The sequence below is a fragment of the Streptomyces sp. NPDC021115 genome (genome assembly GCF_044333065.1).
GTDB lineage: Bacteria > Actinomycetota > Actinomycetes > Streptomycetales > Streptomycetaceae > Streptomyces.
On sequence record NZ_JBIRQF010000030.1, the window covers coordinates 1 to 81,165 of the forward strand.

The 81,165-nt window shown below is 71.7% G+C and carries 65 protein-coding genes, 1 rRNA gene, 1 other RNA gene and 1 pseudogene; 27 read left to right on the forward strand and 41 right to left on the reverse strand.

The features are described 5' to 3' along the window. The first annotated feature begins 378 nt into the window (after positions 1-378). Positions 379-585, forward strand: coding sequence for a cold-shock protein (locus ACH4TL_RS43595; RefSeq protein WP_009717477.1), 207 nt, complete (start codon positions 379-381; stop codon positions 583-585). A gap of 242 nt (positions 586-827) precedes the next feature. Here the strand turns inward: ACH4TL_RS43595 and ACH4TL_RS43600 are convergent, their stop codons facing one another. From ACH4TL_RS43600 to ACH4TL_RS43625, 6 genes are all read right to left on the reverse strand, one after another. Next, positions 828-3,206 (reverse strand): HelD family protein, encoded by a 2,379-nt coding sequence (locus ACH4TL_RS43600; RefSeq protein WP_398330759.1) that lies wholly within the window; start codon positions 3,204-3,206, stop codon positions 828-830. A 214-nt stretch (positions 3,207-3,420) separates the two neighbouring features. Further along, positions 3,421-4,194: an anti-sigma factor family protein gene (locus ACH4TL_RS43605; protein WP_398330589.1), complete on the reverse strand. Its 774-nt coding sequence runs from the start codon at positions 4,192-4,194 to the stop codon at positions 3,421-3,423. Beyond that, complete coding sequence (locus tag ACH4TL_RS43610) at positions 4,191-4,679, reverse strand: sigma-70 family RNA polymerase sigma factor (RefSeq protein ID WP_398330762.1); 489 nt, start codon at positions 4,677-4,679, stop codon at positions 4,191-4,193. The genes ACH4TL_RS43605 and ACH4TL_RS43610 overlap by 4 nt, the downstream gene beginning before the upstream one ends. Positions 4,680-4,944: 265 nt before the next feature. After that, on the reverse strand, positions 4,945-5,562 hold the full coding sequence (locus tag ACH4TL_RS43615; protein ID WP_398330592.1) for a CGNR zinc finger domain-containing protein: 618 nt from the start codon (positions 5,560-5,562) through the stop codon (positions 4,945-4,947). A 303-nt stretch (positions 5,563-5,865) separates the two neighbouring features. Further along, positions 5,866-7,020 (reverse strand): uroporphyrinogen-III synthase, encoded by a 1,155-nt coding sequence (locus ACH4TL_RS43620; protein WP_398330595.1) that lies wholly within the window; start codon positions 7,018-7,020, stop codon positions 5,866-5,868. A gap of 181 nt (positions 7,021-7,201) precedes the next feature. Continuing rightward, positions 7,202-8,596: a nitrate/nitrite transporter gene (locus ACH4TL_RS43625; RefSeq protein ID WP_398330598.1), complete on the reverse strand. Its 1,395-nt coding sequence runs from the start codon at positions 8,594-8,596 to the stop codon at positions 7,202-7,204. A 185-nt stretch (positions 8,597-8,781) separates the two neighbouring features. Here ACH4TL_RS43625 and ACH4TL_RS43630 point away from each other — a divergent pair, with 185 nt between their 5' ends. The 6 genes from ACH4TL_RS43630 to yicI all read left to right on the forward strand — a co-directional run bounded on the left by ACH4TL_RS43630 (position 8,782) and on the right by yicI (position 14,945). Then, the gene (locus tag ACH4TL_RS43630; RefSeq protein WP_398330601.1) at positions 8,782-9,138 is read left to right on the forward strand and encodes a hypothetical protein; all 357 of its coding nucleotides are present in this window, start codon (positions 8,782-8,784) and stop codon (positions 9,136-9,138) included. Beyond that, positions 9,135-9,386, forward strand: coding sequence for a hypothetical protein (locus ACH4TL_RS43635; RefSeq protein WP_398330604.1), 252 nt, complete (start codon positions 9,135-9,137; stop codon positions 9,384-9,386). The genes ACH4TL_RS43630 and ACH4TL_RS43635 overlap by 4 nt, the downstream gene beginning before the upstream one ends. Before the next feature lie 196 nt (positions 9,387-9,582). Continuing rightward, positions 9,583-10,899 (forward strand): extracellular solute-binding protein, encoded by a 1,317-nt coding sequence (locus ACH4TL_RS43640; RefSeq protein WP_398330607.1) that lies wholly within the window; start codon positions 9,583-9,585, stop codon positions 10,897-10,899. Continuing rightward, complete coding sequence (locus ACH4TL_RS43645) at positions 10,896-11,792, forward strand: carbohydrate ABC transporter permease (RefSeq protein ID WP_398330610.1); 897 nt, start codon at positions 10,896-10,898, stop codon at positions 11,790-11,792. Before ACH4TL_RS43640 ends, ACH4TL_RS43645 begins: the two co-directional genes overlap by 4 nt. Continuing rightward, a complete protein-coding gene (locus ACH4TL_RS43650) occupies positions 11,789-12,610 on the forward strand; it encodes a carbohydrate ABC transporter permease (protein ID WP_398330613.1) in 822 nt (273 codons plus the stop codon). The genes ACH4TL_RS43645 and ACH4TL_RS43650 overlap by 4 nt, the downstream gene beginning before the upstream one ends. A 16-nt stretch (positions 12,611-12,626) precedes the next feature. After that, a complete protein-coding gene (gene yicI / locus ACH4TL_RS43655) occupies positions 12,627-14,945 on the forward strand; it encodes an alpha-xylosidase (RefSeq protein ID WP_398330616.1) in 2,319 nt (772 codons plus the stop codon). Here yicI and dacB read toward each other — a convergent pair. Beyond that, a complete protein-coding gene (dacB, locus tag ACH4TL_RS43660) occupies positions 14,926-16,494 on the reverse strand; it encodes a D-alanyl-D-alanine carboxypeptidase/D-alanyl-D-alanine-endopeptidase (protein ID WP_398330619.1) in 1,569 nt (522 codons plus the stop codon). The two genes, yicI and dacB, sit on opposite strands and share 20 nt — an antisense overlap. 128 nt (positions 16,495-16,622) lie before the next feature. On the opposite strand from dacB, the gene ACH4TL_RS43665 reads away from it, so the two are divergent. Continuing rightward, positions 16,623-17,075 carry a DUF3592 domain-containing protein gene (locus tag ACH4TL_RS43665; protein WP_398330622.1) on the forward strand — a complete coding sequence of 151 codons (453 nt, stop codon included), beginning with the start codon at positions 16,623-16,625 and terminating at the stop codon, positions 17,073-17,075. Positions 17,076-17,084: 9 nt separating this feature from the next. Here ACH4TL_RS43665 and ACH4TL_RS43670 read toward each other — a convergent pair. The 5 genes and pseudogenes from ACH4TL_RS43670 to ACH4TL_RS43690 all read right to left on the reverse strand — a co-directional run. Then, positions 17,085-17,411, reverse strand: a pseudogene (locus tag ACH4TL_RS43670) (glutaredoxin domain-containing protein); the annotation flags it as partial. 6 nt (positions 17,412-17,417) lie between these two features. Further along, positions 17,418-19,061, reverse strand: a complete 1,644-nt coding sequence (locus ACH4TL_RS43675; RefSeq protein ID WP_398330625.1) for an IS200/IS605 family accessory protein TnpB-related protein — start codon at positions 19,059-19,061, stop codon at positions 17,418-17,420. Then, positions 19,054-19,629, reverse strand: coding sequence for an IS607 family transposase (locus ACH4TL_RS43680; protein WP_398330628.1), 576 nt, complete (start codon positions 19,627-19,629; stop codon positions 19,054-19,056). Before ACH4TL_RS43680 ends, ACH4TL_RS43675 begins: the two co-directional genes overlap by 8 nt. Before the next feature lie 40 nt (positions 19,630-19,669). Next, positions 19,670-19,804 carry a hypothetical protein gene (locus ACH4TL_RS43685; RefSeq protein WP_398330631.1) on the reverse strand — a complete coding sequence of 45 codons (135 nt, stop codon included), beginning with the start codon at positions 19,802-19,804 and terminating at the stop codon, positions 19,670-19,672. A 3-nt stretch (positions 19,805-19,807) separates the two neighbouring features. Continuing rightward, complete coding sequence (locus ACH4TL_RS43690) at positions 19,808-20,449, reverse strand: TetR/AcrR family transcriptional regulator (RefSeq protein ID WP_398330634.1); 642 nt, start codon at positions 20,447-20,449, stop codon at positions 19,808-19,810. A 97-nt stretch (positions 20,450-20,546) separates the two neighbouring features. Between ACH4TL_RS43690 and ACH4TL_RS43695 the strand changes: the two genes are divergently transcribed. Continuing rightward, positions 20,547-21,473 carry a zinc-binding dehydrogenase gene (locus ACH4TL_RS43695; RefSeq protein WP_398330637.1) on the forward strand — a complete coding sequence of 309 codons (927 nt, stop codon included), beginning with the start codon at positions 20,547-20,549 and terminating at the stop codon, positions 21,471-21,473. A gap of 193 nt (positions 21,474-21,666) precedes the next feature. Here ACH4TL_RS43695 and ACH4TL_RS43700 read toward each other — a convergent pair whose 3' ends face one another. Together ACH4TL_RS43700 and ACH4TL_RS43705 are read right to left on the reverse strand one after the other, a co-directional pair. Continuing rightward, positions 21,667-21,960 (reverse strand): hypothetical protein, encoded by a 294-nt coding sequence (locus ACH4TL_RS43700; protein WP_398425479.1) that lies wholly within the window; start codon positions 21,958-21,960, stop codon positions 21,667-21,669. A gap of 20 nt (positions 21,961-21,980) precedes the next feature. Next, a complete protein-coding gene (locus ACH4TL_RS43705) occupies positions 21,981-23,267 on the reverse strand; it encodes a helix-turn-helix domain-containing protein (protein ID WP_398330643.1) in 1,287 nt (428 codons plus the stop codon). A gap of 206 nt (positions 23,268-23,473) precedes the next feature. On the opposite strand from ACH4TL_RS43705, the gene ACH4TL_RS43710 reads away from it, so the two are divergent. Genes ACH4TL_RS43710 through tgmC form a run of 4 tightly spaced genes read left to right on the forward strand, consistent with a single transcriptional unit; the run spans position 23,474 to position 26,321 of the window. Then, on the forward strand, positions 23,474-23,941 hold the full coding sequence (locus tag ACH4TL_RS43710) for an ATP-binding protein (RefSeq protein WP_398330646.1): 468 nt from the start codon (positions 23,474-23,476) through the stop codon (positions 23,939-23,941). A gap of 52 nt (positions 23,942-23,993) precedes the next feature. Continuing rightward, positions 23,994-24,254, forward strand: coding sequence for a putative ATP-grasp-modified RiPP (tgmA, locus tag ACH4TL_RS43715; RefSeq protein ID WP_398330765.1), 261 nt, complete (start codon positions 23,994-23,996; stop codon positions 24,252-24,254). A gap of 8 nt (positions 24,255-24,262) precedes the next feature. Next, positions 24,263-25,168, forward strand: coding sequence for an ATP-grasp ribosomal peptide maturase (locus tag ACH4TL_RS43720; RefSeq protein ID WP_398330649.1), 906 nt, complete (start codon positions 24,263-24,265; stop codon positions 25,166-25,168). Continuing rightward, positions 25,146-26,321 carry an ATP-grasp peptide maturase system methyltransferase gene (gene tgmC, locus ACH4TL_RS43725; protein ID WP_398330652.1) on the forward strand — a complete coding sequence of 392 codons (1,176 nt, stop codon included), beginning with the start codon at positions 25,146-25,148 and terminating at the stop codon, positions 26,319-26,321. The genes ACH4TL_RS43720 and tgmC overlap by 23 nt, the downstream gene beginning before the upstream one ends. 69 nt (positions 26,322-26,390) lie before the next feature. Here tgmC and ssrA read toward each other — a convergent pair. The 5 genes from ssrA to ftsE all read right to left on the reverse strand — a co-directional run bounded on the left by ssrA (position 26,391) and on the right by ftsE (position 30,298). After that, positions 26,391-26,761: a transfer-messenger RNA gene (gene ssrA, locus ACH4TL_RS43730) on the reverse strand. 108 nt (positions 26,762-26,869) lie between these two features. Then, a complete protein-coding gene (gene smpB, locus ACH4TL_RS43735; RefSeq protein WP_398330655.1) occupies positions 26,870-27,355 on the reverse strand; it encodes an SsrA-binding protein SmpB in 486 nt (161 codons plus the stop codon). 18 nt (positions 27,356-27,373) lie between these two features. After that, entirely contained in the window at positions 27,374-28,600 is a 1,227-nt protein-coding gene (locus ACH4TL_RS43740; protein ID WP_398330658.1) for a S41 family peptidase, read from the reverse strand. Between the two features lie 68 nt (positions 28,601-28,668). After that, positions 28,669-29,580, reverse strand: a complete 912-nt coding sequence (gene ftsX / locus ACH4TL_RS43745) for a permease-like cell division protein FtsX (RefSeq protein WP_398330661.1) — start codon at positions 29,578-29,580, stop codon at positions 28,669-28,671. 28 nt (positions 29,581-29,608) lie between these two features. Further along, a complete protein-coding gene (gene ftsE / locus ACH4TL_RS43750) occupies positions 29,609-30,298 on the reverse strand; it encodes a cell division ATP-binding protein FtsE (protein ID WP_254748232.1) in 690 nt (229 codons plus the stop codon). A gap of 329 nt (positions 30,299-30,627) precedes the next feature. On the opposite strand from ftsE, the gene ACH4TL_RS43755 reads away from it, so the two are divergent. After that, positions 30,628-30,828 carry a hypothetical protein gene (locus tag ACH4TL_RS43755; RefSeq protein ID WP_398330665.1) on the forward strand — a complete coding sequence of 67 codons (201 nt, stop codon included), beginning with the start codon at positions 30,628-30,630 and terminating at the stop codon, positions 30,826-30,828. 123 nt (positions 30,829-30,951) lie between these two features. On the opposite strand, the gene ACH4TL_RS43760 is transcribed toward ACH4TL_RS43755, so the two are convergent. The 4 genes from ACH4TL_RS43760 to ACH4TL_RS43775 all read right to left on the reverse strand — a co-directional run bounded on the left by ACH4TL_RS43760 (position 30,952) and on the right by ACH4TL_RS43775 (position 36,457). Then, positions 30,952-31,653, reverse strand: a complete 702-nt coding sequence (locus ACH4TL_RS43760; RefSeq protein WP_398330668.1) for a PT domain-containing protein — start codon at positions 31,651-31,653, stop codon at positions 30,952-30,954. Between the two features lie 305 nt (positions 31,654-31,958). Further along, positions 31,959-33,071 (reverse strand): peptide chain release factor 2, encoded by a 1,113-nt coding sequence (gene prfB, locus ACH4TL_RS43765; RefSeq protein WP_398330671.1) that lies wholly within the window; start codon positions 33,069-33,071, stop codon positions 31,959-31,961. A 94-nt stretch (positions 33,072-33,165) separates the two neighbouring features. After that, positions 33,166-34,542, reverse strand: a complete 1,377-nt coding sequence (locus ACH4TL_RS43770) for a serine/threonine-protein kinase (RefSeq protein WP_398330674.1) — start codon at positions 34,540-34,542, stop codon at positions 33,166-33,168. A gap of 205 nt (positions 34,543-34,747) precedes the next feature. Continuing rightward, the gene (locus tag ACH4TL_RS43775) at positions 34,748-36,457 is read right to left on the reverse strand and encodes a serine/threonine-protein kinase (protein WP_398330677.1); all 1,710 of its coding nucleotides are present in this window, start codon (positions 36,455-36,457) and stop codon (positions 34,748-34,750) included. A gap of 506 nt (positions 36,458-36,963) precedes the next feature. On the opposite strand from ACH4TL_RS43775, the gene ACH4TL_RS43780 reads away from it, so the two are divergent. The 6 genes from ACH4TL_RS43780 to ACH4TL_RS43805 all read left to right on the forward strand — a co-directional run bounded on the left by ACH4TL_RS43780 (position 36,964) and on the right by ACH4TL_RS43805 (position 48,126). Further along, complete coding sequence (locus ACH4TL_RS43780; RefSeq protein WP_398330680.1) at positions 36,964-40,749, forward strand: FHA domain-containing protein; 3,786 nt, start codon at positions 36,964-36,966, stop codon at positions 40,747-40,749. Between the two features lie 235 nt (positions 40,750-40,984). Then, complete coding sequence (locus tag ACH4TL_RS43785) at positions 40,985-42,358, forward strand: ABC transporter substrate-binding protein (protein WP_398330683.1); 1,374 nt, start codon at positions 40,985-40,987, stop codon at positions 42,356-42,358. A 24-nt stretch (positions 42,359-42,382) separates the two neighbouring features. After that, positions 42,383-43,762, forward strand: a complete 1,380-nt coding sequence (locus ACH4TL_RS43790; RefSeq protein WP_398330686.1) for a carbohydrate ABC transporter permease — start codon at positions 42,383-42,385, stop codon at positions 43,760-43,762. After that, positions 43,759-44,640, forward strand: coding sequence for a carbohydrate ABC transporter permease (locus ACH4TL_RS43795; protein WP_398330689.1), 882 nt, complete (start codon positions 43,759-43,761; stop codon positions 44,638-44,640). Before ACH4TL_RS43790 ends, ACH4TL_RS43795 begins: the two co-directional genes overlap by 4 nt. Before the next feature lie 574 nt (positions 44,641-45,214). Next, complete coding sequence (locus ACH4TL_RS43800) at positions 45,215-47,113, forward strand: stealth family protein (RefSeq protein ID WP_398330692.1); 1,899 nt, start codon at positions 45,215-45,217, stop codon at positions 47,111-47,113. Further along, positions 47,086-48,126: an FkbM family methyltransferase gene (locus tag ACH4TL_RS43805; RefSeq protein ID WP_398330695.1), complete on the forward strand. Its 1,041-nt coding sequence runs from the start codon at positions 47,086-47,088 to the stop codon at positions 48,124-48,126. Before ACH4TL_RS43800 ends, ACH4TL_RS43805 begins: the two co-directional genes overlap by 28 nt. Here the strand turns inward: ACH4TL_RS43805 and ACH4TL_RS43810 are convergent. The 4 genes from ACH4TL_RS43810 to ACH4TL_RS43825 all read right to left on the reverse strand — a co-directional run bounded on the left by ACH4TL_RS43810 (position 48,035) and on the right by ACH4TL_RS43825 (position 50,433). Then, on the reverse strand, positions 48,035-49,003 hold the full coding sequence (locus tag ACH4TL_RS43810) for a serine hydrolase domain-containing protein (RefSeq protein WP_398330698.1): 969 nt from the start codon (positions 49,001-49,003) through the stop codon (positions 48,035-48,037). The two genes, ACH4TL_RS43805 and ACH4TL_RS43810, sit on opposite strands and share 92 nt — an antisense overlap. 98 nt (positions 49,004-49,101) lie before the next feature. Then, positions 49,102-50,082 (reverse strand): hypothetical protein, encoded by a 981-nt coding sequence (locus ACH4TL_RS43815; protein WP_398330768.1) that lies wholly within the window; start codon positions 50,080-50,082, stop codon positions 49,102-49,104. After that, the gene (locus tag ACH4TL_RS43820) at positions 49,967-50,266 is read right to left on the reverse strand and encodes a hypothetical protein (RefSeq protein WP_398330771.1); all 300 of its coding nucleotides are present in this window, start codon (positions 50,264-50,266) and stop codon (positions 49,967-49,969) included. The genes ACH4TL_RS43815 and ACH4TL_RS43820 overlap by 116 nt, the downstream gene beginning before the upstream one ends. Continuing rightward, positions 50,263-50,433, reverse strand: coding sequence for a hypothetical protein (locus tag ACH4TL_RS43825; RefSeq protein ID WP_398330773.1), 171 nt, complete (start codon positions 50,431-50,433; stop codon positions 50,263-50,265). Before ACH4TL_RS43825 ends, ACH4TL_RS43820 begins: the two co-directional genes overlap by 4 nt. A gap of 361 nt (positions 50,434-50,794) precedes the next feature. Between ACH4TL_RS43825 and ACH4TL_RS43830 the strand changes: the two genes are divergently transcribed. Next, positions 50,795-50,935 (forward strand): hypothetical protein, encoded by a 141-nt coding sequence (locus ACH4TL_RS43830; RefSeq protein ID WP_398330701.1) that lies wholly within the window; start codon positions 50,795-50,797, stop codon positions 50,933-50,935. 26 nt (positions 50,936-50,961) lie between these two features. Further along, on the forward strand, positions 50,962-52,986 hold the full coding sequence (locus ACH4TL_RS43835) for a glycosyltransferase (RefSeq protein ID WP_398330703.1): 2,025 nt from the start codon (positions 50,962-50,964) through the stop codon (positions 52,984-52,986). A 21-nt stretch (positions 52,987-53,007) separates the two neighbouring features. On the opposite strand, the gene ACH4TL_RS43840 is transcribed toward ACH4TL_RS43835, so the two are convergent. From ACH4TL_RS43840 to ACH4TL_RS43850, 3 genes are all read right to left on the reverse strand, one after another. Next, complete coding sequence (locus tag ACH4TL_RS43840) at positions 53,008-55,011, reverse strand: glycosyltransferase family 2 protein (protein WP_398330706.1); 2,004 nt, start codon at positions 55,009-55,011, stop codon at positions 53,008-53,010. Positions 55,012-55,041: 30 nt separating this feature from the next. Then, complete coding sequence (locus ACH4TL_RS43845; RefSeq protein ID WP_398330709.1) at positions 55,042-57,360, reverse strand: CDP-glycerol glycerophosphotransferase family protein; 2,319 nt, start codon at positions 57,358-57,360, stop codon at positions 55,042-55,044. Between the two features lie 176 nt (positions 57,361-57,536). Next, entirely contained in the window at positions 57,537-62,507 is a 4,971-nt protein-coding gene (locus ACH4TL_RS43850) for an NAD-glutamate dehydrogenase (RefSeq protein ID WP_398330712.1), read from the reverse strand. A gap of 428 nt (positions 62,508-62,935) precedes the next feature. On the opposite strand from ACH4TL_RS43850, the gene ACH4TL_RS43855 reads away from it, so the two are divergent. Further along, positions 62,936-63,517, forward strand: coding sequence for a DJ-1/PfpI family protein (locus ACH4TL_RS43855; protein WP_398330715.1), 582 nt, complete (start codon positions 62,936-62,938; stop codon positions 63,515-63,517). 187 nt (positions 63,518-63,704) lie between these two features. Here ACH4TL_RS43855 and ACH4TL_RS43860 read toward each other — a convergent pair whose 3' ends face one another. Then, positions 63,705-64,373 carry an HAD family hydrolase gene (locus ACH4TL_RS43860; protein ID WP_398330718.1) on the reverse strand — a complete coding sequence of 223 codons (669 nt, stop codon included), beginning with the start codon at positions 64,371-64,373 and terminating at the stop codon, positions 63,705-63,707. 16 nt (positions 64,374-64,389) lie between these two features. Next, the gene (locus ACH4TL_RS43865; RefSeq protein WP_398330721.1) at positions 64,390-64,896 is read right to left on the reverse strand and encodes a DUF6912 family protein; all 507 of its coding nucleotides are present in this window, start codon (positions 64,894-64,896) and stop codon (positions 64,390-64,392) included. 354 nt (positions 64,897-65,250) lie between these two features. Between ACH4TL_RS43865 and ACH4TL_RS43870 the strand changes: the two genes are divergently transcribed. Beyond that, positions 65,251-65,778, forward strand: a complete 528-nt coding sequence (locus tag ACH4TL_RS43870) for an Rv3235 family protein (protein WP_398330724.1) — start codon at positions 65,251-65,253, stop codon at positions 65,776-65,778. Between the two features lie 65 nt (positions 65,779-65,843). On the opposite strand, the gene secA is transcribed toward ACH4TL_RS43870, so the two are convergent. Next, positions 65,844-68,687: a preprotein translocase subunit SecA gene (gene secA, locus ACH4TL_RS43875; RefSeq protein WP_398330727.1), complete on the reverse strand. Its 2,844-nt coding sequence runs from the start codon at positions 68,685-68,687 to the stop codon at positions 65,844-65,846. Positions 68,688-68,929: 242 nt separating this feature from the next. Between secA and ACH4TL_RS43880 the strand changes: the two genes are divergently transcribed. Then, positions 68,930-69,541 carry a GNAT family N-acetyltransferase gene (locus ACH4TL_RS43880; RefSeq protein WP_398330730.1) on the forward strand — a complete coding sequence of 204 codons (612 nt, stop codon included), beginning with the start codon at positions 68,930-68,932 and terminating at the stop codon, positions 69,539-69,541. Between the two features lie 69 nt (positions 69,542-69,610). After that, positions 69,611-70,801: a winged helix-turn-helix domain-containing protein gene (locus ACH4TL_RS43885; protein ID WP_398330733.1), complete on the forward strand. Its 1,191-nt coding sequence runs from the start codon at positions 69,611-69,613 to the stop codon at positions 70,799-70,801. Positions 70,802-70,852: 51 nt separating this feature from the next. On the opposite strand, the gene ACH4TL_RS43890 is transcribed toward ACH4TL_RS43885, so the two are convergent. From ACH4TL_RS43890 to mtnA, 7 genes are all read right to left on the reverse strand, one after another. Beyond that, on the reverse strand, positions 70,853-71,602 hold the full coding sequence (locus tag ACH4TL_RS43890; protein ID WP_398330736.1) for a response regulator: 750 nt from the start codon (positions 71,600-71,602) through the stop codon (positions 70,853-70,855). Between the two features lie 209 nt (positions 71,603-71,811). Further along, positions 71,812-72,504, reverse strand: coding sequence for a ribosome hibernation-promoting factor, HPF/YfiA family (gene hpf / locus ACH4TL_RS43895; RefSeq protein ID WP_039941767.1), 693 nt, complete (start codon positions 72,502-72,504; stop codon positions 71,812-71,814). 317 nt (positions 72,505-72,821) lie between these two features. After that, complete coding sequence (locus tag ACH4TL_RS43900) at positions 72,822-73,475, reverse strand: ComF family protein (protein WP_398425481.1); 654 nt, start codon at positions 73,473-73,475, stop codon at positions 72,822-72,824. A 268-nt stretch (positions 73,476-73,743) separates the two neighbouring features. Then, a complete protein-coding gene (locus tag ACH4TL_RS43905; protein ID WP_398330742.1) occupies positions 73,744-75,612 on the reverse strand; it encodes an LpqB family beta-propeller domain-containing protein in 1,869 nt (622 codons plus the stop codon). After that, positions 75,602-77,635, reverse strand: a complete 2,034-nt coding sequence (gene mtrB, locus ACH4TL_RS43910; RefSeq protein WP_398330745.1) for an MtrAB system histidine kinase MtrB — start codon at positions 77,633-77,635, stop codon at positions 75,602-75,604. The genes ACH4TL_RS43905 and mtrB overlap by 11 nt, the downstream gene beginning before the upstream one ends. A 1-nt stretch (position 77,636) precedes the next feature. Further along, positions 77,637-78,314, reverse strand: a complete 678-nt coding sequence (mtrA, locus tag ACH4TL_RS43915) for a two-component system response regulator MtrA (RefSeq protein WP_398330748.1) — start codon at positions 78,312-78,314, stop codon at positions 77,637-77,639. After that, positions 78,311-79,468: an S-methyl-5-thioribose-1-phosphate isomerase gene (gene mtnA / locus ACH4TL_RS43920; protein ID WP_398330753.1), complete on the reverse strand. Its 1,158-nt coding sequence runs from the start codon at positions 79,466-79,468 to the stop codon at positions 78,311-78,313. Before mtnA ends, mtrA begins: the two co-directional genes overlap by 4 nt. A 149-nt stretch (positions 79,469-79,617) precedes the next feature. Here mtnA and ACH4TL_RS43925 point away from each other — a divergent pair, with 149 nt between their 5' ends. Further along, positions 79,618-80,829: a hypothetical protein gene (locus tag ACH4TL_RS43925; protein ID WP_398330756.1), complete on the forward strand. Its 1,212-nt coding sequence runs from the start codon at positions 79,618-79,620 to the stop codon at positions 80,827-80,829. A gap of 243 nt (positions 80,830-81,072) precedes the next feature. On the opposite strand, the gene rrf is transcribed toward ACH4TL_RS43925, so the two are convergent. Continuing rightward, positions 81,073-81,165, reverse strand: a 5S ribosomal RNA gene (gene rrf, locus ACH4TL_RS43930); the annotation flags it as partial.

The following is an 81,165-nucleotide window of genomic DNA, read 5'->3' on the forward strand; positions in this document are numbered from 1 at the left end:
CCACGGCCGTGGTCAGCTGGCTGACCGCGGTACCACTCGCGGGCACCTCCAACCGGACCGTCATCGAGTACGAGACGCTGGGCGCCGTTGCCATGACCGTCTTCCTCTGCTTTCGCTTGTGCCAGGTAGTTCAAGCCCGGACGACCGGGCCACATCCTCAGATGGTTGCACCTACCTTCTGGTACGGGGTAACCCGGCCCGACTTTCGGACATATTGTTCTGACATACCGGGGTGGGGTCAGCCGAGTGGAAAGCCCCACTCCTTCGCGGGAACGCCGGGCGAGGCGGGCCGTTCCCGCAGCCCACGCACCTAGGCTCTGGCGCGCACAGCGCCGAACGACGTCCAGGCGGCGTCGAGGAACACGAGGAGCAGCGGGCATGGCTCAGGGCACCGTCAAATGGTTCAACGCCGAGAAGGGCTACGGCTTCATCGCCCAGGAGGGCGGCGGACCGGACGTCTTCGTCCACTACAGCTCGATCAACGGCAACGGCTACCGCAGCCTTGCGGACGACCAGCGGGTCGAATTCCAGATCGTGCAGGGCCGCAAGGGCCCGCAAGCCGAAGAGGTCCGCGTCCTCGGCTGAGGACGCGGACCTCCGCGCTATGACGTCGTAGGTGGCACCGACCCGCCATGCTCGCCTCGCGGCAAGTGGTCGCTCGTAGCGACGATGGTTGGGCCCGGGGGCTTGGATCGAGCCGGTGCCACAGCAAGGCTAACAAACCATCCCCGGAAGCGATTCCCCGCCGGACGGCCCGATTTCGGTCCGTCGCCCGGTCGGCCCCCGGACCGCCCCCGGACAGCCCCCGGCCGTCGCGCGGCCGTCGCTCAGTCGGCCCTGAGCAGGTCCGGGACCCCGTCCCGGTCCGGGTCGTCACGCTCGCCGGGGATCACTGTCAGCCGCTGGGTCGCCCGGGTGAGCGCCACGTACAGCACCCGCAGCCCGGCCGGTGACTCGTCGGCGATCTCGGCGGGCGAGACCACCACCGTCGCGTCGTACTCCAGCCCCTTGGCCTCCAGGCTGCCCAGCGCCACCACCCGGTCGCCGAGCCCGGCCAGCCAGCGGCGGGCCTTCTCGCGGCGGCCCATGGCGACGACGACGCCGACCGTGCCGTCCACCTCCTCCAGCAGCCGGGCCGCCTCGGCGCGCACATGGGCGCCCAGGTCGCCGTCCGCGCGCTCGGGGACCGGCGCGAACCGCGGGACGGCGCCGGTCGAGCGGACCGCGCGGGGCGAGGGCGTGCCGGGCATCGCGAGGGCCAGCACCTTGGCGGCCAGCTCGGCGATCTCCGCCGGGTTGCGGTAGTTGACGGTGAGGGTGAAGCGGCGGCGCGGACGGGTGCCCAGCGCCTCGTCACGGGCCTCGGCGGCCTCGTCCGGGGCGGACCAGGAGGACTGGGCCGGATCGCCGACGACCGTCCAGGTGGCGTGGCGGCCGCGCCGCCCCACCATCCGCCACTGCATGGGCGTCAGGTCCTGGGCCTCGTCGACGATGATGTGCGCGTAGTCGGCGCGCTCCTGCTCCGCCCGGTCGGCGCGGCCGCGCCGGGGCGCGCTGCGGTCGGCGAAGGTGGTCAGCTCGTCCAGCCCGGTGAGCTGGTCCAGCGGATCGACCTCGCGGGGCTTGGCGGGGCGGGCCGGGACGCCCAGGACGGTGTGCAGCTCGTCCAGCAGCGCCACGTCGTGCACCGACAGCGGGCCCTTCCCTTCCGGGCCGAGACGGGCCAGGGAGCGGGCCACCTGACGGGCCTCGCGCGGGTTCAGCACCCGCCGTGACCAGCGGGCCAGACGCTTCTCGTCGGCCATCGCGGCGAGCACGGAGCGCGGGGTCAGCTCGGGCCACCAGGCGTCGAGGAAGTCGGTGAACGCGTCCTCGCCCGAGATGTCCTCGTCGAAGCCCTCCCGGGCCTCGGCGGCAAGTTCGGGGTCCGTATAGCGCCGCGGGCCGCCCGAACGGGCCCACAGGGCGTCCAGCAGCAGCCGTCGGGCGCGCGGGCGCAGCAGGTTGACGGGCGCGGTGCCGCCCAGCGCGTTCTGCCGGATGCCGCGCAGCTCGTCGGCGTCCAGCTCGACGCGGGTGCCGAAGGCGACCACCCGCAGCAGCTCGGGCGGCCCGCCGGGTCTCTGCCCTCTGCTCGGCGTCGGCGTGTCGTCGGCCGCGTCGTCCAGGGTCAGCTGGCCGTCGTCGGCAGCGGCGGGCGCCGGGCGCGCCGGCGTCAGCTCCAGGGCGCCGCGGGCCGCCTTGCGCAGCACCTTCGTCATGCGCGACGAGCCCTTGATCCGGGCCACGGCCGGTTCGTCGTACGTGGTGGCCTCGGCGCCCTCGACCAGGGAGCCGACCGCGCGGATCGCCACCTGGCCCTCCTCGCCGAGCGAGGGCAGCACGCCCTCGGTGTACGCGACGAGCAGCGGGGTGGGGCTGACGACCAGGATGCCGCCCGCGTACCGCCTGCGGTCCTGGTACAGCAGATACGCCGCGCGGTGCAGCGCGACCGCGGTCTTGCCGGTGCCGGGGCCGCCCTCGACCTCGGTGACGGAGGCGGCGGGCGCGCGGATCACCATGTCCTGCTCGGCCTGGATGGAGGCGACGATGTCGCGCATGGTGTGGCCGCGGGCCTGGCCGAGCGCGGCCATCAGCGCGCCGTCGCCGACCACCGGAAGCGCCTCGCCGCCGAGGGTCGCGGTCAGCTCGGGGCGCATCAGGTCGTCCTCGACGCCGAGCACCCGGCGGCCCTTGCTGCGGATCACGCGGCGGCGCACGACGCGGCCGGGGGCGACCGGGGTGGAGCGGTAGAAGGGGGCGGCGGCGGGGGCCCGCCAGTCGATCACCAGCGGGGAGTAGTCGGCGTCCAGCACCCCGATGCGGCCGATGTGCAGGGTCTCCGCGATCTCCGCGCGGTCCCCGTCCTCCCCCGGCCGGATGGCGTCGTCGGCGGGTTCGACGGAGGTGTACGCGCCGTCCGGGCCGCGCTCGCCGTCCTTGCCGAGGAGGAGATCGATGCGGCCGAAGAGGAAGTCCTCGAACTCGCTGTTCAGCCGGTTGAGGTGGACCCCGGCGCGGAACACCTGGGCATCGCGCTCGGCGAGCGCGCCCGGGGTGCCGACCTGGCCGCGCTTGGCGGCGTCGTTCATGAGGAACTCCGCCTCGTGGATCTTCTCCTCGAGGCGGCGGTACACACGGTCCAGATGGGTCTGTTCGATCCGGATCTCGCCGTCCCGGACCCCGTCCCCACCGTCACGCGGCGGGGCCGTCCGGCTTTCGTGCGTGACGTTCCGCGTAACGTTCTGCGTGGCGTTCTGCGCGGCCACCCAAGCCCCCTTCTGTGTACATAGGGCAGCCGTCAACCGTACACCCACCCGTGCGTGCCGCTCGGATATCGACCGGTCGGAAATGGACCTCGGACAGCGAGGGTCGGACGGGTCAGACGTTGACCTCGGCCAGCCGCTGGCCGTCGAGGGTGCGGACCTCGAAGCGGGCGATGTCGCCCTCGTTCATGGCCGCGCCGCCCTGGGCGTACAGCGGTTCCTTGTTCCAGCGGGAGCCGTCGCCGTCCTTGATCCCGTAGCCCGCGGTGGGCACGGCCCACGTCGTGACGGTCTCCTCGTGACCGTCCTTGCCGATGGCGATCAGATTGCAGCTCTTGGGGCCCTTGAGGTTGCCCAGCTTGAGCGCGATGCCGGTGCCCCAGCCCTTCTGGACGAGCGAGACCGAGGCGTCCACCTTGGTCTGCGGGTCCACCGAGCTGTACTTCTTGCCCTGGTCGTACGCCACCTGCGCCGGGTTCGGCGCGGCCACCGGGGGGTTCCCGCCGCCCCCGCCGTCGCCGTCGCCCGAGGTGACCGCCGCGCCCGCGAGCGGGCCGCCGACGATCATGAGGCCCGCCGCGGCGACGAGGAACAGCCGCCTGCGGCGCTTCGTACGGCGGCTGACCGTCACCTCGTCGAGCAGCCGCCCCAGCAACTCGGGCCCGGGGCGGGCGGTGAGGGTCGCGGGGTCGGGGACGGCCGTGCCGTCCGCGTTGGTCGCGTAGTCGGCCAGCAGCGGGGGGATGCCCATCAGCCCGTCCAGCTCTGCCGCACATCGCTCGCACCCGATCAGGTGCTCCTCGAAGCGCGCCGCGTCGGCCGCGTCGAGGACGCCGAGCGCATAGGCGCCGACGGCGGTGTGCTGCTGGTCGTCCGCTGCCGGCATCATGCCGTGACCCCCCGTTCCTCAAGTGAGAGCTTGAGGGCACGCATCGCGTAGTAGACCCGGGAACGTACGGTCCCGGGCGGCACGCGCAGCACTTCCGCAGCCTCACTCACCGTCCGTCCCTTGAAGTATGTCTCGACGAGCGCCTCTCTGTGCGCATCGGACAGGTCATTCAGGGCATCGGAAATGGTCATCTGGCGGAGCGCCCGGTCTATGTCATCCGCTGCGGGCATGACATGCAGGGGGGCCGCGTCGACCTCTTGGGGGCGGGCACGGCGGCTTCGGTGGCCGTCGATGACGATACGGCGAGCCACCGTTACCAGCCACGGGCGGACGGACCCGCCGCTGCGCTGGAGCTGGTCGGCATTGCGCCAAGCCCGTAAAAGCGTCTCCTGAACCACGTCCTCGGCGCGGTGCCGGTCGCCTGCGACCAGGCGCAGGACGAAGGCGAGAAGCGGGCCCGCATGCTCCGCGTAGAGCGCGCGCATCAGCGCGTCGTCCGGTGTCGTCCTCTCGGTCACGAGGGCATCTTTGCGTACGCAAGGCGCTGGGTCGAGGGGCGTACGGGCTGGAATGATCCGCCGTTCATTCACAACCCTGTGACATTCCTCCCACTTCTGCACTGAACATTTCCCGGGCCACGACACGTACTTGAGGCCGAGAACCCGGCGCCGGGCGGGCGTCGGCCACCATAAAGGGCTCCCTCCCCAAACACCGCCCCGCAGGCCCCGGTCCCCCCATCCGGGGCCTGCGTCATGTCTGAAACTCGTTCATGTTTTGCTCGTGCTTGGGGTTTGAACGGCGTCTGTGGCGTGCCACGCGCTCCCGGTTGCCGCACAATTCGCTGGAGCACCAGCGGCGGCGGCGCCCCCGCGAGGTGTCCAGGTACACCAGCGAGCAGCTCTCCCCCTCACAGCGCCGCAGCTGCCCGCGCGCGACCGGGTCGGTGAGCAGCGCGACCGCGTCGCGGGCGATCTGCGCGAGCAGCGCCCCGCAGTCCGGGGCGGCCGTGAGCCGGGCGACGAGGGTGCCGTCGGTGGCGCGTACGGCCCGTACGGCGGGCGGGGCGGTGGCGGCGAGCGCGTTCACCCGCTCCAGGTCCGGTCCCGCCGCCCTCCCCTCGACCTCCGTGTGCACGATGCGGTGGAGGAGGTCGCGGGCGGCGCGGAAGCGGGTGAGCCATGCGGTGTCGACCGCGTCGAGGACCGTGCCCCGGGGGATGAGCCCTGTGCCGAGCAGCCAGGCTCTGAGGGGTTCGACGCCGTCGAGGCGTTCGACGGGGGTCTCGGTGAGGCGGCCGTCGACGGTGGCCACCAGGTCCAGGCAGATGCGCCCGGAGTCGAACCGCAGGTCGAAGGCGTCCGCCGCCATGTTCCTGTCACCTCCAGGGGCACGTGGGCTCCCCTCCAGGGTGCCCGTCCCGGCCCCGCCCCGGTACCCCGCCTGGGGCTGCGCCCCAGCCCCTTGGGGGCTCCGCCCCCAAACCCCCGCTCCTCAAACGCCGGAGGGGCTGGGTGGTACGGCCCGGAGCGGCTGGGAACGTGCAACCTGGTTGTGGGCAATCGTCCCGCGGGGCGGGACGGGTGGGCACAACCCGACCACCGGCCCACGCCCGGAAACGAAACGGCAAGGCGCACCGGGGCGTATCCGGGAGCGAAACGGCAAGGCGTGCCGCTACGCGTCGGCGTACTTGGCGTCGGCCGCTGGGTCGAGGGCCAGCCGGTACCCCCGCTTGACCACCGTCTGGATCAGCTTCGGCGAGCCCAGAGCAGTCCGCAGGCGAGCCATCGCCGTCTCCACGGCGTGCTCGTCCCGCCCCGCCCCCGGCAATACCTTCAGCAGGTCGGCACGGGCCACGACCCACCCCGGGTGGCGGGCCAGGGCCCGCAGCAGGGCCATCCCGGCGGGCGGGACGGCCCGCAGCTCGCCGTCCACGACCACCGCGTGGCCGCGGATCTCCAGCCGCCGACCGGCGACCGGCAACGGGCGCACCCGGCCGGGAAGTTCCGCGGTCAGCAACTGCACGAGCGGGCCGAGCCGGAAGCGTTCGGGCTGACTGGTGGGCACGTCCAGGACCTCCAGCGGCTGCGCGGTCACCGGCCCGACGCACGCGGCCAGCACATCGTGCCGCAGCGCGTCGAGCAACGCGTCCCGCAGACCGCGCCGCTCGGCCCGCTCCAGCAGGCTCACGGCGGCGGGCGCACTCGTGAAGGTGACGGCGTCCACGGCACGCGCGACCGTGGCGTCCAGCAGCCGGTCGACCGGCCCGATGTCCTCCGGCGGCATCCACCGGTACACCGGCACGCCGACGACCTCCGCGCCCCCGGCGCGCAGCGCCTCGACGAAGCCGGGCAGCGGCTCGCCGTGCAGCTGGACGGCGACGCGGCGGCCGTCGACGCCCTCCTCCAGCAGCCGGTCGAGCACCTCGGCCATCGATTCGGAGGCCGGGAACCACTTCTCGGTGAGCCCGGCGGCCCGTATGGCGCCGCGCACCTTGGGCCCGCGGGCCAGCAGTTCGACGTCGCGCAGCCGGTTCAGCAGGGCGTCGCCGAGACCCCAGCCGTCGGCGGCCTCGACCCAGCCGCGGAAGCCGATGGCGGTGGTGGCGACCACCACATCAGGGGCGTGGTCGATCAACTGCTTCGTGGCGGTGAGCAGTTCGGAGTCGTCGGAGAGCGGTACGATCCGCAGCGCGGGCGCGTGCAGGACGGCCGCGCCGCGCCGTAGCAGCAGGGCGCCGAGTTCATCGGCGCGGCGCGCGGCGGTGACACCGACGGTGAACCCCGCGAGGGGTCCGACGGTCGTCGCCTGGTGTTGGTCTCGCTGCATGTGGCTCTGACTCTCGGCTCTCGGCTCGTCCCGGTTCACTGTCGTATGCGCGCCTTGGGGTGAGTCGTCATCCTGGCGCCGTCCCGTGACGGACGCGGTTCACGGAGGTTTCCCGGGTGTAACGGGGCGTACGGTCACGAGCACGCCTCCGACCGTACGCCCCGGCTGCCTCACGCGTGGCTCATACATCCGCGTAGGCGGGCTGCCGCGCCGCCCGGGCCTCCGGTGCCCCGGCGTCCGCGGGCCGGGCCGCGGCCGGGGTGCGGCGGAGGTATACCGCCCAGGTCACCGCCGAGCACAGGGCGTAGTAGGCGAGGAAGGAGACGAAGGCCGGGGTGCCGGAGTGGGCGCTGCCGAAGGACTCCCGGAAGGCCAGGTTGATGCCGAGCCCGCCGAGCGCGCCGACCGCCCCGATCAGCCCCATCGCCGCACCGGACAGCCGCCGCCCGTAGGCCGCGGCCTCCTCGCCGGCGAGCCCGCGGGCGACGGCCTTGGCCTGGAAGATCCCGGGGATCATCTTGAACGTGGAGCCGTTGCCGAGCCCGCTGAGGACGAAGAGCGCGATGAAGCCGACGAGGAAGACGGGCAGCGACCGCTGCGCCGAGGCGTAGACGACCACGAGCGTCGCGGCGGCCATCCCGGCGAAGTTCCACAGCGTGATCCGCGCGCCGCCGTAACGGTCGGCCAGCCGCCCGCCCACGGGGCGGATGAGGGAGCCCAGCAGCGGGCCGATGAAGGTGAGCGAGGCGGCCTGCAGCGGGGTGCGGTCGAACTGGTTCTGGAGCACCAGACCGAAGGCGAAGCTGTAGCCGATGAAGGAGCCGAAGGTGCCGATGTAGAGCAGCGACATGATCCAGGTGTGGGCGTCGCGGGCCGCCTCCTTGGCCGCCCCGCCGTCGTTCTTCACCGGCGCCAGGTTGTCCATGAAGAGCGCCGAGAGGGCCGCGGCGACCACGATCAGCGGCAGGTAGACGGCCAGCACGATCCGCGGGTGGGTGGCCCCGGCCGTGCCGATGACGAGCAGCCCGATCAGCTGGACGACCGGCACGCCGATGTTGCCGCCACCCGCGTTGAGCCCGAGCGCCCAGCCCTTCTTGCGCAGCGGGTAGAAGGAGTTGATGTTGGTCATGGAGGACGCGAAGTTCCCGCCGCCGACCCCGGTGAGCGCCGCGACCACCATGAACGTGGTGTACGAGGTGCCGGGCTCCATCACCCAGGCGGCCGCCAGCGACGGCACCAGCAGCATCGCGGCGCTGATCACCGTCCAGTTGCGGCCGCCGAAGCGGGCCACGGCGAAGGTGTACGGGACGCGGAGGACGCCGCCGACCAGGGTGGGCATCGCGACCAGGAAGAACTTCCCGGCCGGGTCGACCCCGTACTCCGGCCCCATGAACAGCACCATCACCGACCACAGGCTCCAGATGGAGAAGCCGATGTGCTCGGAGAGGATGGAGAAGACCAGGTTCCGGGTCGCGATCCGCTCCCCCTTCTCCCGCCAGAACGTCTCGTCCTCCGGATCCCACTCCTCGATCCAGCGGCCCCCCTGACGGGCGGCGGTGGTGGTCGGGGCAGTCATCAGGCCTCCACGGTGCTCGGTGTCGCTGCCCGACGGTAGGCACGGTGGATTACCGGGCTGTGGCGGCAGGTGACCGCCACGAAACCTTGCTCTCACCCGCGGGGGCGGGATGCGGTGAGGGGTCCTGTCGCATACCCGCCCTTGTGTACTGTTCGGATGGACCGCCCGCCCCGCCGGAGGATCGCATGAGCGCACATCCCGTCGAACCGCCCGTCGACGGCGTCATCCCCCGACCGGAGCGGACCCCGGAATCACTGCGCCTCGCACTCGCACGGGTCGCACCCCATCGCCTCGGCGAGATGGAAACCCAGAAGAACGAGGCGTTCGCGCTGGCGGCCGAGCACAACAACCTGGGTCCCATCCGCCAGTGGCTGACCATCTGGGCGGGCGAGGTCGAGATCGAGCGCCGCCCTGACCTCACGGCGCGCCGCCGCAACGCCGAGCACGCCGTCCACACCCTCGACAGGGACGACCCCGCGTGGCGTTCCGCCATGAACGATCTCCTGGCCGTCGTGAACGAGGCCCGGGAGACAACCGCGTGAGCTGGGCCTGGGAGTACGAGCCCGGCGAGGAACACGTCGTGGGCGGCGCCCCACCCGCCTTGATCGCCGAAGTGGAGAAGAAGGCGGACGAGCTGGTCCGGGCGGCGGCTGCCCTCTACCTGGACGGCACTGCCTACCAAGGCCCGTCACCGCGCGGCGAGAATCACCTCGTACCCGGCGGCATGTTTGTCTGCCAGGTGATCCCGCGACTGGAGCGCGTCTTCGTCCTCCAGGTCACGGCCTGGTGATCGTCACCGCCTGACGCGCCGCCCATCCCGGGCGGACCCCGCGCATGCCTCCCCCGCGCTGATCCACGGGCTTCCCCCAGCATTTTGTCAACGCCATTGACATACCTCTCCGCGCCCACCTATACCTGCTGCCCATCGAAGCGCTTCGACGAACGTTGCACGTGCACATTCCTCCCAACCCTCCCGGAGGCAGTGGATGTTGACGGCACGGAAACGGACGAGACGACGGACGGGACGACACGGGGCCGTCATCGCGGCCGCCCTCGCGGGGGCACTGGTCCTGGCGGGGTGCGGGGGCGGCGGGGATGAGGCCGGGGACGGCAAGACGCTCCGGTTATGGCATTACGAGGCACCCAACGGCGCCATGGGCGCGGCCTGGAAGCAGGCGATCGAGGAGTTCAAGAAGAGCCATCCCGGCGTGACGGTGAAGTTCGAGGAGAAGGGCTTCGAACAGATCCAGAAGACCGCCTCGATGGTGCTCGGCTCGGACAGCGCGCCCGACCTCATGGAGTACAACAAGGGCAACGCCACCACCGGGCTGCTCTCCAAGCAGGGGCTGCTCACCGACCTCACCCCGGAGGTCACCAAGCGCGGCTGGGACAAGCCGCTCAACGCCGAGGTGCGCACCACCAGCCGGTACGACGAGCGGGGCGTGATGGGCTCCGGCAAGTGGTTCGGGGTGCCGAACTACGCCGAGTACACGATGGTCTTCTACAACAAGACCCTCTTCGAGAAGCACAAGGTGAAGGTCCCGACCACCTTCGGGGAGTTCACCGCCGCGCTGAAGGCGTTCAAGGACAAGGGCGTCACCCCGCTCGCCAGCGCGGGCGCCGAATACCCCGCCCAGCAGTACGTCTACCAGCTGGCCCTGTCCAAGGCCGACCGCTCCTGGGTGGACGCGTACGAGCAGTACAAGGGCAAGCCCGACTTCCACGACGCCGCCTGGACCTACGGCGCCACCACCTTCGCCGACTGGGTGAAGAAGGGCTGGATCGCGAAGAGTTCGAGCGGCACCAAGGCGGAGGACGCGGGCGCGGCGTTCATCGCGGGGAAGTATCCGATGTTCTTCTCCGGCAGCTGGTGGTTCGGCCGCTTCCGGTCGGAGATCAAGGACGAGTGGGGCACGTTCCCCTTCCCCGGCTCGAAGCTGACCCTCGGCTCCGGCGGCAATCTGTGGGTCGTCCCCAAGGGCGCGAAGAACAAGCAGCTCGCGTACGACTTCATCGACATCACGATGAAGAAGGGCATCCAGAACACCCTGGGCAACAAGGGCGGCGTGCCCGTGGCCGCCGATCCGGCCGCGATCACCGACCCCAAGGCGAAGAGCCTGATCCAGGACTTCACCGGCTACGCCGACCGCGGCGGCCTCGCCTTCTACCCGGACTGGCCGGTGCCGGGCTTCTACGACACCCTCGTCTCCGAGACCCAGAAGCTGATGACGGGCAGCGCCAAGCCGGACGCCTATCTGGACGCGCTGGAGAAGGCGTACGAGGCGGGCGCGCCGAAGGGATGAGAGCGCGCCGCGAGTATCCGTACACGCTCTTCCTGATCCCCGGCGCGCTGGCGTTCCTCGCCGTCATCGTCGTCCCGTTCCTGATGAACACCGGGATCAGCCTCACCCACTGGCAGGGCGTCGGCACCCCGGAGTGGGCCGGTCTCGACAACTACCGGACGCTGCTGGGCGACGACGCCTTCTGGGAGTCCTTCCGGCACAGCGTCGCCATGGTGGTGGCGATGGCGGCGATCCCGACCGCGCTCGGCCTGGTGCTGGCGGCCGCGCTGTTCGACTACGTCGGCAAGCACGTCGGCACCCGCGTCGCGAGCGTGCTGCGCGCCTGCTTCTATCTGCCGCAGGTGCTGCCGATCGCGGTCGCGGGCATCGTCTGGAGCTGGATCCTGGCCCCCGACAACGGCGCGCTCAACGACCTGCTGGAGGCGGTCGGCCTCGGCTCGCTGCGCCACGACTGGCTGGGCGATCCGGATCTCGCGCTGTACAGCGTGATGGGCGTGATGGTGTGGGTCCAGCTGGGCTTTCCGCTGGTGGTGTTCATGGCGGGGCTCCAGCGCGTCGATCCGGCGCTGTACGAGGCGGCCGAGCTGGACGGCGCCTCGTGGTGGCGGCGGTTCTGGCACGTCACGCTGCCGCAGATCCGCCCGGAGATCTCCGTCGTGCTGCTGTGGTGCACGATCGCCGCGCTCAAGGTGTTCGGCGCGGTGTACGTGCTCACCAAGGGCGGGCCGGGCGGGGCGACCAACGTCCCCTCGTACTTCTCCTTCCAGTCGTTCTTCGAGAAGACGCAGATCGGCTACGGCTCCGCGGTCTCGACCGTGCTCACCGTGATCATCCTGGCGCTGGCCCTGGCCGCCCTGCGCCTCCAGACGAGGGCGGAGGACCAGGAGCGATGAGGTCCCTCAGGCGATATCCGGTGCTGGCCGCGCTGATCGTGGCGGCCGTCCTGATGGTGCTGCCGTTCCTGGTGGTCGCCCTCAACGCGGTCAAGTCGCCCGCCGAGTACTCCGCGAACGGGCCGCTGAGCCTGCCCGAGGGGCTCTATCTGGACGGGATCACGGACTTCTGGGAACGGGTCGACTTCGGGCAGAAGCTGATCAATTCCGTGCTGATCTCGGGCTCGGTGGCGATCGGCGCCGCCGTGCTGTCCGTGCTCAACGCGTACGCCATCGGCATCGGCCGGGTGAAGGGCCGCCCCTGGGTGCTGGCCTTCTTCGTGCTGGCGAACATGCTGCCGCAGGAGGCGCTGGTCTACCCCGTCTACTACCTGTCGAAGCGGGTGGGGCTGTACGACACCCGGCTGAGCGTGATCCTCGTCTTCAGCGTGATCCAGGCCGCGTTCGGCACCTATCTGCTCGCCTCCGTCCTCGGCGCCTTCCCCCGGGAGATCGTCGAGGCGGCGCGGATCGACGGGGCGAACAAGTGGCAGGTGCTGTGGCGGGTGGTGGTGCCGGTCAGCCGCCCGACCATCGGGGTGCTGCTGGTGTTCTTCTTCATCTGGACCTGGAACGAGTTCCTGCTGCCGCTGGTGATGCTGATCTCCAACGACAACCAGACCGTGTCGGTCGCCCTCGGTGTCCTCCAGGGCCAGCGGCTGATGGACGCCACCATGACCAACGCGGCCGCGCTGCTCGGCGTGGTCCCCGCGGTCATCTTCTTCCTGATCTTCCAGCGGACCCTGACCCGTGGCATCGCCGCGGGCGCGGTCAAGTGACGAGGAGCGGCGGTTCATGAAGTTCAGCGACGGCTACTGGCTGCTGCGGGACGGCGTACGCGCCGCGTACCCGGCCGGGGTGCTCGATGTGGAGACGGGGCACGGCGACGTGGAAACGGGCCCCGCCGGCCTCACCGTGCACGCCCCCACCCAACCGGTGCGCCACCGCGGCGACCTCCTCAAGGGCCCGGTCCTCACCCTGACCTGCACCGCGCCGATGCCCGGCGTGATCGGGGTCCGGCTCACCCACTTCGCGGGCGGGGCCGACCGGGGCCCGTCGTTCGAGCTGGCCGACGGCTCGTACGGGGAGGTGTCCTGCGACGAGGACGAGGCCCGGCTCACCTCCGGCGCCCTCACCTTGACCATCGCCCGCACCGGTCCGTGGCGCGTGGCCTTCGAGGCCGACGGCCGCACCCTCACCGACAGCGGGCCCAAGGACATGGCCCTCATGGAGACCGCCGAGGGCGGCCACTACCTGCGCGAACGGCTGCGCCTCGGGGTCGGTACCTCCGCTTACGGCCTCGGCGAGCGCTTCGGCCCGCTGGTGAAGAACGGCCAGACCGTCGACATCTGGAACGCCGACGGCGGCACCGCCACCGAACAGGCGTACAAGAACATCCCCTTCTACCTCACCGACGCGGGCTACGGCGTCTTCGTCGACCACCCCGGCAACGTCTCCTTCGAGGTCGGCTCGGAGGCGGTCTCCCGCATCCAGTTCAGCGCCGAGTGCCAGGAGCTGACGTACTACGTCATCCACGGGCCCACGCCCAAGGAGATTCTCCGGAAGTACACCGCCCTCACCGGCCGCCCCGCGCTACCGCCCGCCTGGTCCTTCGGGCTGTGGCTGTCCACCTCCTTCACCACCTCCTACGACGAGGAGACGGTCACCGGCTTCGTGGACGGCATGGCGCGGCGCGAACTGCCGCTGTCCGTCTTCCACTTCGACTGCTTCTGGATGCGCGAGCACCACTGGTGCGACTTCACCTGGGACCCGCGCGTCTTCCCCGACCCGGCGGGGATGCTGCGGCGGCTGCGCGAGCGGGGCCTGCGCGTCTGCGTATGGATCAACCCGTACATCGCGCAGCGCTCCCCGCTCTTCGCCGAGGGCAAGGCGGCCGGACATCTGCTCAAGCGGCCGGACGGCTCGGTGTGGCAGTGGGACCTGTGGCAGCCCGGCATGGCCCTGGTCGACTTCACCAGCCCCGCCGCGCGGGCCTGGTACGCGGAGAAGCTGACCGCGCTGCTCGACATGGGCGTGGACTGCTTCAAGACCGACTTCGGCGAGCGGGTGCCGCTGGACGTGGTGTACGCGGACGGCTCCGACCCGGAGCGGATGCACAACTACTACACCCACTTCTACAACCGCACCGTCTTCGAGGCACTGCGCGAGCGGCGGGGGACGCGGGAGGCCGTCGTCTTCGCCCGCTCCGCGACCGCGGGCGGCCAGCAGTACCCGGTGCACTGGGGCGGCGACTGCGAGTCCACGTACGAGGCGATGGCCGAATCCCTGCGCGGCGGGCTCTCCCTCGGGCTGTCCGGCTTCGGCTTCTGGAGCCATGACATCGGCGGCTTCGAGGGCACCCCCGATCCCGCGCTCTTCAAGCGCTGGATCGCCTTCGGCCTGCTGTCCTCGCACAGCAGGCTGCACGGCTCGTCCTCGTACCGCGTGCCGTGGCACTTCGACGAGGAGTCGGTCGCGGTGCTGCGCTTCTTCACCCGTCTGAAGCTGCGGCTGATGCCGTACCTGTACGAGGCGGCGCGGCAGGCGCACGGCGAGGGCGTGCCGGTGATGCGCGCCATGGTCCTCGAATTCCCCGATGACCCGGGCTGCGCGGGACTGGAGCGGCAGTACATGCTCGGCGGGGATCTGCTGGTCGCGCCGGTCTTCGACGACGAGGGCGAGGTCGCGTACTACGTCCCGGAGGGGGTGTGGACGCATGTGCTCAGCGGCCGGACCGTGCGCGGCCCGCGCTGGGTGCGCGAGCGGCACGGCTTCCTGAGCGTCCCGCTGCTGGCCCGGCCCGGCGCCGTGATCCCGTTCGGCGCGGCGTACGACCGGCCGGACGCCGACTGGGCGGACGGGGTGACGCTGCGGGTGTACGAACCGTCCGCCCTGCCCGGCACCGGGGTCACCGTGCGGGTCCCGGCTCCGGACGGTTCGACGGCCGCCGCGTTCACCGTCGTACGGGACGGGGACACCCTGCGCGCCGAGGCGGAAGGCGCCCCGGCGCCCTGGCGGGTGGAGGTGGTGGGCGGGCCGTCCGCCGACGCGGAGGCGGGGACGGCCGCCCTGACGCTGACGCTCAGCCCGCCGCTCAGCAGCGACGGGGCTTGACCCAGGAACACTCCAGGTCCGCTGTGCCCGCCGCGCCGCGTACGGCCCGGGGCCGCACCGCCTTGACGCGCCCCTCGCCGGACGACCCCGCCAACGTCACCACGATCGCGTCCTCCAGGCTCTTCACGGAGGGGGCGAGGTAGTTGTTGAAGACGATGCTGTAGACCAGCTCCCGGCCGTCCGCGTCGGTGACGTACCCGGAGAGCCCGGAGGCCCCGGTCAGGGAGCCGGTCTTGCCGCGCGCGTTGCCCGCGGCCGGGGTGCCGCACATGCGCGAGCGCAGCGTGCCGCCGGTGAAGCGGTCCGGGGCGCAGGCCACCGGCAGGGACGCGTACCAGCCCGCGTACCAGGGCTGCTGACGGACCGCCAGCAGCAGCTCGGTGAGCTGCCCGGCCGCGATGTTGTCCATCCGGGACAGCCCCGACCCGTCCACCTGCCGCGCCGCCCCGCTGTCCACGCCCAGCTTCTTGAGCCAGTCGGCGATGGCGGCCAGCCCGGCGTCCCAGGTCCCGCGGCCCGCCGTCTCGTAGCCGATCGCCTTGGTCAGCACCTCGGCGTGGATGTTGTTCGAGAGCTTCATGAAGGGGATCAGCAGCTTCTTGAGCGGCATCGAGCGGTGCGACGCGAGCGGACGCGCGTCCTGCGGGGTGGCCTCGCCGAGCCGGGTCCGCCCTTCGACCCGTACGCCGTGCCGCTCGAGCGCGTCGGCGAACACGGCGGCGGCGTACCCGGTGGGCTCCCAGACGCTGACCCACTCCTTGGCCGTCGGCGCACCGGGGGCGATGGCGCCGCTGACGGTGATGGTGTTGGTGCCGTGCTGTCGTTCGACGGTGAGGCCGCCGCTCCCGGTGGTCGCCCGGTTGTCGATCCGTACGTACCGCGTCTTCGGCGTGACCGTCACCTTCGGCCGCTCCCCCGCCGAGGCGCCGGGCGCGACCTCGACGATGACGCTGCCCGCGTCGTAGTCGGTGTCGGGGGCGACGGTGAGCGGCGAGATCTGCGCCGCGTAGTACGACGACTCGTCGTCCGCGGCCCAGGAGCGGCCCACGCGCTGCGCGTCGAACCGCGTGTCGTCGGCGACCAGCCGCCCGGTGACCCGGCCGATCCCCGCGTCGGCGACGTCCTTCGCCAGCCGGTCGTAGTCCGCGGCGAGCATCGTGGGATCGCCGGTCCCCCGCAGGTACAGATCCCCGCGCAGCGTCCGGCCGTGCCGGGTGCCCTCGGCCGACACGTCGGTGCGGAACGTGTGGTCGGGCCCGAGCAGGCCCATGGCGGCGGCCGAGGTGAACAGCTTGGTGTTGGAGGCGGGCATCAGCCGGTCGTCGGCCTGATGCCGGTACAGCACGTCGCCGGACGCGGCATCGGCCACCACCACCCCGGCCGCCCCGCCCCTCAGCAGGGGGTCGTCGAGGATGCTGTCGAGTATTGTGTCGAGCCCGCCGCGCGAGGCGTCGGCCCCGGCCGGTGAACTCCAGGTGAGGGTACAGACCAGCCCGATGACGAGGGGCCAGCTCCAGGCGCGCGCACGACGGTTCACAGGTCTCCTCATGCGACGGCAGGATCCCGCACCGGGTCGCCGCGCGACAGACCGCCCGGGCGCAACCGACGCTCTGGATCAATGCGTCCCTGTGTCAGAGGGGCGGGAAAACGAACACAACGAAAGGGGCGAAACCACCCATGGGCATGCCCGGAGCCGATCTCCTGTGCGTTGCGATCGGCCTGTTTCTCTACGCCTGCGCCCTGCGCGACGCCCGGCTGGTGCGACGGCTGCACCGTGAGGGAGTCCGTACGGAGGGGCTGGTGGTCGCCAACGTGGACCGCCAGGCCCAGAAGCAGAACCAGAAGCAGAACCGGAACCAGACCCGGAAGCAGAAGCAGAACCGGCATACGACCCAGACGCCGGTCATCCAGTTCCACGACCGTCAGGGCCACGAGGTGGAGTTCACGACCGCGATCCAGGGCATCGGCCTGGGGCTGCCGACCGGCCGGAGGGTGGAGGTGATGTACCTCCCGGGCGAGTCGCGGAAGGCCCGGGTATGGATGCGGCGCCAGCTGGTGGGCCCGACGCTGGGCATGATCCTGGCCGGCACGCTCTTCCTCGGCTTCGGCCTGATGGTCGCCTTCAGCTGACGGCCGCCGTCAGACCGCGCCGGGGAGCTGTTCGCGTACCCATTCGGGGTCGGGGTTGGTGTGCGCTCGGCCCGCGACGACGACCGTCGGCACGGTCTCGTCGCCGTCGTTGGCCGCCCGCACCGCCGCCGCTCCCTCCGGGTCGCGCCAGATGTCGACCCAATGCGCCCGGCGGGCGCGGCGGCCCAGCCGGGTGCGCAGCCTGACGCAGTACGCGCAGCCCGGCCGCCAGTAGACGACGGGCCGTCCGTCGGCCGCGCTGCGGCGCTGCGCCTCCAGCACGCCGATCGACCTCGGGAAGACCAGCGGCGAGTTGACGCCCGCGAGCAGCACGAACCGTTCCTAAAGACTGAGCGGGAGTGAGTCCTGTTGCCAGAACTCGTGCTCAGTCGAACGCCCCGAACGGTCTTGGGCGTTCTGGTCCACCGCGTTCGCGCCGCGTCCAGCTCCAGCGGATCGTGTCCGTGGTCCGGGTACGCGGGGGCGGTTTCCCTCGTTCCTTCGGTCACGGGGTCGGGCCTGGACGGTCCGATGCCCGCCAGCATCGCTCTGGTGCTGGCGGGGCGGTGCTGTCCGTCGCCTGATCCGGTAGCCGAGGGAGCGTCGTCCGATGGCGACGCCTGCCGCCTGATGGCGAGTGACAGGGCGTCGGGGTGTACTGAGAGGCTTTTGCCAGTGCTCGGCGCCCCACATGGAGGTGTAGGCGGGATCGACAGCGATCACACCGATACCGGTCTCCGTGCACATCGACAGCAGGCGTGCGCGGAGTTTGCCGGTGGGGATGCCCGAGATGAGCTGTCTGAACCGCTTGCGCCGTCCGTGCTTCTCGCGGGTCTTGGAGTCGGTGAAGTCGAGGTCTTCGATGGCGATGGCCTGCACATCCGTGGACTTGGCCCAGCGCAGGAGGCGGGTGAGGGCGTGCCGGAGCTGCGCGTCACGCCGGGTGGCGGGGCCGGTCATGTCGTAGTCGAAGCGGCGGGGCTTGCCGACCGGGTTGCCGTACTGGTCCAGCCGCCACGCGGCGAGGTGGTCAGCGTTGGTATCCACACCGATCACACCGTCTGCCCGCAGTGCGTCCAGCGGGACGACGGGCAGGTCTTTGCGGGTCCAGGACGCATCCAGGTACCAGCGTCCGCGCTGCACATCGAGGTGGACGCGGTAGGCCACGGCACGGTTCGCTTCGATGCGGTCGCGCCATTCATCTCCCCGGTGCGGGAAGGTGACGCGGGCGGCCAGGACGTATCGGCCATGCCGGGCGTTCGCCAGTTGGGCGAGCGGCGCCGGGAGTTTGATGCTGATCTGACCGTCGGGCCTCACGCGGATCGTCTCGTTCCCGAACCTTTTGCCGGACTCGCCGTCAGCCGTGAGGAACCAGCGGGCGGCTTCCCAGCGTTCCCGCCACTGCGCCTCGGTCAGGTTCGCGGCCTTCAGGTTGTGACGGGTTCCCAGCAGCCGACGGCCACCGCGCACCACGGACACCCGGCCTGCTTCGTGTTCGGCCCTGACCCGCTCGTGTGCGGCCTGAAGGATCGCCAGCCGTCGGGTCTTGTGGAACCACTCGTGCTTGCTGCGGTAGCCGCCGGGCATGCCCCGGCCGCCCTTCTCCCCGATGGGCAGGGACAGGCGGTGCCGCACGGTCTTGATCCCGGCGTCCAGGGATTGCAGGTGGGCGTGCTGGGCCCGGCGCGACAGACCCCACTGGTCATGCGTGTTGGAGGTGACCGACCCCGCCCAGCGGGAGGACGACTCGGCGGTCAGGTCCCGCTTACGGGCGGCCCACGTGTCGGTGGAGTGCTCCAGCCCGTCACGGCAGCGCCGGGCCAGATCGAGACAAGACAAGCGCCCCATGTGCGCGCCGACCAGCCGCAGAACCTTCTCGTCCTCGGCGGTGAGCCCCTTGAGCCGGTCACGGATGCTGACACCCGAGGGGCCATCGGCGACGAACGGCCGGGCGATCTGCCACAGCGGCTTCTTCTGTTCAGCCATGCTCGGCGGCCTCCAGTGCCTTGCGAGCGCGGTTCTTCGCCGACCGGCGCCCGTACAGACGAGCACAGAACGACGTCAGCACCTCCACCATGTCCCGCACCAGGTCGTCCTCGACCTCGCCGTCATCCAGCACGACCAGGCGACGGCCATGCGCGGCAAGCGTTGCCTCGACCAGCTCCACGTTCATCCGGCCGAGCCGGTCTTTGTGTTCCACCACGATCGTGGTCACTTCCGGATCGGCCAGCAGGCGACGAGCCTTGGACCGGCCGCCGTTCATGCCCGAGCCGATCTCCGCCTCCACACGCACGACACAGTGGCCGGCCATCGCTGCCCACTCGGCAAGCCGGGCAGTCTGTCGCTCCAGATCGGCCTTCTGGCCGCGGGAGGAGACCCGGGCATACAGGCCCAGACCGCCGACCGCTTCGGGCGCGGTGTTGGCATTCACGTTCACGAGGATCGTGCGCGGCCCGACCCGCTGTGCCGGTACCGGCAACGTCCCCTCACGGAACCAGCGATACGCAGTCTGCGGATGCACGCCCTGCGTCCTCGCCCACTCCGTCAGATTCACGCCCTGACAACGACACTCACTCATACATGGTTACGCTCACTTACCTGACTTCGAAGACGAGCAGGCACCCCAGAAGGAGCGCGGCGGCCCCACCGGGGCTCCCCCGCGAGGCCAGCGCGGTCGCGAGGCCGGAGCCGCAGAGCACCAGCAGCACCGGCAGGGTCCACGCGCGCATCGGTCAGCCCTCCACGGTCATGGTGAGGCCGCCCGGCAGGGCGGCGACGGCCTCACGGAGGCGTACGGCCAGATCCCGCGTGGCCGGGGGCGCGGCGCTGTCCGCGTGGGCCACCCAGCCCGCGACGGCGCAGTGGAACGCGGCGACCAGCATGTCCACGGCCAGCCGGGGCCGTACGTCGCCCGGCGCCCCGACCGCGAACCTGCGGTGCAGGATCTCCAGCGCCCCCTGGGTCGTGGCCTCGCAGAACTGAAGCCCGTGCGCGGCCATCGAGGGCGTCCGCACGGCCAGCCGACGGCTGAGCAGCACGCGGTCGGCCCAGCCCTCGTCGTCCATGCGCTCCAGCGCGGCGAGCAGCGCGTCCCGCCCCAGCTCGACCAGCGTCCGCGGGCCGGGGTCGACGGTGTCCAGCTCCTCCAGGAAGGCCCGCCACAGATCCTGGTCGGCGGCCATGGCGACGTCTTCCTTGCTGGGGAAGTAGCGGAAGAAGGTCCGCTTGGAGACCTCGACCGCCTCGCACAGCTCATCCAGCGTGACGCCGCCGAAGCCGCGCTCCGTGAACAGCTCCAGGGCGGTGTCGATCAGCGTCTGACGCGTGCGCCGCTTCTTGCGTTCACGCAGCGACGGAGTGGGGGCGGCAGTCACAGCGACGAGTGTAACGCGAACGCGAATGCCACTTGCGCGCTTCTGCCACTCAGTGGCATAAATAAGCCCTCACCCCCTTCCGGAAGGCCGAACTCCCATGCGCGCCCTGCTCGTCGACAGCTCCACCCCCTCCGGACTCCGCCTCGGCGAGACCGCCGACCCCGAACCCGCCCCGCACGAAGCACTGGTCCGGGTGACCGCCACCTCCCTCAACTACGGCGAGACCGCCCACCGCAACGAGGCCCCCGACGGCACGGTGCTCGGCTGGGACGCCGCCGGAGTGATCGAACGCGCCGCCGCAGACGGCTCCGGCCCCGCCGCCGGAACCCCCGTGGTCACCATCGGCGAGGCAGGCGGATGGGCCGAACTGCGCGCCGTACACACCGGCCTGATCGGCATCCCGCCCGAGGGCGCCGACCCGGGCGCGCTGAGCACCCTCCCGGTCGCGGGCGGCAGCGCGCTGCGCGCCCTCCGTCGGATCGGCGACACCCTCGGCCGCCGCATCCTGATCACGGGCGCCACCGGCGGCGTCGGCCGGTACGCCGTCCAACTCGCCCGCCTCGGCGGCGCCCACGTCATCGCCACCACCGGCGACCCGGCCGCCCACGGCGACGCCCTCCGCGCCCTGGGCGCCCACGAGGTGATCGCGTCCCCTGAAGAGACCACCGAACCGGTACACGGTGTGGTGGACCTAGTCGGCGGCCCCCAACTCGTCCAGGCATACGGAAAGCTCGCCGCGCACGGCACCCTGGTCTCCGTCGGCCATGTGACGGGCCGGCCCGAAACGTTCCCCTTCGGCGCCCTCTACGGGAACGACGGCCGCCACGACCGCTCGATCGTCACCTTCTTCCTGCTGGAACGCCCCGACCTCGCCCCGGACCTCACCTGGCTCTCCGAGCGCCTCGCGGCGGGCGGCCTGGACCCGCAGATCGCCTGGCGCGGCGGCTGGGACCGCGCCGAGGAAGCCGTGACCGCCCTCCTCGACCGCCGCCTCCACGGCAAGGCCGTCCTGGAGATCAGCTGAGAACCATCACTGTCAAGACCGGCGCCTCGGGCGAAGACTGAGCGGTGCCCACCGCCCGGTATCCCCACGCCGTGTAGAGGGCCTGCACCTTCCCGTCCTGATTCAGCGGGTTCACCATCAAGGACACCTGCGTCTCGGCCCGCCCGGCCACGAGGGCGTCATGCAGCCTGCGGGCGATCCCCTGCCTGCGCCATCACGGACGGACCATCATCTCCTTCACCGCGACAGTGGGCGCCCCGGTGATGTCCGCCCCTGGCTCCGGGCGCGTACGGCGCCACCAGCGGTCCTCCGCTCCGTCGAGCCGGTTGGCGTAGAGGTAGCCGACCGGCTCGCCCGCGTCGTACGCCACCACGGCCTCCCACCCCGGCTCGACGGCGTGCCGGTGCAGCCGCTCCCCGAACGCCTCCGGGGCGTAGTGCGGCAGATGGACCTTGTGCGCCCAGCACTCCTTGTAGACGCCCATCAGGTCATCCCACACGGACTCCACGTCCCCGATCCGGACGAGGCTCACAGGACCCCGGTCCGGGCCGCGAATTCCCGCACTCCCGGCACGCGGGCGGACGTGTACAACAGGTCCGCCGTCAGGGTCCGCAGGGCAGGCCGCCGCACTTCCTGTGGCGCCTCCCGCTCCACCCGGCGAAGCGCCGCGAAGGTCTGCGGCTGGTCACCGAGGGCGTGCCACATGCGGGCCGTATCCGTCCAGGCGCGGGCGCGGCGCTCCGCCGTCGGCATGCGGTCGATGGTCAGCCTCGAGGCGACCTTCACGCCCTCGTCAGGCGTGCCGAGCGCGTTGAGCACGCCGATCCGGTAGACGTCCACCTGCGTCCGGCTGGCGTCCACGGTGAACAACCCCGGTACCGCCGAGCGCCGCTCGGTCTCTTCCTGAGCCTCGTCCAGCAGGTCCAGCGCCGTGGCACGGTCCCTGCTGGTGGCCGCTGTGTACGCGGCCGTCAACATCAGTGTCGTACGCACAGCCCCGGTCGGGGACTGACCGGCATCCAAATCGGCCGCCTCCCGGGTGAGCAACCGCACCGCAGCCGGGCCGCGCCCCGACCGCCGCATGGTGATCGCGAGCACCCGGGAGGACTCACCGATGGGAACCGGATGGCCGCTGGCCCGGGCCGCGGTCAGCGCACGGTCGGCGGCCGCCCAGGCCGCGTCGTTGTGCTGCTTGAGCGCCAATTCGGCCGCCAGCACGTATGCCCGCGCGAGCGCCATGCTCGCCTGCTCTCGCGCCCGCCCGCTCGACGCGTCCCGCGTCGCCGAGGCCGCGGCGAGCAGGCCCGGGAGCGCGCGGCCGAGCGCGGCGTAGCGAGCGGCACAGAAATCCGACCGCGCGGCCGCCGTCTGCTGGACGAGGCGGGCCAGGGGAACCGGGGCAGCAGAGGGGAGCCGGAAGAGAGCGTCCTCAAGACCAGCCGCCGGATCGAAGGGGCCGGACGCGGCGCCCGCTGGGGCGACACCGACAACGGCCGTCGCTCCGGCCGCCAACGCACCGGTGAGCAGATTCCTACGACGCACCGCATCCTCCTCGTCCGATGGCCGCTCCACCGTATCGGCCGTGGGTCCGCCCGGCGCGGGAGTCGCGGTCAGCCGGTCGAGTGGGACGTTCAAGAACGCGGCAAACCGCACCAGCGTGGGGTGGTCGAGCCGCATGCGCCCGGACTCGATCCGGGAGACGGCCGACGCGGAGTAGCCACAAGCCTGGCCGACTTGCGCCTGGGTGAGGCGGGCGGCGCAGCGAGCGCCGCGAAGGATCGCCCCGATGTCAACGCTCGCTGAACCAATGTCCATAGGTACCTCCCGCGGAACAACGAGAGAAACGACGCTAGGGGTATCGCGGGCGGGTGGGGAGGGCGCGTGGAAGCACGCCGTGTGCGGGTTCGGCACACGACGTGCGGAAGGCCATCTCACGCTCCCGCACGAGGCGGTGGGCCGCGATGGTGATGCCACGCCCGGCGGCAGCCCGGGCGTCTTCCCACCATCAGACGGCCGACGAGATGACGACGACGATGATCAGCAAGCCCTCACCGCTCACCCCCACCGAAACAGGCCATCCGGCCTACTCCCAGTCGCTCCCGTGCACCGAGGAATCCGTAGGCATCGCGCGCCTGTCCGTCGCCGCGACCCTGCGGGCCTGGGGGCTGGAGGACATGGTGGACGATGCCCGCCTGATCGCCTCCGAGCTGGCCACCAACGCGATCCGGCACGCCGCCCGCCACACCCCCGAACCCGAGCAGCGCGGCAGCTTCCGCCTCAAGGTCGAACGCTCCGGCGATCACCTGGTACGGATCTCGACGTTCGACCGGTCCCGCGCCATCCCCCGCGTCGTCCAGGCGAGCGAAACGGCCGAGTCCGGGCGCGGCATGGCGGTGGTGGACGCCGTCTCCTGCCGGTGGGGGATCGACCGCAAGCCGTGGGGCAAGGGCGTCTGGGCCGAGTGCGCCACCCCGGGCCGCCTGCCGTGACACCCAACCGGCATCCCTATTCACCTCAGTCACGATTGGACAAGCCATGACCATGTGCACCGCTCCCAACCGCCCCGCCCCGGTCCGCCCCTGGGGCCTGCGCCGACTCGGCCCGTACCCCACCGCGGCGGAGATGCCGTTCACCACCGTCACCATCGACCCGGACACCCAGACCGGCGTGTTCCGTGACCGCGACGGCCTGGTGGTCGAGATGGGCAGGCACGGCACCAGCTCCGCCACCTCGACGTCGACCGTGACGAACCTGGACTCGCGCAACGACACGGGCTCCGACCAGGACTCGCAGCAGGACTGACAGCCCTGATGACCGACACGAAACCCGTCCTGGTGGTCACGGAACCGCTCGACATCACCGCCGACATGGTGATCACTCACCTCAATGAGCGCGGCGTTCCTGTGGTCCGCCTCAACCCTGCGGACCTCCCGGTCGGGGAGTTGACGGTCTCGGCTCGGTTCGGCGGCCGCCCGGCCGCCGAACCGGTGGCCGGACAGCTCCGCACCCCCTCGCGGACCGCCGACTTGGAGCATGTACGGGCGGTGTACTGGCGCCGCCCCATCTGGCCCGCCTTCGAGCACCTGAACGCGGACGACGCACGCTATGCCGCCGCGCAGGTCCGCCATGGGCTCGCGGGCACCCTCTACGCCCTCGACGGCCCTTACTGGGTCAACCACCCCGCCCGCAACGCGGCAGCCGACCACAAACCCATCCAACTCGCCGCAGCCGTACGCCTCGGCCTCACCGTGCCCGCGACGCTGGTGACCAACGACCCCGGCGAAGCAGGCGGGTTCATCACCGCGCACGGGCAGGTGATCACCAAGACGCTGCGGTGGACCCCGTACGAGCGAGACGGTGTCGGCCTCACGAGCTGGGCCGAGCCGGTCACCGCCGACGAGGTGGACGACACGGTGAGCGCGGCGCCACACCTGTTCCAGGCCCGTGTGGACAAGGTGGCCGACCTCCGGGTGCTGATCGTCGGCCGCCGGTCGTTCGCCGTCCGCATCGACTCCGGCCTGCTGGACTGGCGCAAGGACTACTCTGCCCTGTCGTACCGCGTGGTAGACCTGCCGGATCGGCTGGAGAAGGCGCTACGCGCCTGCCTCGACCACTTCGGCCTCCCCTCCGGCAGCTTCGATCTCGCCCTCGACCGCGACGGCGAACCCTGCTCGCTCAAGGAGACAAGCCCGAATGACGCCCGACACCGCGCCTGAGCGGAGCGCCCTCGCCGACCGGCTCCAAGGGGCCGGAGTCCTCGCCCACCCGAAGTGGCGTGCGGCGGTCGAGGCCGTACCCCGTGAACTGTTCCTCCGGCCCGGCGTCTTCCTGCCCACCGACGACGGACGCTGGCGGCCCGTCACCACGCTCGGCTCCGTCCCCGAGGAATGGTCCAGGATCGCCTACCGCGACGAGTCCCTGGTGACGCAACTGGACGGGCACCTCACCGCCGACCAGGCCGCCGATTCCGTGCCCGGCGTTCCCACCTCATCGTCCACCACGCCCGTGACGGTCGTCGGCATGATCGAGGCCCTGGACGTCGAGGACGGTCACACCGTGCTGGAAATCGGCACCGGCACCGGCTACTCCACCGCCCTGATGTGCCACCGGCTCGGAGAGGACAACGTCACCACGGTCGAGGTGGACCCGGGCGTGGCCGCCCGTGCGGATGCCGCCCTGGAAGCCGCCGGATACTCCACCTGGACCGTGACCGGCGACGGGCTCCTCGGCCACCCCCGCCGCGCTCCCTACGACCGGGTCATCGCCACGTGCGCGGTGCGGCGCATCCCCCACACCTGGGTACGCCAGACCAGGCCGGGCGGCATCATCCTCGCCACCCTCGCCCCCGGCTCGTGGGCGTACGGCACCGGGCTCGCCAAGGTCACCGTGAACGACGACGGTACGGCCGAGGGGCGGATCACCGGGGAGGCGTCGTTCATGCAGGCCCGCTCCCAGGCCGCCGTTCCGCTCGCCGGTGACCTGTCGGCGCGTACCGCCTACGCCGACAGCGAGCGCGAGGCGAAGGTGCCCCCGACGCTGCTGGAGGAATGGATGCCCGCCTTCCTCGCCCAGCTCGCCGCACCCGGCGCCCAGCTCGTACGCGCCGCCCGGGCCGATGGCACCCAGCAGCTCTACGTGTTCGACGCCGACCGCGAATCCTTCGCGGCCTTCACGGGGGAGGGCTCCGGCTGGACCGTCCGGCAGGGCGGACCAGTGGCGCTGTGGGACGACATCGAGCGGACACTCATCGCCTGGCAGGAAGCCGGACGCCCCGACATCAGCACCATGCGGCTCCGCGTCACCCCCAGCTCTCACACGTACTGGATCGGCGACGGGCCCGCGCTGCGCTGGGAACACCGCCTCACCTGAGCAAAAGGGCCGGCCCCCGAACACGACGAGGGCCCCGCCGGATGGCGGGGCCCTCGTCGTACATGGGATGAGTGGAGATGGCGGGAATCGAACCCGCGTCCAACGGTGCGGAATCAGGGCTTCTCCGAGCGCAGTCCGCTGTGATTTTCTCGGCCCCGGAGATCACGCGGACAAGTCTCCGACGGGCTCAGTCACTGTTTGATTTCCCACTACACCCCGTGACCGGGTCTAGTGGTTTAGTTCCCTAGTCGATGCCAGGATCCGGGTCGGGAACAGCCCCGGGCTGACACTTCGCGAGGTCGCTACTTAGGCAGCGAGGGCGAAGGAATCGCGCTTGGTGTTGGCGATTATTGGTTGCGACATATGGTTTACGAGATCATTGCCGCTTCCTCGGCTCGCTTCCCCTGCTTCGACAGCCGCTGTCGAAACCGATCATCCCCATGTGGTGTTTTCAATGGTGCTACCGCGCCCTCGGAGGGGCACGGCGTCCATCATAGGTGAACAACGCGCTACGGGGCCACATCATTCCCGCCGGGCGACGTCCGAGGTCAGACCCGGCCGCGCTCGCGGCGGCGGGCCGCCGAGATCGCGCGGTCGGTCTCGCGGCGGTCCTGCTTCTCGCGGAGGGCCTGGCGCTTGTCGTAGTCCTTCTTGCCCTTGGCGAGCGCGACCTCGACCTTGGCGCGGCCGTCCTTGAAGTAGAGGGACAGCGGCACGATGGTGTGGCCGGTCTCCTGCGTCTTGCCGATCAGCTTGTCGATCTCGGCCCGGTGCAGCAGCAGCTTGCGGCGGCGGCGTGCCGAGTGGTTGGTCCACGTCCCCTGGCTGTACTCGGGGATGTGCACGTTGTGCAGCCACGCCTCGCCGTTGTCGAGCTGTGCGAAGCCGTCCGCGAGCGAGGCGCGGCCCTGGCGGAGCGACTTCACCTCGGTCCCGGTCAGCACCAAGCCGCACTCGTAGGTGTCGAGGATGTGGTAGTCGTGCCGCGCCTTCTTGTTCTGCGCGATCAGTTTGCGACCCGTCTCTTTAGCCATAGCAGGGTCATTCTCGCACTAGGACCCGCCCCCGAGGCCACTCAATACCGTCCGGGCGCGTGCGTCGGCGCTCGGTCCTTCGTCGCCGTGGACGGTGAGGTCGGGGGTGATGCCCGCGCCGTCGACGATGCGGCCGGCGGGGGTGCGGTAGTGGCCGACGGTCAGCTCGGCGACCGAGCCGTCGGAGAGCTTGCTGGGCATCTGCACGGAGCCCTTGCCGAAGGTGCGGGAGCCGACGACGATGGCGCGGCCGCGGTCCTGGAGTGCGCCGGTGAGGAGTTCGGCGGCGCTCATGGTGCCGCCGTCGACGAGGACGACCAGCGGGCTGTGGGTGTCGCCGCCGGACCCGGCGTCCAGGACACGCTGCTCGCCCCGTACGTCGTACGTGGCGACCAGGCCGCCGTCGAGGAAGGAGGAGGCGGTGGTGACGGCCTCGGTGACCAGGCCGCCGGAGTTGCCGCGCAGATCGAGGAGGATGCCGTCGCCTTCGGGGACGTCCCGCACCGCGCGGCGCACCGCCTCGCCGGAGCCCTTGGTGAAGGAGTCGACCTTGATCCGGACGGCGCCCCGTCTCGCGTCGCCGACGCGGCCGGAGACGCGGTCGACGGTGACCGGCTCGGTGGCCAGCCGCGCCCGGTGCAGGGTCTGCCGCCACCGGTGGCCGTCGCGCTCGAGGCCGAGCGTCACCGGGGTGCCCGCCGAGCGTCCGGCGTGTCCGCGCAGCCGGGCGACGACCTCGGTGACGGGGCGGCCGGTGGCCTTCGTACCGTCGACGCTCAGCAGCCGGTCGCCGGCCCGGAGCCCGGCGCGGTCGGCGGGGCTGCCGGGCTGGACGTGGTCCACCTCGATCCGGCCGCCGGTTCCGACCCGCGCGGAGACCCCGACGCCGACGTAGGCGCCGTCGAGGTGCTGGCGGAATCCCTCGTACTCACGGGCACTGTAGACCGCGCCCCACCGGTCGCCGCTGCGGCTCACCGCTTCACGGGCAGCCTGCGAACCTGACTTACCGTCCTCCTCGGCCTCGGCAGCGGCCGCCTCGACCTGGTCGCTCTCGACGGAGCCGGCGGCGACCGGGCGGATCGGTATCCGCGCGGCCGACGAGCCCCGGTCGGCGGCTCGGGCGGGGCCTTCGGCCCCCCACGAGCCGGTGGCGGCGCCGGTGGCGAGCACGCTCACGAAGACCAATGTCAGGGCGGCCCCGTGGCGAATGCGGCGGGGATGGACGAACAAACACGGGCCCGACATGCCGGTGAGTGTAGGGCAAGCCCAGGCGCCGTACGGCTGGTTGTGAGGTACGGCGCCCTGGGCGAATGTCACACCTTGAGGTACTTGCGGAGCGCGAAGAAGGCCGCGAGGGCGGGCATGAGCAGCCCGATCGCCAGCACGAGCGGCAACTTGGCCAGCACCGCGTCCCATCCGATGAAGTTGATCACGTCGATCTTGCCCGCGAGCCAGTTGTCGACCAGGAAGTACTGGCCGCTGACGAGGAGTACGCAGGCGAAGCCCGCGCCCATCAGCCCCGCGATGGCGGCCTCCATGATGAACGGCATCTGGATGTAGAAGCTGGACGCGCCGACGAGCCGCATGATCCCGGTCTCCCGGCGCCTGCTGAACGCCGACACCCGTACCGTGTTCACGATCAGCATCAACGCGACCACCAGCATCAGCGTCATCACGCCGAGCGCCGCGTAGTTCATGCCGTTGAGCAGATTGAAGAGATCGTCGACCAAGGCTTTCTGGTCCTGGACTTCCTGCACCCCGGGCCGGGCCGCGAAGGCGGTGGAGATGACGTCGTACCGGGTCGGGTCCTTCAGCTTGATGCGGAAGGACTCCTGCATCTGGTCGGGAGTCAGCGAATCGGCGAGCGGGGAATCGCCGAACTGTTCCTTGTAGTGCTTGTACGCCTGTTCGCTGGTCTCGAACTGAACCGACTCGACGATGTTCATCTGGTTCAGTTCGGAGCGGATCTCCTTTTTCTGGACGTCGGTGGCCGCGCCTTTCGCGCAGTTGGCCGACGACTCCTTGTCGTTCTTGTTGCAGAGGAAGATCGAGACGTTGACCTTGTCGTACCAATAGCCCTTCATCGTGCTCACCTGCTGGCTCATCAGCAGGGACCCGCCGAACAGGGCGAGCGAGAGGGCCACGGAGACGATGACCGCGAAGGTCATCGTGAGATTTCGGCGGAGACCGACGCCGATCTCCGACAGGACGAACTGGGCGCGCATGGCGTCCTTTCAGTGCTGGTAGCCGTGATCAGTGCTGGTAGCCGTAGACGCCGCGGGACTGGTCGCGGACAAGGCGGCCCTTCTCAAGCTCGATCACGCGCTTGCGCATCTGGTCCACGATCTGCTGGTCGTGCGTGGCCATGACGACCGTGGTGCCGGTCCGGTTGATCCGGTCCAGCAGCTTCATGATCCCAACGGAGGTCTGCGGGTCCAGGTTGCCCGTCGGCTCGTCGGCGATCAGCAGCATCGGACGGTTGACGAACGCGCGCGCGATGGCCACGCGCTGCTGCTCACCGCCGGACAGCTCGCCGGGCATCCGGTCGTCCTTGCCGCCGAGACCCACCAGGTCCAGCACCTCGGGGACGGTCTTGCGGATCGCGGTGCGCGGCTTGCCGATCACCTCCAGCGCGAAGGCGACGTTCTCCCCGACCGTCTTGTTGGGGAGCAGCCGGAAGTCCTGGAACACCGTGCCCAGCTGGCGGCGCATCTGCGGCACCTTCCAGTTGGACAGCCGCGCGAGATCCTTGCCCAGCACATGGACCGCGCCGTGGCTCGCCCGCTCCTCGCGGAGCAGCAGCCGGAGAAAAGTGGACTTTCCCGAACCAGAGGAGCCCACCAGGAAGACGAACTCGCCCTTCTCGATCTCGAGCGAGACATCCCGGAGTGCGGGACGGGTCTGCTTGGGGTAAGTCTTGGATACGTTGTCGAATCGGATCACTGATGCACCACGGTCGACCTGGGTAGCGGTACGGGCAGCAGCCGGAGCGGCTCCCGTCGGTGAGCGTGACCATACGCGAAGCGCGCGCGGGCGCGCAGCGCCCATCCGGCTTGGTGCGTTTATTCACGGCACTATTGGGGGCAAACGGTTGACAAAGCGGCCGTCGAGACCGTCCGAAACGGCCACAGAACCGGTACGGATGCGGCACGGAATCGTGCGGGACGCGCCGAACCGGGCGGAAGCTGGCACAGTGGAAGGGGAACCAACCCATTTCCCTGAGCGTTGGTCCCATATCTACTGCGGCACCGCCGCGCGGGAGGAGAAAGCGCATGACGTACGACAGGCTCGTCTGCGCCAACTGCGCGAGCCCGGTCAGCGAGGGCCGCTGCCCGGTCTGCCGGGCCAGCAGGGAGCGCCTGCAGCAGCAGGAGGGTCCCTTCGCCGGGCTGACCCCGGCCGCGCTGATAGCGCTCCTGGTGGCGCTGATCGCGGTGGCCGTGCTCGCCCACGAGATGGCGGTCGCGGCGTAAGGCGGTATAAGGCCGCGTAACGCTGCGTAATCACGGCAACGACACAGACACCCCGAGGGGCCCGGAGCTGACAGCGCTCCGGGCCCCTCGACGTGCGTACTGCGTGTGAATCAGGCCGCTGGATCAGGCCACGTTGTTGTTGCGGTTCGCGAGCCGCGGCACGACGCGGAAGCCGATGCCACCCGCGATCATGGTCGCGGCACCGATCAGCAGGAAGGTGGTCTCGGAGGAGGCACCGGTCTCGGCCAGCTCCTCCTTGGCCTTGCCCTGCTCGACCGGCTTGGAGCCGACGCTGTCGGTGTCCGTGTTGTCGTCGCAGTTGGTGGAGTCGAGGTCCACCGTGCAGGTGGAGTCGTCGCCGCCGGCGCCGCCGCCCTGGCTGGGCGAGGTGCTGGGCTGGCCGGAGGGCTGGTCGGTCGGCTCGTCCGTCGGCTGGCCCGTGGGCTGGTCCGTCGGCTCGCCGGTGGGCTGGTCGGTCGGCTCGTCCGTCGGCTGGCCCGTGGGCTCGTCGGTCGGCTCGCCGGTCGGGAGCGTCGGCAGCCCGGTGGGCAGGCCGGTCGGCTCGTCGGTGGGCTCGTCGGTCGGGTCGTCGGTCGGGTCGCCGGTGGGAATCCCGGTCGGCTCGTCGGTGGGGTTGTCGGGCTTGCCGACGCCGACACCGACGTCCAGACCCTTCTCGTCCGCCTTGACCGAGGCGTCGACGCCACCGATCCCGACGTCGATCCCCACGGCCGATGCGGCGCCGGCGGCGGTCAGCGACGCACCAGCGGCGATCACCGCGGCGGCCGCTATACGCGCGACCCGCAGCCGCGTCTTCTTCGTCATCTGCCTGCTACCCCCAGTAGCTGTACTCGTAATGGAGAGCAGCTATGCACGGGGCCACGGCCGTCGGGGGGAGAAGTTCCGCGGGCTCTGCCTGTTCAGGCGATCCGCTGGTCCCCGTTCACACGCGCCCCAGTCATACGCATGCCGCGCGTCAGCCTTCCCAGTTTTCATGGCACCGTCAAGCGTCTTTGGGGGAGAGATGTCCGCTATGAAGGTGCTTGTGTGACGCATGGGTACAGGACTGTGACCAAAAACCGTCCATGAAGGACCACTTGACGATCGCCCGTCCCCGCGGCCGCGGGGCCTCAGCTCTCCTGCTGCTGCTTCTTGCGCCAGCGGATCCCGGCCTCCAGGAAGCCGTCCAGCTCGCCGTCGAGCACCGCCTGCGGGTTGCCGACCTCGAACTCGGTGCGCAGATCCTTGACCATCTGGTACGGGTGCAGGACGTACGAACGCATCTGGTTGCCCCAGGAATTGCCGCCGTCGCCCTTGAGCGCGTCCATCTTGGCCTGCTCCTCCTGGCGGCGGCGGTCGAGCAGCTTCGCCTGGAGGACGTTCATCGCGGTCGCCTTGTTCTGGATCTGCGAGCGCTCGTTCTGGCAGGAGACCACGATGCCGGTCGGGATGTGGGTCAACCGCACCGCGGAGTCGGTGGTGTTGACGCCCTGCCCGCCGGGGCCCGAGGAGCGGTAGACATCGATCCGCAGCTCGGACTCGTCGATCTCGATGTGGTCGGTCTGCTCGACCACCGGCAGCACCTCGACGCCCGCGAAGGAGGTCTGACGGCGGCCCTGGTTGTCGAACGGCGAGATGCGCACCAGGCGGTGGGTGCCCTGCTCGACGGAGAGCGTGCCGTACGCGTACGGCGTCTGCACGGCGAAGGTGGTCGACTTGATGCCGGCCTCCTCCGCGTACGAGGTCTCGTAGATCTCCGTCTTGTAGCCGTGCCGCTCGGCCCAGCGCAGATACATCCGCTGCAGCTGCTCGGCGAAGTCGGCGGCGTCGACGCCCCCCGCCTCGGCGCGGATGTTGACGACCGCCTCACGGGAGTCGTACTCGCCGGACAGGAGGGTGCGGACCTCCATCTCGTCGACGGCCTTGCGCACGGCCTGCAGCTCGGACTCGGCCTCGGCGCGCGCGTCCTCGTCGCCCTCGTCGGCGGCCAGCTCGAACAGCACCTCGAGGTCGTCGATCCGGCCGCGCAGCTCCTCGGCCCGGCGCAGATGCCCCTGGAGATAGGAGAGCTTGCTGGTGATCTTCTGCGCGTTCTCCACGTCGTCCCACAGGGACGGGGCCGCCGCCTGCTCCTCGAGCACGGCGATGTCGGCCCGCATCTTGTCGAGGTCCAGGACGGCCTCGATCGACCCCATGGTCGAGGAGAGGGACTTCAGCTCTTCGGATACATCGACGACTGCCACGTGCACCAGCCTAACCGCTATAGAAGGATCTCCGGCCCGTCGGTCCCTCGCGGGACAGCGGGCCCTCGGGGCGTAACGGGAGTCCTGCCCGGAGTCACTGTCCCGAGTCCTGTGAGGACGAGTGCTCGCCGCCCTTGGGCGCATCGTCGCCGTCGCCGCCGCCCGCGACCAGCCAGCCGCCGACGCCCACGACGACCAGCGCCGCCACCGTGGCCGTCGCGACCTTGAGCCGACGGCGGCGCAGCGCACCGGAGACCGCGGGATGGCGCGCCGAGCCCGCCCTGCGCTGACCGTGTACGCGGGGGGCGCGCGCGGTGCCGTGCGCACCGCCCGCCAGCTCGTCCGCGCTGGGCACGCGCATGCTGGTGTGGGTATCGCGGCTGCTGTCCGGCACCGCGCCCGGGACCAGCGGGACCGCGCCGCGCCGCCGCTGCTGCGGCCCGCCGTGGCCGTATCCCTGGGCGTACCCCTGGTCGTGTCCCTGGCCGCGCCCCTGGCCCGGTCCGGTGGGGGCGGGCCGGTGGCCCCCCTCGGGGTGCTCGCCCTCGCCCTGCTCCTCGGCCTCGTCCGGCTCGTCGATGTCCAGCGGCGGATATCCGGCCAGGCTGGGCAGGATCTCGCGCAGCCGCGCGGCCAGCTCGGAGGCGCGCAGCCGGGACGCGGGCGCCTTGGCCAGGCACTGGAGCAGCAGCTGCCACAGCTCGTCGGGGATGCCGGGCAGCGGGGCGACGGTCTCCGTCACATGGCGGCGCAGGATCGCGCCGGGGTGGCCGCCGCCGAACGGGGTGAAGCCCGCCAGCAGCTCGTACAACACCGTGGCCAGCGCGTACACATCCACGCTCGCGCGCGGCGGCAGCCCCTCGATGATCTCCGGCGCGAGGTAGTCGGGGGTGCCGATCACGCTGCGCGGGTTGGGCGAGCGGCCCTGGGATGCCGCCTGCCCGCGGGACGGCCGCCCGCCGCGGGCCCGGCCCGGCTCGTCGACCAGGCGCGCGATGCCGAAGTCCGTCAGCAGGGCGGGGTGGGAGCGGCCGGGGCCGAGCGGGCCCTGCATGTCCAGCAGGACGTTCTCCGGTTTGACGTCCCGGTGCACGATCCCGGCGGCGTGCGCCGCGGCCAGCCCGTCGGCGACGTCCGCGGCGATCGCGACCGCGGCCTCCGGGGACAGCCGCCGCTCGCGGTCGAGCCGGGTGCGCAGATCCGTACCGCGGATCAGGTCCATGACGAGCGCCAGGTCGTTGCCGTCCACCACGAGATCACGCACGCCGACCACCCGGGGGTGGTCGAGGCTGAGCAGCGCGGTGCGCTCCTGTACGAATCGGCCCACGAGCTCCTGGTCGGAGGCGAGATCCTCGCGCAGGAGCTTGATGGCGACCGGGCCCTCGGGACCCTCGCCCAGCCACACCGTGCCGGCGCTGCCGCGTCCCAGGACCTGGTGCGCGGTGTACCGGCTGCCGATCTTCCGTGACAAGACTGCTCCGAATCCTCCGACAGGGGGCACGTTGGCGACAAAGCTACGCGGCTACTGGCGCGTTCGGGGCACCAGACAGCGCCAACTGTCACTTCTGAGCGGAAAACACCCCTTGGATGTCGACAAATCACCTGACTCGGCGCATCGGTCGGGGTGTTGAGGTGGAGTCAGCCGTCACGTCAGCTCGGGCCGTCAGGCCGTTACGTCAGCTCGGGCCGCCGAGGCTGGAGATCCAGTCCTTGACGTCGGTGACCCAGGTCGAGACCGCGTCCCAGTAGCTCTGGCCCTGGGCGACCCAGTCCTTGAGCGGGGTCAGCTCCCAGATCAGCCAGGACCCCACGACCAGGATGAGGATCACGAACAGGCAGCCCTTGAGGCAGCCGAGCCCGGGGATCTTCATCTTGTTGGGGTTGTCCCTGCGCTGCCGGGGCTCGCGGCGCGGCTCCGGCTGCTGCGGCGGCGCGTAGCGCTGCGGCTGCGGCTCCTGGGGGCGGGCGTACTGCTGCGGCCGCTGCTGTTGCTGGCGGCGCTGCTGACGGCGCGACGGCGGGGGCTGCTGCGGCCGCTGTTGCTGCTGCTGGTACTGCTGTTGCTGGTACTGCTGCTGTTGCTGCTGGTACCCCTGCGGCGGCTGCTGCGGCGCGGCCCGGTGGGGACGGCGGCGCAGCGGGTCCTCGCTCGGGTCGAGGTACTGGACCTGCGTCTGCTCGTTGCGGTCGCGGGCCGCGCGCAGCTGGTTCTGCCAGGGGTGCGGATCGTCCTGGCCGGGCACGCCGCCGGGCGGTACGGGCGGCATGGCCCGGGTGGGGTCCGCCCCGGGGGCACCCGGGCCGCTCGTGGGCAGCGCCTGGGTCGGGTCCGCGTTGGGGCCCGTGGTGGGGAGCACGTTGGTGGCCGCGGCCGGGTCGTACGAGGGCTGGTTGCCCGGCGCGTTCGTCGGCAGCACCTGGGTCGCCTCGCCCGCGTCCGCCGGGGCGGTGTCCGGGACCGGGGCCGGCGCCGGGTCCGGCGCGAGCAGCGCGGCGACGCCGAGCGCGGCCTCCGCCTGCGCGGCCGAGGCGTGCACGCCGATACCGGCGGCGACCGTGCGCAGGCCGCGGGCCAGGCTCTCGGCGCTCGGTCGCTCGTCCGGGTTCTTGCGCAGACAGCGCTCTATGATCGTCCACAGCGGCTCGGGAACGGTCGTGGGGCGGCGCGGCTCCTCGCTGAGGTGCCGGTGCAGCACCTCCAGCGCGGTGTTGCCCGCGAACGGCGGACGGCCGGTGACCAGCTCGTACAGCATGATGCCCGCGCCGTAGATGTCCACCGCCGACGTCTGCGGACGGCCCTCGGCCGACTCCGGCGCCACGTACGCGGGGGTGCCGACGAACTCCTGGGTCCGGGTCAGACCGGGCGAGTCGGCGAGCCGCGCGATGCCGAAGTCCGTCAGCATCGGGTGCATCTCCTCGCCCTCGCCGGTGCCCGCGAGGAGCACGTTGGCGGGCTTGAGGTCGCGGTGCACGATGCCGTCGGCGTGGCTGGCGGCGAGCGCGTCGGCGACCTGCGCCATGAGGAGGGACGCGGCGACGGGGGTGAACGGGCCGTTCGCGCGCAGATAGTTGTGGAGGTCCGGACCGTTGATCAGGTCCATGACGAGGGCGAGCAGATCGCCCTCGACCACGAGATCGCGGGTGCGGACGATGTTGGGGTGGGTGAGGCGGAGCAGTACGGAACGCTCGCGGAGAAAGCGCATGACGATATCCGCGTCGTTCGCCAGCTCCTCCTTGAGGACCTTGATCGCGACCGTCTCGCCGGGCTGCCCGGCCACGGCCGCCTCGGCGCCCGCCGTCTCCCGCTGGCTGGCCCGCCAGACGGTGCCCGTGGCTCCGCGTCCGAGCGGCTCCTCGAGCAGGTACTTGCTGCCTACCGGCCGCACGTCATGCGCTCCCTGGTCGTGGTCATATCACTTGCATCGCTTGCTGCATCGCTTGTACTGCCTGCCGTACTCGTCCGCCCACTGTAATGGGGACGGCCGAGGTGCCGTACCGATCACCGCAGATCACCGCCCGGGCGGGCGCGGCGGCCCATCCGGTGCCCGGGGGAAAGACGCGTGATCCGGAGGGTCGGTTGCCCACTTGCCATCCCTTAACACTGTGGATCACTCCCTCACTCATGTAGCGAACACGCAGCGAATCCGGTCGCAATCAGCCAGTTTCGGCCGAGTAGCCGACCAATCAAGATCATGTGGCGCCGGGCGGCGGGCGAAGTGTCAGTGGCAGGTGCGAGGATGCACGCAGCACGGAAGCGCCGAGCGGCGGGGGGCTCACGCTCCGTGATCCGTACGACCCCGTACGGACCTGTACGTGCCGAAGCGCCCGGGGGCGGGACGGCGGGGTTGGCAACCCCGCCCGGTCCCCCGGACAGAAGGGACCGTTGACGGCGATGCAGATTCGGCTGACCGTCCTCGGGCCGCGCAGCGCCCACCCGGGCCGTTCCGGCCATCCTGCGCCCCCGCCGCCCACCCTCGCGGGCGCGGTGGACGTGCTCGTGACCGCTCCCGTCGGCACCGCCCTCGCCTCCGTGACGAGCGGCCTCGCCGCCGCCGTCGCCGCGGCCGGGCACGACGCCGGGGGCGGCACCGGCGCGGTCGTGGTGTACGCGGGCTCGGAGCGGCTCGACCCCCAGCGCTGCGCGCTCGGCGAACCGCCGCTGGTGGACGGCGCGGTGCTCTCCCTCCACGCCCCGGCCGACCCCGACCACTACCCCGGCTACCCGGGCTACCCCGGCCTGCCCGAGGCGGCGGTGTCCGACGCCACGGTCCACCTGGACGTGATCGCCGGGCCCGACGCGGGCGGCGTCCACCTGCTCCACGGCGGCCAGGTCCGCATCGGCCGCTCCGCCGACGCCGACGTCCCCCTGGACGACCCCGACGTCTCCCGGCTGCACTGCGCCGTGACGGTCGCCGAGGACGGCCGGGTGACCGTCGCCGACCTCGGCTCGACGAACGGCACCGCCGCCGACGGCGCCCCGGTCGGCCCCGACCCCGTCCTGCTCGCGCCGGGCGCGCTGCTCCGCATCGGCGAGTCCGCCCTGCGGCTGCGCACCCCTGCCGCCGCCCCCTCGTCCCCGGCCCGCCTCCCCGCCCACCCGGACGGCGAGGGCCACCTGAGGATCACCCCCCGCACGGACGGCGTGGCCCACGCCACGGGCCCCTGGACCGGCGCCCCGGTCCCCCGCCACCCCGGCCGGGGCTGGACCCCGGTAGCCCGCCGGACCGACCCCGCGGCCCCCACCACCCACGGCACGGGCACCCAGCCCCTCGGGGCCGAGGGCCCGGCGAGCGGCGGGGGCTCCCAGCGCGGCGCGCAGGAGCCGTGGCCCGGCGGGGGCAGGCACCCCGGGCCCGAAGGCGGCAGCGCACCGTATGACGCCCCGGGCGCGGACGGAGGCACCCCCTACGGCACCTCGACCGGCGGCGGCAGGACCGGCACCGCAGACGGCGGAACCACCCGGCAACCAGGCCCGGCCGCGGGCCCCCGGCACAGCGAACGGGACACCCGGGCCGAAGGCCCGGCGGGCGGCAGCGGCTCACCGCACGGCGCGACCAGCGGGCGCGGCGGGCAGGAGCCATGGGCCTCCGGCCCGGCGGGCGGCGGCGCGCCGTACAACGACGGCCCGGGCAACAGCGGAACGCACGGCGCGATCGACTGGCGCACCGGCGCTCAAGCCCCCCGGGCCGCAGAGCACGGCCAGCGCGACGGGGACGGCTGGGGGCCCGGCGGGCAGCCGGGAGGTCCCGGGCGGCCCGGCGCGGGCGGGCAGGCCGGGCGGGGGACGCCGTTGCGGGGGACCACCGTGCCGCAGGGGCTCGGCGAGACGCCCTCGTACGCCTACGACGCGCCCGGGGCCCAGGTACGGCGGCGCGGCATAGGGGCCTGGGTGCGGCAGTTGACCGGGGGCCGGGGCGGCGAAGAGCGGGGCGCGGACGAGGCGGCGGGCGCCGAGGACCGCGCGGCGCGGGCGGCCGAGGAGGCCGCCGCGCTGCACCGGCGGTGGCCGGACCCCGCCGCCGTGCTGATGACGGCGCTGGGGCCGGGGCCGCGGCTGTGGGAGCGCGGGCCGGGCCACCCGGACGCGCTCACCGTGCGGCTCGGCTCCGCCGACCGGCTCTCGGGCGCGGGCGGGCTGCTGCCCGCCGCGCCCGTGACCGCGGATCTGCGGCAGGCGGGTTCGCTGGGGCTCGCGGGACCGCGCGGGCGGCTGGCCGGGCTCGCCCGGTCCGTCGTGGCGCAGCTGGCGGCGCTGCACGCCCCGGGCACGCTGGAGATCGTGCTGCTCAGCACGGAGGACCGGCCCGCGGAATGGTCCTGGCTGGGCTGGCTGCCGCAGCTCCAGCCGCTGCGCGGGCAGGACTGCCGCCTGCTGCTGGCGTACGACGCGGAGCAGGTGACGGCCCGTACGGCGGAGCTGACCCGGCGGCTGGAGGACGCCGCGACGGGCCCGTCCGGGCCGTACACCGTGGTGATCGTGGACGGCGATCCGGGCCCGCCCGCGCTGTGCGAGGCGCTGGCGCGGCTGGCGGTCGGCGGCCCGGGGGCCGGGATCCATCTGCTGTGTCTGGCCGAGGCCCCGGCCGCGTCGCCCGCCTCACCGCTGTCGGTGAGTTACGAGACGGCGTGCGCGGGGTCCGCGGCGTTCGCGTCGTGCGAGGTGGCGGCGCTGCTGAGCGGCGATGTGGCCACCGGGCTCCAGATCGTGCACCGGGATGCCGCCTCGGGCGGCGCGGGCGTGCCCCAGTGGGTGGCGGGCGCCACCACGGCGGCCACCGTGGACGCGGTGTCGGGGGCGTGGGCCGAGCGGTTCGCGCGGGCGCTCGCGCCACTGCGCCCCGCGGCTTCCGGCCATGGCGACGAGGGCGGCCCGGGGCGGCAGGTGGCGGCCCCGCTGCCCGATTCGGCCCGGCTGCTGGACGAGTTGGGGCTGGCCCGGGCCACCCCGGCCTCGCTGATGGCCCGTTGGGCGGCCGCCGCGGACGAGGTCCAGGCGGGCGGCCGCGCGCTCGGGGTGCTGGGCGCCGGGCCACGCGGACCGGTCGCCGTCGATCTGGCCGCCGACGGCCCGCATCTGCTGATCGACGGCGGTCCTGGCACCGGCAAGACGGAGCTGCTGCGGTCGCTGGCCGCCTCGCTCGCGGCCGCCGAACGGCCCGACCGGCTGGAGCTGGTGCTCCTTGACGGCGCGGGGGCCGGCGGTGGCACGGAGCGCGGCGAGGGGCTGCGGGTGTGCACCGATCTGCCGCATGTGTCGACGTATCTGGCGGCGTCCGACCCGGTGCGGATGCGGGAGTTCGCGCAAGCGCTCAGCTCGGAGCTGAAGCGCCGGGCCGAGTTGCTGGGCCGACTGGACTTCGTCACCTGGCACACCCGGCTCCGGGAGGGCGCGGGCGCGACCGGTGGCGCTCCCCCGCGGGTGGTCGCGCCGCGCTCCCCCGGCGACATCGACCCACCGCCCAGTACGACGGTGCGGCTGCGCCCCCAGCGCGGCCGCGACGACGCGCCCGACCAACGCAACCAGGGCGACCAGCGCAGCCAACGCGACCAGAGCGGTCAGCCCGGGCAGCACGGCTCCGAACCGGCCACCCCGCCGCGCCCGTTCCCCCGCCTCGTCGTCCTCGTCGACGACTTCGACGCGCTGGTGGCCCCGGCGCTCGGCAGTCCGGGCCGCCCTGCGGCCGGTTCGGTGGTGCGCGCGCTGGAGGCGATCGCCCGTGACGGCGCCCATCTCGGCGTCCATCTGGTGGCGACGTCCGGTCGCCCGGACCGTACGGCGGACACGGCGGCGGTCGAGCGGGCCGGGCTGCGGATCGTCCTGGAGCCCCGCCCGCTGGGCCCCGCCTCCGCCGAGCAGCGGCCGGAGGCGGAGACCCACGCCCCGGACGGTGAATCGGCCACGGCCGGTGAGCACGCCCCAGGACGTGGCCGCCTGCTGCGCCCGGAGGACGCCGCGGCGACCCCGTTCCAGGCGGGCCGGGTCACCGGGCGGATACCGCGCACCGCGACGCAGCGGCCGACGGTCGTACCGTTGGAGTGGGAGCGGATGGGCGATCCCCCGGCCCGCCGCCCGCTGCGCGAACTGGGCAACGGGCCGACCGATCTGGCCCTGCTCGCCAGCGCGCTCCAGCGCGCCGCGCAGTCGGCGGACGCGCCGACCGCGCCCGCGCTGATCTGAACCTGCCCGGCTCTCCTCACCCTCCCCGCCGATTAATTGACGCTTTAACCGATCACGGATCAGCGATCACGGATCCACCCGATCCGCTCACCTTTGCGATTCGGCGTTCATCACGGCCCGGTCACGACCGTGAGTGAACGCCGAAAACAGTATTGCCACGTTGGGTGACCGGGCGTAGGACTGTCGCACGGGACACGGCCGCGCGCGAGGCGGTCGGCATCGGAGGGAAACGGGGATGCAGAAATCGCTTCGCAGGAACAGGAAGCGGAAGAAGCGAACGGCACGCGCCGCGGTGGCCGCGGCATCGGCGGGAGCCCTCATGCTCACCGCCGCGGGCTGCGGCGGCGACGACGGGGACACGGTCAGCGGCGGCCCGCCGCCGGTCACCGTGAAGCTGCCCAGCCTCAAGGGCCAGAAGCTCCAGGTCACCGCCGTCTGGACGGGGACGGAGCAGGAGAACTTCACCAAGGTGCTGAAGGAGTTCGAGAAGCGCACCGGCGCCAAGGTCTCCTTCGTACCGAGCGGTGACGACATGGCGGGCTTCGTCGGCTCGAAGGTCGCGGGCGGCTCACCGCCGGACGTGGCGATGGTCGGCCAGGTCGGCGTCATGCGCGAATTCGCGCAGAAGGGCTGGGCGAAACCGCTGGACGCCGCCGCCAAGGCGGAGGTGAACAAGAACTTCGCCAAGGGCTGGCAGGATCTCGGCTCGCTGGACGGCAAGCAGTACGGGGTGTATTTCAAGGCCAGCAACAAGTCCCTGCTCTGGTACAACACCTCGGCCTTCGACTACGCGGGCGCCAAGGTCCCGAAGACCTGGCGGGAATTCCTGGAACAGGCCCAGCTGATCTCGGATTCCGGCACCGACGCGGTCGCGGTCGGCGGCCAGGACGGCTGGACGCTGACGGACTGGTTCGAGAACGTCTATCTCTCCCAGGCCGGGCCGGAGAAGTACGACCAGCTCGCCCAGCACAAAATCAAATGGACCGATCCGTCCGTCAGGAAGGCCCTCGAAACGCTCGCCCAGCTGTGGGGCGCCAAGGGCCTGGTCGCGGGCGGCCGGAGCGGCGCGCTCCAGACCGCGTTCCCGGATTCGGTCACCAAGGCGTTCGGCAATGCCGCCCAGCCCGACGCGGGCATGGTCTTCGAGGCCGACTTCGTCGCCGCCAACGTCCAGGACGCGGGCGCGGAACTCGGCGGGGACGCCAAGGTGTTCCCGTTCCCGGCGGTCGGCGCGAAGCCACCGGTGGTGACCGGCGGCGACGTGGGCGTGGCGCTGAAGAACAGCAAGGCCGCGCAGGCGCTGCTGACGTTCCTGGCGTCGCCCGACGCCGCGACCATCTGGGCCCAGTCCGGCGGGTTCATCTCGGCGAACAAGAACGTCAAATTCAGCGCATATCCGAATGACCCGATGCGCGACATCGCCAAGGCGCTCATCGCGGCGGGCAATGACTTCCGGTTCGACATGTCCGACCAGGCCCCGGCCTCCTTCGGCGGCAAGCCCGCCCAGGGCGAATGGAAAGCGCTCCAGGACTTCCTCAAGAACCCGAGGAACGTGGAAGGCATCCAGCGCCAGTTGGAAGCCGATGCCGCCAAGGCGTACAAGAACTGACGACCCGACCGGGAGATCCACATCATGTCGACCGCGACAGCAGGCGGCGGCGCGGCCACACCGGGCCGGGCATCGTCCGCCCCACCGGCCTCACCGCTGACCACGAAGAAGAAGAGGAAGAGCGTCCTGGGCACCCGGCCCTGGCTGGCGGCGGTGTTCCTGCTGCCAGCGCTGGTGCTGCTCGGCGCCCTCGTCGTCTATCCGATCGGCTACTCCGTCTACCGCAGCTTCTTCGACGCGAGCGGCAACGGCTTCGTCGGCCTGGACAACTACACGGAGATGTTCTCCGACGACGCCACCAAGACCGCGATCAAGAACAACATCATCTGGCTGATCCTGGCGCCGACCATCTCCACCGCGCTCGGCCTGATCTTCGCCGTGCTCACCGAGCGGGTGCGCTGGGCCACCGCGTTCAAGCTGATCGTCTTCATGCCGATGGCGATCTCCATGCTGGCCGCGGGCATCATCTTCCGGCTGGTGTACGACCAGGATCCGGACAAGGGCGTCGCCAACGCCATGTGGGTGGGCGTGCACGACTCGTTCAGCGCCTCGCCGCCCTTCCCCGGCGCCCATCCGCGCCCGGACGCCGGGCTGATGGAGTCCGGAGACGGCTCCTTCACCACCCGGGACGCCGTCCGAGCCGGGTCCCCCGCCTCGATCCCGCTGGTCGCCGCCAAGCGCGACGACATCAGCGGCGCGCAGGACGCCAAGGCGGCCCGCCCCGAGCCCGGGAAGGTCACCGGCACCGTCTGGTTCGACTTCACCCGGGGCGGTCTGGGCAAGGAAGGCGCCCTCGACAAGGGCGAGAAGGCGATGGCCGACCTCAAGATCGAGGCGGTCAAGGACGGCAAGGTCGTCGCGAAGACGACCTCGGCGGCGGACGGTACGTACACCCTCCCCGCCAAGGCCGAGGGCGCCCAGCTGCGGCTGCCCGCCTGGAACTTCTCCGCGCCGTACAACGGCATCGACTGGCTCGGCCCGTCCCTCGTCACCCCCGCCATCATCGGCTCGTACGTCTGGATCTGGGCGGGCTTCGCAATGGTGCTCATCGCGGCCGGGCTCGCGGGCGTACCGCGTGAGCTGATGGAGGCCGCGCGGATGGACGGCGCCAGCGAGTGGCAGGTCTTCCGGCGGGTCACCGTGCCGCTGCTGGCGCCGGTGCTCTCGGTCGTCGTCGTCACGCTGATGATCAACGTGATGAAGATCTTCGACCTCGTCTACATCATCGCGCCGGGCCCCTCGCAGGACGACGCCAACGTCCTCGCGCTCCAGCTCTTCCAGTCGTCCTTCGGGACCGACGTCAACCAGGGCCTCGGCAGCGCGATCGCCGTCCTGCTGCTGTTGCTGGTGCTGCCCGTCATGTTCGTCAACATCCGCCGGATCCGAAGGGAGAGCCGCCGATGACCAGCGCGGACACGGTCGTACAGGCGAAGCGGTCCCTGGTCGGGCGGATCGCGGAACGGGCCGGGGGCGGGGTGGTGCAGGTCGCCCTCGTCCTCATCGGGCTCTTCTGGCTGATGCCGACGGCGGGGCTGCTGCTGTCCTCCCTGCGCGACCCCTCGCAGGTGGACATCTCGGGCTGGTGGAAGGTCTTCAGCGACCCGTCGCAGCTGACCTTCGACGCGTACGACAAGCTGCTCGGCAACCAGGTCATCACCGACTCGCTGTGGACCACCCTCGCCATCACGGTCCCCGCGACCCTCCTGGTGGTCGTCATCGGCGCGCTCGCCGGTTACGCCTTCGCCTGGATGGACTTCCCCGGCCGCGACTGGTGGTTCCTGATCGTCGTCAGCCTGCTGGTCGTCCCGGTCCAGGTCGCGCTGATCCCGGTCGCCAAGCTCTTCGGCGAGATCGGCATCTTCCAGACCACGACCGGCGTCGTGCTCTTCCACACCGCCTTCGGCCTGCCCTTCGCGATATTCCTGCTGCGGAACTTCTTCGCCGAGATCCCCCGGGAGCTGCTGGAGGCCGCCCGGCTGGACGGCGCGGGCGAGCTGCGGCTCTTCTTCCGCGTCGTCATGCCGCTGGGCGCCCCGGCGATCGCCTCGCTCGGGATCTTCCAGTTCCTGTGGGTCTGGAACGACATGCTGGTCGCCCTGATCTTCGCCGACAGCGGCAACCCGCCGATCACGGTCGCGCTCCAGCAGCAGGTCCGGCAGTTCGGCAACAACATCGACATCCTGGGCCCCGGCGCGTTCGTCTCGATGGTCATCCCGCTGGCCGTCTTCTTCGCCTTCCAGCGCCAGTTCGTGGCAGGCGTCATGGCAGGCGCCGTGAAGTAACCCGCCCCGCCCCACCCCACCCGCGGCCCGGCCCCACCAAAGCGCCGGGCCGCGGCCATGTCCGGGGGCCGGAGGCCCGCCCCTCCGCCCCCGGCGCGGGCCGGGGGCGGAGGGTCTGGGGTGGGACCCCGGTGCGGGCCTGGGATCCGGGGTCCAGGGTCCGAGGCAGGGCCCGGGGTCCAGGGCGGAGCCCGAAGGGGCGGGGCCCGGGGCCGAGCCCTCAGCGTGGGCCGCAGCCGTCTCCGGGAGCGGAGGTCCCTCCGGACGCCGGGCCCCAAGGGCACCCGAGCCAGCCCGGTGCCCGGCCCCCGGCGCGGGCCGGGGCGGAGCCCGCAGCGTGGATCGGGGTCCGGGGCGGAGCCCCGGTTTCGGGAAGGGGCGGGACAGGGGAATCCCCCTCCAGCCACCTGCACCCGCAGGCCGCCCCCAGCCGCAGCCCGGGCCGCCACGGGCCCGCTGGGCCGAATGGGGGCACTTTGGGGGTGGTCCGCCATGCCGACCCCGCATCGGGGCGGCGTTCAGATGATGGTGTGAGGAACCGCCCCGTACCGCGCCTCCCGCCCCAGGACGCACGATGCCCCTCACCGCACCGCCCGCCGCCCACCGCCCCCCGTGGCTCGCCGATCCGCCCCTGGTGCGCGGCTACCGGCGTACGGTCCCGCTGCGGATGCGGCGCGCGGTCATCGCCATGACCCGCCCCGAGCTGCGCCGCGCGGCAATGCGCGGCCTGGGCAGGCTGTCCCTCACCACCGGCGCGCTACGGCTGCGCTGGGCCCGGCGGCGGCTGGGCCGACTGGTCCGTACGGGGCTGCTGTCCGCACCGGACCGGATGGTGATCGCCGACGACCGCGGCACCCGGATCGCGACCGTCGTCCGCACGCCCACCCCGCTGTTCGCGCGCGCCGAGAACCTGCGGCTGGTGTGCGAGGCGCTGGACCAGGCGCGGCTCGACCACTTCGTCGTCCGCTGCTACAGCAACGTCGCCTCCGCCGTGGGCGTACGGGCGGACCAGCGGGCCGCGGTGGTCGCCGCGCTCGGCGCGCTGTGCGCCCGCGAGGCGGGCTACGTCTCGCTGCCCCCGCGCCGGAAGGGCGGCGCGGGCCCGCTGCGCCTCGGCGCGGCGGCCCGGGCCTGGCGCCCACTCGCCGCCGAGTCCGTCGTCCGCTTCACCCGCTTCCACACCACCCCGAACGGGGAGCTGGTCCTGGGCTCGTCGCACGGCTGCGACATCGAGTTCTGGGAGCACGGCCCGGCGGACGACCCGGCAGACACCCCAGCCGACACAGCCACCACCACCCTCCTCCACGCCCCCCGTCCCAACCGCACCACCGCCTCCGTCCCCCTCACCGGCAACGCCGTCCGCACCCCGGACCAGATGTTCACCCGCCTCGCCCCGGCCGAGGGCTGGTCCCCGGGCCCCCTGGTCCGTACGCGCCCCGAGTTCACCACCCGGCTGCCGGACGAGGTCCGCTTCCCCATCGACGTCGTCTACACCTGGGTCGACGGCTCGGACCCGCAGTGGCAGCGCCGCCGCGCCGCCACGACAGGCGACGGCACGGGCGCGTACGAGGGCTACCACGAGCAGGCCGCCAACGCCGCCCGCTACGCCAACCGCGACGAGCTGCGCTACTCCCTGCGCTCCCTCCACCTCTACGCCCCCTGGGTGCGCCACATCTACATCGTGACGGACCGCCAGGTACCGCACTGGCTCGCGCTCGACCACCCCGGCATCACCGTCGTCGACCACCACGACATCTTCGACGACCCGACCGTGCTGCCCACCTTCAACTCGCACGCCATCGAGACCCGGCTGCACCACATCAAGGGCCTCGCCGAACACTTCCTCTACTTCAACGACGACGTGTTCCTCGGCTCGCCCGTCACCCCGCAGGACTTCTTCCTCGCCAACGGCGTCACCAAGTTCTTCCCCTCCCGCGCGCTCATCCCGCTCGCCCCCGCCGACCACCAGGACGTCCCCGTATCGGCGGCGGGCAAGAACAACCGGAGGCTCCTGGAGGGCCGGTTCGGGGCGACCGTCACCCAGAAGATGAAGCACACCCCGCACGCCGTGCGCACCAGCGTCCTCGCCGAGATCGAGCGGGAGTTCCCGGACCCGATCCGCGCCACCATGGCCAACCGGGTGCGCTCCACCTCGGACGTCTCGCTGCCGTCCTCGCTGCACCACTACTACGCGTTCCTGACCGGCCGCGCGATCCCGGCCCAGCTGCGCTACGACTACTTCGACCTCGCCCGCCCCACCATCCCGGGCCGGCTCGCGCGACTGCTGCGATCGCGCCACTGTCAGGCGTTCTGCCTCAACGACACGGTCTCCTCCGAACACGACCTGGCCGGTCAGCTGGCCCTGCTCCGCCCGTTCCTCGACGCCTACTTCCCCGTCCCCAGCCCGCTGGAGCGGGCCGTCACCCGACAGGAGCCGCGGCAGCCATGCCCCTCGCCATCACCCTCCCGCTGAACCCGGACGTCCTGGCCTCCCGCGGCCCGTACCCCCGCGCGCTCAATGTGCTCAGCCGCAAACAGACCGCGGTGCAGCGGCAGTTGCGCCGCTCGGGCCTCGCGGGCTACGAACCCACCACCCAGGCCACCCTGCTGGCCCTCGCGGGACAGGCCCCGGCGGGCGGCGCGGTGTACGACATCGGGGCGCACATCGGGCTGTACTCGGCCCTGGTAGACGCGGTCTACGGGCGACGGCCGGGCGGCCCGCGCACCATCGCCTTCGAGCCCACCCCGCTGACCGCCGCCCTCTGCCGCCGCATCCGCCACTGCAACAACCTCGACTACGAGGTGCAGCAGACCGCGCTCTCCTCCGCGCCCGGCACCGCGGAGCTGTACTTCTCCCACAAGTCGGAGTCCTCGAACTCCCTCAACCCCGCCCACCGCAAGCACACCGCGTCCGTGACCGTCCCGGTCACGACGGTGGACGCCTTCACCGAGGACCGCGGCCTCGTCCCGCACCTCATCAAGGTCGACGTCGAGACCTACGAGGCGGCCGTCCTCACCGGCGCCCTCGCCACCATCCGCCGCCACCGCCCCTGGATCATCTGCGAACTCCTCCCCAGCGCCGACCACGGCAGCCTCCGCACCGCCCTGACCCCTCTCATCGCCATGGACTACGGCCTCCACCCGATCACCCCGGAGTCGCCCTGGCAGCGCTACGACGAGACCACGTACCAGCAGGCGGTCAGCCCCCAGTCCCGCGACTGGCTCCTGGCTCCCCGCCCCCTCACCCCCGCCTTCCACCGCGCCGTACGCCGCTGGCTGATCGCGATCCTGGCCTGCGACGAGACCACGAACCTCCTCACCTCCGACAAGGCGTCCTTCCCCTTCGCCTGGAACGCCCCCTACCGCCCACGCTCCCGCACCCTCCGCCCCGCCCTCACCCGCCTGACCGCGGCCGCGGCCCTGGTGCGACCGCCCGTGACACTGCGGCAAGCAGCTCTTCCACTCCGGCGCCCCACCGGGAGCTGACGACCAGTTCCCTGGCGGGGTCGACCCACAGCAGATGGGCACCGCCGTTGCCCCGGGCGCAGCGCCCGGTGGCGGGAGCGGTCGGCCAGACCGTGCGGTGGTCGTTGAGCCACCAGGACAGCCCGTAGTTCGGCTTGACCCGGCACGGCGTCCACATCTGCTCGATCCACCGGTCGGACACCACCCGGGTACGCCCCCACAGCCCACCCCGCAGACACAGCTGCCCGATCCGCGCCAGGTCGAGCGCGCTGATCCACAGCCCTCCGCCCCAGTGGGCACCACCGGAGACCACCGGCACCCGCGCGCCGTCGAGGTCCACGTACGCGTCGGCGTAACCGTGCCAGGACCAGGACGACGACGCCCCGATCGGCGCCATGACGCGCTCCCGCAGCACATCCGGCAGCGCGCGGCGGAACAGGACCGTGAGCGCCAGCGCGGTCAGGTTCACCCGGACGTCGTTGTAAGCCCACCCCTCCCCTGGCGGCCCGCCCGCCGACTCGGTGCCCTCCCGCGTGCTCTGCGCGTCGACCGACGTCGGCTTCCCCCACAGCTCGCCCTCCCACTGGCTCGTCTGGTCCAGCAGATGACGCCATGTGACGGCCCGCCCGTGGGCCCCGTCGAACTGCGGCAACCCGACCCGCGCCCGGACCGGCTCGTCCAGCTCCAGCACCCCGTCGTCATGAGCGACCCCGGCCACCAGCGCCAGCACGCTCTTCGTCGCGCTGTACGCCATCTCCACCCGCCCCGGATCCCCCCACGACGCGATCACGGCACCCCGCCGCACGACGACCCCACTCGCACCCCCACCATCCAGCAGCGGCCCGACGACCTCCCGGTGCGAGGCGTCGGCGACCTGAGCGTCGAGATACGCCGCCATGTCCCCCACCCCGGCCACCCCCCGCTCCCCCTGCCCCCGAGCAGCCTCCGCCACGGCCCCCGCGTCCACGCCCTCCCAGGGATCCCCGAAGCCGCGGATCATTGGAAGTCGAGCCGGTGAGGATGCGTGGGGTCGGCCGGGCAGGTGAAGATGCGCATCTGACCACGACCGACGTATACGCCGGTGGGATCGCTCGCTCCCATCGTCTCGATGGCCTCTCGGTCTTCCAGAGGTACCCACGTGAGCGAACCCCGGTCCCATTCCTGGTCGTTGACGGTCAGCAGAGGGCGCATGTGCACGCCGCATGAGCAGTCGATCCGGGCCGGGCCGGTGAGGCCCCAGGTGGCGAAGCCGCCGACCTTCCAGCCCGGCGCGATGGACAGGTCCCCGGTGTAGGAGAGTTCGTACTCATCGCCGTCCGTCTCGCTTTCCGCCACCGCGTCCATCATTTCCTCTTCCCAGGCTTCGATCCTCTCCTGCACATCCTCGCTCAGCAGCTCGGCCCACTCGTGCTCGATGACTTGTTCCGGATGGAGCACACACGCATTCGGGACGCATTCCGACCGCCCCACGACAATCGGCTCCGGAATGTCCGTGAGAAGCTGCCCCACTTCCTGCGCCCGCCGCCATTTCAGCACCACATCCATGGCCTGATCCGGGCCGTGAGCCTCGAACGGGCACCAGAAAACCTGCAATAGATCGCACCCCTCCGGGCCGACCAGACCTGGGACGTCCCGGGTGAAAAGCTGGGCGGCAGCGAGCAGGGGAATCGGATCGGCGTCCCCCAACTCCGGAGCGTGCAGGCCGTCCTCAATACCGGCGAGTGCCGCACGCTCCTCGTCCGACGGCCCCCGCTTCGGGTCCCTCCGCCACGCGGCTTCGAGGATCCGGCGCCGTAGCCGCACGTCAGCCAGTCGACGCCCTCGCCCCTTCTCGTGGACGGCGTGGCACATGGGCCACGGCTCATCGGCAGGCCAGAGGAAAGGTCCCGCCACCGAACTTTCCTGCGGCTTCGGAGAACCCGGCCGAGGGTGCAGACGGGTGCTGGTCCTGCGATATTCGGCGAGTTCCGGAAACATCGCCTCGATATCGATCGGCCGCTCGGGCGTAGTGCGTGTCACGCTCTTCCTCCCTCTGGTATCTGGGGACATCGTTGTACCGGGCGGTGGCGATGGCGCCGTCAGGGTGCCGGACCGCGACGAGGTTGCCTCTTTCGTCCCACGTCAGCTCCGTGACGTGGCCGAGGGGACCGGTGCGGGTCAGCGGACGGTCGTGGGCGTCCCAGGCATGGAACCGTCGTCCCCCAGGTCGTCGGCGAACCCCCGCAGCGAATCCGCCATGTCCCGGTAGGCGTCCTCGTCCACGTTCGGCCAGGACACCCCGATGAGATCCAGCAGAGTGTCGGCCCAGTCCGGCACCGTGACAGCCACGCGCCTACCCCCCCGTAATGCACACGCGTTCACCGGACGCTTGTCCGAAGAATCTCCCATTCGATCACGTCGAGATGGGGCAGGAGACTGAGCGCACCGTGGATGCCGGTGCGGCCACCCCGGCGGGATGGTTCACATACCCTCGCTTAGCGCAACAAAAGGCGTGAATACGGCGAGTCGCCTAGGGTTTGCAGTCAGTACGACGTATCCGCCGCGAAGGGAACACGCAACGGGTCCGGCGTTCCGTACGTCGTACCGGGGCGACCCGGACGCTGGTCCGTCACCCGCCGGCCGTACGACCCACACCCGTCTCTCATCCCCGGCCCCGACCATGAGCAGCCAGCAGGAGTCAGGAGCGATCATGGGAACCCAGCACGTCATAGCCGTCGGCCTCACCCAGGTGCTCATCGACGGCAGATGGGCGGCGGACCGAGACAGCCTCAGCCGCGGCGGCGACCCCGACCGCAGCCGCCCCTCCGCGCCCCCCGGCGACGTCGTCTGAGCCCCATCTCACCCACCGGAGTCCGCATGTTGCCGCGTACCCCACGCCCCGGCCCGCGCCCCCGCGTCAGCGTGATCGTCCCCGCTCGCAACGCCATGCCCGCCCTGACCCGCGCCCTCACCTCCGCCATGGAGCAGACGATAGGCATCGCCCGGCTGGAGATCATCGCGATCGACGCCGGGTCGACCGACGGCACCGCCGCGGAGCTGGAGCGGCTGGCGGCTGACTGCCCCGCCCTCAGGGTCGTCCACCAGGAGCCCGGTGGCGGGCCGGGCAGGCACCGCAACACCGGCCTCGGGCTCGCCCGTGGCGACTACGTGTTCTTCCTCGACGCCGACGGCTATCTGGGCCCCGACGCGCTGCGCCGCATGGTGGCCATGGCCGACCAGAACGGCACCGACGTCGTCCTCGGCAAGATGGCCTCCCCCACCGGGTGCGGCGTTCCCCGGGCGGTCTTCCGCCACAACCAGCTGCGCACCGATGTCGTCGGCTCGCACGCCTACTCCACGCTCGGCCCCTGGAAGCTGTTCCGCCGGTCCCTCATCGAGCGGGTCCAGCTGCGGTTCCCCGAGGACTGCCGTACGGGCGAGGACCAGCCCTTCACCGCGGCCGCTTACCTCAACGCGGGCGGCATCTCCGTCGTCGCCGACTACGACTGCTATCACCTCACCCGCCGCGAGACGACCGCGCAGAGCCCCGCCCGGACCGGTCTCACCGACCGCATCGACGCGATACGGCTGCTGTTCCAGACCGCCGCCCGCTACACCCAGCCCGGCCCGCGCCGCGACCATGTGATGCGGCGCCACATCCGCCGGGAGCTGTGCGGCGCGCTGCGCGCCCTGCCCCGCGAGGACGAGGCCGAGGCGCGGACGCGGTTCCTCCCCCAGCTGCGGCGCTGGGCGACGGACCACTGCTCGGACGCGCTCTTCCGCACCCTCACCGCACCCGAACGGCTGATGGTCCACCTGCTGCGCACCGGACGCTTCGACGATCTGCTGAGCGTCATCCGCGCCGCCAAGGAGGACGCGGGCCGCGGCCGTCTGGTCGAGAAGGGGCGCGTGTACTGGCTGCACCCCTTCTTCCGCGACCCGGCGGCCGACGTCCCGGACGACTGCTTCGACGTGACCGACCGGCTGCCGGTCCGCCATCACCTCATCGGCGCGGCCTGGCACGACGGCTCCACACTGCGGGTCCGCGGCCGGGCCGAGGTCACGGGCCTGGACGCGGGCCCCGAGGACCGCACCGAACTGGTGCTGCGGCACCGCGACACCAGGCACGAGCTGTGCGTGCCGGTCACGGCGGCGGCGGACGGCGAGGGACCGGGCGGCGAGGCGGTGGGTGGCGAGTTCGAGGCGGACATCGACCTCGCCACCGCGGACGACGGCGCCCCGCTGCGCCCCGGCGTGTGGGACGTCTTCCTCGACGTCCGCGCCGAGGGCGTCAGCCGCACCATACGGTTCGGCAACCGCCACGACGAGGGGCTCGACATCGGCACCGCGCGCCGGGTGGTCGCCGCGGGCCCCGGCCTGCGCGCCCGCGTCACGCCGTACTTCACCACCCCGTACGGCAATCTCTCCCTCGACATCGGCCCGGCCCCGCGCGGCGCGCCCTGCGAGGTGACGGAGGCGCTGTGGCATCCGTCCGACAAGGGCACGCTGGTCGTCGCCGGGCGGCTGCTGCCGCCGGGCACACCGCCCCGCAACCGGGTGCTGCGGCTGCGCGCCGAGCACACCGACGGGCGGGTGCTGGACCACCCCGTGCGGTACGCGGCGGGCCACCCGGCGGGGGCGTTCACCGCCCGGCTGCCGGTACGCGACCTGGGCCGCGGCCGCTGGACGGTGACGCTCGCGCTCGTCGGCCCCGTCGACGGCCCGCCGCGCGCCGCTCCCGTACCGCCGCCCGCGCGGCTGCCCGGCACCCGCTGGCTGCGCCGTGGCCGTCCGTACTACGCCAAGCCGCTCACCGGCCGTGGCGCGGCGACCCTGGAGCTGCGCATCGCCCCCGTACGCCTGCTCGCCGCCGCCCGCAACCGCCTCGGCCGCCGCACCTGAAGCGCCTGGCCGACGGCAAGGTCACCCGCCGATACGGCCCCGGGCCGCGCGCCGCAAGCGCCGCCGCACGCCCGCGGCGACCTTGACCGGCGCCACCTCCAGCGCGAGGGCCGGAGCCGATCGCCGGGTGAGCGGTTTGGCGTAGTACGGACGGCCGAAGCGGAACCAGCGGGTCCCGGGCAGTCGGCCCACGCAGGGCACGACGACGCTGCGGTCCGCCAGGACCATCGTCAGCGTCCAGCGGCCCGCCGTCAGCCGCCCGACGGGCAGCCGGGCGGTGAAGTCACCGGAGTCAGCGCCCGGTTCGAGGCGCGCCGCGACCTCGCGCACCGCGCCCGCCCCGCTCTCGGCGCGCAGCCGCAGCGTCCCTCCGTCCGGGGACCGGACGGCCTCGCCGATCAGCCGCCCGCCGACGATCAGGACGCTCTTCCTGGCGCCGTGCCAGGCGGTGCTGGTCACCCGGCAGGGGGCGGCCGCGTCGTCGCGGGGGTGGGCGACCTCGCCGACGTCGAGCGAGAGATTGCCGTACGGGGTGACGTACGGGACCACCACCACGGGTGCGCCGCGCGGCGTCGTCACCGCGCGCCGGGGCGGCGGTTCGCCGTCCTCACAGCTGCCGCTTCCGAGCCGTACGACGCGGCTGACGCCCTGCGCCCGTACGTCGAGGTAGAGGTTCCACAGGCCGCGCTCCAGCGGTGCGCCGTCGTCCGCCGTGGCCGGGTCGATGTCGGCGGTGAAGCCACCGGACGTCCCGGCGCAGGTGGTGGGCACCCGGACCTCGGGGCGTCCGGACTCGTACAGGCGCAGCACGAGTTCCGTACCGGGATCGATCGCGTCGATGCCCTCGATGGAGGCGTGGCCGGTCAGCCGCAGCACTCCGCCGTGCCAGCGCGCCGCGTCGAGGCTGTGGCGGACCGGCAGCCGGTCGGTGATGTCGAAACAGGCGTCGGGGACATCGGCGGTGTGGTCGCGGAAGAAGGGGTGGAGCCAGTAGACGCGGCCCTTGTCGACCAGACGGCCGCGGTCCGCGTCCTCCTTGGCGTTGCGCGCGACGGACAGGACGTCCTCGAAGCGGTCGGCGCGCAGCAGATGGATCAGCAGCCGGTCCGGCGCGTCGATCCGCTGGAAGATCGTGTCGGTCACCCAGGTCCGCGCCAGGTGCCGGAAGACGGGGAAGAAGCGCTCGCGCGCGTCCCGTTCGCTCTCGCGGGGCAGCAGCCCGCGCAGCGGACCGCACAGCTCCCACTCGACGTGGCGGCGCATGATCTGGTCCCGGCGAGGGCCCGGCGGGAGGTGGCGGGCCACGGTCTCGAAGCACAACCGGATGCCGTCCATGCGGTGGGTGAGGTCGGAGGCGGTGAGGGTGAGGTTGCTGCGGTTCTCGCGGTAGCGGACGTAGTAGCAGTCGTAGTCGGCGACCACCGATATACCGGACGCGGCCAGATAGGCGGCCGCGGTGAACGGCTTGTCCTCGCAGTTGCGGAAGGGCGGGAAGCGCAGCCGCAGCCGCTCGATGAGGGAGCGCCGGAAGAGCTTCCAGGGGCCGAGGGTGAGATAGGCGTGGGAGGAGAAGATGTCGGTGTGCGGCTGGTTGTGCGAGAAGACGGCCCGCGGCACGGCGCGCCCGCCCACCGAGGCGATCCGGCCGAGCACGATGTCGGTGCCGTTCTCGTCGGCCATGGCGACCATGCGGCGCAGCGCGTCCGGCCCGAGGTAGTCGTCGGAGTCGAGGAAGAACACGAAGTCGCCCCGGGCGCGGTCAAGGCCGGTGTTGCGGGGGCTGCCCGCGCAGCCGGAGTTCGCCTGGTGGACGACGCGCAGCACGGGGCACCCGCGGGCCAGCCGCTCCAGTTCCTCGCCGGTGCCGTCAGTCGAGCCGTCGTCCACCGCGATGATCTCGATCCGGTCCAGGCCGAGGGTCTGCTCCATCGCGGAGGTGACGGCCCGGGTCAGCTCCGGCATGGCGTTGTAGGCGGGGATGATCACGCTGACGCGCGGCGGGCGCACCGCGGGCGCTGCGGACATGACGGCCTCCGGGCTTGACGTCCTGGGGAATCAGTCGCGGTCGGGAGAGGCGGGCGAGGCGGGGAAGGCGCGGGTGGGCTGGACGGCGTTCGGGGGCAGCGTGCCGCCGTGCCCCCGTCTGCCGTGCGGCGACGCGACCGTACGGCTCTCCAGCGGACGCTGTGCCACGGGCGGCAGCGGCTGCGCCGTGACGTCCTCGCCCAGCATGACGGTCCGTACGACGCGCTCCGCCGCGTGCCCGTCGTCGTACGGGCAGAAGCGGGCCCGGAACGCGGCGCGCAGCGCGGCGGACTCGGCGTCGCACCAGCGGCCCTCGCGGAAGACGGCGATCAGTTCGTCCAGGGTGCGGGCCACCGGGCCCGGGGTCTCGCCGGGGCGGCCCGAGAGCAGGTCGAAGTAGACGCCGCGGGCGGCCCGGTAGGTGTCCCAGTCGTCGGCGTAGATCACGACGGGCCGGTCCAGCACGGCGTAGTCGAACATGATCGACGAATAGTCGGTGATCAGCGCGTCGGCGGCCAGGCACAGCTCCTCGACCCGCGGATGGCGCGACACGTCCCGCACCAGCCCGGCCTCGTCGAGTTCGCGCAGCGCGGCCGAGGGCCGGTACGAGTAGTGCGCCCGCACCAGGAGCGTGGTGTTCGGGCCCAGGGCGCGGCTGACCCGCTCCAGGTCCATCCGGGGGACGAACCCCTTCTGGTAGTCGCGGATCGTGGGCGTGTAGAGGACGGCGGTGTGGCCCTCCGGAACGCCGAGCCCGGCGCGGACGCGCCGTACGTCGTCCGCCGAGGCCGAGACCAGCACGTCGTTGCGCGGATATCCGCATTCCAGCAGCCGGTAGGAGGCGGGGTAGACCCGCTCCCACACCTCGCTGGAATGCGGATTGGAGGAGAGGGCGACGTCCCAGCGGTCGATGCGCTTGAGGAGATTCCCGAAGCTCATTCCCGCCGCCGCGGCCGGATAGTACTGCTGGTCCAGGCCCATGCATTTGAGCGGGGTGCCGTGGAAGGTCTGGATATGCACGGCGCCGGGCCGCTTGACGACGTCGTTGGGGAAATTGACGTTGTTGACGAGATACCCGGCGCGGCCCACCGTCCGGTAGAAGTCCCGGGTTCCGGCGACGACGTAGTCGACGTCCGCCGGAAGGGACTCGATCTCCGACTTCTTGACCACCCACACCCCGTGGATGTGCGGCGCCAGCTCCCGGGCCTTGTAGTAGATGGCCGCCGGGTTGCACTGCACTCCGCGGCCCCAGTAGGCGCTGTAGACGGCCAGGTTCGGGTCGACCGGGCGCTGCCGGTGGGCCCGGTACAGGGCCCGTTTGCCCCGTACGGCCAGCGCCGCGCGGGCCATCCGCTTGGCCTTGCGGGCCCCGGCGGCCCCCCGGGTCGCCAGCTCGTGCTCCCGGTAGCGGGCGAACGAGCCGCGGGCCAGCGCGGCGAAGCGCCACTCGGCCCCGGCGGGGGGCGTGAAGCCGTCCGGGAGGTGGGTGCCGTACCAGGCGGCGGCCCGGCGGAAGAAGCGCGGCCGGTCGGCCGTCGCCACCCGGGAACGGCGGTCGAGGCAGAACAGGAAATGGGAGACGGCCCGTTCGAAGAGCAGGCACCGCAGCGGATTCAGATGCGGATGCTCGTCGAGGAAGGCGAAGAGCCGGGCGTACTGGTCGAATATGACGAAGTGCTTCTCGCCGGGGCTTCCGGTGCTGGCGCCGACCCGGCGCTGACGGTATTCGAGACCGACCAGGTCCACGCAGGCGATGCGCCGCGCGGTCAGCATCGTCAGATACGACAGCAGCGCGTCCTCGTAGATTCCCTCGCTGAACGAGAAGCCGTGACCGGTGTAGAAGGCCCGGCGGTAGACCCGGTTGGACGACATCGCGAAGATCCGCAGGAATTCGGGGCGTTCGAGGACGGAGAACACGTCCGTGCCCGCGGAACTCAGCAGCTCCCCGAAGAGGCTGGGTGCGGCGCGCCCCGACCAGTAGGTGCGCACATGGTTGAAGTAGAGGATGTCCGGGTCCTCGTTGAGGGCCAGCCGCTCGGCGAGGCCCTCCAGGGTGCCGGGCGCGAGGGTGTCGTCCCCGTCGAGGAACAGCAGATAGTCGCCGGTGGCCCGCTCGACCCCGGCGTTACGGGCCTGGCCGGGGCCGGAGTTGACGGGCCGGTGCACGGGCACCACCCGGCTGTCGCGGGCCGCGCGGGCGTCGATGATGGCACCGCAGTGGTCCGGCGAGCAGTCGTCGACGGCCACCACCTCCAGGTCGCGGAACGACTGGTTCAGCACGGAGTCCAGACAGGACTGGAGATAGCCCTGCACGCGGTAGGCGGCGATGACGATGCTGAAGCGGGGCATGCGGGCTCCTCGGGACGCGACGACGGGTCGAGGCGCGAAGCGCTCACTGACTCATCACCGTAGAGCGATGCGTCCCGATATGCCCGATAAGCCCAAGAAGGGGTCGGCCGAGCGGGTGAAGAACGCCCCCGGCGGGCATGAAACCCGCCGGGGGCGCTGTCGAGAGCCGCGTCGGATCAGCTGTGCGTGCGCAGCAGCGTCCGCATGGTGCGCATGGCCACCGAAAGGTTCGCCAGGTCGAACGTCTCCGACGACTGGATCTCGTCCAGCGTGGTCCTCGCCCGCGACAGGATCGCCGCGTTCTTCTGCTCCCACGCCTTGAACCGCTGCTCCGGCGTGGAGCCGCCGTTGCCCACCGACAGCACGTCGGAGGTGAGGGCGGCCTGGGCCGCGTACAGGTCCTCACGGATGGAGACGCGGGCCATGGACTGCCAGCGGTCGGCCCGCGGCAGCTCGATGATGCGGTCCATCAGCTGGCTGATCTGGAGCCGGTCGGCCAGGTCGTAGTAGACCTCGGCGACCGCGAGGGGGTCCTTGCCGGTGCGGTCGGCGATGGCGACGATGTCCAGCGTCGGGAAGGCCGACGAGAAGCCCGCCACCCGGGTCGCCAGGTCGTCCGGGACACCGGAGGCGGTCAGCTCGTCGTGGATGCGCTGGTACCACTCGATGTCACCGCCGCGCAGCAGCTTGGGGAGCTGCGCCCGCACCGCGGCGACCCGCTCGCCGAAGAAGTCGATCGTCCCGGCCAGCTCCAGCGGCTGCGGCCGGTTGTTGAGCAGCCAGCGGGTGCCGCGCTCGACCAGCCGCCGCGAGTGCAGCCGCATCCGGGTCTGGAAGTCGGCGGCGACGACCGTGTCCAGCGACTCGACCTCGTCCCAGACCTCCCCCAGCTCGAAGATCGCCCGGGCCGCGGTCTGGGCGCGCACGACCTCCTCGGTGGAGGCCCCGGTCTCCTCCCGCATGCGGTGCAGGAAGGTCGTACCGGCGGTGTTGACGGTGTCGTTGACCAGCACCGTGGTGATGATCTCGCGCCGCAGGGCGTGCCCGTCGACGTTCTCCGAGAAGTTCTGGCGCAGCGCCTGCGGGAAGTAGGCGTGCAGCAGCCGCTGGAGGTACGGGTCGTCGGGCAGGTCGGTGCCGATCAGCTCGTCCGCCACGGTGATCTTGACGTAGGCGAGCAGCACGGCCAGCTCGGGCTCGGTCAGACCGCGCCCGGCGGTCAGCCGCTCGCGGATCTGCCGGTCGGAGGGCAGGAACTCCAGCGCGCGGTCCAGCCGTCCCTCGCGCGACAGCCGGCGCATCAGCCGCTGGTGGGCGTGGAGGAGGCTGGGGGCCTGGGCGGCGGAGTTGGTGAGGGCCACGTTCTGCGCGTAGTTGTTGCGCAGCACCAGCGCGCCGACCTCGTCGGTCATCTCGGCCAGCAGCTTGTTGCGCTGCTTGACCGTCATGTCGCCCTCGGTGACCAGCGCGTTGAGCAGGATCTTGATGTTCACCTCGTGGTCGGAGGTGTCCACCCCGGCGCTGTTGTCGATCGCGTCGGTGTTGATCCGGCCGCCGTTGGAGGCGAACTCGATGCGGCCGAGCTGGGTCAGGCCCAGGTTCCCGCCCTCGCCGACGACCTTGACCCGCAGGTCCTGGCCGTCCACCCGGATCGCGTCGTTGGCCTTGTCGCCGACGTCGGCGTGCGATTCGGTCGACGCCTTCACGTACGTACCGATGCCGCCGTTCCACAGCAGGTCGACCGGGGCCTGGAGGATGGCCTTCATCAGGTCGGCCGGGGTCATCTTGGCGATCTTGGTCTCGATGCCGAGCGCGGCCCGCACCTGCGGGGTGATCTGGATGGCCTTGGCCGTCCGGGGGTGGATGCCGCCGCCCGCCGAGATCAGCTCGGTGTCGTAGTCCTCCCAGGACGAGCGCGGCAGCTCGAACAGCCGGCGGCGCTCGGCGTACGAGGTGGCCGCGTCCGGGTTGGGGTCGATGAAGATGTGCCGGTGGTCGAAGGCGGCGATCAGCCGGATGTGCTCGCTCAGCAGCATGCCGTTGCCGAACACGTCACCGGACATGTCGCCGACGCCGACGACCGTGAAGTCCTCGCTCTGGGTGTCGTGGTCCAGCTCGCGGAAGTGCCGCTTGACGGACTCCCAGGCACCGCGCGCGGTGATGCCCATGCCCTTGTGGTCGTAACCCGCCGAGCCGCCGGAGGCGAAGGCGTCGCCGAGCCAGAAGCCGTACGCCTGGGCGACCTCGTTGGCGATGTCGGAGAACGTCGCGGTGCCCTTGTCGGCGGCGACGACCAGGTAGGTGTCCTCCCCGTCGTGCCGGACGACGTCCTTCGGCGGCTCGACCTGACCGCCGACCATGTTGTCGGTGATGTCGAGCAGACCGGAGATGAAGGTCTTGTAGCAGCCGATGCCCTCGGCCAGCCAGGCGTCCCGGTCCACCGACGGGTCCGGCAGCCGCTTGCCGACGAAACCGCCCTTGGCGCCGACCGGCACGATGACCGTGTTCTTCACCATCTGCGCCTTGACCAGGCCCAGGATCTCGGTACGGAAGTCCTCACGCCGGTCGGACCAGCGCAGGCCACCGCGCGCGACCTTGCCGAAACGCAGGTGCACGCCCTCGACGCGCGGCGAGTACACCCAGATCTCGTACGCCGGGCGGGGCGCGGGCAGATCGGGCACGGCCTGCGGGTCGAGCTTGACCGACAGATAGTCGTGCGGCCGGCCGTGCGCGTTCTTCTGGAAGTGGTTGGTGCGCAGGGTGGCCTTGATGAGGGTGAGGAAGGAGCGCAGGATGCGGTCCTCGTCGAGCGAGGCCACCTGGTCCAGCGCCGCGTCCAGCTCCTCCATCAGGGCGTCGGTCAGCTCAAGGCCCGCCCGCTGCCGCTCCGGCGACATCCGGGCCTCGAAGAGGGAGACCAGCAGCCGGGTCGTGTGCACATTGTTACGGAGGGTGTCCTCCATGTACGACTGGCTGAAGGTGGAACCGGCCTGCCGCAGGTACTTGGCGTACGCGCGCAGCACCATGGCCTGCCGCCAGTCGAGCCCCGCGCCCAGCACCAGCTGGTTGAAGTTGTCGCTCTCGGCCTGACCGGTCCACACGGCGGCGAACGCGTTCTGGAAGCGCTCACGGGCGTCGTCGGCGAGGGCCTCGCCCTCGCGCAGCGGCAGCCGCAGCCCGAAGTCGTAGATCCAGGCCGTGGTCTTGTCCGCGCAGCGCAGCTCGTACGGGCGCTCGTCGACCACCTCGACGCCGAGCGTGTTGAGCACCGGCAGCACGGCCGACAGCGACACCTGGCCGCCCGCCCGGTAGATCTTGAAGCGGCGCTCGGCGTGGGCCGCGCCGACCGGCTCGTACAGGCTGAGCGCGAAGTTCTGCGGGCTGTCCTCGGCGGTCAGCCGCTCCACGTGCTGGAGGTCGGCCACGGCGCCGCGCGGGGTGTGGTCGGCCTTGTAGCCCTCGGGGAAGGCGTTCTGGTAGCGGCGCAGCAGCTCGGCGGCGCGCTCCTCGCCCACCTCCGACACCAGGGCCTCGGAGAACCCGTCGGCCCACGAGCGGGCGGCGTCGACCAGCCGGTTCTCGATGCGCTCGACATCGGCGTCGGTGAGGTCGGGCAGCTCCGTACCGGGCTGGACGCGGACCACGAAGTGCAGCCGGGACAGCACCGACTCGGTGTGCAGGGCGGTGAAGTCCACCGGCGGGCGGCCGCTCAGCTCCTCCAGCAGGATGTCCGTCAGCCGCAGCCGCACATCGGTGGTGAAGCGGTCGCGGGGCAGGTAGACCAGCGCGGAGTAGTAGCGCCCGTACTCGTCCTGCCGCAGGAACAGCCGCAGCCGGCGGCGCTCCTGGAGGTAGAGCACGCTGGTGACGATCGAGCGGAGCTGGTCGACCGGGGTCTGGAACAGCTCGTCGCGCGGGTAGGTCTCCAAGATCTGGAGCAGGTCGCGGCCGTCATGGCTGTTGGCCCCGAAACCGGCGCCCGCCAGCACCTCGGCCACCTTGCGCCGGATGACCGGGACCCGGCGCACCGACTCGGTGTACGCGGCGGACGAGAACAGCCCCAGGAAGCGGCGCTCGCCGATCACATTGCCCTCGGCGTCGAACTTCTTCACGCCGATGTAGTCGAGGTACGACGGGCGGTGGACGGTGGCGCGGCTGTTGGCCTTGGTGAGGACCAGCAGCTTGTGCTCACGGGCCTTGGCGCGGGCGTCCGCGGGGAGCCGGTTGAACGACGGGGACACCGGGGCGGCCCCGGCGGGGGCGCTGTCGTCCTCCCGGTGGTCCGGGTCGGACCGCAGGATGCCCAGGCCCGTGCCGGGCACCGCGGTCAGCACGTCCTCCTCGCCACCGGCCTCGGTGGGCGCCTGGGTCAGCTCGTACTCGCGGTAGCCGATGAAGGTGAAGTGGTCGTCGGCGAGCCAGCGCAGCAGCTCACGGGCCTCCTCGACCTCCTGGTCGCGCACCTCGGCGGCCTTCGGCTCCGCCGGCAGCTCCTCGGCCAGCCGCAGCGACGACTGGCGCATCTTCTCCCAGTCCTCGACGGCCTCGCGGACGTCGGACAGCACGCGCAGGAGATCGGCGGTGATCTGCTTGAGGTCGCCGCGGTCGGTCTCCCGGTCGATCTCGACGTGGATCCAGGACTCCACGACGGCGTCGTGCGGCAGGTTCTCGCGCGCCTTGCGGTCGTACGAGGCGTCCAGCAGCTCGATCAGCTTGCCCGTGATGTCACGGCGCACGATCACCTGCGGGTGGATCACCACATGGATGCCGCGGCCCTGGCGGGTCAGCTCATTGGTGACCGAGTCGACCAGGAACGGCATGTCGTCGGTGACCACCTCGACCACCGAATGGCTGCACGTCCAGCCGTGCTCCTCGACGGTCGGCGTGTGCACCCGGACGTTCGCCGTGCCCTGGGGGCGCGCCTCGGCGAGCCGGTAGTGCGAGAGTCCTGCGCCGAAGACGTCGACCGGGTCACGGTCGGCAAGGTCCTCGGGTGGCGTGTGCAGGTAGTAGTGCTGGAGGTATGCGGTCAGGGTCTCCGGGCCCGGGCCCTGTACCGGTGGGTGTCCCCCGGCAGGACTGTTCTCAGCGACCCGGGCGGCCCGTGCGAGCAGCTCGGCCTTGGCTTCGTCCAGCTTGGTCTGCATGTCCTCTGGCTCCTGTCGCGCGCCGTTGCGTGACATCGGTGGCGGTGGCATGACGCCGCGACTCGGGGTATCCGGTCAGGTACGACGGTATGCCCGATCGGGAGAAGGCCGCGGCGTACTCGGCCGTAAGTGACCAAGACCCCACGCGGCGTCGACCAGCGGCAGCGGCTCCGGCCCGGAGGCGCCCCGGGCTCGGAGCGAGGGCCTCCTTGCCCCCGTGGACTATCGCGCTGATCACGCAGTAAGGCTATCGCTCCTCCCCAGGGGCTCGTCATGAGCCGTTCGTGTACAAAACTCGGCCCGGATGTTTGACGAAATGGACAGTGGGGTGAGGGCGCGCGCCCTCACCACGCGCTCTTGGCAAACCCCCGGTGCGGATGCAGGGTGACACCGACGGTGGTAAGCGTGGAAACGTGGAGGTGGGCGGCATGAGCGGCACGGCTGCGACTGCGAAGATCCTGCTGGTGACCGGGGACGCGGCCGAGTCCCTGGAGGTGCTCTACCCGTACCAGCGGCTGCGCGAGGAAGGCTACGACGTCCACATCGCGGCCCCCTCCCGCAAGACGCTGCGCTTCGTGGTGCACGACTTCGAGGAGGGCTACGACACCTACACCGAGAAGCCCGGCTACAGCTTCCCCGCCGACCTCGCCTTCTCCGAGGTGGACCCGGGTCAGTACGCGGCCCTGGTGATCCCGGGCGGCAGGGCCCCCGAATACCTGCGCAACGACGCGGAGCTGCGCAAGATCTGCAAGGCGTTCTTCGACGCCGACAAGCCGGTGGCGCAGATCTGCCACGGCCCGCTGCTGACGTCGGCGGTCGGCGCCCTGACCGGGCGGCGGGTGACCGCGTATCCGGCGCTGGAGCTGGACATGCAGGCGGCGGGGGCGACGTTCCAGGACGCTGAGGTCGTGGTGGACGGCACGCTGGTGTCGTCGCGGGCGTGGCCGGACCATCCGGTGTGGATGCGGGAGTTTCTGGCGGTGCTGAGGACGAAGGCGCCGGTGGTGTGAGGTGACGTGACGGATTCCGGCTGACAGTTTCTGCTATCTGTCAGCCGATACCCGCCAGCTGATACCTGTGATCCGCCACCTGTCACCTGCTGGCTGTCATCTGTGATCTGACAGCTGTGATCTGACAGCTGTGATCTGTCAGCTGTGATCTGTCAGCTGTGATCTGTCAGCTGCTACCGGCTGGCTGTCAGCTGTCAGCCAGCGCCTCGGCCTCGCGTACGGCCTCCTCCAGGGTGTCGACCACCGGCACCCCGGCGGCCAGCAGGCTGGTCCGGCTGTGCGAGCCGCCCGTGTAGAGCACCGCCCGCGCCCCCACGTGCTCGGCCGCCACCGCGTCGTCCACCGCGTCCCCTATCACCACGATCCGCTGCGGCGGCACCTTCTCCAGCGCGGCGAGATGGCGCACCATCTGCTCGGCCTTGCCGGTCGTGCTCTGCCCGGTGCGGCCGTCGACGCGGACGAAGTGGTCCGCGATGCCGTGGTTACGCACCAGCGGCATCAGGTTCTCGTGCGGCGCCAGCGAGCACAGCGACTGAGTGAGCCCCGCCGACTGCCACTCCGCGAGCAGTTCCCGGGCCCCGAGCGCCAGCCCCGCGGTCTCGGCCAGCGTCCAGTAGTGCCGATGGAAGGCCTCGTCCATGACCTCCCACTCCTCATCGGTGGGCAGCCGCCCCATCAGCCGCTCGTAGAAGAGCGGGACCGGGACGCAGTACAGGTCCCGGTAGCGCTCCAGCGTGATCGGCGGCAGGCCGATCTCCCCGAACGAGGCGTTCGTCGCCTGGATCACGGCGTCGATGTCGTGGAAGAGCGTGCCGTTCCAGTCCCACACGATGTGTGTCACGCGATTCGTCCCCATCCCTCGACCGTACGGCCTACTCGATGAGGTTGGGGATCTCCTGGGTGGCGTACCACATCAGCTCGTGGTCCTCCGCGCCGTCCACCGTGAACTGCGCGTCGTCGTCCCCCACGTCCGCCGCGCCCAGCGCGTCGGCCGCCGCGGAGACGTCCCGCTCGGCGTCCTCGGCGTCCAGGTGCACCGCCGCGGCCTCGGTGAGCCGTACGGCGGCGGCGATCCGCACCTCTCCCAGCGCGGACTGGTCCAGCCCCCGGTCCGGATCGGCGACCGCCTGCCCGTCGGGCACGTCCACGGCCACCACGACGCGTCGCCGCGGCACCCGCGGGTCCACGGCGAGCAGCCGCAGGGACGCCTGCGCGGCGCGGCTGAGCGCGGCGTACTCCAGTTCCTCGATGTCGTCCGACACGTACCACTCGCGCAGCGCGGGCGTCACGGCATACGCGGTCAGCGGCCCCGGTCCCAGCTCACCCGTCTTGTGCGCCTCGGCGAGACCGGAGAGGGTCAGGGGGACGTAGACGCGCATGGGCCGCCGCTTTCACGAGACATCAGGTCCCGCCAGCATACGTGCCGCCCCTTGCCGGGGCCCGGGTTCGTCTCCGGGCCCCAAGTGCCTTCCCCGGCCGCCGCCGTGGGGCCGGGGCCCCTCGGTCCCCGTTCGGGGGATTTCCGGAGCCCGCGGCCCCCGGGGTGCGGGGCCGCTCCGTACGGCGCCACCAGCCCTTCCACCCCAGCGATTCCCCCGGATAGGTGAACTCCCCAGCCGGGTCCTGGCGGCCGGGGACAGCCGTTGCGGGTGGCGGAAACGCGTCGATAGAAGTCTCCCCGACAGAAAGCTACTGCCCGGTACTCCCCGGGCCCGGCAGAGACGGCGAGGCGCATGGACGAGATCACCCGGACGACGACGCGGACCGACCGGGGCACGACGGGCACCGCCGCGCGGCGGCGGAACGGTGGCGCCGGGGGCCACGGCGGCCCGCCGGGACGCCGCGACTCCCGCCGCCCGGGCGGCGCCACCGTACGGCGCCCGGCGGCCGTCTCGCGTACGGCCGCGCTCGCGGCCGTACAGCGGGAGCGGGACCGGCTGCCCCACTACTGGTTCGCGCACCGGCTGCTGCTCGCCCTCAGCGGCCAGCGGCCCGTGCACACCCTGCTCGGACACGCTCTCCCGGACGCCTACGACCAGCTGATCGCGCTCGCGCCGTGCGCACCGCTGCGGCCCGCCGCCGGGTGCGCCGTGCCCGTCGTGCGGCGCTGCGGGGAGTACCGGCCGCGGCACGGGGTGATCGAGGCGTTCGCCCGGATCGCCTCGGCCGACCGGCTCAGCGCGCTCGCGTTCCGGCTGGAGCTGGGCGCCGACGCCCGCTGGCGCTGCGCCGCCGTCGACCTCGGCCCGCGGGTCACTTGAGCATGAGAAGACGGCTGGGGCACCGCGCGAACGCGCGGTGCCCCAGCCGTCCGACTGCCTACGCGCTACTTCTTGCGGCGGCGGCCGCCCTTGTTGGCCTTGCGGCGCTCCGCCCGGGTCAGCCCGTCGGACTCGGAGCGCGGCGCGGGCGGGGTGTCACCGTTGGCGAAGTCGCCCTCCACGATGCCGCCCTCGCCGTCGACCGTCGGGGCCGAGAAGTGCAGCCGGTCCGGCCGCTGCGGGGCCTCCAGGCCCTTGGCGTGGATCTCGGGACGGCCCGTCGAGGAAGCGCCCGCGCCCGCCGGGACCGCCTCCTGCACGTCCTTCTCCAGCGAGGTCTTCGCCTCCGCGTCCTCGACCGGGACCTCCTCGACCTGCTGCTCGACCTGGACCTCCAGGTTGAACAGATAGCCGACGGACTCCTCCTTGATGCCCTCCATCATGGCCTGGAACATGTCGAAGCCCTCGCGCTGGTACTCGACCAGCGGGTCCTTCTGGGCCATCGCGCGCAGCCCGATGCCCTCCTGGAGGTAGTCCATCTCGTAGAGGTGCTCACGCCACTTGCGGTCCAGCACGGACAGCACGACGCGCCGCTCCAGCTCGCGCATGATCTCGGAGCCGAGCTGCTCCTCACGCGCCTCGTACTGCTGGTGGATGTCGTCCTTGATGGCCTCGCCGATGAAGTCGGAGGTGATCCCGGCGCGGTCGCCGGTCTCCTCCTCCAGCTCGTCGACGGTCACCTTGACCGGGTAGAGCTGCTTGAACGCGCCCCACAGCCGGTCCAGGTCCCACTCCTCCGCGAAGCCCTCGACGGTCTCCGCCTGGATGTACGCGTCGATCGTGTCGTCCATGAAGTGGCCGACCTGCTCCTGGAGGTCCTCGCCCTCCAGGACGCGGCGGCGCTCACCGTAGATGACCTCGCGCTGCCGGTTGAGGACCTCGTCGTACTTCAGGACGTTCTTACGGGTCTCGAAGTTCTGCTGCTCGACCTGCGACTGGGCGGAGGCGATGGCGCGGGTGACCATCTTGTTCTCGATCGGCACATCGTCCGGGACGTTGGCCATCGCCATCACGCGCTCGACCATCTGCGCCTTGAACAGCCGCATCAGGTCGTCGCCGAGCGAGAGGTAGAAGCGGGACTCGCCGGGGTCGCCCTGACGGCCGGAACGACCGCGCAGCTGGTTGTCGATACGGCGCGACTCATGCCGCTCGGTGCCCAGCACATACAGCCCGCCGAGCTCCTTGACCTCCTCGAACTCGGCCTTGACCGCGGCCTCGGCCTTCTCCAGGGCGGCGGGCAGCGCGGCCGCCCACTCCTCGGCGTGCTCCACCGGGTCGAGTCCGCGCTGGCGCAGCTCGGCCTCGGCGAGGTCGTCGGGGTTGCCGCCGAGCTTGATGTCCGTACCACGGCCGGCCATGTTCGTCGCGACCGTGACGGCGCCCTTGCGGCCCGCCTGGGCGACGATCGTCGCCTCCCGGTCGTGCTGCTTCGCGTTCAGCACCTCGTGCGGCACACCGCGCTTGGCGAGCTGCTGCGACAGGTACTCGGACTTCTCCACGGAGGTGGTGCCGACCAGGACCGGCTGGCCCTTCTCGTGCTTCTCGACGATGTCGTCGACGACCGCGTCGAACTTGGCCACCTCGGTGCGGTAGATCAGGTCGGACTGGTCGACGCGGGCGAGCGGGCGGTGGGTCGGGATCGGGACGACGCCGAGCTTGTAGATCTGGTGGAACTCGGCAGCCTCGGTCATCGCCGTACCGGTCATGCCGGAGAGCTTGTCGTAGAGGCGGAAGAAGTTCTGGAGGGTGATCGTGGCGAGGGTCTGGTTCTCGTCCTTGATCTCCACCGCTTCCTTGGCCTCGATCGCCTGGTGCATGCCCTCGTTGTAGCGGCGACCGGCGAGGATACGGCCGGTGTGCTCGTCGACGATCATGACCTCGCCGTCGATGACGACGTAGTCCTTGTCCTTCTTGAACAGCTCCTTGGCCTTGATCGCGTTGTTCAGGTAGCCGACCAGCGGAGTGTTGACGGACTCGTACAGGTTGTCGATGCCCAGCCAGTCCTCGACCTTGGTGACACCGGACTCGTGGATGCCGACGGTGCGCTTCTTCTCGTCGACCTCGTAATCGCCGGTCTCCTCCTGGCCCTTCTGGAGGTTCGCCGCCTCGCCCCGGGTCAGCCGGGTGACCAGCTTGGCGAAGTCGCCGTACCACTTGGTGGCCTGGTCGGCCGGGCCGGAGATGATCAGCGGCGTACGGGCCTCGTCCACCAGGATCGAGTCGACCTCGTCGACGATCGCGAAGTTGTGGCCGCGCTGCACCAGCTCGTCCTGCGACCACGCCATGTTGTCGCGCAGATAGTCGAAGCCGAACTCGTTGTTCGTGCCGTAGGTGATGTCGCACGCGTACTGCTCGCGGCGCTGCGCCGGCGTCATGTTGGCGAGGATGCAGCCGACCTCGAGGCCGAGGAACCTGTGCACCCGGCCCATCCACTCGGAGTCACGCTCGGCCAGGTAGTCGTTGACCGTGATGAGGTGGACGCCCTTGTCGGACAGCGCGTTCAGATAGGCGGGCAGGGTGCCCACCAGGGTCTTGCCCTCACCGGTCTTCATCTCCGCGACATAGCCGAGGTGCAGCGCGGCGCCGCCCATCAGCTGGACGTCGTAGTGACGCTGGCCGAGCACCCGCTTGGCCGCCTCGCGCACCGTCGCGAACGCCTCAGGCATCAGGTCGTCGAGGCTTTCGCCGTCGGCGTACCGCTCCTTGTACTCGTCGGTGAGGGCACGCAGCTCGGCGTCGGAGAGCGACAGGAAGTCCTCTTCGATGGAATTGACCTGGTCCGCGATGCGGTGCAGCTTGCGCAGGATCTTTCCTTCGCCTGCACGCATGAGCTTGTTGAAGACGGACACGTAGGCTGGCTCCTTGCCGGTCGGGCCTGGCACGGTTGTGGGGTGCGCTGGCGCGGCATTGTCAAGGGGCACAAGCCCCGCCGCAACGGCCATCGTAAGACAGACCCCGCCTGGCCGGGAGGTCCGTCACCACGCGGGCCGGGTGTCACCTCACCGTGTCAACGCGTGAGCGGTCGCCGGGGTGCCCCCGAATTCGCCAAAACCAGTCGCGGCCGGGTGCGGCACCCGCCCAGACTCTCGCCATGGAGCCCGTCACCCTCACCACCGAGCGACTCGTCCTGCGCCCCTTCCGGCCGTCCGACGCCCCGGCGGTGCACGCCGCCTGTCAGGACCCGGACATCCTGCGCTGGACGACCGTACCCGGTCCGTACGAACGCGCGCACGCCGAGGACTTCATCCGGCGGACCTGCCCGGAGGGCTGGCGGGACGACAAGTCCTACAACTTCGCTGTGGTCACCGAGGGTGAGGGAGAACTCGTCGGGGCCATGGGCCTGGTACGGCTGGCCCGGCTGCGCAGCCCCGAGCGCGAGGCCGAACTGGGCTACTGGACGGTACGGGAGCACCGGCGGCGCGGCTACACGATCGAGGCGGCGCGGGCGGTGACCGAGTGGGCGTTCACGGCGCTGGGCGTGGAGCGGCTGGAGTGGTGCACGGAGGCCGGGAACGAGGCGTCGCGGGCGGTCGCGCTCGCCGTGGGCTTCCGGATGGAGGGGACGGACCGGGCGCGGATCGTCCGCGAGGGCACGCGGCGGGACGCCTGGCGGGGCGCGCTGCTGCCCTCCGACTGGGGCCTGCCCTCGACCACGCCGTACCTCCCGGCTCCGGCTCCCGCTTCCACGGTGGACCGGGGCTGAGGCGTTTAACGAAGCGGCGTTTCCCCAGGTGGCGGCTCGTTGTCAGTGGTCGCCACTACGGTGGCGCGCATGACGAATCCCGCCGCCGGGTCCGGCACTACCGCGGCCCAGAAGCCCGAGGTCAGCTTGTCCGCCGACGAGGCGCGCCGGATCGCGCTGCGCGCCCAGGGGTTCCTGGGGGCGCCCGACCGGCGCGGCGGGGTGCGCGGGGTCCTGCGCCATCTGGGCGCGGTGCAGCTGGACACGATCTCGGTGCTGGCCCGCTCGCACGAGCTGATTCCGTACGCACGGCTGGGCGCGGTCGGCCGTCCGGCGGTCGAGTCGGCGTACTGGACCGGCACCCATGCCTTCGAGTACTGGTCGCACGCGGCGTGCGTGCTGCCGATCGAGGAGTGGCCGCACTTCGCGTTCCGGCGCCGCGCCTACCGCGCCCGCCCGCACTGGCACCACGAGCTGCCGGACGGGGCGTACGAGAAGGTGGTGGCGCAGCTGCGCGCCGAGGGCCCGCTGACCGCTTCCGAGCTGGGCGGCGCCAAGAACGGCGGCCTGTGGTGGGACTGGTCGGCGACGAAGGTCGCCGTCGAGCGCGCGCTCACGTACGGCGAGGTGGTGTGCGTGGAGCGGCGCGGCTGGAAGCGGGTGTACGACCTGGCGGAGCGCGCCGTGCCGGACGCGCTGCTGCACGACGACCTGGACGACGCGGAGTGCCTGCGGCGGCTGGTGCGGCTCGCGGGCCAGTCCCTCGGTGTGGGCACCCGGGCGGACCTCGCGGACTACCACCGGCTCAAGCAGGACCAGGTGGACGCGGTGATCGCGGACTCGGGGCTGGTGCCGGTGGCGGTCGCGGGCTGGGACAGGGCGGCCTGGGCGGATCCCGAGGCGCTGGCCACCACCCCGCGCGGACGGCACCGTACGACGCTGCTGTCGCCCTTCGACTCGCTGATATGGGACCGGGCGCGCACCGAGCGGATCTTCGGCTTCAGCCATCGGCTGGAGGCGTATGTGCCCCGGCCCAAGCGGGTGTACGGCTACTTCGCCATGCCGCTGCTGTCGGGCGGGCGGCTGCTCGGCCGGGTCGACCCGGCCCGTGAGGGGACCACGCTGGTGGCTCGGCAGGTGTCGCTGGACACCCCGAAGGCGGTGGCGCCGATGGCCGAGGCGCTGCGGGAGGCGGCCGGGTGGGTGGGCTGCGACGCGGTGCGGATCGAGCGCGTCGACCGCCCGGAGCTGGCAGCGCCGCTGGCGGCCGCGGTCAGCTGACCGCGGCCCGGTGCCCGGTCGGCCTGTCCTCCACGGGCCGCACCGGCCCGCTCACCTGATTTCGAGGATCTTCTCCCGCATCGCGTAGACCACGGCCTCCATCCGGGAGTGCAGCTGAAGCTTCTCCAGGATGTTCCGGACGTGGTTCTTCACGGTGTTCTCGCTGATGAACAGCTCCTTGGCGATGTCGCGGTTGTTCATGCCGGTGGCCACCAGCTTCAGCACCTCCAGCTCACGGTCGGTGAGCCGGGGCGCCGGCACCAGCCGGCGCTCGTCGGTGCGCTGGATCATCGACTTGAACTCGGTGAGGAGCTTGGCCGCCATCGACGGGCTGATCTGCGACTGGCCGTCGGCCACCGCGCGGATCGCGGTCGACACCTCGTCGGTCGAGATCTCCTTGAGCAGATAGCCGGTGGCGCCCGCCTTGATCGCGTCGTAGAGGTCGGCCTCCTCATCGCTGATCGTCAGCATGATGATCTTCGCACTGGGGGCCACCTCCTTGATCGACGTGCATGCCTCGATCCCCCCGCGCTTGGGCATGCGCACATCCATCAGGACGATGTCCGGCAGCAGATCCGCCGCCTTGTCCACGGCCTCGGCGCCGTCCCCGGCCTCGCCGACGACCTGGATGTCCTCCTCCTGGGCCAGGACGATCTCCAACCCACGCCGGAAGAGCGCGTGGTCGTCCACTACGAGGACCCGAATCGGCTCCTTGCGCGGCTCACCGCGCGGCTCGCCCCTGTCCGGCCCCAGGCGTTGGTCATCGCCTCCGTCGGACATGGGCCCGAAGCTGTCCGCCATCGTTCCTCCCCCTGAAGGCCATGGCCCTTGCGGTCTGCACTCTGCGGTGCACGTGCGGTACGGCGTCAACCAGTCTTTTCCCCATGCCGGTTGGCCGTCGAGCCATGATTTCATGCCCGGACCGGCCACGGGACCGCGCGACGCATACGCCGCGCGATCCCGCTCACTCTCTGTGCGCCCGCCCAGCAGCGGGCGGGTCTCAGTGCGCCTCAGGCACCGAGTGCGCCCCCGGCACCACCGGGCTCCTCCCCGGCGAACGCCTCCGGCTGAAGATGAATGACCCCGTAGTCATAGCCGTGCCGCCGGTAGACGACGCTGGGCTGACTGGTGTCGGAGTCGACGAACAGATAGAAGTCGTGCCCGACCAGCTCCATCTCGTAGAGAGCTTGGTCGAGCGTCATCGGGACCGCGGCGTGGGTCTTCTCACGGACCACGAGGGGGCCTTCGCCCTGGACTTCCAAGGGTCCCATCCGGGTGGTCGGAACAGTGTCCGACGGGGTGCGCTGAGCGGCGATCTCGCCATGCCCGTTGATACGTGCGGCATTGGGCACCGTGATGGCCACGTCGCTGGCCGGAATGCGGCCGTTCCCGCGCCGGGTGTGGCGCTTGTCGTGCTGCTTGCGCATCCGCGCTTCCAGCTTGCCGGCCGCCAGGTCCAGCGCTGCGTACGGATCGGCCGCCGCGGCCTCCGCCCGAATGACCGGGCCGCGGGAGCGAAGGGTGATCTCCACGCGGTCGGACCGGTCGGCCTGCCGCGGATTGTGCTCCTTGGACACCTCGACGTCGAGGCTGATCACCTTGCCGTCGAGCTTCTGGATCTTATCCAGCTTCAGCTTCTCGGCCACGTGCTTCCGGAACCGCTCGGGCACCTCTGTTTTACGGCCCTTGACGACGATGTCCACGCAGAACTCCGTTCCCGGGTCGCTCCGGATGATCCACCGGAGCTCATCCCTTGTGCACTAGGCTCCGGCGTTTTCCGGAGCCACCGGCTTGGCGGCTTTCACCTCTCCTTCCCACGGGGGACAACTCCACCCCGATTCGTCCGACCGCTCACAAGAAAGCACGCAAAACACGCCAACCGGATTTGCGAGTCATAGCACCTGCCACTCCTCACAACCGAACATAGCTCGCCCGGACGGATGTCGGCACCCCCTACCGAGCCGTACCTCCGATCAGGTGCTTTGGCATCCTTACAGCCTGCAACGACGCGGCTTCGTATTCAGTTCCGCTTATCGCTCGCGAAGGGTCTGAGACGCCCTGGCGGCCCCATGGGCGCGGAGCGCGCGGTGCTCGCGGCGGGCACGGGCGCCGGTGGCGCGGCCACCACCGCCCCGCCCACGACCCGGCCGCCCGCCTGTGCCACCGCCCGCGCCGCCTCCGCGAGCGAGGCCCCCGTCGTCATCAGATCGTCCACCAGCACCACCGGGCCCGCCACCAGGAGCCGCCCGCCACCCGGCACGGCCTCCAGCGCCCCCGTCACATTCGCCCGGCGCTGCCGGGCGCCCAGCCCCGACTGGTCGGTCACCCGCCGCCGCTGCCGCAGCACCGACGGCACCCGCGCGGGACACCCCTCACGGCGCAGCACGCCCGCCGCCGCCCTCGCGATGCGCCGGGCCGGATCATGGCCCCGCGCCCCCACGGCACGCCGCGCCGAGGGCACCGGCACCAGCAGCAGGGGCGGGACCCCCGGCGCCCGGGGCAGGGCCCCGGGGGCCGCCGCCCGCACCGCACCCGCCAGGGCCTCGCCCAGCGGCCCCGCCAGCCGCAGCGCTCCCCGCTCCTTGTGCGCGAGCAGCACCGCCCGGGCCTCGTCCACGTACTCCACCGCCGCATGGACCACCGGCAGCCCCGGCGGCACCGGGCTCGGCAGCACCCGACGCGCCCCGGACCCGCGCAGCGCCCCATGACACCGGTCGCACAGCGGGACACCCGGCCGACCGCACCCCGCACAGTCGCCCGGCAGCACCAGATCTGCGATCTCTTGCCACCAGCCCCGCATGTGCCCCACTGTCCCGGCACACCAGCCGGGCCGCCACCCCCTGTGGAAAACCACGCGCATGTGGACAACCGCCCGCCCCTGGCGGGACGGGCGGCGCGAGGGGCCGCCACGGCCTCCCGCCGTAAGGCTGTCCGGGGTACGGCTATCCGGGGTACACCGGCCCGGAACCGTCCTCGTCGACGGTCTTCCAGTCCGTGTTGGGCAGCAGCCGGACGATCCCGTTCTCCCTGGTCTCGGCGATCAGCGGCCGGGTCTGGTCCTCGGAGGCGGCGACCGTCTCCACCCCGTTCGGCCCCGGCACCTCCGGCAGATCCGCCGGTGAGCCGTCCGTCTCCACGTACTGGAGCTGCTGCACACCGTCCGACTCGCGGCCCGCGACCACCAGGCGGCTGTCCCCCGCCCAGGACGCGGTGTCCACGTCCTGGAGCTTCGGCGCGATCGCGTGCAGCGCCCGCACCGACAGCTTCGGACGGTCCGCCGTGCCCCGCCGCTCGATCCGGCCCAGCCGCAGCGTCGTATGCCCGTCCCGCTTGACCAGCATCGCGATCCTCGTGCCGTCCGCGGACACCCGCAGCGCCGTGATCCGGCCACCGTCCAGCGCCGGCAGCTCGACCTCGTCCGCCGGTCCCGTACCGCCCCGCAACCGAAGCAGCCGCGGCCGCTGCGGGTCCCGGTCGGCCACCCACAGCCCGCCGAGACCGTCCCAGCTGGGCGCCGTCAGCCCGTGCTCGGCGCTGCCGCCCTGGCTGTGCACCCGCACCCGGCCCCGCTCGGCGCCGGCCACCAGCTCCGTGACGTACAGCGACCGGCCGTCCTCGCTGACCGCCGCCGCGTCCCGCTCGTCGCGCGAGACCGCCACCGTGCCAAGACCCGCGCCGTCCGCGCCGAACGGCCCCGGCACCGGCCGTGGCTTGTCCTCGTCGTCGGACAGCCGGACCATCCGGTTCTGCGCGTCCACGAAGTACTGGTGCTGGGGCCGCCCGATGACATGGTCGGGTGCGTACGCGCGCGCCGCGTCGCTGGACAGGGCGCACAGCTCGGCACCGTTCTGCCGCTCCAGCCGCACCCCGCTCACCTCGTCCGACCCCTCCCAGAGGTCCTGCACGGTGAACAGCGTCTGCGCCGCCATCCGGGCGCACCGGGCCGTGCTGATCTGCGCCGCCTGATCGCTCAGCCGGACCTTCAGCGCGTTCGAATCGTCCAGCGACAGCTTGCCGGTGTTGCGGCCGAGCGCCGTACCGGCCGGGAAGGACGTGCTGACCACCGGATCCAGCCAGTCCGTCGGGCCGTCCAGCAGCGCCTTGACGGTCGCCGTGACCGGATTGATGCGCCGCCGCAGATAGACCGGGTCGGCGACCAGGACCTCGTCGCCCACCCGGGAGTCGTCGGCGTCGGGGCCCAGCTTCGCGAAGTAGTACTTGTTGACCGAGCGGTAGATGCGCTGGAAGTCGGACTCGCCGAGCACCAGCCCCGGCGGCGGCCCGTCGATCCGCCACTCCGACCCGCGCAGGGTCAGATGGATGCGCTCCTCGTACGTCTGCTCATCGGGCCGGTAGGCGTGCGTCGCGTCCACCGTGGCGATCCGCTTGCCCGACAGCACCACCGTCTTGCTGTTGCCGTCCCGGTCGCCCGGGTCGGTCTCCACCCGCACATCCGGGGCCTGCTCCAGCACCGTGGTCTGCGCGAACGGATCCCAGTCCTTGGCCGCGCCGCGGGTCAGATACTCCTTCGCGGTGGCGAAGTTCTCCTCGTCGCTCGTCGTGGCCTCCAGGAAGCCGGAGACCAGCTCCGCGGGCTGTTCGCCCTTGCCCGGGCTCACCCCGTACACCCGGACCTGCGAGTCCACGTCGGAGCGCGGCGAGGAGTCGACCCGGCGCACATCGCCGCTATCGGGCATCGAGGCACAGCCGGACAGCAGCAGCACACCACACGCCAGCAACGGGCCGGTGCCCCGCGCACGGCGGCGGGCGCCGGTGCGGGAACGGTCGCGATCGGCACGGTCAGCGCCCACGGGGGCGGCCCTCCCCTTCGTTCGGTGTCGTTCGCTCCCGCTGCTCCGCCCGGTACGTGGGCTCGGCGGCGCCGCGCACCACCCGCGCCCCGTTCCCCGGCAGCGCCGTCGGATCGGCCGAAGGCACCGGGGCGTCGGCGGGCGGCAGCGCGGAGCGCGGCTGTGCGGGCACCGACGCCAGCCGCTCCGCCGCGGGCTGCGTCTGCCCGCCGTCGGCCGACTGCCGGTTGCGCCGGGAGTCCTCGGGCTCCAGCGGGATCGGCGAACCGCGCAGCACATCGCCCGCGGCGCGCGGCAGCGTCAGCCGGAACTGCGAACCGCCGCCGGGCTCGCCCCACGCCTGGAGCCAGCCGCCGTGCAGCCGCGCGTCCTCCACGGCGATCGACAGACCGAGACCGGTGCCGCCGGTCGTCCGGGCGCGCGCCGGATCGGCCCGCCAGAAGCGGTTGAACACCCGCGTCGCCTCGCCGGGCTTCAGACCGACCCCGTAGTCCCGTACGGCCACGGCGACCGCGCCGCCCGCCGCCGCGAGCCGCACCACCACGTCCCGGCCCTCGCCGTGCTCCACGGCGTTGACCACCAGATTGCGCAGCACCCGCTCCACCCGGCGGGCGTCCGCCTCCGCGACCACCGGCGCCTCGGCGCCCCGCACCAGGATCCGGGTGCCCTTGGCGTCGGCCAGCGGCTCGGCCCCGTCGACCACCCGGTTCACCACGTCGCGCAGATCGATCTGGTCGGCCTCCAGGGCGGCCGCGCCCGCGTCGAACCGGCTGATCTCCAGCAGATCGGAGAGCAGCGACTCGAAGCGGTCGACCTGGCCCCACAGCAGCTCGGCGGAGCGGGCCGTGATCGGATCGAAGTCCTCGCGCCCCTCGTAGATGACATCCGCCGCCATCCGCACGGTCGTCAGCGGCGTGCGCAGCTCATGGGAGACGTCCGAGACGAACCGCCGCTGCATCCGGGACAGCTCCTCCAGCTGCTGGATCTTGAGCTGGAGGTTCTGGGCCATCTTGTTGAACGCCTCGCCGAGGCGGGCGATGTCGTCCTCGCCGGTGACCTTCATCCGCTCCTGGAGCAGCCCGGCCGCCAGCCGCTCGGAGATCCCGGCGGCCATCCGCACCGGCGTGACGACCTGCCGCACCACCACCCAGGCGATGGCGCCGAGCAGCACCACCACGAACACCCCGGCCGTGGCCAGCGTGCCCTTCACCAGGCTCAGCGACTTCACCTCCTGGGTGAAGGGGAAGAGGTAGTACAGCTGGTAGGCGTCGCCGTGGTTGTCGTCCAGCCGCTTGCCGATGATCAGCGCGGCCTCGCTGTCGCCCGAGCCGAGGTGCTCGATCCGCCCGTACTGCTCGTACGGCGCGGTACGGCCCTCGTCGACCCGCTGCCGCAGATCGGCGGGCACGCTGTCCGCCGTGACGTCACCGGAGGCCCGGGGGCCGCGGCTGGCCACATAGGGCGTCTCCCCGGAGTCGGAGCTGAGCGCGACCACCGAATACGCGCCCTTGCCGCCGCTGGCCAACTGCTCCACCAGGGCGTTCAGCCACGCCCCCGCGTCCTGGGCGCCACGGCTGCCGGGGCTCGCCCCGTCCTGGCCGCCGGCGTCGCTCTTACGGTCGGCCATCTGCTCGGCCACCTCGAACCCGCCGACCGCCTGGCCCTGCGCGGCGTGCCGCTTGGCATCCAGCAGGCCGTTGCGCACCTGGCCGATGACGACCAGGCCGAGCAGGATCACCACGCCGAGCGACATCAGCAGCGTGGTGGCCACCACCCGCAGCTGGATGTTCCGCCGCCACAGCCGGGCAGCGGGCAGCAGCGGACGGCGCACCCACCGCCCGAACAGCCGGATCAAGGGGTGGGCCGGTCCGCCGGAGGCACCGTCGGGCAGCAGATGCCCGCCGCTCCACAGCCTCCGGAGCAGCGGAATGTCACCCGCCGGATCGGGCCGCCCCATCCGGCCGCCCTCCGGCGCCCCGCCGCCCGAACCCTGGGGCCGCGGAGCCGTGCCGCCACCCGTCATCTCAGCTGGGCCCGGCCTTGTAGCCGACGCCGCGCACGGTCACCACGATCTCCGGCCGCTCCGGGTCCTTCTCGACCTTGGAGCGCAGCCGCTGCACATGGACATTGACCAGCCGGGTATCGGCCGCGTGCCGATAGCCCCAGACCTGCTCCAGCAGCACCTCGCGGGTGAACACCTGCCACGGCTTACGGGCCAGGGCCACCAGCAGATCGAACTCCAGCGGGGTCAGCGCTATCGACTGCCCCTCCCGCTTCACCGAATGCCCGGCGACGTCGATCACCAGATCGCCGATCGTCAGCTGCTCCGGCGTCGGGTCCTCGGACCGCCGCAGCCGCGCCCGGATCCGGGCCACCAGCTCCTTCGGCTTGAACGGCTTGACGATGTAGTCATCGGCACCGGACTCCAGCCCGACCACCACGTCGACCGTGTCGCTCTTGGCGGTGAGCATGACGATCGGCACCCCGGACTCGGCCCGGATCAGACGGCACACCTCGATCCCGTCCCGTCCGGGCAGCATGAGGTCGAGCAGCACCAGATCCGGCTTGACCTCGCGGAAGGCGGCAAGGGCCTTGTCGCCGTCCGAGACGAACGACGGTTCAAAGCCTTCGCCGCGCAGCACGATGCCGAGCATCTCTGCCAGTGCGGTGTCGTCGTCGACGACTAGGACGCGTCCCTTCATGAGGCCATCATCCCATTACCTGATCGTGACCTGGCGCACAGCTCCGCGATGCCCCCTTCGGTGACCGGAGCGACGACCCCACGCTCGGTGACGATCGCGGTGACCAGCTCCGGCGGTGTGACGTCAAAGGCCGGGTTGTACGCCTGGGTGCCCAGCGGGGCCACCGGCACGCCCATCGCCGTCTCGGCCCCGGGCGCCGGGGCATGCGGCACTATGACGTCCGTCACCTCGTGCCCGGGCCGCTGCTCGACCTCGATCGCCGCGCCGTCGGCGGTGTCCGGGTCCACCGTGGTGGTCGGGGCCACCACGATGAACGGCACATGGTGGTAGCGGGCCAGCACCGCGAGCGGATAGCTGCCGATCTTGTTGGCCACCGAGCCGTCCGCGGCTATCCGGTCCGCGCCTATCACCACCGCGTCCACTTCCCCCGCCGCGAACAGCGACCCCGCCGCGTTGTCGGTGAGCAGCGTGTACGCCATCCCCTCGCGGGCCGCCTCGTACGCCGTCAGGCGGGCCCCCTGGAACAGCGGGCGGGTCTCGTCCACCCAGAGCCGCCGCAGCTGCCCGGCCCGGTGCACCGCCTTGACCACGGCCAGGGCGGTGCCCTCACCGCCGGAGACCAGCGCGCCGGCGTTGCAGTGGGTGAGGATGCGGTAGCCCCCGGCGGGCAGCAGCTCGTCGAGGAGCGCCTGGCCGTGCCCGGCCATCGCCTCACTGGCCTCGGCGTCCTCACCGTGCAGGGTGCGGGCCTCGGCGAGCGCGGCCGCGGCGGCCCTGTCGGGATCCGCCCCGCCCTCGACGGCAGCGTGGTACGTGGCGGCGGCCCTCCGCACTCCGTAGCCGAGATTGACGGCGGTGGGACGGGCATGGGCGAGCTGCTCGGCGGCCTCGTCCACGTCGAAACCGCGCACCGCGGCGAGGGCGACCCCATAGGCCCCCGCGATACCGAGCAGCGGGGCTCCCCGCACGGCGAGCGAGTGGATCGCCTCCACCAGCATCGGCACATCGGTGCACACCAGCTCGACCTCCTCGGCGGGAAGCCGGGTCTGGTCGAGGAGCACCACCACGGGCCCCTCCGGTGGTTCCTCCCAGCGCAGTGCGAAAGCAGTGGGCGCTGCGGCGCCTTCCGGGGATGCCCGGTGGTCATCAGCCATCCGCCCAGTTTGCCCCCTGCGGCACCGACTAATGAAGTGGTCAGCCCGCTCCGCCGACCGGCATGCGCCACAACCCACCGTGGCACGATGGCTACGAAGCGGCCGTCACCGCATCCGCGACCGGCCAACGAACGACCTACGGAGCGACGATGAACGACTCTCCGGGCTGGGCTCCGCCCGGATCGTCCCCTTCCGACGAGCCCGACCACGGCAGCAAGCAGCCGAACGAGCCCGTCGACCACCCCGCGCCGGAGCGACCCGCGCGGGGCGCCATCTGGGCCGAGCAGCAGCCGCCCGCGGGACGCTGGACGGCCCCCCACGGCGGCATCACCACCCCGCCACCGCAGCCGGCCGGACCGGCGAACAACGGCGGCTGGGGCACCGGCTGGCGCCAGCCGCCGCCCGCACCCCGCCCCGGCGTCATCCCGCTGCGGCCGCTCGCCGTGAGCGAGATCCTGGACGGCGCGATCGCCACCATGCGCGCCCACTGGCGCACGGTCCTCGGCATCTCGCTCGCCGTCTCGGTGGTGGCCCAGGGCCTGATCACCGTCATCACCGGTCTGTGGTTCCGCACCACCTCCGGCACCGGCGCGGTCGACAAGCCGGACCCCACGCTCGGAGAGGCCCTGGAGGCCGTTCGCAGCGCCCTGGGCAGCAGCTCGGTGACCCTGCTCATCGGCGTGCTGGGCACCATCGTCACCACCGCGCTGCTGACGATGGTCACCGCACGGGCGGTCCTGGGACAGTCCGTGACCACCAGCGAGGCCTGGGGCGGTGCCCGGCCGCGCCTGCTTCAGCTGTGCGGACTGCTCCTGCTCATCCCGGCCATCGCCGCGGCCGTCATCGGGGTGGGCATGGCACCGGGAATGCTCCTCGCGGCGGCCGGTGTGGCCAGCGAGGGCGCGGCGCTCGCCTCACTCGGAGCGCTCGCGGGAACGTGCGTCGCCATCTGGCTCTGGGTCCGCTTCAGCCTCGCCGCCCCCGCGCTCATGCTGGAGAAGCAGGGGATCATCTCCGCCCTGCGCCGCTCGGCCAAGCTCGTACGGGGAGCGTGGTGGCGCGTCTTCGGCATCCAGCTCCTGTCCATCGTGCTGGTCTTCCTCGTGGCCGCCGTCGTCGAGGTGCCGACCAGCGCCGTCGCGATGGCGTTCGGCGGGGACAGCGCCATCGACTACCTGTCCGGCGAGTCCGTCTCCGTCGGCTGGGGCTTTCTGATCGTCGTCGGCATCGGCGGAGTGATCAGCTCGGCCATCACCTTTCCGATCAGCGCCGGTGTGACCGCTCTCCTCTACATGGACCAGCGCATCCGCCGCGAGGCACTCGACCTCGAACTCGCCCGGGCCGCCGGTTACGGCGCCTGAGGCGGGGATGCGGGTGGGATGAGGATACGGATGCAGGGGTGGGTGGTGGGTGATGGCGGCGTCAGGACTGGCCCTGTAACGGACCCTGACGCCGCCTCCAGCGCCCGTTTGAGCCCGCACGGCCTCAACGGGACCCATGGCATCCCCCGCTTCTCCTCACCCCTCCTGCTGGCGATACCTGGCGCTGAACGCAAAAATGCCTCGACCCCGAGCATGTAATGCTCGGGGTCGAGGCTAAAAATTGTTCGGCGGCGTCCTACTCTCCCACAGGGTCCCCCCTGCAGTACCATCGGCGCTGAAAGGCTTAGCTTCCGGGTTCGGAATGTAACCGGGCGT

Coding starts and splice junctions, on each gene's coding strand:
- ACH4TL_RS43595 (WP_009717477.1), top strand. CDS start 379: ATGGCTCAGGGCACCGTCAAATGGTTCAACGCCGAGAAGGGCTACGGC.
- ACH4TL_RS43605 (WP_398330589.1), bottom strand. CDS start 4,194: ATGATGCCGGCAGCGGACGACCAGCAGCACACCGCCGTCGGCGCCTAT.
- ACH4TL_RS43610 (WP_398330762.1), bottom strand. CDS start 4,679: ATGCGCGCGCTCTACGCGGAGCATGCGGGCCCGCTTCTCGCCTTCGTC.
- ACH4TL_RS43615 (WP_398330592.1), bottom strand. CDS start 5,562: ATGGCGGCGGACGCCTTCGACCTGCGGTTCGACTCCGGGCGCATCTGC.
- ACH4TL_RS43620 (WP_398330595.1), bottom strand. CDS start 7,020: ATGCAGCGAGACCAACACCAGGCGACGACCGTCGGACCCCTCGCGGGG.
- ACH4TL_RS43625 (WP_398330598.1), bottom strand. CDS start 8,596: ATGACTGCCCCGACCACCACCGCCGCCCGTCAGGGGGGCCGCTGGATC.
- ACH4TL_RS43630 (WP_398330601.1), top strand. CDS start 8,782: ATGAGCGCACATCCCGTCGAACCGCCCGTCGACGGCGTCATCCCCCGA.
- ACH4TL_RS43640 (WP_398330607.1), top strand. CDS start 9,583: ATGTTGACGGCACGGAAACGGACGAGACGACGGACGGGACGACACGGG.
- ACH4TL_RS43645 (WP_398330610.1), top strand. CDS start 10,896: ATGAGAGCGCGCCGCGAGTATCCGTACACGCTCTTCCTGATCCCCGGC.
- ACH4TL_RS43650 (WP_398330613.1), top strand. CDS start 11,789: ATGAGGTCCCTCAGGCGATATCCGGTGCTGGCCGCGCTGATCGTGGCG.
- yicI (WP_398330616.1), top strand. CDS start 12,627: ATGAAGTTCAGCGACGGCTACTGGCTGCTGCGGGACGGCGTACGCGCC.
- dacB (WP_398330619.1), bottom strand. CDS start 16,494: ATGAGGAGACCTGTGAACCGTCGTGCGCGCGCCTGGAGCTGGCCCCTC.
- ACH4TL_RS43665 (WP_398330622.1), top strand. CDS start 16,623: ATGGGCATGCCCGGAGCCGATCTCCTGTGCGTTGCGATCGGCCTGTTT.
- ACH4TL_RS43675 (WP_398330625.1), bottom strand. CDS start 19,061: ATGGCTGAACAGAAGAAGCCGCTGTGGCAGATCGCCCGGCCGTTCGTC.
- ACH4TL_RS43685 (WP_398330631.1), bottom strand. CDS start 19,804: ATGCGCGCGTGGACCCTGCCGGTGCTGCTGGTGCTCTGCGGCTCCGGC.
- ACH4TL_RS43695 (WP_398330637.1), top strand. CDS start 20,547: ATGCGCGCCCTGCTCGTCGACAGCTCCACCCCCTCCGGACTCCGCCTC.
- ACH4TL_RS43705 (WP_398330643.1), bottom strand. CDS start 23,267: ATGGACATTGGTTCAGCGAGCGTTGACATCGGGGCGATCCTTCGCGGC.
- ACH4TL_RS43710 (WP_398330646.1), top strand. CDS start 23,474: ATGACGACGACGATGATCAGCAAGCCCTCACCGCTCACCCCCACCGAA.
- tgmA (WP_398330765.1), top strand. CDS start 23,994: ATGTGCACCGCTCCCAACCGCCCCGCCCCGGTCCGCCCCTGGGGCCTG.
- ACH4TL_RS43720 (WP_398330649.1), top strand. CDS start 24,263: ATGACCGACACGAAACCCGTCCTGGTGGTCACGGAACCGCTCGACATC.
- tgmC (WP_398330652.1), top strand. CDS start 25,146: ATGACGCCCGACACCGCGCCTGAGCGGAGCGCCCTCGCCGACCGGCTC.
- smpB (WP_398330655.1), bottom strand. CDS start 27,355: ATGGCTAAAGAGACGGGTCGCAAACTGATCGCGCAGAACAAGAAGGCG.
- ACH4TL_RS43740 (WP_398330658.1), bottom strand. CDS start 28,600: ATGTCGGGCCCGTGTTTGTTCGTCCATCCCCGCCGCATTCGCCACGGG.
- ftsX (WP_398330661.1), bottom strand. CDS start 29,580: ATGCGCGCCCAGTTCGTCCTGTCGGAGATCGGCGTCGGTCTCCGCCGA.
- ACH4TL_RS43755 (WP_398330665.1), top strand. CDS start 30,628: ATGACGTACGACAGGCTCGTCTGCGCCAACTGCGCGAGCCCGGTCAGC.
- ACH4TL_RS43760 (WP_398330668.1), bottom strand. CDS start 31,653: ATGACGAAGAAGACGCGGCTGCGGGTCGCGCGTATAGCGGCCGCCGCG.
- ACH4TL_RS43780 (WP_398330680.1), top strand. CDS start 36,964: ATGCAGATTCGGCTGACCGTCCTCGGGCCGCGCAGCGCCCACCCGGGC.
- ACH4TL_RS43785 (WP_398330683.1), top strand. CDS start 40,985: ATGCAGAAATCGCTTCGCAGGAACAGGAAGCGGAAGAAGCGAACGGCA.
- ACH4TL_RS43790 (WP_398330686.1), top strand. CDS start 42,383: ATGTCGACCGCGACAGCAGGCGGCGGCGCGGCCACACCGGGCCGGGCA.
- ACH4TL_RS43795 (WP_398330689.1), top strand. CDS start 43,759: ATGACCAGCGCGGACACGGTCGTACAGGCGAAGCGGTCCCTGGTCGGG.
- ACH4TL_RS43800 (WP_398330692.1), top strand. CDS start 45,215: ATGCCCCTCACCGCACCGCCCGCCGCCCACCGCCCCCCGTGGCTCGCC.
- ACH4TL_RS43805 (WP_398330695.1), top strand. CDS start 47,086: ATGCCCCTCGCCATCACCCTCCCGCTGAACCCGGACGTCCTGGCCTCC.
- ACH4TL_RS43810 (WP_398330698.1), bottom strand. CDS start 49,003: ATGGCGGCGTATCTCGACGCTCAGGTCGCCGACGCCTCGCACCGGGAG.
- ACH4TL_RS43815 (WP_398330768.1), bottom strand. CDS start 50,082: ATGTTTCCGGAACTCGCCGAATATCGCAGGACCAGCACCCGTCTGCAC.
- ACH4TL_RS43830 (WP_398330701.1), top strand. CDS start 50,795: ATGGGAACCCAGCACGTCATAGCCGTCGGCCTCACCCAGGTGCTCATC.
- ACH4TL_RS43835 (WP_398330703.1), top strand. CDS start 50,962: ATGTTGCCGCGTACCCCACGCCCCGGCCCGCGCCCCCGCGTCAGCGTG.
- ACH4TL_RS43840 (WP_398330706.1), bottom strand. CDS start 55,011: ATGTCCGCAGCGCCCGCGGTGCGCCCGCCGCGCGTCAGCGTGATCATC.
- ACH4TL_RS43845 (WP_398330709.1), bottom strand. CDS start 57,360: ATGCCCCGCTTCAGCATCGTCATCGCCGCCTACCGCGTGCAGGGCTAT.
- ACH4TL_RS43850 (WP_398330712.1), bottom strand. CDS start 62,507: ATGCAGACCAAGCTGGACGAAGCCAAGGCCGAGCTGCTCGCACGGGCC.
- ACH4TL_RS43855 (WP_398330715.1), top strand. CDS start 62,936: ATGAGCGGCACGGCTGCGACTGCGAAGATCCTGCTGGTGACCGGGGAC.
- ACH4TL_RS43860 (WP_398330718.1), bottom strand. CDS start 64,373: ATGGGGACGAATCGCGTGACACACATCGTGTGGGACTGGAACGGCACG.
- ACH4TL_RS43865 (WP_398330721.1), bottom strand. CDS start 64,896: ATGCGCGTCTACGTCCCCCTGACCCTCTCCGGTCTCGCCGAGGCGCAC.
- ACH4TL_RS43870 (WP_398330724.1), top strand. CDS start 65,251: ATGGACGAGATCACCCGGACGACGACGCGGACCGACCGGGGCACGACG.
- ACH4TL_RS43880 (WP_398330730.1), top strand. CDS start 68,930: ATGGAGCCCGTCACCCTCACCACCGAGCGACTCGTCCTGCGCCCCTTC.
- ACH4TL_RS43885 (WP_398330733.1), top strand. CDS start 69,611: ATGACGAATCCCGCCGCCGGGTCCGGCACTACCGCGGCCCAGAAGCCC.
- ACH4TL_RS43890 (WP_398330736.1), bottom strand. CDS start 71,602: ATGGCGGACAGCTTCGGGCCCATGTCCGACGGAGGCGATGACCAACGC.
- mtrB (WP_398330745.1), bottom strand. CDS start 77,635: ATGACGGGTGGCGGCACGGCTCCGCGGCCCCAGGGTTCGGGCGGCGGG.
- mtrA (WP_398330748.1), bottom strand. CDS start 78,314: ATGAAGGGACGCGTCCTAGTCGTCGACGACGACACCGCACTGGCAGAG.
- mtnA (WP_398330753.1), bottom strand. CDS start 79,468: ATGGCTGATGACCACCGGGCATCCCCGGAAGGCGCCGCAGCGCCCACT.
- ACH4TL_RS43925 (WP_398330756.1), top strand. CDS start 79,618: ATGAACGACTCTCCGGGCTGGGCTCCGCCCGGATCGTCCCCTTCCGAC.